Source organism: Clostridium sp. BL-8 (assembly GCF_002006495.1).
Lineage (GTDB): Bacteria > Bacillota > Clostridia > Clostridiales > Clostridiaceae > Clostridium.
This window is the reverse complement of sequence record NZ_LZZL01000003.1, coordinates 1-115,343: the sequence shown is the minus strand read 5'-3', so window position 1 is coordinate 115,343 and position 115,343 is coordinate 1. Positions and strand designations below refer to the sequence as shown.

Sequence of the window (115,343 nt, the reverse complement as noted above, 5' to 3'; positions counted from 1 at the left end):
TCATTGGAGTAAGACATATTCTTTCATCTCTGTAGAGTTTTTCTAGTCCTTTATAATCGTCTTTTTTAAATTTATCACATATACCGCAATCTTTACATTCATGAGTTTTATCTGATGGTTCGGTATAAGTACATAGTATACCTTCATAATTTCTAAGTACTAATTTTTCGGGAGATTGAGATATTAAGTATTGAGGATTAATAGGTATTTTTCCACCACCGCCTGGTGCATCTATTACAAAGGTTGGAACGGCAAATCCAGAAGTATGTCCTCGTAAAAGCTCTATAATTTCGATACCAGCTGAGACTGGAGTTCTAAAATGTTCTATTCCTTCTGATAAATCACATTGGTATATATAATAAGGTCGTACTCTGTTTTGAACTAATTTTTGAACTAAATCTTTCATAATGTAAGGGCAATCATTGATATTCTTTAACAAAACAGATTGGTTACCAAGGGGAATTCCAGAGTCAGCAAGCATTTTACAGGCAAGCATTGCTTCTTTAGTTATTTCTTTTGGATGGTTAAAGTGAGTATTAATCCAAACAGGATGATATTTTTTTATTATACTACATAAATTAGAGGTTATTCGTTGAGGCATAACTACTGGAACTCTGGTGCCTATTCTTATAACTTCAACATGTTCAATTTCTCTTAATTTTTTTAATATAAATTCAAGTTTTTCATCTGAAACACACAATGCATCTCCCCCAGAAAGTAAAACATCTCGTACTTCTTTATGTGCCTTAATATATTCAATAGCTTTTAAAATATCATCGTTACATAAAGAACTGTCTTCATGTCCAGCAAAACGTCTTCTTGTACAATGTCTGCAATACATTGAACATTGTTCTGTAATTAAAAGAAGTACTCTATCAGGATACCTGTGTGTAAGTCCGGGGACGGGTGAGTCAACTGTTTCATGTAAGGGATCACTAATATCATACTCTGATATTTCTGTTTCATGAATGGTAGGAATAGCTTGTCTTCTAATTGGACAATTGTAATCATCGGAATCTATTAGTGTCGCATAATAAGGCGTAATAGCCATCTTTAGTTTTTTAAGACTAGCTTTTACTCCGAGTTTCTCTTCTTCTGTGAGACTTACGACTTGTTCCAACTCTTCGACAGTAGTGATTCGGTTGGTAATCTGCCACTTCCAATCATTCCATTGTTCTTTAGTTACATCTTTCCATATAGATATATCTTTATAATTTCTTTTCATAAATTAATCACTCCTTTTAAACGTTCACAAGGATCTGTTTGGGTATTTTGGCTTTTTCAATAATATTATTTCTCAAGATCTATTGCTATCATTGTTTTATTTGTGCTGGAATTATCTTTATTTTGATTAATATATAAATCTTCAATAACTTTTGATAAGGATAATACATCACTCATTTCATAAAATCCAATTTTCTCTTTGATAAAATTTATTGCATGAATTGCACCAGCGGCGAAGACTCTTCGTGAAAATGACTCATGAGAAATTATGATTTTATCATATTCACCAGCAATTAATACCTCATGCTTTCCAACGATACCACCAGAGCGTACTGAATTTATAGGGATTTTGCCTTCGGTAATATCTTTGCCTAGATATAATAGACCATCCTCTATTTCGTTAACTATTTTAAGTGCTGTAGCAGATGGAATATCCTTCTTATTTTTATGATGTGCTTCAGTAATTTGGAAATCGTAATTATCTAATAAAATAGATGCTAATTTTGCTAGTACCATTAAGACATTTACGCCAAGAGTAATATTAGGTGCATATACTATACCAGTCTGATTATTATAAGCTGACATTCTGATTTTTTCCAAATCCTCTTTAGAGAAACCTGTAGTACCAATAACTAGATTTATTCCAAGATTGGATATGATTTGTACGTTATTTAATGTAGCTTCAGGAGCAGAAAAATCCACTACAACATCTGGTCTACATTTTATAAGAAGTTCCTCTAATTTATTTGTTCCTTCTATTTTAATACCAATGTCTTGAATTCCGATTGCTTGACCTAAATCAATATTTTTCTTCGTGCTCCCTGGACTGCACATGGCTGATACAATTCTCATATCTGTTTGCTTAAATATCATTTTGGCTATTTCTTTTCCAGTTTTTCCAATACCAATTAAACATATTTTTAACATAATAAGCCTCCTTAAAGTATTAATTATAATTAAGCAAAATAATAAGCTGTAGAGAAGTCTCCACAGCTTATTAAGTAATAATATTTATGGGTATACTAAAAAAACTATATTATTTATAGTATTTAAAAACTTCTCTTCAACGCTTACGAGATTAGCTGACGGATTCGGATTGAAGAAAATTAACCCTACTTATCATAATGATAAGATTAACCCCAATAATTGGTTCTCCCGTTCAAATTGATTCAGCGCTACCAATATTATTTTTTTGCTTATATCTTTATATAACCATATCATTTTCATATATATATGTCAATATGCATGTTAACATATATATGTTTTAATATATACAAAGAATATATATTAAAACATTTAATAAGATGATTATAAAGTGGATAATTTAGTAAATAAACAAATATTATTAACTATAAGAGTTATTATTAAATTTCCTGCAATGCAAAAAAAATTAATTCACAATGCGGCTGGTTTCATTGATATATACTTAAATATCAGAATGTGTCAAATATATATGGATGTTATATACACTTATGAGTGGTTTGATTGGGGGGAGAAAATGCAGAAGAACATATTAGCCGAGAGAGTAATTAATGATACAAACTATGATAACTATGTGGTACTGTATCGGGGAGATATTGAGGCTGAAATTTCGAAGATTCCAAATTATTATGTGACAATAATCAATGATAAGTATGCAATAGTATCTGTAAAGAAAGATGTTGAAATTAATATGGGGAATGAACCTCATATACAGGCAATAACATATGTTGTTCCAGCAGAATTTTATACTTTACAGCAGATTTCACCAATTGAGGCGTCTCAAGCTAGTTTCGTACAGGTGGGATCGCCCTTAAACTTAACAGGCAGAGGAGTTAATGTAGCAATAATTGATTCGGGAATTGATTACTTAAACGAAGAGTTTATGAATTTCAATGGTGAAACTAGAATTGAAAGCATTTGGGACCAGACTACAATAACGACTGAAGAAAAGACATATGATCCTGTTCCATTTGGAAATGTATATGATAGGAACGAAATAAATGAGGCTATAAGAGCTTATAGAGAAGGAAAATCTCCTTATGATATAGTTCCTACTCTAGATGAGATTGGGCATGGTACTAATATGGCTGGAATAATTGGTGCAACGGGGAAGGAGCAAAATTTAAAGGGAGTGGTTCCAGAATGCAATTTCGTAGTAGTAAAGCTAATAAGGGACATTTCATATGAAAAGCAATTTCCAGAAACTCAAGTTCCAGTATTTAATATAACTGCCATTTTCGCGGCAATAGAATATTTATATGAATATATATTGATAAGTGGAAAACCAATGGTTATATATTTTCCTCTTGGAAGTACAATAGGAAATCATAAAGGAACAGGAATTTTAGAGAACTTCATAAGTTCAATTTTAATAAATAAGGGTATAACTGTAGTCACTGGAACTGGCAATCAAAGGAACGTAGAAGGACATGCATATGGAGTGGTAACTACAGTTAGTGGAGTTAAAGGAAGTGAAGCAGGAGTTATTGAACTAGTAGTGTCACCTGAACAAAAAAACCTATGGGGAGTTCAGATTTGGTCTAGTGTACCAAATGTAATGTCTTTAGAAGTAGTATCGCCTTCAGGAGAAACTACAGGTGTAGTATCACTGATGATAAATTATACATTTAATTTCACTTTCGTATTTGAGAAAACTAATGTTAAAGTAAATTATTATTTACCTGAAGAAATTACTGGAGATGAATTGATACGAATTAGATTTTATAATTTACAGCCTGGTATATGGAGGCTTAGGATAACTGCAAATTATATCACAAATGGAAGGTATGATGCATGGCTGCCACAAAGAGGCTTAACAGTTGGAAATACTAGATTTAGTTTCGCTGATCCATTCGGGACAATAACCAATCCAGGTAATTCGCTTTATATATTGACAGCAGCAGCCTATAATCAAAATAATAACAACATTGTTGATTACTCTGGGGTGGCATTCTTAGAGTCATACATAAATGTAATTGACATTGCTGCAGGGGGCGTTGATGCATTGACGGTAGCACCTGGAAATAAAACAGCAGTAGTTAACGGGACTAGCGTAGCAGCAGCTATTGTTTCAGGTGTTTGTGCTATGTTATTTCAATGGGGGATTGTTGATGGACATCAGCCAGAAATGTTTTCAGAAACACTTAAAGCTTATCTTGCCAAAGGAGGAATTGCAAGAAGTGGAGATATTATACCTAATCCATATTGGGGATATGGAATCTTAAATGTACCAAAGATATTTGAAAATATGACATAAATCATAATATTGAGCATTACATTTAATGCCAGTCAAACTTTGATAAGATATTATAAAGTTTGACTGGCATTATATTTTCTATATTTATTTGGATTTTAAATCATCAATATGAATAGTTGTGTACTGATCAGATTTAAGAGTTTTAACTATTTTTTGCAGAGGTGAATTTTCATCATAATTTATATTAAGCTTATTATTGCTAGTATTAAAATTTATATATTTCAATTCGACATATGGATGATAATAAAAACTGTGAAGTGTGTCTGGATCTTCATCATTAAGACCATCAACTATAGATGTTGGGTCTGAATTGTGTACATATCCCAGTGGAGTTGGGACAAATAGGTTATGGTCATCTAAGTTATATATATTTTTAGATGTATAATCATAAGGCTCATATATAAACTCAAAATAATTTTCAATAACTTTTCTTTGAAGGTCAGTTTCTCCATAGTGAGGACTTTCAAAATAGGAAATAGGTATATTTAAAGCACTTGCAGTATCAATTCCATTTTCTACTATGGTTTGTACATCAGATTCTGTATTATTTACATCTTTAGTCAATTCATTTCCTGGCCCGCTTTTTTCATCACCATGCTGATGAGTATAACCATGAAGTCCTATTTCAGCGCCTTTGTTGATTAAATAGTCTAAGAGGTTAACAAAGCCTACATTTGCCATATTATCGTTAGTTAATAAATCATTATCAATATTATCAGCAGGAGATTTAAATCTAGGAATCCAGCTAACATGAAATTTCATTCCTTGAGAATATAGAAGATTAGCCATAAGTTTTACTTTTGTTTGATTTTGGTCTATAGCATAATTACCACCACTACCGAAATCTTCTAATCTAATTAGAGCAACCTTATTATTATATGACACTGAAGAATTTTCAGCTGATTTAACATCATTGCTGAGTAAACTGATATTATTATTTTTAAAGTCAAAAACAGCAATTAAATCAAAAAGCTCTTCTATGTCTGAAATTGAAATATAATTAGTATTATCATTATTTATTAAATTACCTCTAAGAGAGCCTGTCCTAGAATTTTTTGTATAAGAATTTTCAGTAAGAGATATTGTATTATTATTACTACTATTAGATATTAAAATTTTGTTGTCAGAAGCATTAACTGTATAATTAAGTTTTGAACAAATAAAATTAAGTGGTATGTAATATCTTTGAGCTTTAAGTAACATAGGAACATTAGTAATGTTAGGCTCATTTAGAATATTTAAACTTACACCACTAACTTTTGTTATTGGTCTATCTTCAAACTTTATTTTTGGAGTATAGGAACTTTTAAAGTTATTATCTGGAAGTGAACTTGCATAAACAACATTGTTTATGACAGTAATATCTTTATTAAAAAATTTATAATAAAAAAGTGGATGAGAGAATATGAATATAGATAATAATATTGGTAATATAAAGATAATTAATAAACTTTTTTTCTTTCGCATAATTTTCCCCCTATTTATATAGAAAATGTTTTCCTAAAATATTTTATTACAATTTTGTGACAAATAGTTGTCATAAACTTAAAAAAGTTAAATCATGAATACAATTTTTAATGAATGTCATACTACTTATATAAGACGTAATACTCTATCAGCAGTAGTGTTTTGTTAGTTATTATATTATGTCTAATATAATATTGAAGAGGGAAGGTTAAATATTTTGAATGTTTCATCCAATTATCAAGAAAATATTCAGTTAATTCATTCACATTTAGCGATAGATAAAAGTTTTGATATTGTCGAAAGACCATTTGTAGTAGGGGGAAGAAATTCCGTTCTGTACTTTTTAAATGGATTTATTAAAGACAACATTATGGAGGATATATTAAAATCATTTTTTCAGGTAACTCCTGAGACTATGAATTCCTATACAACAATAGATGATTTTATGAATAATGAAATTCATCATGTATCTGTTGAAGGTGAAACTGATTTGGATAAAATTATTTTGCTATTATTAACAGGCCAAACAATAATGTTTGTTGAAGGTTATCCTGCATTTGTAATATTGGATTTACGTACTTACCCAGGGGCAGATTCATCAAAACCTGAAAAAGAAAAAACCTTAAGAGGAGGAAGAGATGGATTTATTGAAAAATTAGTATTTAACTGTGATTTCATAAGAAGGAGAATACGAGATCCTAGATTAGTTATGGAAATACATCAAATAGGAGACGTATCTAAGACAGATGTTTGCCTTGCATTTATAGATGGGGTTGCAGATCCTAAAGTTCATGACTTAATAGTTGAAAGTTTTTCAAAGGTAGATATAAATGCATTAACTCTTAGTGATCAAAGTTTACTTGATGTTATGTGTAGAAAAAATTGGCTTAATCCTTTACCGAAGATAAGATATACTGAAAGACCGGATATAGCTTCTGCACATATTGTTGAAGGAAAAATAATAGTTATTGTAGATAACTCACCTAACGTTATGATTCTTCCAACTGGATTTTTTGATTTATTACAAGATATCAATGATTATTATTTCCCAACATTAACCGGGAATTATTTGAGAATTGTTAGAAATTTAGTAATGCTCGCAACTATATTGCTGACTCCAATATACTTACTATTTATAAACGGGAATATTTTCTTTCCATCTTTTTTTGATTTTTTGAAACCTCAGGATTACTTTGCTGTCCCAATGTTATATCAATTCATACTTCTAGAATTTGCAATGGATGTATTAAAATTAGCAGGTTTAAATACTCCAAGTCCGCTTGGTAGTACAATGTCTTTAATTGGAGGTTTAATCCTTGGTGAATATACAATAAAGTCAGGTTGGTTTACAAATCAAGCTGTTTTATACATGGCAATAGTAACATTGGGAGACTTTATTCAGCCTAGTATAGAAATGAACTTTGCTATAAAATTTGCAAGAAGCATTTTATTAATACTATCAGGTTTCTTTGGCTTTTGGGGATTTATAGGAGGTATTGTATTTATCATTATAGTGATGGCAAGTACTAAAACAATAGCTGGGGATAAATATTTTTATCCGTTAATACCATTTAACTGGCAAAAACTTAAGAGGTTATTATTTAGAGTAAGAATATCAAATAATGTTCAGTAAGTGTATTTGGTAAAAAGCATTTCCTATGGAGCAATATTTAAAGTTATGGAATTACAGATAAAATATTTTCATTATAGGAAAAATAGCAATTATTATTAATGATAATTTAGTAGTTTAGATATTGGTATGAGAGAAAAATTTATATCTCAGCAATATGCAATTTTAATAATACCTATGATTATTAAGAAAAGTTTAGCTTGAATATACCATATAATACTTGATTATATGGTATATTCAAGTTATTCTAATGGATATTTAATAAATATGAGAACAGAATTTATTTGGGCTGTATTTGGAGTTGCTACTGTAGTGGGATTAATGACGAAAAAATTTACATATAATGATTTACTTAGTATATATTAACCTAGTTATCATACCTCCAGGTGATTCACCATTATTTGACTGATGAAAAGTTTTTGTTCCATTTATAGGCCATATTCCAGGATTATTTGATAGTAACTCTATTTCTATTCTTCTACCTGAAGCAACGTCAATTGTATCATCATATTCTAATCTTGGAAATCCATCAACAGCAACTACGGTAAAATCATGTCCATGAATGTGCATTGTATGGGAATTGCTTGATTTATTTATAAATCTTATTTTAATTATTTCTCCACATTTAGTATAGAGAGGTGTTGTATCTGGAAATGCCTTGCCGTTTATGGTAAAGAAGTTTGGATTTTTATCGAATTTACTTGGCTTATATAGTCCTGGGCAAACTTCACCCATTTTAGGCTGAGGAATTTCCCATTGTTGTAGTAGTAATACATAATCTCTATACAAGATAGAATGTTTTTCTTTGTCTTTAGTATTAGGTAAAACTATAAATGCACCTATAAGACCTTGAGCTGCCTGCTCCTCCATTGTAGAGTGATAAAAGAATGTTCCTTCCTGCCATGCGAGAAACTTATAGGTAAAACATTCACCGGGCATTATCTTAGGGGTACATGGTTCTATATCTGGAGCTCCATCCTGACAGTTTGGTTTTGAAAGTCCATGTACATGAAGTGCAGTTGGTGTATTTAATTTATTTTCTACAGTAAGACTTATCCATTCACCTTGCTTAATTACTATTATTGGACCTGGAGTAGAACAATTATATCCAAACGCATTTATAGTAAGGTTACTAAGTATATTATGTTTAATTGGTTCTGCAGTTAAATGAAAGTATCTGGTATTCTTTTCAATATAATATTTAGCAAAAGGGACATCAGGAGAGGCAAGTTTACTTTTTATGTTTTCCATTAAACATACTCCTTATGAAAGTAATTAAAATAGTTGTACAGTATATGATATGGTTTCAATAAGTAAGCTGCTACAAAATCTAAATGAAAAGAATTGTGAAGATACAGTTATTATAATAATAAGATCTTAGAAATACTTGATTATTGTCCCAATATATACTATAATTAATACGATTAAAAAAAGTAAATATAACTAGATACGGTTGGGCAAATTATATAATTTGTTTTCAAGCAATTAGTTTCTGGGGTGGGAAACTCTTTTAAGAGTATTCTCACCTTTTTCTTTTGTGGAGGTTTTTAATTTAAGAAAAGAATTTTATGAAATTAATTATTGGACATATTAATTGGGGAGGAGATTTAGGATGAAAGATAAAATTAAAAATAAAGTTTTAAGTCCATTTTTATATTTTTTTAAGAATGAATCAGCTAGTGGAATAATCCTTCTAGTTTGTACTATTTTAGCAATTGTAGTTGCTAATTCAAAGTTTTCTTCAGTATATGAGAATATACTGCATACAGATATAACTATAGGATATGGAGAGTTCTCTTTATCTATGTCAGTTCTTCATTGGATTAATGATGGGTTCATGGCTATATTCTTTTTAGTTGTTGGTATGGAAATAAAAAGAGAAGTAGTATTTGGAGAGCTTAAATCATTTAAGAAAACAATACTTCCAATATCTGCAGCTATAGGAGGAATGATTGTTCCAGCAATAATATATGCATTATTTAATTATAAAGAAGCAACTATTACAGGATGGGGAATTCCAATGGCAACAGATATCGCATTTGCTATTGGGATGCTTTCATTGGTTGCAAAAAATGCACCTAAAGGTATAATAGTTTTTCTTACAGCTTTAGCCATAGTTGATGATTTAGGTGCTATTATAGTAATAGCAGTATTTTATAATAGTCAGATTTCATGGTTAGCTCTTGTCATAGGATTAATAGTTTTTATAGCACTTTTACTAGCAAATAAATTTAAAGTTAAATATACTTCTGTGTATATTATTATGGGGATAATTCTATGGATCTGCCTTTTAAAATCGGGGATACATGCAACAATTGCGGGAGTTTTACTTGGAATGGCATTACCAATAGGAGAAAATATCCATAAATTTAAATCTTCGATTTTATATAAGATAGAGCATGTGTTAACACCTTGGTCTAGCTTTGGAATTATGCCGATATTCGCTTTTGCAAATGCTGGAATAACAATTAATGCCGATAGCTTTTCGAAAAATATATTTTCACCAGCATGTTTGGGGATTATATTTGGGCTTTTTATTGGGAAACAAGTAGGTATATTTGGAACTTCATATATTTTAGTAAAATTAAAAATTGCTAAATTACCATCTAATGTAACTAAAAGACATTTATATGGAGCAAGTGTTCTTGGTGGGATTGGATTCACTATGTCAATATTTGTTTCCTCTTTATCATTTAATGATGAGACAATATTATCAATGGCAAAAATGTGCATTATGATTGCTTCAATTTTGGCAGCGATATATGGAACTATAGTTTTTAAAGTCATTAAGACAAAAAGTAAAAAACTAAATGCATCATAAAAAGATATGCCAAAAGGTTAAGTTTAAATATATTAAATATATTTAATATATTTAATAAGATAAAGTATTAAGCGGCTCTAAGAGATAACGATCTCTCCATCGCCAGTTACTATAATTTTATATCCTTCTTCAAGAGGAAAAAGATTATATTAGAATCGAATATATCAATAAAGGCATAATCACTAGATGAATTATTTTGTATAGTGTGGCTTCCTTTAGACAAATTTAAATCTTGTGTTTTATAAAAGTCTTACTTAAAAGTTTTAGGTTGAGCATTAAAAGGAATTATAAAAATAGAAAATGATAAAAATGTACAAAGTAAAAATATTGACATACCTTTTTCATAAAAGACATTCCCTTCTTATTTTAAATACAATAAAAGTTGGTAATTTACTTTTATTATGCAAAATTATAAAAAATATATACCATACTAATAATCGTTTTAGAATATGTTGGTGAAATCTGTGATTTTAGATATATTTTTCACTATGCTGAATGAAAATGCCTTTAGCTTCAATCATTGAATTTACCGATCTTGGAAATTAGTTTGAGGATAAAAATTAAGACCGTAAAAAAGATTAGCTTTAGAGGCACAGGGCGGTATGATACACTTAAAACGTAGTAATTAAAAAGTTTTAATTATCAGAGTATTAAGATATTGGAGGATACAAAAGTGTCAGTAGAAAAAATGAGTGAATTTTTTACTAAACGTGTAGATGACTATGATAAACATATGACTAATAGTGTAGAAGGATGCAAAGAGGGATATGTTAAAATGGCAGAATTGCTGCCAAAAGATGTTAATGAAATATTAGATTTGGGATGCGGAACTGGATTAGAACTTGATGAAATATTTAAAACTAAGCCGTATATGCATGTAACTGGTATAGATTTAACTAAGGCTATGTTAGACAAGTTGAAACAAAAGCATTCAGATAAGAACTTATCATTAATAAATGCAAATTATTTTGATTATGATTTTGGTAGCTGTAAATTTGATGCAGCAATATCATTTCAAACTATGCATCATTTTTCACATGAAAAGAAGATTAAATTATATTCAAAGGTTTTTAATGCATTAAAAGCGAATGGTCAGTATATTGAATGCGATTGTATGATAGAAAATCAAGAAGAAGAAAATTTTTATTATAGTGAGAATGAAAGAATACGAAAAGAAAACAATATTCAAGATAATGAGTTTTATCATTATGATACGCCTTGTACCATTGATAATCAAATTAAAATGCTATATAAAGCTGGTTTTGAAAACGTTAAAATGAATTTTAGAATTGGAAATACTACAATAATTGTTGCTAGAAGGTGATGTTGTCTCATGGTTAAAAAGTATATTATTATATTAAGTACTTTTAGGAGGGAGCTGTGAATAATGAAAAAGAAACTGATAATTATTAATGGAACTATGGGGGTTGGCAAGACAGCAACTTGCAAAGAATTAAATAAAAAACTTGAAAATTCAGTATGGCTTGATGGTGATTGGTGCTGGATGATGAACCCTTTTAAAGTGAATGAGGAAAATAAAAGAATGGTAATTAATAATATAACGTATCTATTACGAAGTTTTTTAACTAATTCATCAATAAAATATATTATTTTTAATTGGGTAATACATGTAGAAAATATTTTTAGTGACGTATTAGAGCCATTGAATGATTTGGATTTTGAAGTTGTTAAGATAAGTCTTACCTGCAGTGAAGAGGCTTTGAAAAAGAGAATACTACAGGATGTTAAGAGTAATTTAAGAGAAGAAGCTTGCTTAAGCAGAAGTATTGAACGTCTTAAAATGTATGAGAATATGATTACAGAAAAAATTGATACAAGCAATCTTTCTATATTGGAAACTGTAGATAAGATAATGAAGATTGTTTAACTATATATAAATCAACAGCTTTTAACTTAGATTTGTGTGATGTTAACCCCAAATTACATACATATGATTATGTTAATATATGTTTTGTTAAAAGTACTTAAACTTATTGAAGAGTGGAGTGCAGTTTAATGGAATACAAGAAGATGTAAGAATTCTAAGTTTGAAGCTATTGATCTTCGTAAACTCTGTAATAATTGGATTTACAATTATTACAGAGCTTTAAAGTCAAATTAAGATAATATTAACAAAAGATCATTTATCAATATAATTGCCACTTATTTCATTTACATTATCAACTATAAAAAGATTATGCCCTTTAGTGTACTTAAGGTTATATTGTGTAGAGATACAACCAGAATTTTCATCGATTTGATAATATTTATAACTATGAATATTATTGATTGAATTATTTTCAGTTTTCATTTTATATATTCCTCCAGCCTTGATTCATAATGGTAATGTTCATGTTTGATCTTTCTAGATTACCTTCAAAGATATAACCATTAGACTCATTTAATGTTTCGATAATACCAGAGCATACTGAAAAATTACCATTATCATCTGCAGCCTCTTCAGCTATAAAGGGAGAATTTAATTTGAAATCATCCTCATATATTTTATATAGATTCCAGATCTTTTTTTCAAATTCTTGATTACAGTATGTTACAGGGAGTTTTATATCTTCTTTTGCTTCCTTACGTGTAATCATGTAATTGTGGGAAGGCAGTCTTTCAGTAAGAATATTTATAATTTCATTTATTTTATATTCATCTTGATACTCCATATGCATAAGCAGAAGCTTTTTTGCTATAGAACGTATTAGAGCATGAGTTCTATATACACTTCCGGCAGCAAGAGGATGAACATATTCAGTTAATTCTAGAAACATATTCATTAAGGATTCATCAGTTTTAAGTCCAACTATATCTTTAGCCAAGGATATAAAAGAATAAACATCTTCAACATTGATTGGAAGCTGATTATGTAGATCATTTTCCTTTGTGCTGAAAGGGCTGATTATGTTAGGGTCTACAGGACTAAGCTCTGACATTCTTCCCATAACTATTTCAGAAGCTCCAAGGCATATAAGAGTTCCTGAACTATATGCTTTATATGGTATAATTACCGAGAAATTATCAGTGAATTCATAGATAAGTTCAACTAATCGTAAAGCGGTAAGGATGTCGCCACCCTTGGTATATAGTATTAAATCAATTTTGTCATTCTTATTTAGAGTTTTTAATTGATCATAAAATATTGGAATGATATCTGGAGCAATTCGTATGCTTACATTTTTTCTATCACCACAAATGTAGCAAATTACTTTTGAATTTCTTTCTTCTGATATTTCTTTTATAAGATTTATTCTATTAATATTATCCACGCAGTTACCACTTCCTTTTATAAATTACTTTTTATAATACCTAGATAGTTTGTTCAAAAAGATAAAAAATAATATAAAAATAATGAGTATACAAATTTTTTTTTAGAACAAAATAAGACGGTAATTTGAAAATTAAATTCAAAAGGGAGGAAGTTACGATGAAAGAAAAAACAAATGTAAATGTCAATGGAATGAAGGTAAAATTAGCTCCAATGAGCGCAAACACATCTTTTGGAGGAAAAAGCGTATCATATGGAATTTTGGGAGAAGAAGGAAGTCAAATAAATGCTTTGGGTAATCAAGCGGGAGGATCTGGTAATTGGAACTGGGGAAATGCATATGGAGAAACTAACGGTATAAATAACTGGCAGCAATCATTTGGTGCATATCCAGCTATTTCAGCTTCAAATTATAATCAATATTCCAGCGGAACAATAGGTCAAGGTATGCAATATGGTCAATATGGAAATCAGTATGGTCAATACGGAAATCAATATGGGCAATTGAACTATGCAAAAAGATTTAATCAAGGTCAATCATTGCAACCTAACGTAGATATATCAGAAACCTCAAATGATATAGTGATATCAGCTTATGTGTCAAATGATATTATGAATGATGTTGCTTTAAATATTTCTGAGGATTCAGTTACTATTTCAGGTTCAGTATGGAATGGAAGAGAAAGTATTGCGTTAAGAAGAATAATCCCACTTTCAACAAGTGTAAGAGCTGAAGCTTGTGATGCTTCCTTACAAAGTGGTACTCTTGAAATAAGACTTCCTAAAACAGAAAAAATGAATAGAAATAAGCCAACATTATCAAAAGACGTTCAAAATATTAATTAATATTAAGGCGTGTATATAATTGGTTAAGATTAAAACAAGGAATAAAGATATAATAATAATTCTATAAATAAAAGGAGTATTTAAAGCAATAAGAGCTTTGAATACTCCTTTTATTTATAGAAAATAAGTGCGGAAAATTAATAAAATTTACAAGTTTTATGGATTAATAATTATATTAATAGCAATTATAATAATATTAGGCGATTAGAGTTGATTTTTGAATTAATTATACATAATATATACGATTCAAAATTATAATTTAGATTGTTTTAATGCACGAATGATTATTGGAATATATATGAAAAATAATAAAATTATATTGAATAAAATTTAATAAAAATAAATAAAAATTCAATTTTCTGAAAAATAAATATAAGGGGGGAGCCGTTGAAATACAAGGAGTTAAATGATATCATATAGTAAAAAGGAAGAAATAAGAGCATATAAGAGAAATATATAGGTAATATAACTATAAACAGATACTCAAAGAATATACTTGTTGAAAAATGTCGAAACTATGATAGTATAAAAACATGGACTTCGTCGAAACGGTAAACATGAATAAATTTTAAAAAATACGTTTACATATTAAAGTAAAGAAGCCAAATAAAAAATACAAAGGAGAAAAACTAATGAAGAAAGCTTTTTTAACAAAGATAGTGACAGCGGTTATTGCAGCGAGTACAATGACTACTCTAACACCATTAGGAGTATCTGCAGAGACTATTGATCAATCAAATTCCAATTATTACAGCAACTTATTACAAAGTTATTACAACAAAATGCCAAAACCAGCGAATGTAGGCTGGGTTAATAACAATGGGCAATGGTCTTTCTTTGATAATACAGGTGTAAAGCAAACAGGAGTAATTAACGTTAATGGTCAAACCTATTGTTTAAATCAAAATGGAGTAATGGAAACAGGAAATGTTACAGTTAATAATAGCACATATACATGTTCTCAAAATGGACAAGTAGTAGGAACTCAAACGCCTACAGCAGATAAAGTGTTTGACGCAAATAATAATGTAGTTACAAATAACAATAAAACGTCTACAGTAACTACTTCAACTGGAAATAATGGAACTACAACTAAGAATAACACAGGAAGTACAAAAACAAATACAGGAACAACTACTAATTCAGGAAATGCTACTGGTAAAAACACAGTTAGTACAAAAGCTTCAACAAGTGCAGGAAGCACAACTAATGCATCTGCTAGTACAAATTCAGTAGATGTACAAGGATTACCTAAGTTGCCTTCGAACTACTCTGTAAGTGTACAAGCTGCTGCTGAACAAAAAATTCTTGATTTAATGAATCAAAAAAGAACAGAAGCAGGTCTTAAGCCGTTAACTATTGACAATACATTAGTGCAAGTAGCAAGATATAAGAGTAATGATATGATACAGAATAACTTCTTTGACCACACAAATCCAGATGGAACAAAGTGGACAAACTGGTTACAAGCATTAGGTTACCAATATACAACAGCTGGAGAAAATATTGCATACAATACTAGTGATGCAAATCAATTATTTGATCAATGGTGGAACTCTCCAGGCCACAGGGCAAACATGATGAATTCTTCATATACTAAGGTTGGTATAGGAGTAGTCTATGGAAATGGAAAATATATGGGGACACAAGAATTCTCAAACTAGTATATAGACATCCAATTTTAAATTTAGAGTTATGTGGTAACTAATCGAAATCACATACATATTTGTTCCATAGGACTTATGAAATTTTCGCTGGAAAGTTCTAAGTGAAAGGTTGTACCTATTTTTGCGTGTTCCTCAAGCAAGTTGAGGACAAGTAGTTGATGGGACAACCTTTTTTGTAAATAAAAGTAATTTTATTCACAAAGCATTAGAAAATATCGAGCATCTAAATTTTTCAATTAACATCGATTTTTGAATTCAATTTATTTTTCAACATTTTATTTAAAATAGCTTCAGTTTTATTTAGATTATCCTTTTGCTTTTCAACGTCCTCTATCTTTTTTTGTAAAAGCTTAATTTTTGTATCTGTTGAAACTGAATCCGTATTGTTTTTTTGAATCTCTTTAATTTCGGTTAAAGAAAAACCAACAGAATGAACTGTTTTTATCATAAGTAAATACTCAATTATATCTTCAGAATAATTACGATAATTATTAGAATCTCTGCTAACAAACTTTTCAGGGATTAAATTTTGCTTTTCATAAAATCTAATTGTGGAAATAGACAATCCGGTTTTTTTAGACACTTCATTTATTTTCATATAATACCTCACAAATTAGCCTTGACTCTGAACTATACTTCACAGTTTATACTATATTTAATGACAATTTAATTGTCAACATGATTTAGTAAAAGGAGAGGACCAATATGAAAAATACAAATGGAGAAACAAGATCAGTAGTTCTAGGAGGCGGAGGAATCACTGGAATCGCTTGGGAAATTGGAGTGCTAACGGGTTTGTTAAACGAAGGTATTAAACTTGCAACTGCTGACATGATACTTGGAACTTCGGCTGGATCATTTGTTGGTGCTGCTTTAGCAAGTGGATATGATATGAATGAATATTATAATTTTCAACGATTTAATAGCAATGCAGAACCGCATATATCTGCAAAACCTGAAATAATGCAGCTTTGGGCAGAAGCATTTTCAATTGGAGGTTGCGATACGGCTAAAATAGGAAGGCGTTTTGGGAAAATTGCAAAGAAGCATCCGCCTAAGGAAGTTTCTGTTGAAGAACGAATTTCAATTGTTAAGTCAAGATTAGTCACAAAAGAATGGGCACCAAACTTAAGAATAACAGTCGTTGATGCTGATACAGGAGAACTTCATTATTTTGATAGTGGTTCGGGAATATCCCTTGAGCAAGCTATTTTAGCTAGTGGAGCGGTTCCAGGAGTATGGCCTTATATATCATTTTTAGGAAGGGATTGGATTGATGGAGGAATGATATCTTCTGCAAATGCTACCCTTGCAAGGAATTTTAAAAAGATAGTTGTTATAGCTCCACTAGCGAAAAAATATGGTTTGGTTCCTAACGTTTTTGAAGATGTTTCGCAATTACAAAAAGAATCTGAGGTTGTTCTTGTTACACCTGACGAAAGCAGTATAAAGGCTATCGGCGAAAATATATATGATATAAGCAGGACTAAAATATGTGCAGAAGCTGGCTTTTTGCAAGGGGTAAAATCTGCGCCTTCAATTAAGAGAATATGGAGCTGATATACTCAAAAGTCATGCATTACAGCTAGGCTTAATATTATTTTATGAATTTGACACTGGATTGGTATAATGATATAATTCATTACAGAGTGTGAAGCCACACGAAGGGGTACACCACCTTGGGTGTATTTTTTCGTGTGGCTTTTTTTACGCATAATGAACACGGAATTAAATAATAAATGGAAAATATGTTGATAATTTGTTTGTTATTTTACCTTGTGTTCTAAATATAAGAAAGGGGTGATAAAGATGGTAAAAATAAATGGAGAAGAAGTAAGTATTGAAAGTGGACTATCTTTAGAAGAAGTTATTGTTAATCAAGGATACACTATAGAAAAAACTGTAGTTGAGCTTAATGGTGAAATAATACCAAAAGCTCAGTATAAACAAACTAATATTAAAGATGGCGATGCCCTAGAAGTAATAAGCTTTGTAGGTGGAGGCTGATATTGATAAATCAGAAACGTGTATAAGCAGTATATATGAAGCATTTTATAAGAATATTTAAAGGAGTGGTTATGGTGAAAAAAGATACATTAGTAATTGGGGGACATGAATTTTCTTCTAGATTCATTTTAGGTTCTGGAAAATATAATTTGGATTTAATTAAGGCGGCAGTAGAAAATGCTGGCGCACAGATAATTACTTTAGCATTAAGACGCGCGAATACAAATGGTGGAGAGAATATTTTAGATTATATTCCAAAGGGAGTGACTTTACTTCCAAATACCTCTGGAGCTAGAAATGCAGAAGAAGCTGTTAGAATTGCAAGGCTTGCTAGAGAAATGAGCTGTGGAAATTTTGTCAAGGTTGAAATTATCCGCGATTCAAAATATCTGCTTCCAGATAATTATGAGACAATTAAGGCAACAGAAATCCTTGCAAAAGAAGGTTTTATAGTAATGCCTTATATGCATGCAGATTTAAATGTAGCTCGTGATTTAGTTAACGCTGGAGCTGCATGTATTATGCCCCTTGCATCACCAATAGGTTCTAATAGAGGATTAGCTACAAAAGATTTTATTAAAATATTAGTAGATGAAATTGATCTTCCAATTATAGTTGATGCGGGAATTGGACGTCCATCTCAGGCATGTGAAGCAATGGAAATGGGAGTTGCAGCTGTTATGGCCAATACTGCTATTGCAACAGCAGGTGATATTCCAGCTATGGCAGGTGCTTTTAGACAAGCTATAGAAGCAGGCCGTGCAGCGTATCTTTCTGGTTTAGGCCGTGTGCTTGATAGAGGTGCAGCAGCATCTTCACCATTAACAGGCTTTTTGCAGGATTAGGAGGGGAAGTTATGAGTAATCAACGCGTAAATCACATGGAATATATGCCAGGAATGGAAGTTTTAGAATCAGATGTAATGGATCAGGTTGTAAGCAGCATGGAAGCTTATGATTATGATAAATACACAGCAGGAGATGTTAGGAAAGCATTAGATAACACTTATCGTACAATAGAAGATTTTGCAGCGCTATTATCTCCAGCAGCAGCACCATTTTTAGAAGAAATGGCACGACTTGCACAAGAAGAGACAAGGAAGCATTTTGGTAATTCAATTTACATGTTTACACCTTTATACCTTGCAAATTACTGTGAGAATTATTGTATTTACTGCGGTTTTAACTGTCATAATAAAATACGCCGTGCAAAGTTAAATGCTGAGGAAATTGAAAAGGAAATGCAGGCTATAGCTAAAACTGGCTTAGAAGAAATACTTCTTCTTACAGGAGAAAGCAGAAAGATGTCAGATGTAGAGTACATAGGAGAAGCTTGCAAAATAGCACGTAAATACTTTAAACTGGTAGGACTTGAGGTTTATCCAATGAACTCTGATGAATATGAATATCTTCGTAAGTGCGGTGCTGATTTTGTTACTGTATTCCAAGAAACATATAATTCAGATAAATATGAAACTCTTCACCTAGAAGGACATAAGCGTATTTTCCCTTATAGAATAAATGCTCAAGAAAGAGCACTAAAGGGTGGCATGCGTGGGGTTGGCTTTGCAGCACTTCTTGGATTAGATGATTTCCGTAAAGATGCTTTTGCTACAGGATTACATGCATATCTTCTTCAAAGGAAGTATCCACATGCTGAAATTGCATTTTCATGTCCAAGACTAAGACCAATTATTAATAATGATAAAATTAATCCAAAAGATGTTCACGAGCCACAGCTTTTACAAGTAATAACTGCATATCGTCTTTTTATGCCTTTTGCAAGCATCACTATTTCAACAAGAGAACGTGCAGAATTCCGTAATAATGTAATAGGGCTTGCAGCTACTAAGATTTCAGCAGGGGTAAGTACCGGGATTGGAAGCCACAGCGATGATTCAGAGGATAGAGGCGATGACCAATTTGAAATTGCAGATAACAGAAATGTAGATGAAGTATATGAAGCAATTAAAGAAAGAGGCTTGCAGCCAGTAATGAATGACTATGTTTATGTATAAAAATAAGATCCAAGGCTTAATACCTTGGATCTTATTTTATGGATGAAATTTCTTTACTTGCCTTATTAAAATATTTACTGAGCTTCATTAAGGCAATAGCTTTCTTTCTGTTCGCTGTTGAATAAGGCAGATTTTTCATGGAAGCATAAGATGACAGACGATTGTTTTGGAAAAATATAAATTTAATTAGTTCTCTTTCTTCCTTATCTAAATAGTTAAGTGCTGATTTTAAAGCCTCAAAGTCACATTTACTGCAAAGTACATCTTCAAAGTTGTCATCATTTGAGGGTAAATTGTTTTCTAAATCATCAGATAAGGTAAGAGCTTCAGAACCTTCAAGTGAGCTTCTATTCTTAACTCTTTTAATTAAGTCGTTAATATTATTTTTTATTCCATTGGTAGCATAAGCAACAAATCTATGATTTGTACAATTATACATAGATAGACATTTAAAAAGTGAGTGATAGCATTCATTTTGTATATCATTTTTATCATATCCGTGTAGAAAAGTTCTTTTTGCAATGTTAAGTATTAAAGGTCTAAATTCTTTAGCTAACTTTTCTTTAGATAATGTATCTCCAGCCTTTGACTTTAGTACTAAATTTTCAATATAATCATAATCCATATAGGACCTCCTTGATAATTAATACAGAAATATACTTAGAGAAAAAAAGATGTAAAATTATTCCTGTAAAAAGTATATATGAGGTACGGATACTTATTTTTTTAGAAATTAGAAAGTTTAATTATAGAAATTAGAAAATATAAAAATGTTTCTATATTTAACTTGATTAGACTTAGGAATTTCTATTATGATATCCTTATGGATAAAATAATATAAGGCACATGGACTTGCTATTTATTTGATTGTGCCTAAAGCAAAAGGAGAAGTTTTATGGAATTTAGAAAATCAGTTGAAGCTGATATTGATAATATAATGAACATAATTAAGCAGGCTCAAAGTTACTTTAAGGAAAATGGAATTGATCAGTGGCAGAATAATTATCCGAATTCAAAAACAATCAAAAATGATATTAATGGTGAAAATAGCTATGTACTATTAGATGAAAATAAAATTGTTGCCACAGCTGTGATTTCCTTCGATGGAGAAAAAACTTATGATACCATTTACAATGGAGAATGGCTTAGTAATAATGAATTTGCAGTTGTTCATAGGATAGCAGTCGATAATAACTGTAAGGGAAGAGGAGTATCGTCATTAATTATAAAAAATGTAGAGAAGCTTTGCTTGGAAAAAGGTATACATAGCATTAAAATAGATACTCATAAAGAAAATATATCTATGCAGAAACTATTAAAGAAAAATGAATTTAAATATTGTGGGATAATTTATCTAGAAGATAAAAATGAGAGAATAGCCTTTGAAAAGTTAATATAGATTAAGAAAAGGAGCTTTTTAGATAATATATGAAATTTTATTATGCACCCATGGAAGGGATTACAGGACATATTTATAGAAATGTTCACAATGCCCTTTTTAAAAATGATATAGACAAATATTTTTCGCCCTTTGTTGTTGCAAATCAAAGCAAAAGCCTTAAGACAAAAGAATTAGTTGATATATTACCTGAAAATAATCAAGGAATAGCTTTGGTTCCACAAATATTAACTAATAATGCGAAAGATTTTATAAATACAGCAAAAAAAATGAAGTATCTTGGATATAATGAAATTAATTTAAACTTAGGATGCCCATCTGGAACTGTGGTTTCGAAAAATAGAGGTTCGGGATTTCTTTCAAAAAGAAAGGAATTGGATAAATTTCTAGAAGAGATTTTTTCTGAGGCAGTAACTAAAATTTCAATAAAGACAAGGCTCGGAAAAGATAGTCCTGAAGAGTTCTATGAGCTTATTAAAATATTCAATAAATATCCTATGGAAGAGCTTATAATTCATCCAAGAACTCAAAAAGATTTTTATGGAAATGAACCTAATCTTAAGGTCTTTAAAGATGCATTAAGCCTGAGCAAAAACACTGTCTGCTATAATGGCGATATTTTTACAGTTGAAGCTTATGAAGAGTTTACTAAGAATTTTAAAAGTGTCCAAACAATAATGCTTGGCAGAGGACTGCTAGCAAACCCTGAACTTGTAAGAAATATTATTAATGAGACTAAACTTAATAAGGAAACTTTAAAAGAATTTCACGATAGAATATATGAAGAATATAAGAAGTATCTTAGTGGAGATATTTATGTACTACATAAAATGAAGGAATTATGGTTTTATATGATTAAGATGTTTTATGATGGTGGAAGTTATGCTAAGAGAATAAGAATGTGTGATAACTTCAGTGATTATGAGGTAGCAGTGCTATGTTTGTTTAAAGAAAGAGAACTTAAATAACATAAGACCAAACATTATGATGTTTGGTCTAATGCTACAAGTTTAACTTTATTAATCTCTAAATTCTTGATAGTTATAATATAAAAGTCAAGCTACTCTTTATCTATTTTTACTCTTAACATTTTATTCTTAACTTTTACTGCGTATTTTAATTCATATGCTGGTGCACCATTATTAATTGCTTTTGCAATTTCGTCCATTTCTTTTTTTATATTTTCCTCATCAGCATACCAACCAAGTAAAATTGATTTTTCTCCCCAAAACGATCCATTATTAACACCAATAAGCCAATATTTAGGCTCATCAATCTTTGCTTTATAAATTACATGTGACGCTAAAACCTTATAGCAATTAACAATTGATTTTCCGTCATATGATTTAATAGTGATTTTACCAGTTGGTACAATTATATTAGTGGCTAAAGTTCCTTTACTTTCAGTAGAATTCATTTCACCTAACATTAAATAATCTAAGGACACATTAAGTTCTTTAGATAAAATAATCAATTTCTCTATTTCTGGATAGCTGCTTCCTTGTTCCCATTTAGAAACTGCTTGACGACTAACTCCAATTATTTCTGCTAGCTCTTCCTGCGAAATATGTCTTTCTTGCCTAAGTGATTTTAAATTAGCTGCAAATCCCATGATTTCTTACCTCTTTTCTTCATTATCATATGTAAATTATAATAGGTTTTACATTAAAATAACACTAACCTGCAATTGCAAATTCGCAACTTATATTTGCATTGTTCATAAATTTTATAGAAAAATGCTTCACTGTTAATTTTATTAAATTTTTCTCTCTGCTATATAAACCCTAATCTTAAGTATCAATTTCGCATTTAATGCAGTATTTAATTGAAGTTTTTATAATTATTAAGGTTTTAATAAATATACATGATAAACTGTTAAAATTATCATGTAAAATAATAGAAATGAATGCTGAAAAATGTTGAAACACCAAAAGTTGAATGATAGAATATAGTTATAGTTGAAAAATTTTGGATACAGACTTTTATGGTGCATATTTATGCTATGTTTTATGCAGCTTTAATTTTGAAACGCATTTAATAGAAGATGACATCATTTAATAAATGGTTACTGTGACAAAGTAAAAATCATTTCTTTTTATTTTAATTATAGCTATTCTATTTTAAGAGGGGTATTAGATTATGAAGGTGTCTTTTAGGATAAAATTATTTATCTTTTGTGTGGTCATTATATTATTTACATCGATTCCTATTGCAATAATTACAAGGAATTATATGATTAATTCATTGAAGGAGGATTTTGTATCAGATGGTAAGGAACAGGTAGAAGGATTAGATAATAATATTTTGAGTTTAATTAATAACATGAAAGAAAATGCAAAAATACTAGCAGACGATAAAGATATTAAAAAAGCTGATGAATCAGTATCTGCTTTGTTTAATATAAAAGATGTTGATGTAAATAAGAAATATTCAGGACAGATGCAAGGGCTGGAGAGTGATATTTATAGTAAGCTTGAACTTTATGCTAGAACTCATGGTGAGACACAATATGCATGCTTTGGAACTAAATGGGGTGGGTATATTCAATGGCCAGATGGACTAGGCAATGGTAAATTTGATCCTAGAAAGAGGCCATGGTATTCTTTAGCTTTAGAGCATCCGGATGAGGTAGTCATTTCAGATCCATATGAAGTTGAAATTGATAAAAGTAATAATATAATCATAAGCGCATGCACTACTGTGAGAAATGATTCTGGTGATATAGTTGGAGTAATATCTATTGATACAAGTTTAAATAAATTATCAGATATTATAAGAAATACAAAAAGTATAAATAATGGGTATTATTTTTTGTATTTAAAAGATGGAACTATATTAGCGAATCCAAATTCAGATTTAAACTTTAAAAACATAAAAGATTTGGAGGAAAAGAATTCTGAAAGCAGTACTACTAACAATTTTGAATTTAGTGATACTTCTAAATTTATAAATACAGAAAATGGCAGCTTTGATGCTGCTGTAAATGGAAGCGACAGTCTTGTTAATATCTATACATCACCTTACACTGGGTGGAAGCTTGCAACAGTCATACCTAAAAATGAATTTATGACGGAAGTAAGAAATGTTGAAAATATGATAATTAAAATTACAATTTGCATTTTAATATTAGGAATAGTTTTAACTTATTTCGTTATTAGAACCATAACTTCTCCAATAAAAAAATTAACTACTCTCATGAAAACTGTTGAAGAAGGAGAGCTTTTGGTTAAAGCAACTATTGAAACGAATGATGAATTTGGAGCCTTGGGAGGTTCATTTAATTTGATGATGGAGCGTTTGAATTCAAATTATGAGGAGCTATCAGCTTTATATGAAGAATTAGTAGCTACAGAGGAAGAGCTTAGAACTCAATATGAAGAACTTCAACATAATGAAGATGCCTTAAGAAACAGCGAGGAAAGATATAAGCTAGCTTTAGAATGCGCGAATGATTCGATTTGGGAAGTGAATTTAGATACTGGAGAGTTTTTCTGCTCTGATAAATTGACGGACATTATTGGTGATGAATGGAAAGTATATAAGTATTCCAAAGATTTTACATATAATTTAGTTCATCCTAAGGATTTGGATAGACTAGAAAACGAAATAAATAAACATATTAATAATGAAACAAAATCTATAGAAATTGAATATAGGCTCAAAAGAAATGATGGTTATTATGTTTGGGCATTATGTAAAGGCAAGGCTATAAGAAACTCTGAGAATAAGGTTTTAAAACTTGCAGGTTCAATTTCAGATATATCAAAAAAGAAGCTGTCAGAAGAAAAACTAGAGTTTATGGCTTATTATGATACACTCACTAGACTTCCTAATAAAGCTTTACTTATTAAGAAACTAAACAAGCAGTTTAAAATTAGCAAAAAAGAACAAACATCAGGAGCCGTATTCTTTATTGATTTAGATGATTTTAAAAATATAAATGATTTAATGGGACATAAATATGGTGATGAAGTACTTGTTTATTTATCGAGGTATTTACAAAAAATAATGCGTGAAAAAGATATTGTGTGCAAATTTAGCGGCGATGAATTTATGATAATTAGTCCTTTAATTGAAGAATCTGAAGTTGAGGATTATGCAAATAAAATGCTAGCGTTATTTAATCAGAGTTTTAATATTGACAACACACAAACACTTGTGACAGCAAGTATTGGAATTGCATTATATCCTAAGGATGGCATGGATACAGATACAATCATAAAAAATTCAAGTTTAGCTATGTATAAAGCAAAAGAGATGGGTAAGAATAGGTATGCATTATATAATCATGAAATTTATTTAAGGTTGGAAAGAATAAATAAGATTAATAATATACTAAGAAGTGCTATTATCAATAATGAATTTAGTGTCAATTATCAACCACAATATGATACCGTAAAAAATGAAGTGTTTGGATTTGAAGCATTAATTAGGTTAAATAGCAGAGAGCTTGGCTTCATATCCCCAGTAGAATTTATTCCAATAGCAGAAAAGTATGGTTATATAACAGAAATAACTCTGTGGGTATTGAGAGAAGCCTGCAAACAGAGTGTTAAGCTTTTTGAAAATGGTTATAATTTTAAAAGTATGAGTATTAATATTTCATCTGTTGATTTACAACAAGCTGGTTTTCTAGAAAAAGTTGTAGAAATTATTGAGGAAACAGGTGTAGAAACTAAGTTTATTGAATTAGAAATTACTGAGACAGTATTAATGAAATCTATAGATTCAAGTATAGATATATTGAAAAAATTTATGGATATGGGAATTAGAATTGCTCTTGATGATTTTGGAACAGGTTATTCTTCACTTGCTTATTTGAGAAAAATTCCAATAAGTACATTAAAGATAGATAAATCATTTATAGATGATATTCATTCTAGTAATGTAGAAAAATCCATAATTAATAGTGTAATTAGAATGGCACATGCTATGGATTTAAAGGTAGTAGCAGAAGGAGTTGAAAATAGAGAACAATTTCTAATTCTAAAAGATAAAAGTTGTGATTATATTCAAGGTTATTACTTTAGTAAACCACTGCCTGCAAGCAAAATTGAGGAAATATTTATATAAATCATTCTATAGCTTTGTATTAGCGTTAGAGTAAGGCAAAGGAGAGATCATAGATGAAAAAGATTATGAATATAATAGTGCTTATAGCTTTGCTCTTGGGCATATATTCATTTTTTCACATGAGGAAAGTTACAAATCTTCAAGCTATAAATGGAAATATGTATCTCGATAAATATGATTTTGCAGGACAAGGAATAATTAATTTGGATGGACAGTGGGAAATATATAATAATGAATTATTAACTCCGGAGGATCTGAAAAATAGAAAACCAGATGAATATTTTACGATTCCAGGCAACTTAAAGGAGCAGCTTAGAGAAAATAATGCAGGATATATGACTTTAAAATTAGAAATAGAAGCTCCAAAAGATGTTATATATGGCCTTAGAATAAAAAGGTTATTATCAGCTTCAAAACTTTGGGTAAATGGAATAGTTCAAGGCGAGGTTGGAAAAGTCGGAAAAAGCTATGAGGATGAGAAGGCTATATATCTGCCAATATACTCATATTTTATGCCTGAAGATGGGCATATTGAAATTGTAATTCAGACTTCAGACTACAGAGAAGTGTTTCCTACTATTCAGTCAATGGAGCTTGGACTTAAAGATCAGATAATAAATGAATCGCTTATTGCTTCTGGAATAGACTTTATAATATTTGGCGGATTGCTCGTAATAGAATTAATCTTCATATCGCTATATAAAAGAATGCCGAATAAAAAATCATATTTATTTTTTGTTATATTATGTTTGTTTATACAATTAAGATGCTTGTTTTTAAATGAGAGGATAATTGTCCATTTCTTTCCTAATATGCCTTTTGAGTTATTAAGCAAAACAGCAGCACTTACATATTATTTATGGATACCAGTATATGTGTTTTTTATAAAAGACGTATTTCCTAATATGAAGAAGAGGATTGTTATAATTTCATCAATATTTTCTATAATATTTGGGGGTATATGTCTTTTTACCAACAATACCTTTTATGATAGACTATCAGTTCCAGGTGAAATAATTGTAATTATTATTGCAGCAGATATATTTGCCTTCCTTATAAAAAAAGTTAAAGAAAAAGAACAAAACAGTATAATATCCCTCATAGCTTTTGGTGGTTTAATCATAACTGGAGTTAATGATATGCTTGTTAATAATGGACTTCCGTATGTTGGTAGATATCTTTTTCAAATAGGTATGTTTATATTTGTACTTTTAGAAACTTATTCCTTAACTTTAAATTATACATATCAAGTAAATAAAACAAAAATTCTTAAAGAAAAAAATAAAGAGATATACGAAAAGTCCATAAGAGATGGACTTACAAATTTATATAATAGATATTATATTGATAAAGTTTTAGATGATATGATGGATGCATATATAGAGAGCGGAGACATCTTTACTATAATGATGATTGACGTTGATTTTTTCAAGCATATCAATGATACTTATGGCCATCTATGTGGAGATAAGGTACTTATAGATATTAGCAGCTATCTTATGGATAATTTAAGAAAAACAGATTTTATTGGACGTTATGGTGGAGAAGAATTTATTATTATTTTTCCACATACAAAAATACAAGAAGCTAAGAAAATAGCAGAAAATATAAGAAGAAATATTGAGGCACTTCAAATAGATGACGATATAAGAGTAACAATAAGTGGCGGTTTGTATGAAAATAAAACCCAAATAAAACAGGTGGCTATACAAAATGTTGATAAGCTATTATATTTAGCAAAAGAAAGAGGCAGAAATAGAATAGAAGTAATGGAAGAAGAGGAGGAAAGTAGAAAGTGATGCTTAAAAGCTGAAACTGTTTATTAAGACATCACTTTTACCAAGCTTTGGCTCACCACTAGAAAGTTCCATTATTTCTTCATTATTATCTTCTTCATCAAAAGAGATTACGTTTGTGACTTTTTTCTTTGTAGTCAGGCCTTTATTTGCTCTCATTTTCTTTTCAGAAGTTTTTGTAACTTTACTCTGGGCGTCTAAATTTTTTTGGTCAGTTTTCTGAGCGGTAGTGTCAATTTTATCACTAGCAGCTTCTTCAATGCAATTTGTATTTTTTACGGACTTTATGGCATTAATATTATTAGCATTAACGTCTACTAATACCTCTTTATCAATATTGCTGCTAAAGTTTATGCTGTCTGTTTGATTAGTATCTACTTCTTGATTTATATCAACATGATTTAATGAAATGACGTTATTAATTGGTGCTTTAACATTATTATTGTAATTTTCCAAGTGATCTTTAGTATTATTATTATTAGTATTTTTAGCTGATTCTTTAGAACTAGGTACCATATCCTCAGGGGCTTTTTCAGCAGCGGCTTTGACAGGCTTTTCTACCTTAATATTTTGGTGCTTTACAAAATTTTTAACTACATATACTCCACCAGCCATAAGTTCAACCATTTCTAATTTTATAAAGGTGTCTAAAGCCAAGCTGACTTCTGCAGCTTCTCTATTAAATTCTATTGCTAAGGTTTCAATTGTATAAGGGATGTTTTTAGATATATATAATTCCCCATTTAAATTTACTTTTCCACATAAAGCTAAAAGCCTGGTCCAAACATAGTGGATTACATCTCTTTCAGGCATTCTATCAATTATTTTAAATTTTGTATCCTCATACATATCAACTCTTAATCTAATAAATTTTCTTTCTCTCATTTTCTTTCACTCCTATATAAAGCACAGCAAAAAAACTCTTTAAGACTTATCTTATTAATCTTTTCATGCGCGTAATTTTTATTTTCATATAGGATATATGTTAATAATAGAAGAATAACAATAACAAATAAAAATTTTTTTGAAATAAATTTCTTACAAATTAGATTTTGCTTGAGTTTTATATTCTAGAATCTTAAAGGATAGCTCTAAAGTAAACAAATTACTGCTATCATCAAGTGCTACTCCAAGTATTTTATGAATTTTATTAAAGCGGTAAAAGAATGTACTTCTATGTATATTTAATTTTTTTGCAGTGATATTTGCATTTCTATTATTTTCAAAATAGGTCTTTAGAGTTAAGAATAAATCGGTCTTATTTTCTTTATCAAAGTCTATTATTTGATTAAGCCAAGGATGAATTAAAGCTGATAAGCTTATCTTATTTAAATTACCATTTGGATCATCATAAATTTGAAATATATAATTATCTATATAATTTTCAAAGTAAATAATATTATTTGTATTTATATTTTTATTATCTGTATCTACATTTTCAGATAAGTTTAAAGCATGCACAGACTGATGAAAGAAGTCCTGTATATTTAACAAATTCTGAAAGGGAAGGCTTATACCACATTTCAATTTGTTTAAATGCAAAAAAATTAATAGGTTTTCTTTTATAGAAGCTGTAATAACTTCATTATATTCATTGCTGATAAGAAAAATAATTTTATCATTATAATAAGTAGAAATACAATTTTCAAGTATTACCTTAAGTCTTTCAATTAATTCTCTTAAGGCAAAATTGTGTCTATAATCCTTATACTTTTGCTTAAAAGGTATAGATAGAATAATGAAATTTTCCTTTATACTAAAATTATTGTTTTGTAATCTTCCCATAATATATTCAATATTGTCAATCTTATTTATCAATAAATCCATTAAGTAGTATTCTTCATTTAATCCTGAGGTGGTGACAAATAAGTTTTCTCTTTCTAATTGAATAGAAAGTACTTTAGATAGGGCATTTGTCAGTTCTAAATCATCTTCTTGAAATTCCCTATTGCTTTGCAAAACTCCAATGTATCCAACTGTAATATTATTAATTATTATTGCACAGAAAATTAAATTCTCGTCATCATAATAAAAGAAGGAATTAGTTGTATTGTAAATATTGTCGATACATTTGCTTTTTTTCATTAAGGCTACTATATCCAGCATAAGATATTCTTCACCATTGTGAATTTCTATATTTGAATTATTAGTTTTTGCAAGCTTTGAGCGAGCAATAATTCTATAACTGGTATCTAAAATGAAAATTTGATTGTTTAATAGATTTTCAGTTACACTGAGAATTTTATCAATATTTCCATTGTTTAATAAACTATCATAAATTTCATATTTCTTTATATCTAAATAATTTCTTTTGCACATTAATTTTGCTCCTTATCATTATTAAAAAAATGTATGAATTGGATATAGCTAAATAGAGAATTTTTAGACTTATTTTTGATGAAGGCAAGTTTTCCATATGTTAATATTAATACAATTCGTTTATTTTGGTAAGAGAAATTAAATTACCAGAAACTATTTAAATTAAAGATATTAATACAAAGGAGAATTTTATTATGACTTTTTCAATATTAGGTATAACAGCAGGAAGAAAAGATTCAAATTCTGAAATTCTATTAAAGGAAGCACTACTTGCATGTCAGGAACAAGGTGCAGACGTAAAAATGATTAATTTAAGAGACTATAACATTATTGAATGTTCTGGATGTACAGCTTGTACACATGGTATGACTAGTGGAAAAAATGTTGGATGTACATTAAGCAAAAAAGATGATAAGCAGGCAATCATGGATGTTATGTTAAATGTAGATGCTATAATTGTATCAGCACCAACATATGATTTAATGCCAACAGCAACGTTCACAAAGTTTATGCATAGAAATTTAGCATATGAATCAGCATTTTTAGAATCAATTGGAGCAATTAAGCATAGAGATAGAGTTGCAGGATTAATTGCAGTTGGAGGCTCTACTCGTTCATGGCAGTCAATGGCTTTGGAAAGTATGCAGGCTACATGTTTTACAAATGATTTTGACGTAGTAGATATGTATTTAGCAACAAGAGTACCAGCGCCAAAACAATGTTTATTACATGATGATATGATAAAGCGTGCTCATAAAATGGGTGAAAATATCATGAGATCATTAAACACACCAGTAGCAGAAAGAGAATGGCTTGGTGATGAAGGCATGGGATGGTGTCCACATTGTCATTCAAATGCATTAATTTTAGGAGAGCCACAATGGGATGGAGTATATTTTCCAGTTGAATGTCAAGTTTGTGGTGCAGGAGGAAATTTAGAAAAGACAGAAGAAGGTAAGTGGAAATTCGTAATTCAAGAAGATGGCTTAAGTCGTGATCGTACAGATACTAAAGGAAGACAGGAGCATGTAAAGGAAATTATGCATACACAAGGTGGTTTCTATACAGAAGAAAATTTAGCAACTGTTAAAGAAAAGTTTGCTAAATATAAGGATTTAAAATTTCCTACAATTGAAATTAACAGATAATAAAATAGGGATAGGGTATTAATATACAAAGGCTATATGATGTTTTGAAAAATTGATGGAAAAATCGAAAGTTATATCCCAACTTATTATAGATAGAAATGCAAAAAAATTATAAAAAATAATCAGAATAGTAGATGATATATTTTAGCAAAAGTTATAAATTTATAATAAGGTTATAACTTTTGCTAATTTTTTTTATATTAATTGTAGGTTATACAAGTTGAATGAATAAATTAGGTAAAGAAAGTAATTTTGTTTAATGCTAAAAATAATGGAGGGATATTTATATGATTATTAATAAATTAGATGATGGAACATATTATTGTTTTTGTTGATTAAGTAGTAAAAAGAAGTTTATGATAATGATTAGGTAAATTTATAAAAAAATCAAGATAATAGATGAAATGTTTTAGCGAAAGTTATAAACTATAAATAAGCGTATAATTTTCGCTAATTTTTTGCTTAAATAAGATTATAAGGGGAATGATTCGAATGATAAAAGGGATAAAGCTAAAAGTATTGTTACCATTAATATCACTTAGTTTGTTTTTTATAGTGTTTATGGCAATACAATTTAACGCCACAAGTAACAATTTAAAAAAGGTACGGGAAATGAATAATAAATATTTTTATATAAGCACTAAAGCTGATGAACTAAAATTAGATGTTGTACAAGTCCAGCAATTTCTTACAGATATTAGTGCGACAAGAGGCGCAAAAGGCTTTGATGATGGGTTTGATGAAGCAGAAAAATTTGCTAAGGATCTAGAAAGTGTTGTGAGTGATCTTAAAGAAAAAAATCCAGAAAGTGCAAGTGAATTAGATAATATACAAAAAAGTTTTGAAACTTATTATGAAACAGGAAAGAAAATGGCACAAGCTTACATAGACGGTGGTCCTGAAAAAGGAAATTTATCTATGGGAGAATTTGATTCTACTTCAGAAAAGATTAATGAGGAAGCAGATACATTTAACGAAGCAGCAGCAAAAAACATTGAAATATCTATGAGTAGTATAGAAAATGATATAAGAAATACAATAATTTTAATGGGAATATCTGTTTTAGCATTGGTGATAATATTTGTTATAGCTTGGAGATATATATCTAAAAGTATTGTTGCACCAATAACTACTATGCTTTCAAAACTTAATGAAATGTCTAATAATGGTGGAGATTTAACCCAAAGGATTGATTTTCATAGCAATGATGAGATTGGTGAAATGGCAAAAAGTTTTAATTTAATGCAGGAGTCTTTTAGGCAGATTATCAATGTTGTTATTAATGAATCAAGAAATGTCGAAAATAAAGTTGAAAAAACTAATGAAAATATAGGTGAGTTATCTGGATTAATTGAAGATGTTTATGCTACAACAGAAGAATTATCAAGTGGTATGGAGGAGACAGCAGCTTCAACAGAAGAAATGAGCAATACTACATCTTTAATTAACTCAGATATGAAGGGAATTGCACTAAAGGCAAAAAGTGAAGCTGAGAATTCGAAGCTTATAAATGAGAGAGCTAATGAACTCAAAAATAAAGCTGTTAATTCTATGGAAAATGCTCAAAAGATTAATTCACAAACTCAAAGTAAATTATTAGAAGCTATTGAAAAAGCTAAAGAAGTAGAAAAGATAAAGGTTTTATCAGAAGCTATTTTAGAAATTGCTTCTCAAACAAATTTATTAGCATTAAATGCATCAATAGAGGCCCAAAGAGCAGGTGAAGCAGGGAAAGGTTTTTCAGTAGTAGCAGAAGAAATTAGAAATCTTGCAGAAGATTCTAAAAACACTGTATCAGAAATAAGTAATATTAGTAATATCGTTATGGGAATAGTAGACAACTTGGTTTCTACTTCTCAAGATATGCTTAAATTTATTAATGTTGATGTGATAAATGATTATGAGATGATTGTTAAAACAGGAGAGCAGTATAGTAAAGATGCAGCTATGGTTTATGATATGACAACAGAATTTAGCAATAAATCTAACAGTATGATGGATTCTATGCTTAGGGTTTCGGATGCAGTAAAACAAATAAATGATTCAAATACTGAATTAGCTGCTGGAACCACTAATATTGCAGAAAATATAAATACCATATCTGAAAGTTCGGGAAATGTTGTTGAATTAATTAAGGAAGTTAGTGTAAGCACTAATAAGCTAATTAGTATGGTTAATAATTTTAAGGTATAACTATGGTTATTAAAAATAAGTAGCTTAAAGAGAAAAGACAAGCGTAACTATTTTAAGCTTGTCTTTTCTGTTATTTAAATTTTCTTCGTATTACAATGCTCATAGATTTTTTTGCATTGCTTTCCTTTAAAATTTTTGTAGCTCTAAAGAAATTTCTTAATTCAAGATTAGTCCAGTGCTATAAGGGATTACCTATTAACCTTTCACAAGTTCTTGCCCACATTTTGAATTTATCAAGATCAGTTGCAGCACAAGTAATAAATTCTTCAGACACACCTGCATAGCGCATAGGTCTCCACTTATAATTGTTATCTAACAAAAGATCACCTCATTTTTATATGTAAAATAATAAAGTTTAGTTTATGCAACTTGAAAAACATTGATATTTCTGGAATTACAATAATGCATAGGCGTTGTTATCAGTATGGTCCCATAGAAATCCATTTTTGCCAGCCGTAAGATGAATTGGTATTCTTGTAAACGGGTAAATAAGAAGCTTTGCAAGAAGTTTTTAAGATTTACTTCAAATTTATTAGACGGCTGGTAAATTTTTGTGCGGAAGTTGATTATGAGTAAGTTTGATGATATCATTGGTATTAAGAAATAGCTATTTTGCTTTGGATTAACTTCAACATGAGATGTATTTAAATCAATTGAAATAAGAAATCACTTCTTCAGTCAAAAGAGATTAACTTCAACATGAGATGTATTTAAATTTACATCTTCTACAATAAAATATTTTTCCATTTCGATTAATCTAATATTAGTTATACTTGCTTTAAATAAAAGCATATTCATAAAACTTGACTACGGATTATTAATTACTTTTGTTTGCTTGTTCATTTCAGTAGGAAATATATCTCACATTGCTACAATACGTAATTTTCTCACATTTTTGACTCATACATCAACAAGTATTTATTTGTCTGCATTGTTATCAAGTCAAATCATAAGCAATGTGCCAAGCAGTATTTTGTTTGCTCACTTTGCATTCAATTGGCAGGCACTTTTTTATGGAGTGACTATTGGCGGACTTGGGACTCCTATTGCTTCACTGGCAAGTATTATTTCTTACAAGATTTTGAGCCTTGAATATCCTTACAAAAAGAAGGAATATCTATTGAAGTTTATTTCGTTAAACTTTTTTTGTCTATAAATTATAGGAGTGATTTTTTATATCTATCTTCAAGGAAATTAGGTAGAGTATAAATGAGACGTACTTTAAAATAAGCAGTAGCTTGAATAATATAGCTAGTCTGTTCTAATGCAGATACAGCAGACACATATGTTAGAATAGACTGCATAATAATTATAAATTACTCAATGCAGCCTGTTCTTGTTTTATTTTATGAGAATTAGTTAATTAACGCCAAGTTACTTTAAGCTTAGACCTATCTACCAGTCTTTTATACCTATATTTAGGATAGCCAACTATAATACCACCAGTGACTATTAATTCTTCTGGAAGGTCTAATACTTTGAGTAATGGCTGATAGCCAGACCTAGCACAGGTCTCAACAAGGCCTGAATAGCATGTTCCTAGTCCAAGACTTGATGCAAACAATTCGGCATAGGCAAGAGAGAAATGAGTGTTATCACGTCCACGTGCAAAACTTTTCTCAGCTAGTGCTAGGATAAAGCAGGGTGCATTTCGCAAAATAACATCCAGCCCTGTTTTATGATGGTGTTCTACTAAATCAGAAAAATAAGCTGCAGCTGGATCACCTTTTGAGACTGCTTCATCCATCCAGGCTACTGTAGCTTTGGTAATAGCCTGTAGAGTATTCTTATTATCAATAACCAAGTACTGCACACCTTGAGTATTATTACTCGTAGGAGCTAGTCTTGCAATATCTAGTAGCTTTAGGATTTTGTCTTTTGGAACTGCATCTTCTTTATACACCCGTACAGAGCGTCTGGCACGAAGAAAACTTTCTGCAATCTCAGCATTTACGACCGGAGTATTATCTAACAAAACTTGGTCATTAAGTGGTGCATAAGCATGATCTAATGCCGATTGGGGGCAGGCAGCAACACAATGACCACAAGCTATGCAAGTAAGTCCAGCATCTGTTGGAGTCCTTTCCTCAGTCATTCCAATATAATTCTTTGGGCAAACCGCAGCACAAACGCCGCAACCAATACATTTGTCCTTATTAACATTAAGCAAATCCATTAAAATTCATCCTTTCCTTTATGAAAAGCATATTACTGTAAAATCAGCTGTTCATCAATATTTCGTGTGGTTTAAATTGCTTTTATAATCATCTTCTTGAATAAGAGCGCATCTAACTATCGAGTGTCTTTGAATAATTGAATACTTCTTCAGACCAAGTACGCGACCATGCTCCGAATGGACGTAATAACTCCATAAGCTCTTTTCCACGTGTAGTTAATTGGTAACCATCATTAGTGCGATCTACAATATCAGCTTCTCTAAGTTCTTTGATACGGTTGTTTAATATTGTAGGAGAGATTGACTCACACCGTTTTTGAAGTTCTCTAAAAGTAGAAGGGCCCTCCTGTAAATTCCAAATGATACCCATTGCCCAATTCTTACCTAAAAGATCAAAGAGAGCCATAATCGGGACACCGGATTTAGAGCCCCTAACGGGTTTACCTGGACATGGAACTGCCATATTAATTCCTCCTTGAAAAATATCTCTAAATATAAATCGCTCCTCGCTTGTAATAGAAAAGCGAGGAACTTAAGTATTTTGTCTTATTTGTTAGCTAATTTTTCAGCCAATGTTTGACCGCCGATACCAATACTATCAGCATCATATTCCTCAATAAAGACAGTGAAAGAACTTGCTGGAGAATTAGTAACTTCAGCAGCTACAGAAGTTAATTTTTCAATTAATTCCTTTTTCTTTTCAGGTTGAGTTTTTTTCATTTTCATTGTAATTACTGGCATAACTGCACCTCTTTCTAATATGTATTTGATATGTGTGCTACAAAAAAAGTAGCACACTACAGATATTATATCATGCTACTTTTTTTGTAGCAACATTTTTTGAAATTTTATTAAATGGATAACTCAAGTAAAGAAATAAGTATGAGTTCGAATAGTTTAAAAATGAAGGAGAGACTTAAAATATTGGACATTCCAATAACCATGAGGGATATACAACAAGGTCAAGAGTGGTTATAGGAACAGGAATATCAAAGGAAGAAATTAAGGAGAGTTTTAAATTGTATTCAACTATGGAATTAATGAATATTAAGCCTATAGGAACTCCGTATAAAAGTAAGGCTTTATTAGGAGATAAGATATGGGTAGATATTTTAGATGATGATACTTCGCAGTATATTGCATATCTTGTCCTGGAAGTTGGAATTGAAGAGATGAATGTCAGAAGTTTTGGGTTTAGGGAATATAGATGAGTATAACAAAATACGGATTAACAAGAGGGAAGTATTTTATTATACTCATACTGTTAATTCCAACCTTTGCAAACATCAATCCATTCTTTATAATTAGAATATTTTTCTAATTCCTCGAGAGAAAGTTCTATTGCACTATTTCTGCTGCCGCATGCAGGATATATTTTTACAAATCTCTTTAGTGATTCATCTAAATATACTTCAATGTCAGATCTAATTCCAAATGGACATACACCTCCAACAGGATGCCCTGTTATTTGCTCCACTTCATCACCTTTTAGCATTACTGCTTTTGTATGATACTGCGCTTTGTACTTAGAATTATCAATTTTTGCATCTCCAGCCATCACAATTAAAATTGCCTTATCATTAATTTTGAACGACATTGTTTTTGCAATTTCTTTCTCTTCACAATTAATAGCAGTTGCCGCTTCTTCCACAGTTGCACTAGATATAGGAAGTTCCAGTATTCTATCTTCCATGTTCCACTTTTTAAAATAATTCCTTACCGATTCAAGTGACATAATAATTCCTCCTGTTTTTTACATTATATTATTGAAAGTTTTTATTCATATGAGTACTAAAGTTAGTAAAGCACACCAATATCCTTATAATGTTTATTATAACATATTTTATAAAATATGTTATATACATATAATGGTCATTGTATCTAATAAATATAAATGTTTAGCACAATTTTTAAATAAACTTGAACATTAAATAGGTACTGTAAAGTATTTTGCACAACTCATATAACCTTGGACTCAATAAAATTTTTCCCAGCCGCAAAAGTATATTGAATTCTAAAAAGCCAGTAGATGTAAGACAGTACTAAGAACTTTTGATTATCTATTTAAATATGCAAATCGGCTGGTAAATTTTCAAGGGAAAGTTGATTTTCAAGGCCTTTGATGATATTATTTATTTTAAGAAATGGCTATTTTGCTTTGGATTAACATTAACATAGGATGTATTTAAATCTTCCTGCAAATACATCACCACCACCAGAATTAATTGATTAACATTAACATAGGATGTATTTAAATTATATTTTATCCCTTGTAATGCTTTTGTCTTCAATGATTAACATTAACATAGGATGTATTTAAATTCATATACACTTAGATCTTTATGACAATAAACATTGATTAACATTAACATAGGATGTATTTAAATAACCCAAATCAAATTTTTACTAGCACAATTCCAGTAGATTAACATTAACATAGGATGTATTTAAATTCCATCTTCACTTCCTCCAATGTTACGGTTATAATGATTAACATTAACATAGGATGTATTTAAATAGTCTTATTTGTTTACTTGGTGGTAAATAAAAAGGATTAACATTAACATAGGATGTATTTAAATGTAGGGACTGTACCCGTTCCAAGCTCTGTACCTGGATTAACATGGGATGTATTTAAATTAAATATTTGTTCATTTGATTTATTATCAACCAATAGATTAACTTATAAGAAAAGTGATTTAGGGAAGATAAATACTTATTTCACTAATTCTACAAGCTACGGCAGTAAAACGGATTAGAATAAAAATAGCAGAGTTAAAAGAACAGATAGAAACAGAAGAAGAGTACAGAGATAGACCTGAAGAATTTATAATAGGATGTAGATGGTTTGGAGGATGTAATTATAAAAATAATTCATATCTTGAAAATGGGCAAAGCTACGCTAAAAAAATAATGGTCGCAGCATGATCTATAAAAATGATTTATTAATAATTGTAATTAGTATGTAGATTGTATGGACTATACAATAAAAAGTAATCGCATTAATTAATCCAAAGTTTTTAGCTTTGGATTTTTTTTGTTGCACAGGTATTAATTTGAAAAGTAATAAAGATTAGTGGAATAAAAAATTGTATAAATGAATAACTATTAGCATAAGAATAAGAATTTCTATTGGTCAAAACTAATGAGTAATGTGAAAGGAGAGGTTGGGGAAATGAGAAGAATAAGAAATAGTGAAAACAATGTAAAAATAGAAGTATACAATGATAAAGGAGCGAAAATTTTACAAGTTAGAGTAAAAAATAAATAATTAGTAAGAGCTAAACAAGGTTCAATTGTTAGATTAGTTAAAGTTGCTCAATGTAATTATTAAGTTGTGCTAAAGAGTTACATTGCATATGTAGTGCTTGAATTTATAATAATGGCCGCAGCATGATATACAAAAATAGAATGTAGTCGCCATTATTTTTCATTGCAACTTATATTCTTTGCGATTAATAATAACATGAGATGTATTTAAATTTAGTTTTGACAAATATTTGTATCAATATTAGATTAACAATAACATTTATATGTATTTTACTACATTTATTTACAAATAAATGCAAATACAGTAAAATTATAATAGGAGGTGCGAGAATGAATGTTTTTCAAATAAAGCTTAAAATATTTCTTTTAAAGGATATAACTATAGAAGATTCACAGGCAATAATAAGCGCTTTTATTGATGAAGGCATGGCTAAAGATGCGAAGTTATTAGAATTTCATGAGAGTAATAAATTTAAGGGATATTGTTTTGATGCTCCATATCCCATTGAAGAAAATAAGGTTTACAAAAAAGATAGGATATATACCTTAACTATCAGAACTGTAGACAAAGAACTTGCAGAATTTTTTGCTGATAAACTTGTAAATGAATTTAATAATGATTTAAAAGGGCTTACATCAGAAGTAAGAATATTACCTAAGAAACATATTGAAAAACTATATTCAATAACACCAGCTGTTATGAAGAATTCTGATGGTTACTGGAAGGGTCAGATAAATCTAGATGAATTTGAAAGAAGATTAAAGGTAAATCTTCTGAAAAAATATAACAGCATTACAGGAAGCAAGATAGATGAAGATTTTCAGTTTTATTCTACCATTGAATTTAAAAATAAAAAGCCTATAGCAACCAAGTATAAAAACGTAAAGCTTTTAGGAGATAAGATATCACTAAATATATCAGAGAATGAAAATGCTCAAAAGCTTGCATATATGAGTCTTGGGACAGGCATCTTTGAAATGAATGCGAGAGGTTTTGGTTATGTGAATTACAGATGGCTGTAAGAGCATGAAAATAAATTAACTTAGATTTATATTTATTTTGTTGTGACTAAAATAAAGGTGGTGAGAGAATTTGTTAAAGGACTGTCTTAAAGTATTTGAAAAGGTATTAGAGAAATCAGCTGGCGATAAGCTAATAATTGATTCCTATATTCCGGCAGATGGAACCTATGTCGTAGTTTCGCCTAAAGATGAAAGTTATGAAATTAAAGAAGTTGTAAATATAAAATTAGATAAAAAGACTAAGGAAGTTGACAGAAGTAATAATTACTATGAAGATTTATGCACTTATGATTATAACAGTAAGCTCATTGATATGAATAAGCCCATAGATAGTAAGAAAATAATACATAGTAATAATTATCTGTCTTTTTTTATAAAAAAAGAGAGCTTAACTAATGGAAAATTAACTAATGAGGTAATTGATAATTATTATGAAGTTTTGTCTAAGCCTAATATAAAATATTCAAAATCAAAAAATGCAATGAAAATGTATGAAGCTCTTGAAGAGGAAATCGGAAAAGTTAATATAGAAAAATTAGAGAAAATAAAGATTTGGATAAAAGATAATATATTTAATTTAGGTATTGAAATTACTGGGAAAGATTATTTGAAGATATTTTTTGAAGCCCCTATAGAAGAATATAAAAGCGAAGGCAAAAGATATTTAATGCCTAATATTTATAATAATAATGACTTTAATATTAGTAATAATGATGAAATATATGGTCTTCCAAATGATAATATGGGACTTAATGCTAAAAAACCTTATTTAGAAAATAAAACAAGAAAAATAACTGTCCCATATCTATTAAGTAACACCGAAGTACTTTTGCAAAAGAAGTTCTTTGATTATCTCATGAATTTTGCAGCCTTAGGTAAGGTCAATGTTTATATTGATAATTTAAATAATAAAATAGAGCCATATGAAAATGGAAAGCTGCCAGATACCACATTTAAGGGCATTTTTATAAGAATTAAAAAGGGAAAAGAAGTTGAAATACTTGATTATGATATTATCACAGATTATAAAAGTAATTTAGCTAAAAAATTTAATTTCAAAAACATCCTTGATGTAGATCAAAGCTCAAAAAATATATCTATACAAAATTACGATGATAAAATTGGTAAGCTTAAAGATATACAACAAATACTAAATGAAGTTTTTTTCTCTAAGTTTTTAGTTAATAATTATTTCACAGAACCTAGTGATTTATCAATTAATGATGGATGTTTAAAAAGTAATCTATTATTATCAAGAGATGTTTTATTTAATTGGATATATAAAGGCTCAGATTATGGTCTTTTTCCTGTATTAAATAAGATTTCATTAAATCTTGTAAAAGGGTCTGTTGAAGAAGGATATATACAAAAGGCAAGCCATCAATTTAATTTAAGATGCTCATTGATTAATTATTTTAAGGAAGGAAGAGATATGGCAGATATAATTCATGATATTAAAGATTCTTTAAGGGTTAAAATAAATTCAAATATTACTGATAAATTGGATAATGATGATGAATATTATTTTGCAGTTGGTCAATTGGTTGGATATTTATTATCTAAAAGCAGAGGGAAGAAAAAGCCTCATTCCTTAGCAAATCCTTTTATTAATGGGAAAAATAATGAGGATATAAAGGAAAAATTAAGAAGATTATATAGTAAGTACAGCTATGATATAGATTCTAAAGGAAAAAGATTTAATAATTTATATACTATGATTTTAGGATATACACCAGATAATACTAAGGTTGATCAAGATTTGATTTTAGGTGGATATTTAAGCAACAGTTTAATTTATGAAAGCACTAAGGGGGTAGAAATAAATGAATAAAAGAGTTTGTGGAGTATTGGGAATTTCTTCAATTATGGCTAATTGGAATGCAGATTTTACTGGATATCCAAAGACAACTTCAGATGGCAGCGTATTTGGAAGTGACAAAGCCTTGAAATATCCAATGAAAAAAATGTGGGACAATAATGGTGATAAAGTTTTATATATAAAATCAATGAAATTTTCCGAAGGGAAAAAAGGAGAAGTTCAATTAGTGCCAAGAGCCTTAAAGGAAAGATATGAATTTATTTTTGGCGTAGGAAATTTAAAAGAATGTAAAGACAGCAAGGAAGTTTTAACTAACCTATTTAAAGCAATAGATGTTAAGAATTTTGGAGCTACCTTTGCAGAAGAAGGAAATAACATATCAATAACTGGTGCAGTCCAAGTGGGTCAAGGGTTTAATAAATATGAGGAAACAGCGTCAGAAGAGCAACAAATCCTTTCGCCCTTTAGAGATGGTTCAAAAGATAGTGCAGATACAGAAGAAGCAAAAAACTCAACTCTAGGAACTAAAATTGTAAGTAATGAGGCTCATTATTTTTATCCATTTACCATAAATCCTTTAGCTTATAAGGAATTTGTAGAGCTTGGAGTAACTGATGGATATACAGAAGAAGATTATGAAAAATTCAAGAAAACTTCTTTAGTATGCGCTACAGCTTTTGCAACTAATTCAAAGGTTGGATGTGAAAATGAATTTGCATTATTCGTAGAGACAGAAGAAACTTTATATCTCCCTAATTTATCAGAATATATAAGCTTTACAAAAGGAGAAGATAAAAACTTAATTGAAATCAGATGTTCTGATTTAATAAATAAAGTTTCAGATAAGATAAAGGCAGTAGAAATTTATTATAATCCATATACAACTAAAATAGAGTCTGATATAAAAGGAGCAAAAACTTATAATATATTTACACAAGAAGAGGTGTAAACTATGAAAATACTTAAATTTACACTAGAAGGTAAAACAGCATTTTTTAAAAAGCCAGATGTAAATACCTATTTGTATTTTACTTATGGAAATATTCATAAAGTAGCGCTCCTTGGAATTTTTGGAGCGATACTTGGATACAAGGGCTATAATCAGATGAAAACTAATAAAGAATCCAAAAAATCTGAGGCTGATGAAGTTATTTTTCCAGAGTTTTATAGTAAGCTGAAAAATCTAAAAATATCAATAGTTCCAAATAATAAAAACGGCTTTATTTCAAAGAAAGTACAAGTGTTTAATAATTCTGTTGGTTATGCTTCAAAGGAGCAGGGAGGAAATTTAATAACTAAGGAACAATGGCTTGAAAATCCATCTTGGGATATATACGTTTTAGTGGATAATGAGGAAAGTGAAAAAGTATCAGAATATATATTAAATAATAAATGTGTATATGAACCTTACTTGGGCAAAAACGATCATTATGCAAATATTAAATCAGTAGAATTATTTGATGAAAGTTATATTGAAGAAATTGTAAAGGTGAATAAGGTTGATAGCTTGTGTCCTAAGAAATATTTTGAGATAGACCTGGGAGCAGAAGAAGATGATGATTTTTCAGATGATGAAATAATTGAAACTTTTAAATATGAAGAGCAGTTGCCTATAGGTTTAGAGGAAAAGACTAATATGTATATTTTAGAAGCTTTAATTTATACAAATATGAACCTAGTAAACAAGAATAATACTACTATATATAAGGTTAAAGATAAGAGTATAGCGTTTTTTTAATTTATTAAAGAGTAGGTACCTTTCTTTAAAAATAGGATATGTTAAAGAATAATATTGATTTCAATTTATATTTTGTATACAATATAAATACATAGATAAATTTATTGATATATTTATGTATATATTTATATATTAGGAGTATAATAGTATTATCATAAAGAAAGAAGTGATATTAATAATGAATACAATATCAGTAAATAACATATTAGATTCAATAGTGCCTATTTCAAGATTTAACAAAGGAGAAGCAAGTAAAATTTTTGATGAGGTAGATAAAACAGGTGTTAAAATTGTAGTAAAGAATAATGTACCAACTGGTGTTATTATTTCTCCAGAAAAATATAAAGAACTAATGGAAGAAATTGAAGATTACCATTTATATATGGAAGCAGAGAAAAGAATGAAAAATGCAAAAAATGATAAAGGTACATCGCAAGAAGATTTGATGGTTGAATTAGGAATAACACAAAAAGACTTGGATTCTGTTGAAGTGGAGATAGAATAGTGAACTTTGGAATTGAGTATACGGATGAAGCAAAAGCAGATATAAAAACCCTTGATGGCTCTCAAAGAAAACAAGTTTTAAAAGCAATGTCTAAAGTATCTAGTAATCCGTTGCCTTTTAGTGAAGGTGGATACGGAAAACCATTAGGAAATAAAAATGGAAATAATTTAACAGGATATCTAAAGATAAAACTTAGACAATTAGGAATAAGAGTTGTATATAAACTTATAAGGGAACAAGAGACAATGAAAGTAATTGTGGTTTCGGTGAGAGAAGATAATGCAGTATATCAAATTGCAGCAGATAGAATAAATAAAATTCAATAAATTCAGTAATTATGAAGAGAAGACAGCTATATGAAAGACAAAACCATAGAGCTGTCTTTTTTGCTAATATTTTTAGGTTTAAAGTGAGGAATGGTTAGAACTATGTATTTTAATTTAAAAGGATATATTGATATATCAAAGTTATTAAATAAAAACTATGATTTTTATGCACATTTAGAAGATTCAAAGAAAGCTTCAGCCAAAGCAGAGGAAATTAAAAAAGAAACTTTAAAAGAACATACAGATTTATGCAAAGAATATTTTGAAAAATTAATTAGGCAGAAAAATATAGACGAGGTATTTTTAAATTTTGAGAAATATTATTTTAAAGAGCTTAGTGAAGATGGAAAAAATCTATTTAGAAGTTTAATAATAAATACTATAGCAATGCATGATATGGGAAAAATAAATCCTTATTTTCAAATCAGAAAAATGGATAATCCTCAAATTAAATCAGCAAAGGCTTTTGACATGGTAGGAAGTGATCATTCTATCCTTTCAGCAGTACTATACATAGATTATTTTTTTGATAAGGTATTAAAACTAGAAAAAAGCGATAAAAATTCAATACTTCCGTTTTTATTTCTCAATGGATATATAATATCAAAGCATCATGGAGATTTAGATGATTTTTATAGGTTCTTAAATAAATTTAATGATGGAGAAATAGGCTTTAAGGTTATTGAACTTTTTTCAAATACCTATAAAGAGATTTATATAAAAGGTTTTAAGCTTGGAAATAATCAAGCTATAAAAGTATGTAACTATATTAAAGGATACCTAACTAAAAAAAATAAGGTAGAGACTATATATTTATATACTTATGAAAGACTTTTATATTCTTTATTAGTTGCCTGCGATTTTTATGCTACCACTGAGTTTATGGGTGATGTAAGGTTAAATGAATTTGGCGAACTTGGAGAAATAGATGAATTTTATGATGTGTATAAGAATACAGAAGTATATAAGGGTATAAGACAATATGAATGTGAAGAGTATTGCAAGGATAATAAAGATTTATTAAATGAGAGAAACATAAATATCTTAAGAAATGAAATGTTTTTAGATGCAGAAAAGGAGCTGATTAAAAATAAAGAAGACGATATATTCTTCTTAGAAGCGCCTACAGGTAGTGGAAAGAGCAATGTTTCTATGAATCTAAGCTTTAAGTTGTTTGAAGAAAATGAAAAACTTAAAAAGATCTTTTATGTATATCCTTTTAATACTTTGGTTGAGCAAAATTTGATTACCTTAAGTGAAATATTTGATAAGCATAAAGAAATTTTAAAAAGAATTGCAGTAATAAATTCGGTTACTCCAATAAAGCTAGATAGACAAGAAAAAGAAAAGGGATCAAAAGAGGAAGATGATTATAAATATTATGCTAAGGCTTTATTAGACAGGCAATTTTTAAATTATCCCTTTATATTAACTACTCATGTCAGTTTGTTTAATACTATGTTTAATGTATCAAAAGAAGCTGCTTTTGCTTTTCATCAATTAGCAAATAGCGTAATAGTTTTAGATGAAATTCAAAGTTATAAAAATATAATATGGGCAGAAATAATAGCCTTTTTAAAAGGTTTTGCAAAGCTATTTAATATGAAAATAATCATAATGTCAGCAACGTTACCTAATCTTAATATTTTAACAGATAGCGAGGAAAACACTGCTCAATTGATTAAAAATCGTCAGAAATATTTTATTAATCCTCTATTTAAAGACAGAGTAAAGGTAAGCTATGAATTAATGGAGGAAGAGGATACTGCAAGTGCCTTATTTAGTCATGTAATAAATAAAATAGCTAAGGACAAAAAAATACTTATAGAATTTATAAAAAAAGAAAGTGCTTATAGATTTTATAGAGATATTAAAGGCTACATTGAGGAAAATACACAAATAGGTTACCAGGTAGAGCTTATGACTGGCGATGATAATTCCATAGAGAGGCAGAGGATTTTAAAGAATATTAAAAGTGAAGCTATAGAAAAAGAATGTGTAATTTTAGTTGCTACTCAGGTTATAGAAGCTGGGGTAGATATTGATATGGATATAGGTTATAAAGATATTTCTAAATTAGATAGTGATGAACAATTTATGGGAAGAATAAATAGATCCTGTAAAAGAAAAGGAATAGTTTACTTTTTCAATTTAGATAAAACTGATGGCATATATAAAAATGATGTAAGGGTTAATAAAGCGTTGAGCTTATTAGATGATAGTATGAGAGAAATTTTAATAAAAAAGAATTTTGAAGACTATTATTTTCCTGTACTTAAATTGATAAGAAAAAAATACAATGAGGTCTTTAATGATAATAACTTGGAGAATTTCTTTAAAGAGGCTGTAGGCAAGCTTGATTTTAAGGTTATTGAAAAAAGAATGGAATTAATAGACGAAAATAAATGGAGTATGTCCGTTTATTTAGCTAGAACTATCAATAAAGAAGAAGGAGATAAACTTATAATTATTGATGGAAAAAAAGTATGGGAAGAGTATGAAAAGCTATTAAACAATAATTCTATGGACTATTCAAAAAAACAAGTGGAGCTTTCAGAAATAAAAAGTAAAATGAATTATTTTATTTACCAGATAAATAAAAATGATGATTTACTTTATAATAGTAAGATTGGTGAGCTTTATTATATAGAAAATGGTGATAAATACTTTGAGGGAGAAAAGCTTGATAAAGATAAATTTAAGAAAGAAATAGGATTGTTTGTCGGGTTTTAAGGTATATGATAACGTGCAGCTTTTTAGCTTGAATTGATATTTCGTTTAAATTGTGAAAGTATCAAAATAAAAAATTAATATTAAAATTACCACAGAGAGTATTTTTAGGTCTTATGAAGGAGAATTAAAGCTATGAGAGTAAATGGTACTTTAATTAATTATTATTTCCATTGCAAAAGGCAATGCTATCTTCATGGAAATAGGCTTAATTTAGAAGATAATAGTGAGATGGTTAAGGTTGGAAAGGCTATTCATGAAGAAAAAGCTTCAGGCTCAGAAAATGCTGAGATTTCCATTGATAATATCAAACTGGATAAGCTTACAGCAGAATATTTAACAGAAGTAAAGAAATCAGATGCTGATATTGAAGCAGGAAAGTGGCAGCTTATTTATTATTTAAAAGTGCTTAAGAGCAAAGGAATAATAAGAAAAGGAAAGCTAGAATGTGTTGAAAAGAACAAAACTGATAAGAAAATTATGTATTTTGAATTAACTGAGGAGCTTGAAAAAGAAATTGACCAATATGTTTGCGATATAGAAAAGCTGATTTTAAGTGAAGAAATACCAAAGGTATTGAATGAACCTAAGTGCAAGAAATGCGCTTATTATGAATACTGCTATATATAGAAGAAATATAATATTCTAGTCTTTAGATAAAAATTCAATATGAATAATGTAAATGTAATTTTTGAATTATATTAAGAAGTTAATAATTATAGAAAGAAATATACAGGGGGAGAAAATATTATGGGAAGTACAAGATATATATCATCTATGGGAGAGCTCACTAGGAAAGATAATTCTTTATGTTTTAGAAAAGATGGAAAGAATGTCTATATTCCAGTTGAAAATACGAAAGAAATTTATTGCTTAAATGAAGTAAGTGTAAATACAAAATTGTTGGATTTTTTATCACAAAATAATATAGTAGTACATTTCTTTAATTATCATGAGGGATATAGTGGGACTTTTTATCCTAAAGCACAATATAATAGTGGAAGGCTTTTAGTAAAGCAGGTTGAAAAATATACTATTTCAAGAATGACAATTGCAAAGGCTGTTGTAAAAGGAATAGGAATTAATATAAGAGAAGTACTTTACCATTATTACAAGCATAATAAAAAAGAAGTTAAGGGAAGTTTAGATTGGATTAAAGAAGAATTTTTTAAAAGGGTTGACAATTCCAAGGATATTAAAGAACTTATGTCTGCTGAAGGAGAAGTATGGCAGAGATTTTACGGTGAATTTAAAAATTTTTTACCAGAGGATTTCATTATGAATAAGAGAGTGAAAAGGCCTCCAGACAATCCTATAAATGCATTGATATCCTTTGGAAACACACTTTTATATACAAAGACAATATCTGCAATATACAGAACTCATTTAGATCAAAGGATAAGCTATCTTCATGAACCTTCAGAAGGTAGATTTTCTTTAAGTCTTGATATAAGCGAGGTTTTTAAGCCTGCAATTGTATATAAAACAATCTTTGAATTAGTGAACAATAAAAAACTCCAGGTGAATAAACATTTTGATAAGAAAGTAAATTATTGTCTTTTAAATGAAGAAGGCAGAAATATATTTATTACAGCTTTTGAAGAAAGAATGGAGTCAGTCTTTTCACATCCAAAGTTAAAAAGGAAAGTTAGCTATAGAACAGCTATAAAATTGGATTGCTATAAATTAATCAAATATATAATGGAAGATAAAGAATTTGTTCCTTTTAGTTTAAAGGAGGGAATGTAAATGTCTAAGATAAGTAATTATAATTATGCATTTGTATTTTATGATGTAAATGAGAAAAGAGTACAAAAAGTATTCAAGGTATGTAAAAAGTATCTGTCTCATTTTCAAAAATCGGTTTTTAGAGGTGAAATGTCTCCTTCAAAGCTAATAAGATTAAAAACAGACTTGAATAAAGTAATTGATAAAAATGAAGATTTTATATGTATTATTAAGCTGATGAACGATAATGTTTTTGGAGAAGAAGTATTAGGGGTTACCTCGGGAGCAATTGGAGAAGATTTAATAATATGAAAAATTCCATATTGGCATAACTAGATTTTTACCAGCCACAAAACAAGAAATAGTTCTTGTAAGACTGTAAAAGTAAGGCTTAAGGAGAAAATTTCAAGTATATCCTTAAATTCATTAAACGGCTGGTAAGTTTTTGAGCGGAAGTTGAATTTTAGGAAGTTTGATGATATTATTGATCTTAAGAAATGGCTATTTTGCTTTGGATTAACCTTAACATGAGATGTATTTAAATGTTAAATTTTTCTTTTCTAAAGAAACTTAACTATGTGATTAACCTTAACATGAGATGTATTTAAATCCCTCTAAAACTTGACTATTAAGTGCTAAAGTAGGATTAACCTTAACATGAGATGTATTTAAATTAGATAGGACCTAAATGAGTTTTAACAATATCCAGATTAACCTTAACATGAGATGTATTTAAATATCAAGAGAAGTTAAATATATAAATGGCATAATAGGATTAACCTTAACATGAGATGTATTTAAATGGCATCCCGTTACAATTACCATTAGCATTATAAGGATTAACCTTAACATGAGATGTATTTAAATTGCTTTAATGCTTCGTATATCTGTCTGCCTTTTGGATTAACCTTAACATGAGATGTATTTAAATATTCCTAGTAGTATAATTAACTGGTTTACTATAGATGATTAACCTTAACATGAGATGTATTTAAATTTAACAATTTTTATTATGGAGTTGTTAACGAAAAGATTAACCTTAACATGAGATGTATTTAAATGCATATATAAACCTCTTATAAACCTTCTGAGCCGGATTAACCTTAACATGAGATGTATTTAAATCATGAAACAAACACGTTTCGGAAAATTAATTGAAGGATTAACCTTAACATGAGATGTATTTAAACCTGAATTATTCATGAGTATGCTTGATAGCAATCTAAAAATAACTTTTAGTTCTATCAAGCATATTTTTGCATTAATCAAAGATAAGTTTTCGTACAATAAAGGTTTTGCTTGTTGTAAAAATATTATTTAATTGAGTCGATGAAAGCTTAATGCTATTAATTGTAATAAACTTTTTATCCAAAAGAAGATTTATGCAATAATAACTAATATCTCGTTCTTTTTTAGGAACACCAGTACTTGAATAAATTTATATTTTAATTGAAGTAAACAATTTCATTAATATATTGATACAAATGGGAAAAATCAGTATAATTATAATACAATATATGGAATTTGATCTAAAAGGGAGAAAAGTATGTATGGAAGAAGGTATTGGTAATGAACTGGATAATAAAATTTAATCAATTAGAAAAAGAAAATACAGATAAGGTATTAGATATTATAGCTAGGTTTGATGAATATAAAAACGATATATTAGATGATGTTTATACAAAAGCTTATGGTTTGAAACATTCAATAGGTAACTTATTAGATAAATTAAATGCACATGCTATTGTTGGAGAAAAGCTAGAAGAAGAAATAGAGAGGTTAATAAAATTATATATAGAAGTGAGAGAAGATTATGAAAAAGCTGAAGATGAAATAAGAAAATACATGTATATTTGTGCAAATGAAGCAGCAGAACTAAAATGCTCAATGATTGATATTACAAGTAGATATTTAACATCAAAGAAAGATGCATTTATGTTTAAAAGAAGGATGGATGTATTTACAGCAAAGCTTATTAATATGTCATTTATATTTGATATGGACTATATGGGTGAAATTGAAGTGTTGCAAGAAAATTACTGGGACCTTATGACAATCAAAAAAATAATTGATGCAAGAAATAAAGAATATGATGATGAGCAATATGAACTTATTAAGAAGCTTAAGGAAAGTCAGAAAAAGGATTATTCTAAAATATTTGATTATAAAGATATGATTGATTTAGCAGAAAAACATGAGTACAAGCAGGTTAGACAAAGCGGAGATCATATTATTATGCAGCATAAAAAGACTAATAAAATAGTTCCAATTCCAGCTCATGAATTAAAATATGGACTAATGCTTCAAATACAAAAACAAATTCAGATTAATAAAGTGAGTTAGTGGAATCCAAGTTTTTTGCTTGGATCTTTTTGTTATGTTTGAAACATTATTTTAGCGTATAAACTACACATTTTTAAACTTGATCAATATAGAACACATAAAAATTAATAGGAAAATAACTCCGTTTATGTTCTCTTAATTATATGTTTTAGGTAAATAATATTGAAGTCTCAACATGCAGTCTATACACTTATGGATTATAAATTAATATTTACATTCATAAAAAGTAAATGAAATCCTAATAAAAGCACATAATCGTGCCCTTTGAAATAAAGTAAATACTTAAAGTGAGATGAAAAAATAAATGAGATATTAAAATTTATTAAAGATTCTAGAATATTTTACATAGCCACTATTGATGGTAATAAACCCAAAGTACGTCCATTCGCATTCACTATGGAATACAAAAGTAAAATCTATTTTTGCACATCTAACCTAGAAAAATGTATGTAATCAACTAAAGTCTAATCCACAGTTTGAAGCTTGCACTATGTCAAAAGATGGGAGATGGATTGGATTACAAGGTAAAGCAGTTTTTGATTATAGTGTGGATGCAAAAGCTAAAGCATTTGAAATTATGCCTGATCCTGCAAAAATATATAAGTCTTTAGACTTTGAGTTTTTTTATGTAGAAGAAGCTGAGGCAACATTTTACAGCATGAATGGTGGATCTAGAACTATAAAGTTATAAAATATTAAGATATGCGAATAAACTCAAAAAAATCGTCTTTAAATAGTCTTTATAATACATTATTAGGAGGAATCACAGCATCCGTGTCACCATGGCAAGGATTAAACTAAAAACCTTCAGTGTGTTATTTACTGAAGGTTTTTTATTAACCTGAAACTATGTCTATTGGTAATCGTTCATTCATATTCAAGTCAAAGTTTTGGAGGGAATGTGAATGAAACTCCTGCTACAAGGTCGAATATCTTTGCACGAAGTACAAGAATTAAATGGTTAGTATGCTTTTATACTTTATATTTCGCAAAAATTACAAATTCCAAATAATTTTAAAACGTTTTGTATCAAATATAAGCTTCACTTTTTGACTGCCTTTACAATCCTACGGAGTGAACCGTCAAAAGAAAGACGAAAAAACTCCACTGTTAACCCTTCCATTGCGAAAATTTCGCCATATTCTTGTGTGTGTGATTTGTCGGTAATGATCGCTGTTCCATTCGATTTCAAGACTCTCGCTATTTCCTTGCAAGCTTTTTCTCGTCCATCTTTGGTAGGGATGTTGTGAATACAAAGGTTGGAAAGAACCACGTCAAAGGTATCATTGGGAAAAGACATACTTCGCACATCCTCATTTCTTACTTCAACTTTTTCAAGGACCCCCTCAAGTTCGGCATTTTTCATGGTATTTTGATAAGTATTGCTGTGCATATCTTCTGAACTCCAAATATCAATGCCAATACTTTTTCCAAGAGTCAATTCTTTAGCAGCACCAATCATTAAAAGTCCACGTCCGGTGCCGATATCAAGGACTTCTTCATTTCCTTTCCAATCAATCATGGAAATCATCTTGTCCCTACGGTGTAGTTTGCCGAGCTTAATGTAATACAGATAAGAACAACAAACAAAAATCATTAACAAACCGCAAAGTATAAGAACAAAGGCCACAATCTTCAGAATGAGACTGGGAAAAGTGATTAAAGCAATTCCCACGCCAAAACAAACTACTCCCACAAAACAAACAATGGTGATACCGAAAGGCGAACCATCAAAACCATAATTAGGCTTGGACTTTAGTACGCTATTTGTCATAATTACCTCCTTTATTTCGAGCAACTTCTTGACAAGATACTAAGTGTATCTTATATTTATTAATATACACCTTTTAAATATAAAATACAATATGTATCTTATATTTTTTCAAACAAATTGTATACTATTTCTTATAAAATATAAACAGAGGAGATGTATATCCATGAACGAGAAAAGCTTAAATACGCGGAAGCGAGGAGATACGTTAATTGAAAGTATTTATGACGCAGTTGTAAAGCTCATAAAAGAAGTCGGCTATGCAAATCTTTCTTTTCAGCAGATTGCAAAGGCAGCGAAAACCAGTCGTAGTGTGTTGTACCGTCGGTGGGCAACAATGTTTGACTTACTCATGGAAATAGTTGATGACAGATCAGCTAAAGCACTTGGCGGTCAATTAATTGATAGAATAAAAGATACCGGAACTTTACGGGGAGATCTGTTAAATTTACTTACAATCTATCAGAGTATGTACGCAGAAATTGGGCCGGAAATTTTAAGTGCAGTTTTATTTGAAATAGGGCAAGGTAATAACAAAGTACCTGAAGCTACGATAGACGTAGCAGAAAAAAATATCTTGGTTATGCGAAAGTTACTGAAAAATGCAAAATCAAGAGGTGAAAAGATAAAAGAGGTCAGCAACATAGCACTGACCTTACCGTTTAACATTATTCGTATGGAAAATCTTATGTATAAAAATGTTGATTTGAACCAGATTGTATTATTTGTCGATGAAATACTGCTTCCTGTTTTTACAGTGCAATAAGAAATCTTTATCCTAATTATTTTTCTATATTTAGTATTTAGAAATTACGCAGGCATGTATGCTGTGAATACATTAGAATATTTTTTGAATTTCTTGAACACGCAATAATATGAGTTATGATAATATTAAATTGGAATTTTAATTGCAAAGTAATCGAGAGCTAAGGAAAAAATTATAAAGAAAAGGAATAATAGTTAAATGAGTATTAAAGTATCTGTAATTGTGCCTGTGTATAATAATAATAAAATGTATTTGAATAGATGTCTGCATTCTTTGGTAAATCAGACCCTTGAAGAAATTGAAATAATATTGGTTAATGATAATTCTACAGATGGAAGTATAAATATATTAAAACAATATAAGGAAAGATATTCTGATAAAATTATTTTGGTAGATTTAAAAGAAAATAAAAGGCCTGGCGGTGCCAGAAATGCGGGCATAAATATTGCAAAAGGTGAATATGTTGGCTTTGTAGATAGTGATGACTATGCAAAAAAGGAAATGTTTGAAGAACTTTATAAACTAGCTAAACAGGGAAATTATGATATGGTAGACTGTGGCTTTGATAATGTGAATACTGGTAAAAGAGCTATAACGACAAAGAAAAATACTTGGGGAGAATTAGATAAAGAAAAAAGAAGCTATCTCATCGCATATCCAGGATTTGTATGGAGTAAGATATTTAAAAGAAGTATATTGATTGATAATAATTTGCGATTTAGAGAGAAAGTTACTTACGAGGATATTGATTATCTCCCTATTGCTATGTTGTATTTAAAAAGCGTTTACGCATCTGAATATGTTTTATATTCCCATGAGGATAATTCATATTCAATTACAAATGATTCAAGCATAGACATTCAAATAAAAGACAAAATGATTGCTTTAATATGTTTGGTTAAAAAGTTTAAGGAACTTAATGCCTATGAAGATTATAAGGAGGCAGTCACTTTTGCAATTTATAATATGTATATTGATATGCTTAGATTTTATACAATTGGGCTAGGAAAAGAGAAAGTAAACTATGAAATGTATAAGGAATTAAGAGGATTTTTTTTAGAATTAGTAGATTATGATTATCATAATAATCAATATATCAATTTATTGGATAAGAGAAAAAAGATGTATGCAGAACTTAATAATGTTGATTATAAATTGATTATAGATACCTGTAACAATATGTAAATTGCGTGTAGCCCAAGCTTTTTTACTTGGATTTTTTGCTACACATAAAATATTATTATTCATTAAAATTAAAGGTATTTGCTTTAGATAGTTAGATAGTTATAGCTTTTATATAAATTATTATTAAAAATTAGATTGAGGTGATTATTAATGAAGAGATTATTATTGACTGCATATGGCTTTTCTACAGTAGAAATAAGGAATGCGTTTTTAAAATTAGTTCCTAAAAATTCAAAGGATTTAAATATCTGTATTATATCTACCTCCCAGCCTAAACTAAAAGAAAAACATCCACAAATGATTTCAGTTAAAAATGCATTCCATGAAATGGGCTTTAAAGATGTTGAATTTATTGATATTGAATTTGAGGACGTTCAAAAATTAAAAGAGTTTGATGTAATATTTCTTAATGGCGGTTATCCTTTTTATCTGATATATCATTTAAAAAAGAGTGGAGCAGATAAAGTTTTAAAAGGATTAATAAATGATGGCAAAATTATGATTGGTTTAAGCGCAGGATCTATCGCATTAGGTCCTGATAACGAGATGTGTAATCATATTTATCCAGAAGATAATACATTTAAAGTTGCAGATTTGAGTGCATTAAATGCAGTGGATATACGTATATATCCACATTATAAGGAGCATTGTGGAATTTATCCTAATTTAGAAGAAAAGATCTTGGACTTTGAATTAAAGCACAATTGCACAGTAACACGATTAAATAATGATCAGGCAATATTGGTTTTAGATGATAAAATAGAAAAAATAGGCTAAAGTAAAAAGTTAAAAATTAATGGCTATGTTTTAATATAGTGTTGAAATATAGCCTGATAAATCATAGATTAGGTTGTCCACTTAAATTACCAATAATATTTTGATATATTTCTCATAAAAGGAAATATTAGCATATATCAACTCAATTATTTCTTTTCCTCATTTTTATGAGGAACTTTATAAAATCAAAAACTATTCCATAAAATATGAAAGTTATAAAATGAGCAATATACCAGTAAACTGAAATTTCACCTCTTATCGTTCTACACTTGACTAATGGTCCGGAATTTAAAATACTTTTTCCAAAATCAGTATATTGTAACTTGCTTAAAATTAGATTTAAGTGTATAAGTACAATATTCTTAGGGTCATTCCCAATATAATGCATGTAAATCAATAATAGGCTTAGTAATGAAAAATAGAAGATAAATGATCTAAATAATTTTTTCATTTTTTATTCACCTCTCAATAATCAATTTGGTTTATATTACATATAACACTAATTTTAACATTATATATAGGATTTCTATTAGCAAATTGTACATAACTTTTATGGCGATCAGTACAAAGTATAGAACTATTTGCTGTATTCGCATTATATAACTTTTCTAATTCAGTAGATGTGATTCTATATTTACAGGCTAAGTCACCTTGTCTATCAATAGCAGTAGCAATGCACACGTGCTCATTTGAGATGTCCATTTTCTTGGTTTGTTTACCTCTCTTACGAGATTTGTAGATATATCTTTGTTTACAATTATATTTGCCATTTCTTGATATAGTTTCACTACCACAAAGAGGACATACTTTCCCCTTTGAAAATTTAAATTCTTGAACATCTTGTGTTACTTGGCTTACTTGTGAACCTAAGCAAGAATTTTTTATCTCGTCATTCAGGTTTATGGAAAGATTGTACATCTTATAAAAATATTATACAATAATAGGACTACCTAGTATAATTATTGTAAGAAGAGAGGATGATGAAAATGAATGAATTCTTGAAAATAGTAAGAGAAAGAAGATCAGCAAATAAATTTATTGAAAATATTAAAATACCTAAAGAAGATTTTTATGACATATTTAAAGAACTTTCCTTAGCACCTTCAGCCTATAACTTACAGCATGCAAAATATTATGTTGTAGAAGATAGAACATTGATGGACAAAGTTTATGAAGCTGCATTTAATCAGTACAAAATAAAGACTGCTTCAGCAACAATAATAGTTACAGGTGATAAGAATGCCTATTTATCAGCAGATAAGATTTATGAAGGATCAATGATGCTTGGAATGATTGATAAAACTGAATATGATATCATGATTAATACTATTAGAAATCTTTATGAAGGATGGGGAGAAGGCTTTAAGCATGATGAAGCTATAAGAAATGCATCGTTATCAGCAATGCTTTTTATGCTACTCGCTAAAGATAAAGAATGGGATACATGCCCAATGATATATTTTGACAAGGATAAGATAAGCAAATTGTTAAATATCCCTGAGAATGAAACTCCTGTTTTAATGATTACTATGGGAAAAATCGATAAGAGCAGTAATAAGATTAGAGGATATAGGAAACCTGTAGATGAGTTTGTAAAGTTTTATTAATTATAGAGAGGCAGACTATTTTTGGATAAATAGTGCTGCCTCTTTAGTTTGAAGTGTAAGAAGTTATTCTTGATGTTATAGATAAGCTTAGTAGATGCATGGTAAAATAAATACAAGTGATAGATTAGATAAAAAAGGGTAATGGGTATGAAACATGAAAATTGATAGATTGCTTGGAATCACAATTTATTTATTGAATAACAAAAAGACAAGTGCAAAAATTCTGTCCGATAAATTTGAAGTTTCAATTAGGACGATCCAAAGAGATATAGAAACCTTATGTCAAGCAGGAATTCCAGTAGCTTCATCTGTTGGCGTGGATGGAGGATATGAAATTTTGGATAGCTTTAAAATGAACAGACAGATAGCAGGAGAAAATGATTATGCTTACATAATTTCAGCTTTACAAGGTTTGGCTTCTGCATATAAAAGTCAAAGTACAGCTGTAACGCTTGAAAAGGTAAAAGCAGTATTGAGGAAAAATAAAAGAGATTTAAATATTATTTTAGACTTTAGTACTTTAAGTGAGAATAAAAACATTAATGAGAAATTGAAGTTATTAGAGAATATAATTGCAGAAAAATATAGTGTGTCCTTTGAATATACAAGTGCAGATAATATAACAACAATAAAAGAAGTTGAACCAATTGCATTGACTTATAGATGGTATTCTTGGTATTTACTTGGATATTCATTGAAGAAAGAAGATTATAGATTATACAAAATTTTGCGCATGATGAATTTGAAGAAAATAAATAGCAAGATATTAAGGAAGCATGAGTCAGCACATATACTCCTAGAGAAAAATGAAGCTAAAGACATTAGAAAATATATAGATATAAAATTATTTGGTAAATGTGAAATAAAGATGAAAGCTATAGAATATTTAAATGGATCCATTGAAGAAGAGTACGAGAATGGTGATTTTATTATGAATTTACATGTACCTGAAAATGAACAATTTTGGCTTGGAACTATTCTCTCTTTTGGAAATCTTGCAAAAATAATTGAACCAGAACAACTAAAGCGTAAGCTTTGTGCTAGATGTGATGAAATTTTAAATTTATATAGATGATATTTCATTTTAATTTATGACAGACTGTTGTCGTTATTCTCTTGTTATACTTTCTGTAAAGTAAAATTTAGCTTAAACAAGTAGTGTGTTTATCTATAGAAAAACAGAGGGAGAGTTAGTATTATGAAAAGTGTTTATGAAGAATGTCTAGTATATGAAAAAGGGTTAATTACATTAAGAAAAACAAACAATGAGGATTTAGAAGAGTTACTTGAATGTTATAGTGATGAAAAGGCTGTTCCATTATTTAATTCAGATAACTGCAATGGAGATAATTTCAATTACACAACAATAGAACAAATGGAGCAGGCTATTGAATTTTGGGAAGCTTCCTATAAGAATAAGGAATTCGTAAGATGGACTGTAATTTTAAAGGGCACGAATAAAAAGATTGGAACTATAGAAATGTTTCATAGGAATGCAGATGATGAGTTTAATCATTATGGTATTTTAAGGATTGATCTTCAAAGTAAGTATGAGATTCAATCCATAATTGAAGATATAGTAGCTATATCAAATGAGTATTTTTTCGAAGCATTTGAGGTTAAGGGGATACTTACTAAAGCAATTGAAAAAGCTGAAGAACGTATTTGTGCTTTAAAGAAAGCAGGATTTAAGCCTGTTTACAAAAAAGTGATGGGATATGATGACTATTACTGCAGGGAAGTTTAAGTCTAGGGTTAAATGATACTTTTAATAATAAAATCTTTAAGCAGGTGACTCTTTATTTAGAGTCACCTAGATGAACTAGGATTATAACTATGAATAATTATTGATTTTATGGAGAATATATTTTAAGAAGTTAATAAGATTAAGGTTGACATTTAAAATCGTAGAGTATATACTTAGTTTATAAATTAATTGAGAGCAATTTAATTTATAAAAATAGATTATTCTATATATAAAACGCTCATTTGAAATTCCTGTGAAGAATTTCATTATTTTTAAATAATTATGTTGAATAAAATTAAATTTACATCAATTCAAAGTATGAATAAGGAGTGAAATGATCAACATGAGGTTTTACGATTTTTCAGCAAATAAGATGAATGGTCAAGAAATAAAGATGGAAGAGTTCAAAGGCAAGGTAGTTTTAGTAGTGAATACAGCCAGTAAATGTGGTTTAACACCTCAGTTTAAAGAATTAGAAGAGCTTTATAAAGAATATAAAGATAGAGGCTTTGAAATCTTGGGCTTTCCATGTAATCAATTTGCTAAGCAGGACCCAGGAACTAATAAGGAAATTAGTGAATTTTGTTTAATCAATTATGGAGTTAGTTTTACAATGTTTGAAAAAATCGATGTAAATGGAGATAATGCACATCCACTATATAAATATTTAAAAAATGAGGCTAAAGGCATTTTAAATAAAGAAATTAAATGGAACTTTGCTAAGTTTTTAATAGATTCAGAAGGTAATGTAGTAAAAAGATATGCACCAATAACAACTCCATTAAAGTTAAAAGGTGATATAGAAAAGTTGCTGCAACAATAAATAAATTTGTTATATGGTGAAATTTTCACTTAAATAAATTGTCAGATAATAATATTTATAAAGGAGAGATATATTATGATATATGATTATAAGGTAAAAAATATAAAAGGTGACGAGGTCTCATTAAATAATTATAAGGGAAAAGTATTATTAATAGTTAATACAGCTACAGGCTGTGGATTTACCCCTCAATATGAAGGTCTTCAAAAGATATATGATAAATATAAAGACAAAGGATTAGAAATCTTAGATCTCCCATGTAATCAATTCTTTGAGCAGGCACCAGGAAGTAATGAAGAAATTGCAAGCTTCTGTCAGCTTAAATATAATACTACATTTGAAACTTTTGCTAAAATAGATGTAAATGGTGAAAATGCAGCTGACCTATATAAGTTTTTAAAGAAGGAAGCACCAAAAGCAGCTGAAGATGAAGCATCAGAAGGCTTATATAAATTTTTATCAGAAAAAGGCTTTAATACAACTGGAGACGATATAAAATGGAATTTTACAAAATTCTTAGTAGATAAAACTGGAAATGTAGTTGCAAGATATGCTCCAACATTTGAGCCAGAAAAGTTAGAAGAAGCAATCGAAAAACTGCTTTAAGTTTAAACAAAGCAACAAATTAATAACAAATATAAAAAGCGATAAACAAAAAGTTTATTGCTTTTTATATTTAAAAACGCATTGTAAAGCACAAAAGAGAAATTATTGACAGAATCAAAAGAATCAGATATAGTATTAAGATATAGACCAGTCACTATAATTTTATTAAGAAGGTATTGATATGAATGATAAGAAAAATACAAAGGAAAAATTTATAGAAACTGCTTCAAAGCTTTTTGAAGTGAAAGGCTATAATGCGACAGGTTTGAATGAAATCCTAGCAGAGAGTGGAGCACCAAAGGGATCATTATATTACCATTTTCCTAAAGGTAAAGAGCAGCTTGCACTAGAAGCAATAATTTCAGCTGGAAAAAAGATAACACTTAATTTAAAAGAAAATCTAAAAAATGCTGAAAATCCTATTCAAGGAGTTATGAATAATTTAGAACATTTAGCAAAAGTAATTGATAATGAACAAAAAACTAGAGATATGTCTATTAGTTTAATTGCTTTGGAAACTTATTTAACCAGTGAAAATTTAAGGAAGGCATGTGAAGAAATTTTTGATGTTTTAGAGAGAACTTATGCTGAAAAATTAATTGAAATTGGGATAGATAAAGAAAAAGCTTATGAGCTAAGTGCTGTAATCGGAGCCATGACAGAAGGTGGAATTACATTGGCTTTAACTAGAAAAAGTGGTAATCCGCTTAGATTAATAGCTAAACAAATTCCTAAAATAATAAATTATAGTGAGTAAATGATATTAAGCTAAAATAATTTATGTCAGTAATAGTCTATTTCAAAGTGATAATATAATGTTTTTGAAATAGACCATTTAAAAAGATATAATTATATAGACTGGTCTAAAAAGTAAGGAGGAAAAGAAAGATAATGGATGTAGCAATAACAGCAAAATCTGAAGTAAAAATCAATGCAAAAATAATTATAGGAATATTAGTATTTAGTGCATTTATATCTGTATTTAATGAGACTATATTAAACGTCGCGTTAAATACTTTAATGAAGGAAATGAATGTTACCCCAGGAATAATACAATGGATAATTACAGGATATATGATAGTAGTGTCAGTAATGGTACCAGTCACGGCTTTTTTGATTCAATCCTTTAAAACAAAGGAGTTATATTTAGGAGCGATGACCTTACTGTTAATTGGGACAATCAGTGCAGCACTTTCAGGGTCTTTTACAATGCTGCTTATCTCAAGGATGTTGCAAGCTTCGGGGACTGGAATGATGATTCCACTTATGATGAATACGGTATTAACTATAACACCACCAGAGAAACATGGGTCAGCAATGGGCATATGTGGGGCAGCTATTTCTCTTGGACCAGCATTAGGACCAACTGTAGCAGGAATTATATTACAATATTTTAGCTGGCATGCATTATTCATAATATTAATTCCATTTATAGTATTAGCCATGATTTTGGCTTATATATATCTGGTTAATGTATCCAGCCTTACAAAACCTAAAATTGATATAATATCAATTTTATTATCAAGCATTGGGGTAGGAGGAATTATATATGGTATAAGTGGTTTCAGTGACAATGGAGATATTAAAGTGGTCGGTATAATTTTTATTGTTGGAATTATAGCGTTGATTATATTTGGAAAGCGACAATTAGTCTTAAAAGAACCAATGCTTGAAATGCGTACCTTTAAATATCCTTTATTTTCAATTGGAGTAGCACTTGTTATGATTTCTATGATGACCATGTTCACTATGAATGTAATGCTGCCGATGTTTTTACAGGGAGCACTTAAGACAACAACTTTTATAGCAGCAATGGCATTGCTTCCAGCAGCTCTTGCAAATGGTTTTGTAACACCTATAGGTGGTACAATTTATGATAAATTTGGTGTGAAAGTATTAATACCAACAGGCTTTTTTATAATTCTTATTGCACTGTGGTTTTTATCAAAAGCAAATAATGATACGATGCTTATAAAGATTATAATTTCATATGTAGTGGTGTGTATTGGAGTAGGGATTACTATGTCTCCTTGCCAGACAAGTTCTCTTAATCAATTGCCACCAGAAGCTTATCCACATGGAGTAGCAATACTAAATACTTTTCAGCAGATATCAGCAGCTATTGGCTCTTCATTATTCGTAGGGATTATGTCAGCTTCACAGTTGAAAGCGTTAAGAAGTGGAATTGACGAGCAGACAGCAATTTCGGTAGGATTTAGATCTGCAACATTGGTTGCAGTTGGAATTGTTCTAGTTGGATTTTGTTTGTCTTTTGCTTTAAGATTAGGGGAGAAAAAATAATGAAGTTTAAAATTGTAAAATGAAAAATAGTCAAATATAAAAGCTAAACATTCTGCAAATTCAAAATTATTTTTGCGTATAATTTTCTAATTTAGAGGTACAGTTCTCCTAATAAATGAATATCATAATATTCGAAAGGAGATGTTGAAAAAAATGGAATTTGAACAAGAAGATACTTATAGAGATTCAAGAGGAATGCATGATAAATGTAAAAAATGTATGAATTATCATGTTAAATTAACCATGACAGATGGAAAAACTTTAGATGGAATTATTGAAAGTGTGGATTCTGATAAAATTATCATTATGGTTGCTGAGGATGTAATGGATAATAGCGGAGGAGGAGACCCTCAGTATTATCAATATCAACAAAATGATCCCGAATATTATCAATATCAGGAAAGACAATATTATAATTATCGCCCTCCAATGAGATATAGGCGCTTTAGAAGACAAGCTTTCCCTCTTGCTGGTTTAGCTGCTTTGTCATTATTGCCTTATCCTTATGTTGCTCCACCATATGTATATTATCCTTATTATTATTAATAGATACCTATAGTTATAAAGAGGCAGTTTCTACACTGTCTCTTTATAAGGCGTTATTAGAAAATAACAAGTTAAGCCGCCTTCATATTTGAAATTGTTATTTTCTTTCATATGCCTAAACAATAAAGTTTTTAGGTTAGAACTTCGTATCCTTTATTCATTAAAGCTGTTACAGCATTTTGAACATCCTTATCTTTAACAAGTATATAGTCAGTATCATAGGTAGAAATAGCAAATATACTTATTTTATTTTGAGCTAATATTGTGCTGATCTCAGAGAGTATACCGATTAGTGAAAAGTCTAACTGTCCTTCAACTTTTAAAATTCGCCAATCCTTCTCGCACTTTATATCTTCAGGTATATTGACTTCAAGGCATACAATTGATAGCTCGTCATATGTTTTAGTTATGGAAAAGAAATCACTAGTTTTTGCCCATTCTGGAATTGAAGAAGTTTCAGATAACCTGCAAACTCCATATTTTTCTTTTAATAGCTGTAGTATTAATTTATTTTCTGACATATTTTACTTCCATCCTTTCAGCATGTAAATATATTGAATTTGTTTTATGAGACATATTCAAAAATAAAAAAAGTCTAAAGAGAATTTTATTTAATTCTCCCAGGCTTTTATCCTTCCGTGTACACAATATTCTTGTGCGTTTTCTCTTGGACCAAACCAGTAAAGCACTGTGGAACCCTAGAAAACTATATGCATTATAAAATTTAAAATACTTTTAATAAATAGTACCATAAGGTGAGATTTTAAGCAATGCTGTTAAGAAATGTAATTTTTTGATTCCTTCCTGTTAGTGATAATTATAGAGCATAATAAGTTTATTATAAGAGCCAATATGATTATTAAGATTGAAGTACCTACAGGCATATGATATTTAAAAATATTTGTAAAAATAGATTAATATTAAGCATTGTGATAATATTTAAATAAATTTAATAAGTAATCATAATTTTAAATTTCATAGGCTAGATTGGAGGAGTAATGATATGGATATAGATAGCATTGGATTTGATTTAGATGGAACTCTTTGGGATTCAATAGGTGGTGTTTGTGAAGCTTGGAAGGAAGTTTTAGAAAAGCATTCTAAGGTAAAGAAAAAGAAAGTAACTTATGAAGAAATAAAGGGATGTATGGGATTAGTAAATGATGATATAGGGAAGAAGTTATTTCCAGATTTAGATGAAGTATTGCGGATGAAGCTAATGGAAGAAGTATGTGAAAATGAGCTGAAATACTTAGGAAAGCGTGGTGGATTATTATTTCCTAAGGTAGAGGAAACCCTTAAAGAATTATCACAAAAATATAAATTATTCATTGTAAGTAACTGCCAAGAAGGATATGTTGAGTGTTTTTTCAAAGCATATAACTTAGCTAAATATTTTGTTGACTTTGAAGCTTCAGGAGCAACTGGATTAACAAAAGGAGAAAATATAAAGCTTGTAATAGATAGAAATAGTTTTAAAAATTCAATATACATAGGCGATACTAATGGAGATTTGGAAGGGGCAAAAGCTGCTAAAATAAAATTTGTTTATGCAAAATATGGTTTTGGAGACGTTCGAGAATATGATTATGTTATAGATAAATTTGAAGATATATTAAATCTAAAAATGTAAGTATATTACTAGCAAGTTAGAATTTTTATGGGTAAAATGTTTTTATAAGGGAGATATATAATAATTAAGAAAATAGATAATAGTATAAAATAGAGTATTAGAAATTATTTTATTAGGAGTGATGTAATGAAAGGGTTGGTAGTTTTTTATTCATTAGAGGAGCATACAAAATTCATAGCAGATATGATAGCAGAGGAATTAAAATGTGAGTTACTTGAATTAAAGCCAGTAGAGGAATATCCTAAAAATGGAATCAAGAAATATTGGTTTGGAGGTATGGGTGCCTTATTTAAAAAACAGCCTGCCTTAAAAAATAAAATTCAGGATCTAAGTGAGTACGACACAATATTTATCGGGACACCCGTTTGGGCTGGAACTTATGCACCACCAATAAACACTTTTATCTCTAAAAATAAAATAGATCATAAGAATCTTGCATTTTTTGCCTGTCATGGTGGCGGCGGAGCTCAAAAATGTTTTGAAAAATTAGAAGCTGCTTTAAAAGATAATACTATACTTGGAAAAATTGAATTTGCAGATTCTAGTACAGAATCAGAAAAAAGGGATAAATTAAAGGAATGGATAAGAAAAATTATTAATTAGGGCAAATGTTTAAAATTTGATAAGAAGATATGTGTAAAGTAATTATAGCGTTAATGATATTTAATAATATTATTAACGTTATTTTTATGCAATAAAAGCAAGTTTGTATTTGGGAAAATATATAAAAATATGGTTGAATTTGCCTCTCGGAAGTAGTACTATAAAAGTATAGTACGAATGCAGTACTATATTAAAATCGAATTATATTTATTGGAGGCTTTGATATGGAAAGCAATAAAAATATTTTTAAGGAAAACTCAAAAGTGACCTATAATAAGCAGGCTTCAATCTATGATGAGAAAGGTGATGGAAAATTTGTAGCTCCAATGTATGGTGAAATTGTAAACAGAATAATTAAAGCAAATCCGAAAAGAATATTAGATGTGGGATGCGGTACAGGAAATGTATTAATTAGACTGGCAGCAAACAAAAATTTTAATTTATATGGCTTAGATATTTCTGAAAAAATGATTGAAGCTGCTAAGAAAAATCTTGGCGATGCAGTAGAACTTAAAGTTGGAGATTCTGAATATATACCATGGAAAGATAATTTTTTTGATGTTATAGTATGTAATGCATCTTTTCATCATTATCCAAATCCAGAAAAAGTTTTATCTGATATGCGAAGAGTTTTAAGTAATGATGGTATATTGATTATTGGAGATCCAACGGCACCAGCACTTTGTAAACCAATTATAAATATGCTTTTAAAATCATCAAATAAAGGCGATTATTATATATATTCAGAAAAGGAAATAAAAAAACTATTGGTAGAGTGTGGTTTTGAGCCATTTGACTTTAAAAAGATTAATTGGAAGAGTTTTGCAATTAATGCTAAAATAAAATAATAAATAATGAAAGTTTTGGAGTGAAAATTATTATGGATAAAGGATTCAAAAGACAAGTTAATGAATTTAATGCATTATGGCATAGTATGTTTATGGAAGCAAATTATAAAGATATAGAAGCAAAATATCCGAGTATACAAGTCTTTAGTACAAATGAGCTATCTATAATTAGGATTATTACTGAAAAGGAAGAAGTGATCATAAGAGATATAGTGGATGCATTAAATATTCCTAAAAGTACGTTAACCAGCATAATAGATAAATTAGAAAAGAATGATATTATAGTTAGAGCAATTAGTAAGAAAGATAGAAGATCATACAAACTAGAGCTTACTGAAAAAGGAATAGAAGTTCAGAAAGAGCATGTGAAATTTGAAGAAGAGATTTATGGAAAGGTAATAAGTTCTTTAGATACATATGAAGAAAGAGAAGCGTTTTTAGTGCTTGTAAGAAAGATAGTAAAAAATATTTCTCTTAAATCAAGGTGATAATATAGTATATAAAGCATGTGAAGATGTACTTAAACATATTGATGAAGATATTACATTAACGTCTATAGCAAATAAACTAAATATTAGTAAAAACTATTTGTGCTCAATATTCAAACAGCAGACTGGTGAGAATTTTTTAGAATATGCAACAAGAGCAAAAATGGAAAGGGCAAAGATATTATTGAAGAAATATGATTATAAGGTTTATTAGATTAGTGATATGTTAGGTTATAAGGAGACAATCTGCTTTAGTAAACTTTTTAAAAAGCATACAGGTTATACTCCAGCTGAATACAAGAAAAATGTAATGCAAGTGTAAGAGATTCTAAAAAAGAGTCTCTTTTTTTTCTGCTTTATGTAAATGTTTAAAGTCAGTAATTTTTTCATACTTTATCGTAATTTTATACCATTTTAGTAAGTTACTTTTTTATATATCATAAGATTGTAGATAGAAATTAGATATTGTATAAAAGTGAATGGAGGAATGTTATTTATTTTAATTGTGTAGGCAGTATAAAAATAAATAACAAAGATGAGAGGTATAAAATCAATTATGATTTTAATAAATTATTTAATTAGGGGAGGAAAAATATATGAAGAAGAAAAAAATAAAAGTTGCAGTATTAGGAATTCTAGTAAGCACCTTCTTAGTAGGAGCTTTTATTCCAACAAAGACTTTTGCAGTGACTAAATCTCACTTTAGTGATGGATTTGATTATGCTAACACAGGAAGCTGGTCAAAGTCAGACGGCTGGACTAATGGAGGACAGTTCAATTGTACTTGGAGAGCTAGCAACATCAATTTCAGTAATGGAGTTATGGATCTTACTTTAAATAAAGATACACAAGGCGGTTCTACACCATATGCTGGTGCAGAATATCGCTCAAATGATACTTTTAGTTATGGACTTTATCAAGTAAGTATGAAACCAGCAAAAAATACTGGTATAGTTTCTTCGTTCTTTACTTATACAGGACCAACAGATAATACTCCTTGGGATGAAATTGATATTGAGTTTTTAGGCAAGGATACAACGAAGGTACAATTTAACTATTATACAAATGGTGTAGGAAATCATGAGCACCTTTATAATTTAGGCTTTGATTCCTCAACAAGTTTTCATACTTATGCTTTTAACTGGCAGCCAACCTATATTGCATGGTTAGTAGATGGAAAGGAAGTTTACAGAGCAACAAGTAATATTCCATCACATCCTGGTAAAATCATGATGAATTTATGGCCAGGAACAGGGGTAGACTCATGGTTAGGTTCTTATAATGGAGTGACTCCACTTAATGCGTATTATGACTGGGCGTCTTATGATCCACAATAATATTTAAGTTTATTTAGGTAATAGATAGTTATCTGGGAATTTCTAATTGCGACATATACATTAAAATATTGTAAATGAAAATTGTTATAAATGATGTTTAGAGAGAACTGGCAAGAGTTATATGTCAGTTCTTTTAATTTAGAAGCAACATACTAGGCATTTGCTGGTAACGTGCCCTTAGAGGGCATAATAAAAGCCACCGCTGAGCGAATGATTACTTACTCTAAATAAAAAGTTAATTAGTAACACTTTCTTAATACTTTGTTTACATTTTCCATGTTTACAATCATATTACTTAGCAATATAATAGTAAATTGATAATTTATTATTTATGAAATAAAAATGGTTAAAAGGAAAAGCTAATATATAGATCTATCATATGAAATTAATAGCAAAGTTTAGATTATTAATTAAAATAAAATTATGGGTAAGGAAGTGAGAGGATGATAATAAATCCTAAATTTAGAGGGTTTGTTTGTACAACAGCGCATCCAGAAGGATGCGCTAAAAATGTTACGAAAGCAGTAGACTATGTGAAAGGAACTAAGCCAATTAAAGGCCCGAAAAACGTTCTTGTTATTGGGGCATCGACGGGATATGGTCTGGCTTCAAGAATTGTATCAACTTTTGGTGCAGGTGCAGGTACTATTGGGGTTGTTTTTGAACGGTCTGCTTCTGAAAATAGGACAGCTACAGCTGGCTGGTACAATACAGCAGCATTTGAGAAGTATGCTGGTGAAAATGGGTATTATTCTGCAACTATTAATGGAGATGCATTTTCGAAAGAGATAAAGGAAGAAACTATTGAATTAATAAAAAAAGATTTGGGAAAAGTAGACCTTGTAATATACAGTATTGCTTCAGCTAAAAGAATACATCCAGTAACAGGAGAGGTCTTCTCATCAGTACTGAAACCAATTGGAAAAACATTTAAAGAAAAGACTGTAAATTTTCATAGTTATCAGGTATCAGATATGGAAATTAATCCAGCAGATGAAGATGAGGTAAGAGAAACCGTTGCCGTTATGGGTGGAGAAGACTGGAAGATGTGGATTGATTCATTAATAGCTGCAGATGTTCTTGCAGAGGGAGCAATTACAACAGCATATTCATATATTGGGCCTGAAATCACATATCCTGTTTATAGGAATGGTTCTATAGGAAAGGCAAAGAAAGATTTAGAGAAGACTGCTGAAATAATAAATAAGGACCTCGAGAAGATTAATGGAAAAGCCGTAATATCTGTTAATAAGGCTTTAGTGACTCAATCGAGTTTGGCACTCCCTGTAGTTCCTTTATATATATCTATATTATCTAAGGTTATGAAGGAAAAGGGTATTGATGAAGGCTGCATAGAGCAGATATATAGGTTATTTTCAAAAGAATTATATAAGAGTAATCTCTCTCTTGATGATGAAGGCAGAATAAGAATGGATGATTTGGAATTAAGAAGTGATGTTCAAAAAGAGGTATTTGAGCTATGGAAAAAGATTAATACTGATAACATTACTGAGTTAAGTGATATAGAGGAATTTAGAAATGAATTCTTTAAATTGTTTGGTTTTGGGTATTCCGATATAGATTACGATAATGAAGTTGATCAACATGTTAAAATAACGAGTGTAGGAATGTAATAATATTAATAATTTTCTTATTTACTGGAAAAAATAAAAAAGTAAATTAAATTTTACGATTATAGTTGATTAGGCAAGCATACTGGTCTGTTATTTTTTTGATTGTGCCTTAAATACCATAATTTTCTGGAAGTTGTGGTATAATAGCGCTATAGATTAAAATATGAAAGCCTAGGAGGAGACGGAATGGATATAAAGATTTTAGAAAAATATGCAGAACTCGTAGTTAAAACAGGAATAAATTTGCAGGAAAAACAGCAATTATTTATAACTTCACCAATTGAATGTGCGGATTTTGCTAGAATCATGGCAGAAAAAGCTTATGAAGCAGGGGCTATAAATGTAATAGTAAGATATAATGATGAAAAACTTTCTTTAATAAAATTTAATAAAGCTTCAATGGAAAGCTTTGAAAAGGAACCTATTCACCTTGCACTTGAAAGAGAGCAGCTTATAAAAGAGAAAACCGGATTTATCAGTATAGCTGCTGAAGATCCAGAACTTTTAAGTGGTATAGATCCTAATAAAATATCACTTCAAGCTAAGACAAACAGCACAGCTATGAAAAAAGCCAGTGCTGCAATGATGAGTAATGAAGTTTCATGGTGTGTTGTTTCAGTACCTACAAAAGGATGGGCTAAAAAGGTATTTCCAAATGTGCCAGAGGAAGAAGCTGTAGAAAAGCTTTGGCAGTCAATATTCAGCATAGTGAGAGCTGATAAAGAATCACCAGTTGCTGCTTGGGAAGAACATATATCAAAATTAGATCATAGAAGAAATTATTTAAATGAGAAAAGTTTCAAGTATCTTCACTATAAATCAGAAGGAACTGATTTAGTTGTAGAGCTTCCAGAAGGTCATGAGTGGTTAGCTGGAGCAGAAAATACTAAAGATGGAGTTAGATTTGTAGCTAATATGCCAACAGAAGAAGTATTTACTCTTCCAAAGAGAGATGGTGTAAATGGATATGTAACTAGCAAGAAACCTTTAAATTATGGAGGAAACTTAATAGATAACTTTAAGCTTACTTTTAAAGATGGTAAGATTGTTGATTTCACAGCAGAAAAGGGTGAAGAAATATTAAAAGGACTTTTAGATACTGATGAAGGTGCAAGATATTTAGGAGAAGTTGCTTTAGTTGGCTATAACTCACCTATATCAAACTCAGGTCTAATATTCTATAATACATTATTTGATGAAAATGCATCTTGCCACTTTGCTTTTGGTAAGGCATACCCAAGCTGCTTAAAAGGCAGTGATAATATGTCAGAAAAAGAACTTCTAGAAAAGGGAGTTAATGATTCGTTGACTCATATAGATTTCATGGTAGGTTCTGCAGAGCTTGAAATAATCGGAGAAACTGCGAGTGGTGAAAAAGTTCAAGTATTTAAAAATGGAGATTGGGTAATATAATTTAATAAGTTGACAAATTCGTTTAAAAATAGTATTTAATATATATAGAGTTATACGACTGACGGAAGTGGGATAAACCACATGAAGTATAACAATTTAAAAGCCGACCGTCTGGGCAAAAGCCTGGATAGTGGGCTTTTTTGTCGTATTAATAAGGAGTGAAAGTTTGAAAAAATGATTCCAAAATGTTTGATATCTTAAGAAAGGAATGATTATATAATGAAAGAATTGATTTTAAAGTATGGATGTAATCAAAATCAAAAGCCAGCTAGAATTTTTACTCAGGATGGAAATCTACCAATAAAAATATTAAATGGGACTCCAGGATATATAAATTTATTAGATGCATTTAATAGCTGGCAGCTTGTAAAAGAATTAAAAGAAGCTACAGGCTTAGCTGCAGCTGCGTCTTTTAAGCATGTTAGTCCGGCAGGAGCTGCAGTAGCTATTCCGTTAACTGAACTTTTAAAGAAAGCATATTTTGTAGAGGAGGAGGAATTATCAGATATTTCAACAGCATATATAAGAGCAAGAGGCGCAGATAGAATGTCTTCATATGGAGATTTTGTAGCTTTGTCAGATGAGTGTGATGAGCAGACAGCAAAATTTTTATCACGAGAAGTATCTGATGGAATAATAGCACCAGCTTATTCTGATAAAGCGCTTAAAATATTGAAAAGTAAGCGTAAAGGTAAGTATTTAATAATACAAATAGATATTAATTATATTCCTAAGGAAATTGAAACAAGAGAAATCTATGGAGTAACTTTTGAACAAAAGAGAAATGATGTGAAAATAACTCAAGATATGTTTAATAATTTGCCTACTAAAAATAAAGTTATACCTGACGATGCTAAAAGGGACTTAATTGTAGCTCTAAGTACACTTAAGTATACACAATCTAATTCTGTATGTTATGCAAAAGATGGACAGGCTATTGGAATTGGTGCAGGGCAGCAATCCAGAATTCACTGTACTAGATTGGCTGGAAATAAAGCTGATGCGTGGTTTTTGAGACAAAATCCAAAGGTTATAAAACTTCCTTTTAAAAAAGAAATAAAAAGAGCAGATAGAGATAATGCAATAGATGTTTATATTTCAGATGATTATATGGATATATTATGCGATGGAGTTTGGGAAGGTATATTTTCTGAAAAGCCAGAACCATTAAGCAAAGAAGAAAGGATAATATGGCTTAAAAAATTATCAGAGGTATCTTTAGGTTCAGACGCATTTTTCCCTTTTGGAGACAACATAGAACGTGCTAGAAAAAGTGGTGTTTCTTACATAGCTCAGCCAGGTGGATCTATAAGAGATGATAATGTAATTGAAGTTTGCGACAAATATAATATAGTTATGGCATTTACAGGAATAAGACTTTTTCATCATTAATTTAATAAAGTAGAGAAATAAAATATTATGTTCCAGAGAATAAAAAGAAGTACATTCTTTTAGATTAAAGATAGTTTTTTAAAGATCAGATAACATTTATTATTAATATTAAAAAAGTTCCGCTAAGCATATCCAGTTAATATTGTCTTAGCGGAACTTTTAATTTTAAGTTTAAATCTAAATTATTAAGTCTCCATCATAAGAGGTAATAATTTTATATAAGTCAGGACGTCTATCTCTGAATATTCCCCATTCAATACGTTGTGTTTCAAGCTCATCTAAATCAAATTCAGCAACTAATACTGTTTCTTCGCTGCGACCAGCTTCAATAACTTTATTACCTTGTGGTCCTGCAATAAAGGATGAACCATAGAAGGTGATTTTAGAGTCTTCATCCTCTTCTACGCCAACACGGTTTGAGGCGATTACAGGAATTAAATTAGCAGCTGCATGACCAAGCATACAAGCCTGCCAGTGATCTTTTGAATCAATTGATCCATCTTGAGGTTCAGAACCAATGGCAGTAGGATAGAATATCATTTCAGCACCCATAAGAGTCATGCATCTAGCTGCTTCTGGATACCATTGATCCCAGCATATACCTACGCCAATTTTACCGTAGCGTGTTTTCCAGACTTTAAAACCAGTGTCTCCTGGATTAAAGTAAAATTTTTCTTCATAGCCAGGGCCATCAGGAATATGGCTTTTTCTGTAGGTACCAAGTACTTCACCATCAGCATCGATTATTGCAATGGCATTATATCTTGCGTAATTTTTCTTTTCATAAAAACTGATAGGAAGAACAACCTTAAGTTCTTTAGCAATTTTCTTAAAGTGATTAATAGCTTTATTTTGTTCTACTTCTGTAGCGTAGATATAATAATCTGATTTTTCTTTTTGACAAAAATATGGAGTTTCAAATAATTCTTGAAGCAAAATTATTTGAGCACCTTTATCGGCTGCTTCTCTTACAAATTTTTCAGCTTTAGAGATATTTTCATCGATGTTCGAAGAACAGCTCATTTGGGTAGCTGCAACTTTAACTTTTCTCATGTGTATCACCTCATCTTATTTTTTTTATTCTTTAGAAGCTGGCATCTGCTGAGTAGTACAATGTATATTTCCACCTTCTTTAATAACAGCTATTCCATCTACCGTTCTGATTTTTCTATCAGGGAAGGTTTCACTTAGCACTTTTGCAGCAGCTTTATCAGCTTCTTTAGCATTACCGCCAAATACAGGTAAAATAATACCATCATTTACAAAGTAGAAGTTTAAATAGCTTAAAGTTAACCTTTCACCCTTATATTCAGTTCTAGGCGGCTGATTAATTTGAATAATTTCAAACTTTCTGCCTTTAGCATCCGTTGAATTTTTTAATATTTCAAGATTTTCTAAGGTTATTTTATAATTGTTATCTTCAGGGTCATTGCAGGTTTGCATAAGGATTTTCCCAGGTGATGCAAAACAGGCTATATTATCTACGTGACCATCAGTTTCATCGCCATCTAAACCATTTTTAAGCCAGATAACTTTTTCTATATTTAAATATTCTTTTAAATAATTTTCAATTTGTTCTTTAGTAAGGTCTGGGTTTCTATTAGGATTTAGTAAGCATTCTTCAGTAGTAAGCAGAGTTCCTTCTCCATCAACATGAATTGAGCCTCCTTCTAAAATGAAAGGTGCATCAAATTTTTCTACATTGAAATGTTCTAGAATTTTTCCTGCTACTTTGTCGTCTAGATCCCAAGGAGCATATTTTCCACCCCAAGCATTAAAGTTCCAATTCACGCCAGCTAAGCTTTGCGTATCATTCATTATAAATGTTGGACCATTATCACGAAGCCATGCATCATTATGTTCGATAGAAAGAAATTCTACATTATTAGAGGTTTTAAAATAATTTTGCACGTAAGTTAAATCTTCAGGGTTCACAATTACTGTAACTGGTTCAAATTCTGAAATTGCCTTGATGAATTCAGCATATCCAAGACGTACACTTTCATGATTTTCAGGATAACACATAGATTCTTTAACAGGCCATGAAATAAAGGTACGCTCATGAGTAGTCCATTCAGCAGGCATCTTGTAATTTAAATCTTTTGGATACATATAATACTCCTCTTCTTTAAGAATTTATTTTAGGTTATTTTATGGTTATAAATTCCAATTAAATATTAATATTTAATAATTTTAGAGAAATTCAGCTTGAATTTCATCATTTACTGTTAATTGTTAAATATAAACTGTCAATTAGAACATATTTAGTATCTATCATATAATAAACTTCCATTCATATTTATGTCAAGATTCAACTGAAGAAGGGCATTTAGTTTAGAAACAGTGAAAATAATAAGCACATCTGTTTTATTTAATGAGTGTGTGAATTTAGCTTTATTTTTCGTTTGAGAGTATTAAAAAATCAATAAATAAAAAAGAATATTTTAAATTGATTTCACGAATAATAATATTAAAAACATTTAAAAATAATATAATTCACATTCCTTAATATTACATTTAAATTGGTTTTAAATTCAAAGATAAGGTTTTACTTGAAAAATAGTATAAATGTATATATAATAATAAAGGATGCAGTATACACATTTATTATTTGTGTGTTATTGATATAAAGAAATATATGAAAAAGCAGTGATGATAAAAGCTACGATTTAAGAATTTCTTCAGAGAGCCGATGGATGGTGAGAATCGGTGAAAGGCTGAATCTTTCCACTTTTGGAGCTGTCAGCGGTAAAGTACATGATTATTTAATTCATGTGTTCAAGCTGAAAGATTAGTAACCTTTATATTACTATTTCGAGTGGTTGATTTTATTATGAATCAGCAATTTGGGTGGCAACGCGGATTATTCCGTCCCAATTTATATATTGGGACGGTTTTTTTATATTATAATTAATAATTATTTAATCAGGAGGAAAAATATGTTAGATATTAAATTTTTAAGAGAGAATCCAGAAATAGTTAAACAAAACATAAAAAATAAGTTTCAAGATAATAAATTAGGTTTAGTAGATGAAGTAATTGATTTAGATGCTGAACTTAGAAAAGTAAAGCAGGAAGTAGAAGCTTTAAGGGCTGATAGAAATAAGTTATCTAAACAAATTGGTGGTTTAATGGCTCAAGGTAAAAAAGAAGAAGCTGAAGAAGTAAAGAAAAAAGTAAGTGCTGATTCAGATAGAATGGCTGAATTAGACATAAAGGAAAAAGAATTAGAAGAAAAAGTTAAGAACATCATGATGGTTATTCCTAACATAATAGATCCAAGTGTTCCTATAGGTAAGGATGATAGTCAAAATGTAGAATTAGAACGTTTTGGAGACCCAGTTGTACCAGATTTTGAAATCCCATATCATACAGAAATTATGGAAAAATTCAATGGCATTGATTTAGACAGTGCAAGAAAGGTTGCAGGTAATGGTTTCTATTACTTAATGGGAGATATTGCAAGACTTCATTCTGCTGTTATCTCTTATGCAAGAGACTTTATGATAGATCGTGGCTTTACATATTGTATTCCACCTTTCATGATTCGTAGCCAAGTTGTAACTGGTGTTATGAGTTTTGCAGAAATGGATGCTATGATGTACAAAATTGAAGGTGAAGATCTATATTTAATAGGAACTAGTGAACACTCTATGATTGGTAAGTTCATAGATACAATATTACCAGAAACATCACTTCCTCATACATTAACAAGCTACTCACCATGCTTTAGAAAAGAAAAAGGAGCTCATGGTATAGAAGAAAGAGGAGTATATAGAATTCACCAATTTGAAAAACAAGAAATGATTGTTGTATGTAAGCCGGAAGAAAGTAAGATGTGGTATGAAAAGTTATGGAAGAATACCGTTGATTTATTCCGTTCTTTAGATATACCAGTAAGAACTTTAGAATGTTGCTCAGGTGATTTAGCAGACTTAAAGGTAAAATCAGTAGACGTAGAAGCTTGGTCTCCTAGACAAAAGAAATACTTTGAAGTTGGAAGTTGCTCTAACTTAGGTGATGCACAAGCTCGTCGTTTAAAGATTCGTGTAGATGGTCCAGATGGAAAATATTTCGCACATACATTAAACAATACAGTGGTAGCTCCACCAAGAATGCTTATAGCATTCTTAGAAAATAACTTAAATGAAGATGGAACTATTAATATTCCAACTGCTCTTCAACCATACATGGGTGGAAAGAAAGTTATTAAATAATAATTAAGTTATTTAATATGCCTAATCAGCTTAATGAAGTGATTGATTAGATAAATTTAATTTAAGAAGTCATAAATACTAAAAAGGTACAATAACATATTTCTAGTATTTAAATCCTTGATAATACTTTGGGTATTGTCGAGGATTTTTTTATATAAGGAAAGTTTAAAACAATAAAAATTCTAAGAAAAAAATCTAAAGCAGCTAAGTGAGAAAATAATACTTAGTTACTTTAGATTTTTTCAAATTATTGAATTGTAATAAATATATTTTTTATTCTTCTATAACTGTTGAATTTTCAATAGGACATTCTTCAGTTCTATTAGGCTTATGTTTTAAGAACAAAGATAATATAACAGCAAAAATAAGAATGCATACCTGAATAATAAATACATGATGTACACCATATACTAAGGACAAAGTTTGAATATTAGGATTATTAATATTGCTTACAGAACTTAAATAATCCTTTTGACTTGCAGACATAATAGCAACAAAAAAAGATGTTCCAAAGGCACCAGCAATTTGCTGTAGTGTATTCATTATAGCTGTACCATGAGGAGCAGATTCAAGTGACAACTGATTTAAACTATTTGTTTGAGTCGGTGTATTAATTAATCCAACAGCTAATAATGAAAGACAATGTAAAGCAATAATTAGTGGAACAGTTATTGTGGCTGATATAGTAAAGGAAAAAACAAAAAATACAATTGCTGAAATCATAAAACCTGGAAGAATTAATACTTTAGGTCCAAACCTATCATATAAATGGCCAGAAACTGGTGATACAATACCATTAATAAATCCACCAGGTAACATTACAAGTCCAGCAACAAAAGCGGATAATCCTAAAGCTCCTTCAAGAAACATTGGCAAAATAAGCATAGTTGCAAAATTAACCATGTGCATGATTATAATAAGTACAGTTCCAATTGTGAACATAGGGTATTTAAATAGACGCATATCTAACATAGGATTGTCCATATGTAATTGACGTAATACAAAGGCGCCTAATGCAACACATCCGACAATTATAGGAATAGTCATTGCAGTAGAAGATCCTCCAATATTATTAACACCGTATATGAATCCTCCAAAACCAATAGTTGATAATAAAACAGAAATTATATCAAGAGATTGATTTTCTAACTCTGTTACATTTTGCATATATATATATCCGGTAATAAATGAAATAAAAGAGAAAGGAATGATGACTAAAAATAACCATCTCCAATTAAGGAGTTGCAGAACTAATCCAGAAAGAGTAGGACCAATAGCTGGTGCACAAAACATTACAAGATTAAATATACCTAGTATTTTACCACGACTTCTTATAGGATAAATTATTAATAAAGTATTTATTATATTAGGTATTAATATACCAGTTCCTATAGCTTGAATTAATCTCCCTATTAATAAGATTGAGAAAATAGGGGAAATACCTGATATGATTGTCCCAAGTAGAAATATAGCTATAGAAGTTAGGAATAATTGTCTTGTTGTGAACCTTTTAGTAAGAAAGGCAGAAAGGGGGATTGAAATACCCATAATAAGCATATAACCTGTGCTTAGCCACTGAACTGTATTTGCGGATATGCTAAATTGTTCCATTAAAGTTTTTAAAGCCATATTTAATACTGTTTCATTTAGCATGCAAAAAAATCCAGCAGATATTAATGCAATAGTAATTGGTATGATTTTTAATTGTTTACTTTGATTATTTTTTTCTAATATTTGTTTCATTTACAACCTCCGTGATATTTTAAAAAAATATAATATGACAATAATTAATACAATAATAGTTGCTATACTAATAATATATCTACGAAGTATTGTTGTCAAATATTTTATGTTGACATATGTAAGCTAAATTTATTTGTAGGCAAAAAAAGTGGCTAACACTTTGGTTAACCGCTTTTTATATGTATAAAATAATTATAAACTTTTTAGTGATTCTATTTTTGCAAATTGGTAATATTATTGTTTATTTTAAGAAGCACATCTGTATAAACATTTAGTTCTTTTTCAGAGATATTGGTCAAAATTTTTGCAAATATTTCTTCTATATAAGGGGTGAGTTTTTCCGTTAATGCAAATCCTTTATCTGTTATATGAATAGAAAATGAACGCCTATCATCTTTACTAGAATGCCTTTCAACAAGTGATTTCCTTTCTAAAATATCAAGCATTCTTGTTAAGGTTGGTTGATCTTTATTTACTAATTGTGCTAGAATTTTTTGATTTATTTTATTTTGCTTAGAAAGTTTAAGTAATACTTGCCATTGTTCAGCAGTTATATCAAAAGAAGATAACTGTGAATTTAAGAAGTAAACCATTTTTTTATTAACCAAGTTTGTTAAAGTGCCAACATCTTTATCATAAGACTCAAACATATAATTTCCTCCCGATATTTGTCACGATGATCATTAGTATAACAAGTAAAATGGTTTTTTTCAAGTATTAACTATAAGAGAAGAATTTATGAGTAAAATATATAATTTAGAATAATTCTCTTTACATTAACATTTTCAAAATGTATAATTGATTTGTATTTTGTAAATAATAGAATCTAATATATAATTAAGTGTGTTGAAAAAGAAGAGTAAATAGTATTTTAATTTTAAGAGATCCAGGAGGGGTGGAAGCCTGGAATTTAAAACTATTGAAGGAAGCTTTAGAGCAATAAATAGAAAGCGTAAGGAATATTTTGAATATTTCTATGATGTAGTATATTTATGGGGTTATTCCCTTAAAGATAATTAAGTGGATTAAATTAATTAATTTAATCAATTTAGGTGGTAACGCGGAAGATATGCCTTTCGTCCTAGAAGTTTTTAGGATGAGAGGTTTTTTTATATTAAAAATTAAAAAATATATATAAGGTTGTCTTATCATCAGCACTGCTTGACGATTTTTTTTGAATGGGTTGGAATTTTAAAAAAATATCAGCTTCAGTTGAGAGAGAAAACAGCAGGTATTGAAAGTGTAATGCATTTATAAGTTTAAGATAAATAATTGTAATTAAATATTATTTTAAATTTTTGGAGGTGAAATTATAATAGTGGCAAAAGTAGAATTAACCAACATGTGCATGGTTTATGATAAAGTAAATAATAAAGTTTTAGTCCAAGATAGAATTAAATCTTGGAAAGGAATTTCATTTCCAGGAGGTCATGTAGAAGATGGAGAAAGTTTAATAGAGTCAACTATAAGAGAAATCAAAGAAGAAACAGGGTTAACAATATCAAATTTAGAGCCATGTGGAATTATATATTGGATTAATGATGAAACTGGTGATAAATATTTTGTATTTAATTATAGAACAGATGTATTTTGTGGTGAATTGTTAGAAAAAACTGATGAGGGTAATGTATTTTGGGTAGATAAGGATGATTTGTCAAACCTTAATTTGTCAGATGGTCTTAAAGAGAGGCTGCCTATGTTTTTAGAGAAAAAGTATTCAGAAGGATTTGGAACTTGGAATGAACGTCGGGCAAGTCAATTAAAATTTATATAAATCGCCATAACAAGGGGCATATAATACCTTGTAAGGAAGAAGAATAAGGAGAGATAAATAATGAGTTTTGAAAAATTAGCAGATATGATATTTGGAAATGTTAAAAATACACCTGAATATTATATTCAAAAATATCCAAAGAGAAATCTAAAAGTTGGGGCAAGAGTCACAAGATATGCGCCAAGTCCAACTGGATTTCAACATATAGGTGGAGTATTTTCAGCATTAATAAATGAAAGATTAGCAAGTCAAACTGAAGGTGTCTTTTATTTAAGAATAGAGGATACTGACCAAAAGAGAGAAGTTGAAGGTGCAATAGAAGATACTATAGTAACTATGCATAATTTTGGTTTAGATTTTAGTGAAGGTATGACAGGTCAGGACACTTTTAAAGGTAATTATGGTCCATATAAACAAAGTGAAAGAGCTGATATATATAATACTTTTGCAAAAGATTTACTTATAAAAGGGTTAGCATATCCAGATTTCTGCACTCCAGAAGAATTAGCGCAGCTTAGAGAAAGACAAATGGCTAATAAAATAACTCCAGGATACTATGGAGAATATGCTAAATTTAGAAACATAACAGAAGAAGAAGCGATAAAGAGAATTGAGAATGGAGAAAAATATATTATAAGATTAAAGTCTCCTGGAAATCCTGAAAAGAGAGTTGAATTCCATGATTTAATCAAAGGTGATATATCATTCCCAGAAAATAATCAAGATGTAGTGCTTATAAAAGGTGATGGACTTCCAACATACCACTTTGCTCATGCAATAGATGATTATTTAATGAGAACTACAGATGTAATAAGAGGAGAAGAATGGTTATCATCACTTCCAATACATGTTCAATTATTTGAAGTTTTAGGTTTTGAAGCTCCAAGATATGCTCATATTCCAGTAATAATGAAGCAGGATGGTGGATCAAAGAGAAAGCTTTCAAAGAGAAAAGATGCAGAAGCTGCTGTTTCTTATTATAAGGAAGTTGGATTCCCAGTAGTATCAGTAGTAGAATACTTACTTAATATAGTTAATTCTACTTTTGAAGAATGGAGAGCTGAAAATCCTAAAGCAGATTATCATGAATTTGAAATCCATTTAGAAAAGATGGGCAAGAGCGGAGCATTATTTGATTTAGTTAAATTAAATGATGTATCTAAAGAATGCATAGCAGTAATGAAAGCGGACTATGTTTATGATAACTATATAACTTGGGCTAAAGAATTTGATGCAGAAATGTACAAATTAGTTTCAGAAAATGAAGTGATGGCAAAAGAAATCTTTAATATAGATAAAGAAGGTCCAAAGCCAAGAAAAGATTTTGCTAAATGGGATGAAGTAAAGGATAAGATTTTCTACTTCTTTGATGAACTATTCTATAAGGAATCAGTAGAACAAATAGAACTTCCAAAGGGAGTTACATTAGAAGCAGCAAAAGAAGTTGTAGCTACTTATAAAAATGAATTTAAATTTAATGTGGAAAGCCAAGAAGCTTGGTTTGATGACTTAAAGGAAATAGGAATTAGACTTGGATACTGTGCAAATAGAAAAGAATTCAAAGCAAATCCAGATCAATATAAGGGTATGATTTCAGATGTTGCGGGAGCTGTCAGAGCCGCTTTGACTCATAGAACTAATTCGCCTGATATTTATACTATAATGCAAATCATAGGTGAAGAAAATACTAGAGAAAGATTCGATAAGTTTTTAGCCCTATAACAAGTTAAATAAAGAAATAAAGTAAGGTGTTCTTTTAGATGCCTTACTTTATTTTTATGTTTCTTTATTTCATATGATTAATATTAGGCTTAAAATTCTTATGATATATATGTAGCAATAATAAAATTACATTTGGAAGGGGGATAGGTTAAGTAGATATCTAGATGTAAAATGTATAAAATTAATTGCAACATATATATTTCTTATAAAAAAATAGGATTTATAACGCAAAAAAAGAGCGTTCAAAATTGAAAACCCTCAATAAAACGCATTGACAATAAAATATGCCAATGATATAATATACAATTATGGCTATATAATATTAATATAACATATTTTAATCTCTGTGTCAATAGTTTTTTGAAAGGAAGTTTTTAAATTGGATGAAATTATTAATTTGTTTCAAGAAGGCTCACTAGATAAGCAGGTATTTAATGATATACTCAAGTGCAATGAATTAACTCATGAATATGGGTTAAGGCTTAATGAGGACGATATAAAAGAAATAATTAATACAAGAAATTTAGCACTTGAGAAAAGCGGCAGAATAGAGTTTGACGGCCAAATTATAGATAAAATTATAATGGCCTTTTGCAACTCTCCATATATTTCACAATATAATTATAGTGATACTATAAATGAACTGGTAGAAATTTTTTATAACTATAAGAATGAAACCTTAGATTATATAGGTGATGATGAATTAATAGAAATTATGAAAGAATACTTTGATAATTATTGTCAGGGATCTTTAGAAATTTTAGAAGGTAAAGTATTATATAAAATTGCAGATAATATTAGAAATGGTGTTAAAGATTATACAAACCTAGATAGTGAAAAGGACTGATAAATTATGGGGAACAGTAAGAGTATCGAAAGATATAATTTTTCTATAGAAAACAATCTTGATGCAGAATGTTTTTTTAAAAGCATTTTAGTAATTTGTCATGAAAGAAAACTTTTAGATGATGAGATTTTAACGAAAATATCTTATGAGAGATTAGAAACTTTAAAAATTCAGCTAAAATACTATACAAAAGATGAGAGCAGTTCAGTTATGGTTGAGACAGCAGAAAAACTGATGCAGGGCATTGATTATACTATAGGAATGTATTTAAAACCTTTCGATAATATAGAATTAATAATAGAGGAATTAAAAAAAACGAGTTTATTTGATATGTTAAAAAGAGGGCACGATTTAATAAAAGAAAAAGTGGCGTATAGTGAAAAACTATTGGAGAAGATTCAGAAAAATAAGCTTGATGTTGATAATTATTCATATAACGATACTATTGATTATGGAATCTCGATATTTTTTAAAGAATATAATGATTTCTTTGAACCTCATGAAGTTTCGGGTTCGGTAGATTATCAGCTTTGCATGGATAATATGAATTATAAAGGTATTGAATATACAAGTAATTATCTAGAGACACTAGATTTAGAAAATGAGTTTTGTTATAACTTTGATATTGTTGAAATTAATAAATTATTGAAAGGTTATGATAAAAAGAGCGAATTACTTCTTATAAACATCTTTGAACTAGTATTAATTAATTCACTTGGCTTAATTGCTTGCGGTAAAACCCTTAATAGTCTTAATATTAGCAATATGGATAGAGAATATATAAAAAGAATGTTAGGAAAATTATCTTTAAATGAATTACAGGAAGCCTTAATAAAATATAGTTATAGCTGCTGTGAAATTTTAAATATAGAAAATGATGCATTAATAAGTTACATTAGAAAGGCAGTAGTCAAAATAACTCCAGCAATATATGACAGCTTTAAGTTGAACAAATTAGAAACAGTATTTATTTCAACTGATAAAAATAAAAATGACGAAGTGATTAGATATATTGATGGTAAACAATTAAGCAACTATGCATTTAGGAAATTAAGTGAAAAAATTAGAGATAGTTCTTCAACTCAAGATAAAGTTTTGCTTATAAAAAATAATATTAAAAGCCTTGGAGATTTAATAGATATGCTAAATGCTGAATGCTTATTTGAAAGTGAATTTGTTACGTACTTTAAAAGTTTATCTAAATTAGAAATCATTCTTTTAGCAAGGCATATATCAGATTCAAGCATGGACAATGAATATGACAAGGAATGGTATTTGGAGTTTAAAAAGTATATTTCAAGTTTAACTGAAGATGAGCAAATGAGGATAGACGAACTTAAAGAGAAAATAGAATTAATATAAAATTTGGTGAATGAGCTTGCTATAGTATAGTAAGCTCTAAAAAATATTTAAGAATACCTTATTAAATATGCATTGTTATTGAAAGTACTATGGCAATTTCGATACGATTTCTGTACAATATAAAATAGGAAATTATATACATACATAAAGTTACATATTAACAAGTATTATGTGTCTTAAGAATACGGGGTGAGTAAAAATGACACACAAAAGTGAAGTTATATTTAATAAGGAACTATATGATGGTTTGAAAATTGATTGTGAAAAATGTTTTGGATTTTGTTGCATTGCATTATATTTTTCTGCTTCTGAAGGTTTTCCAGCTGACAAAGATGCTGGTAAACCATGCTTAAACTTACAATCAGATTTCTCTTGCGCCATTCACAAAAATCTTAGAAAGAAGGGGCTTAAAGGCTGCACGTCTTATGATTGTTTCGGAGCAGGGCAAAAAGTTGCTCAAGGTACATATAGAGGACATAATTGGAAACAAACTCCAGAAGCAGCAAAAGAAATGTTCGAAGTGTTTTTGATCATGCGACAGCTTCATGAAATGCTATGGTATTTATCTGAAGCATTTAGGATACAATCTAACGATAGTATTCAAAATAAGCTTAAGGATTTGATAGATGAGGTAGGAAATATCACTAATCATAATCCTGATTCACTTATGAAATTGGATATAGAAGCATATCGTGATAGAGTTAATTTATTACTTCATCAGACAAGTGAAACTGTACGAACTAAGGCACTTAATGGACAAAGAAGCACTTTAAAACGTAAAAAGATTGCAGGCAGATTAGATTGTTTTGGTGCAGACCTTAGAAAGAGTAATCTTAGGGGAGCAGATTTAAGAGGAGCATTTCTAATTGCAGCAGATCTAAGAGGAAATGATCTTAGTGGAGCAGATTTTATTGGAGCTGACATGAGGGATGCAGATCTTAGAGGAACTAATCTAGAAGAAAGTATATTTCTTACACAAGGTCAAATCAATACAGCTAAAGGAGACTCAAATACAAAGCTTCCGCCAGCTTTAATGATCCCAACATATTGGGAAAAATAATTCCCCCCTTGACAAGATCTGTTTTATTTAATATACTTTTACAAAATAAAGGCAATGAAGAGAAGAGTAGTTATTATAAAAGCTTAGGTACAATCAAAAAATTATAAGTTAGTATTACTTGATTATTATTTTAAATGTACCTTACAGAGAAGTTCCTTGTGCTGAAATGGAACAGTGGAAATTTTAACGAAACAAGCCTCGGAGCCGCATACGGATCTTAATTTAGATAACATGTTTAAGTAGAATGCAGTTTTGAATAAAGTATTTATACTTTGTTCAAAGTTATATGTATGAATTTTTACATTCACTGGGAGCTGTAAATTGGAAACTGTGAACTGAATTAAGTGATACTATGACGTTTGTTCACGTTACAGAACTAGAGTATAAATTTGTACTCGAGAAGGTTAGTATGGCGACATACTAATGAAATAGGGTGGTACCGCGGAATAATTCGCCCCTACAGATTAATAATTTTGTAGGAGGTGTTTTTTTATACCATTTTTTACAATGCAAATTAAAAATATGAGATTTTTAATAGTTCAGGGCTTATGCATAATTAAGAAGGATTAACTTAAAGGAGTGTACTTTATTATGGAAGAAAGAAAAGTAAAACGACCTGTATTCCCTAAAAGAGCTGTAATAACTGCTGGTATGCCTTATGGAAATAAAGAATTACATTTTGGTCACGTGGGTGGTGTGTTTGTTCATGCTGATGCCTTTGCAAGATTTTTAAGAGATAGGATAGGAAGGGAAAATGTTATATTTATATCAGGAACAGATTGTTATGGTTCACCTATTTCAGCCAGCTATTTAAAAATTGTTGAGGATAAAAAATATGGAGGAACTATAGAAGATTATGTTCGAGAAAATCACGAAAAGCAAAAGAAAGTATTAGATGAATACAAAATGAGTTTAAATTTATATGGTGCTTCAGCTTTGGATAGAGCAGGTGAAATACACAAGGAAGTATCAAAAGAAATATTTAATAAATTATATGAAGGCGGGCATTTAGTTAAGCTTTCATCTCCACAGTTTTATGATCCAGATTTTAAAGTGCTGTTAAATGGCAGGCAAGTAATAGGAAAATGTCCAATAGAAGGCTGTAATTCAGATAAGGCCTATGCAGATGAATGTGCTTTAGGTCATCAATATATGCCAAATGAATTAATTGAACCAAAGAGCATTTTATCAGGTAAGACACCAGAATTAAGAGCTGTAACAAACTGGTACTTTGAATTGGATAAATATAATGAGCTTTTAAAAAAGGAAGTGGAATATTTAAAAGCAAATTCCAATTGGCGTAAATATTTATTAAACACCATGGAAGAATTTCTGAAACTTCCAATTATATATGTAAAACGCAAACAGCTGGAAGGTATCACAAAATTAGAAGAAAAATTGCCAAAGCACCAAATTATTGATGAATCAAAGAAACCATCAATCACCTTCATATTTGAAAATTTAAGTGATAGAGATAAGGCAAGAGAAATATTTGATGAGCTTGGAATTCGTTTTAGAACAGGCAAGACCTTAGTGCCATTTAGGTTATCAGGGAATGTTGAATGGGGAATTGAGGTGCCTGAAAAGGAAGAACTAAAAGATTTAACCTTTTGGGTTTGGCCAGAATCTCTTTGGGCACCAATATCATTTACTAAAACATATCTTGAATCCACTGGAAGAGATAAAGAGGAATGGAAAACATGGTGGAATTCAAAGGATTCAAAGGTGTATCAATTTATTGGTGAAGACAATATTTATTTCTATGGAGTTGCAGAAATGGCAATGTTTATGGCCTTACTAGGCATAAATAGTGATGATAAAGGTGACTTTGAAAATATTAATCTTCCTCACTTAATTGCTAATAACCATTTATTATTTATGGATAAAAAAGCAAGCAGCAGTGGCAGTATTAAACCGCCTATGGCAGGGGAACTGCTTAAGTACTATACAGCAGAACAATTGAGGATGCATTTCTTAGGACTGGGTTTATCAAAGAAAAGTGCAAGCTTCACACCACAAGTATTTATGTCCGAAGAAGAAAAGCAAGGTCCTGATACGGTGTTAAAAGATGGTAATCTTCTTACTAATGTATTTAATAGACTTGTTCGCTCTTGTTTTTACACAGCACAAAAATACTTTGAGGGGAAAATACCAGTAGGAGAAATTAGCGACGAAATTATAGAAGAATCCAATGAAGCTATTTTAACTTATGAAAAGAATATGTATAACCACGAATTTCACAGTGTTATTTATGTTTTAGACAGCTATATCCGCAAAATGAGTAAATATTGGGCAGGTAACATGAAGAGTGCAGAAGCAAATAATGATAATGAGCTTCGTAAACAAATATTAATAGATTCATTTCATGCTGTAAGAACTGGAATTACTTTAATTCATCCGATTGCTCCAGAAGGCTCGGAAAAGGTGAGAGAATATTTAAATATAAATGAACAAATTTGGGATTGGGAATATATCTTTAAACCAATTTATGAATTTATAAAGAATCAAGAAGTGCATAAAATAAAATATTTAGAACCACGTGTTGATTTCTTTGAAAAGCATGAAAGCCAAATTTCAAGTTAGTATATGATTTCTAGCATAGATATACACAAAGTTTAATTTAAATTATATATAATTTAAATTCGTGTCTGGAAAGTTTCACAGAAAAATAAATTAAGCCTCTCTGCAGAAGCAGAAGAGGCTTAATTTATTATTTTAACTTATAACATAAGTTTTAGCTTAATTTAAATGATGATTTTAAAGGTACAATTCTGTTAAATACTAATTTATCAGTTGTAGTATGCTTTGTATCCACACAGAAGAAGCCGTTTCTAACCATTTGGAACTTGTCTTGAGGTTTTGCATCTTTAAATGCAGTTGGCTCAATGAAACCTTGTAATATTTCCATTGAATTTGGATTAATTTGGTCTAAGAAATCTTTTCCTTCATTTTCTTCAATATCATCTAATATTAATGGTTCATATAATCTGAATTCAGCAGGAAGACAAGTTTTTGCATCTACCCAGTGGATAGTTCCTTTTACTTTTCTGCCAGTGAAACCTGAACCACTCTTAGTTTCTGGATCGTAAGTACAGTGAACTTCTATAACTTCACCATTTTCATCCTTGATTATATCAGTACACTTTACAAAATATGCTCCCTTTAATCTAACTTCGTTACCAGGGAATAATCTAAAGTATTTCTTAGGTGGAATTTCCATAAAGTCTTCTTTTTCAATATATAATTCTCTAGAGAATGGAACTAACCTTGTTCCTTGTGTTTCATCCTTAGCATTGTTTTCTATTTCAAGCATTTCTGTTTCATTTTCAGGATAATTAGTAATTACAAGCTTTAATGGATTTAATACACCCATAGTCAGTGGTGCTTTAAGCTGTAAATCTTCTCTTATAAAGTAATCTAACATTTGAGAATCAACAACAGAATTAGCTTTAGCAACTCCAATAGCTGTGCAGAAATTTCTTAATGCTTCAGGAGTACAGCCTTTTCTTCTAAGTCCAGAGATAGTAGGCATTCTAGGGTCATCCCATCCGTCAACAATTTTTTCATCAACTAATTGTTTAAGCTTTCTCTTACTCATAACAGTATTAGTCATGTTAAGTCTTGCAAATTCTATTTGTCTTGGAGCAGCATCCATTTCGCATTCACGTACAACCCAGTCATATAATGGTCTGTGATCTTCAAATTCTAAAGTACAGATAGAATGAGTTACATGCTCAATTGCATCTTCTAATGGATGAGCAAAATCATACATTGGATAAATGCACCACTTATCACCAGTGTTGTGATGAGCAGAATGAGATATTCTATAAATAATAGGATCTCTCATATTTATATTTGGTGAAGCCATATCTATTTTTGCTCTAAGAACTTTTTCACCATCAGCAAATTCACCTTTTTTCATTTTTTCAAATAAATCTAAATTTTCTTCTACAGATCTATTTCTATAAGGGCTTTCTTTACCTGGCTGAGTTAAAGTTCCTCTATATTCCTTAGCTTCTTCAGGTGATAAATCACAAACGTAAGCTTTACCTTTCTTTATTAATAATATTGCTCTATTATACATTTCATCAAAATAATTAGATGCATAGAAAAGTTCATTCCAGTTTCCACCAAGCCATTTAACATCCTCTTTAATTGATTCAACATATTCTGTATCTTCTTTAACAGGATTTGTATCATCAAATCTTAAATGAGTTTTTCCTTTAAATTCTTCTGCTAAACCAAAATTTAAAAGTATAGATTTGGCATGACCTATATGTAAGTAGCCATTAGGTTCTGGTGGGAAACGAGTAATTATTTCTTTATGTTTTCCGCTTTCTAGATCTTCTACAATGATATTTCTTATAAAGTTAGAAGAATTGATTTCATTTGACATAATTTAACCTCTTTCATAAGTGTATTTAGACATAAAAAGAAAATAACAAGTCAAAGATGTTAGGTATATTTTGAGTCAGATAATTAAGTGGTTTTATTATACTTATATCCATTAAATCAACATGCTAACAAAGTAGACCCTAAAAAAGATCAGCATGCTGACTTGTTATTTTTTAATATGCTTCAAATTAAGAAAAATATATTTTTAAGATAATATATTTTGCAATAACAATTCTACATTTTAAGAAAACCTGTAAGGATTTCAATTAAAATTGTACTTTGTTAATTGTAACATATATATCTAAATTATATTGTAATTTTTACTACTAATAATTTTAATCCAATATAAAGAAAAAATAAAGATAAAATTAAAGTTAATGTATATGTTCATTCATAAGCTCTTTATAAAATTTATTAGCTTCCTTATATTTTCTTTTACTTTCAAGATATTCAATCAATTTTAACTTAATATCTTTACAAATATCCTTTTTCTTTATATTTTCGAAATAGGGTAAAATTTTATTTTTTACTTCTTCATAAAAAAAGTCTTCTTTAAATCGATATACTGCTAAATACAGAAAGTATATTGAATCATAGTATTTGGAAGTTTTATATTCTTCAGATAGATATTTATCAAAAATCACTTTACATTCATCTAATTTATTTAATTTTATACAAGCTGAAATATAGTTATATACGCAGGCTAGATTTTCATAATTACATTCCATTGCTAATTTGCTCCATTTAATAGATCTCTTATAATCACCTTTGATTAAATAAAGATCAGATAAGTTATTATAAAGATGCCAAAACAATTTTACCATATCAAAATGTTTTGCAGACATTAATCCAGCATTAAAGTGTTTTTCTGAACTTTCATACATTTTTAAATAAGAAAAACATACACCAAGATAATTATGACACCATACTGCATTGAGATATCGCCCGCTTTTCTCATAACTATCTAAAGCTTTCTCAAGGTAGTAGGTTCCTCTGCCCATATTGTCATTAAAACAAAAGGCTCGGCCTAAACAAAAATTAATCCAAGAGGTATCCTTAAAATTTAATGCTCTCATTTGTCTTTCAATACCTTGCTCATTTTCATGAGCCCTGTATAATAAATCACCAGATATAAGGAGATATAAGTATTTAAGCTCATCACTTAAAGAAGTATATATTTTATCTAACAGAATCAAGTCATTTTTTACATAGTTGTAATCTATCATCTCTACAAAGGTTTTGTACATAAGATCATATATTTTAAATTCAATACTGTAGGGAGAGTGATTTATAAGAGATTCTATTTTTAAGAGATCATTGTAAATTGTCTTTGCACTTTCAAAGTTGTAGCTTTCAATGTCATTCATCATTGTATTGAGTTTTTGTCTAACACGGCCTATATCAACAAATTTGTCAAAATTATCAATGTTAAGCTTCTTTAATAAGGCATTTATTACATCTGTTCTTAAATGTTTTTTACCATTTTCAAAATAACTCAGATGGCTTATAGAGCATATACCATGAGCTAAGGCTTCCTGACTAAAGTTATTTTTTATTCTTGTATATTTAATCCAGGCAGACAAAAAATCATATTCTAACTCATTGCCTAGTATTACTAATGTAGATTCCATAAAAAAATCCTCCAATAAAAATGAAAAAAATATATATATTTGACTAATAATAGTGAAACTTATACTAAATTATAACATTAAAGTAATGATTTATATAGAAATTATTCAATAGGAATGTTTTGAATGTGTTGGAATTTATGGGTAAAATATATTAGGTAGAGGGGGCATAGCAAAATGAAAGAATTCATAAAAAATTATAAAAGTCTGCCAAAAGAAATGTATGTTATATGTTTTGCAACACTTATAAATTGTTTGGGAGAATTTGTAGGACCATTTTTGGCATTATATCTTACTCAAAAAATTGGCATGACAACTGCAGTATCTGGAATGATAGTAACATTATCATCAGTTATAGGTATTCCTGCATCAATTTTAGGCGGGAAAATATCTGACATGAAGGGAAGGAAAAAAATATATATTTATGCACAAAGTTTATCAGCAGCATTGTTGATCCCTTGTGCTTTCACTCAAAATCCAGTGATTACCATAATATGTCTGATTGTAAGTACATTCTTTGGTGGCTTTGTACGTCCAGCATATTCTTCAATGATGGTAGATATACTTTCAAATAAGCAAAGACAAGTTGGCCTTTCGCTAAATTATCTTTCTATAAATGCAGGCATTGCCATAGGGCCTATAGTAGCAGGCTTCCTATTTAATAATCTTTTACCAATGTTATTCTTGGGGGATGCTTTGACTTCTTTTGCAGCAGTATTTTTAGTATGGAAACATATTGAAGAGACATATGCAGTAAATAGTGAAGAGAAAGTTCAAAATAAAGCTGAAGCAGCAGAAAAGGGAAATACATTTCAAATGCTTTGGAAAAGACCAGAATTAAGTATATTTTTAGGCTTAAATATAGTATATAGCTTTGTTTATTCTCAGCATAAATTTTCACTTCCAATGACATTAAATGCACAGTTTAACAATGAAGGAGCAAAATACTTTGGCTATATTATGAGCACAAATGCTATTACAGTTTTAATTTTAACAGTTTTCATAGGTTATATAACAAAGAGGAATCATCAGTTAACCAATATGACTCTTACAGGAATATTGTATGCAATAGGTTTTGGAATGATAGGTTACCTTAATAGTTTTTCGTTTTTTATAATATCAACAGTAATATGGACTTGTGGGGAGATTTTAAGTTCTATAAGTTCGGGAGTTTATGTAGCAAATAACAGCCCGAATAATTATAGAGCTAGGTTAAATGCCATAACCAATTTAGGTAAATTTTTAGGAGCAGCACTTAGTACTTCTTTTGCAGGAGCATATATAGAATTATATGGCTGCAAAACCTTATGGTTTCTAGTGTTTCTTATTTCAATAATAGCAGCCATAGCAATGTTTGGTCTAAAGATTTTTTCGGTAAGAACCCGAAGAATCAAATCTAATGTAGTAACACATGCTGAGTAAACGAAAGAATTTATGATGGTGAAAAATATTTTGAAATTGTATCTTTCAAAGTGCATAAGATTTAGTAGGCATGCTTTATATTCTATTTATAAAGCATGTCCAAAAACTGTATGGAATTAAGTTGAAATTATTCTTAAACAAGATAGAAGTTAAATGAAACGACTATTTTAAATTTATAATCGGAAGATTGATTTTTTTAATATAGCAAATCATTCTTATTGAAAATATAGTGATTAAGGATAAATGCTGGGCAATACGAGCACCAGCAACAGGATATAAAAACCATAATAGAAGTGAGCCAATAATTCCTGCAACACAGTAAACATCAGTTTTAAATATTTCAGGTTTTCTATTAGTAATTATATCTCTAAGCATTCCACCACCAACACCGGTTATGCTTGCAGCAAATAAAAATAACATTAAATTATACCCATTTTCAATAGCTTTAAGGCCTGAAGATACAAAAAAAGCAGAAAGCCCAATAGCATCTATTATTACGAAAATAGTATTATATTTTAATTTACCACGAAGGATAATAGGAATAGTTCCTCCTAAAATTATAAAGGGAATTGTTTTATAATTTGAGAAGAAGGCTGGAATACCAGCATTAGTTACGATATCACGAAGAACACCGCCTCCCATAGCAGTAACAGTAGCTAAAATGTATATTCCAAATAAATCAAATTTTTCTTCAATTGCAACGAAAGCACCAGATGCTGCAAATGCAAAAATGCCTAAATATTCTAGCAGAGCAATATCATACATAGATAAAATATTCCTTTCTATTAATTTTACTTATTTTATAAGAGCTTGTCTTTAAAGCGCATAAAAAAGAGACGAATTGCGTAAACAATCCGCCTCTGTTATTTTACCTGAAAGATTCTCTTTAATAAGGCTTATTTAAAAATAACTAAATAACATACATATTAATGTACTTGTGAGTTATTTTATTTGCTTAATTAAAAGATTGCTTCTTGGGTGTCATAAGACTTTCCAGAGTTTCGTCAGAATTCGGTCCTTTTGCCTGAGAGTTTGTTGCGACTTCACCTTCGGCGCTGCTATATCTGCAGTCTCTCCCAAATTCGTCATACGATCTATATAAATTACCAACTAGATTATAAATTAGTTCTAATTGGATGTCAATGAATTATAATCTAATATTATATCTTATCTGTATATTCATCGTCAGCATCATCGTCATCATTTAAATCAATGGACTTTGAGGATAAAGAAGAGCGTGAAGTATTTGAATTATCAGCACTGTTATCATCAGTATTATTTACATCTTCAGTATCAGAAGCTTCTGATTTTGATGAGTTTATATCAGCTCCTGATTTTTGTATACAGTACCCCTCTGAGGTTGGACGCTGAGGAATTCTTTTATTATCCATGCTAATCACTCCTTGCTTAATTGATATTGTATAGTTTTTTACAAGATTTTATATTTCACCTTTGTATTCAAATTCATCACTATCATTATTCATATCAGAATATTTTATTAGTGTAGGTATTCTTTTAGTAGGATCGGAAGCTTTTTCACGTTCAATACTTCTAGCACTTGAATTATATCTATCTTTTGAATTTGTTGAGTTATCTAACGTATGTTGTATATTCCTAGCATAATGAGAAGGTTTTGTATTTGGTGAATGAAGATCAGTTAATTTTTCAGTATCATAATCTCCAGGTGTTGGAGAATATGGGGCTTTTTCATTTGTCATGGCAATCACTCCTAACATAATTGGTTTAGTATTAATAAGATCTTCTTTATAATTATTATTTGAAAAAACAGTTATATTAATCTGAGAAGTATATGGATATTAAATAAAATAATAAATTAATTTCATATATATTTAAAATGTTGAAATGTATAGAAAATGATGGTGGTTATAATTAAAAAATACATAGGATATAAAAAAATTCACAGTTAACTTTTGAAAACTGTGAATTTCTTCTATATTAGATTAAGTGGAAGCCATGGTTTTAAGATATCATATGGTATTTTTGTGCCTTGAATACTTTCTCCAAGTTTAACTGTAGGTTTGAGTTTGCCATGGTAATCACTTCCGCCACTAGAATAAAGTTTATTGTTCTTGCAATAATCAAGGAGAGCTTTTGTTCTATCAATTGAATGAAGAGAATGATAGGACTCTATTCCATCAAGTGCATTTAATGATACTATTGAATCTAAGAATTCCTTATGATCATCGGCAAAATATCCATATAAATGAGCGAGAAAAGATTTTCCACCGGCTTTTTTTATAATAGCAGCAATTTCTGGTACTGTGAAATAATTTTTTGTTTGATCAAGAAAGAAAGGACTTTTTTCATTATTTACGCAGGTTCTATAAAATGCATTAAGACTTTCCCAAACGTCTTTAGTAAAGTGCTTTTCATTTTCAGGATATTTTTTAAGGTCAGCATGCATTAGCTGTGTTGCAAAATATTTACCTTTAATAGATAGAGATTTGCTATATTTTATATTAAGGTTTCTGCATACTTCCATCATCTTATCAAGATAAGTATTTTCTCTTTCGAGAAACTTTTCATCTGAAACTATACCCATGGAACTTATGGTATCAAGGTCAAGACCATAGCCTAATACTTCGATAGGTTTCCGATTATGAACAACAGAAAATTCGCAACCAGGAATGATTTTACCTTTAAAATATTCATGTATATCAAGTTTTTTTAATTTTTCATAGGCACTAATTGAGTCGTGATCTGTAATAGCTATATATTTTAAACCTATTTGCTCAGCTTTTATCAGTATATCTTTGGGTTCATCTGAACCATCAGATGAGGTTGTGTGAATGTGTAAATCAATCATTTTAATACCTCCTCAAGATAAGTTATATTTTAATTTTATATTAATTAACGAGTGAATGAAATACGATATTAAATATAATTTCACAGAGCTAAAGGAAAGATAAGTTTGTAATAATTATAATATATTTAATTTTAGAAAATAATAAGGATATTAAAAATAAAATTAGTATTTAGGTGTTAGAAATGAAGAAAACTTTATATGATTGCAAGGATAAAATAAAAGAATTACCAATAAAAAGTAAATATAATAAAGATGAAATTTTAATAAAGGACCTTTTAATAGAAAAGGCTGGAGATATAGAAATATATTATTCACCTCATAATGAATATATAAACTCAAAAGCAAAAGTGTTTATTGTTGGGATAACTCCAGGATTTCAGCAAATGAGTACTGCTATTTCTGAGGCGCGAAGGGCATTAGAGAATTCAGAAGATATTGAAGAAATTCAATACAAATGCAAAAAGGCAGCACGTTTTAGTGGCAGTCTTAGGCGAAACCTTATTAATATGCTAGATGAGATTGAATTAAATAAATTTTTAAACATAAGAAGCTGCAGTCAATTATTTGAAGAAAAAGATTACTTGCTGCATACTGTTTCTTTAATACCTTATCCTGTTTTTGTTAAAGGACAGAACTACTCAGGCTATTCTCCAAAGCTCATTAATAATGAATTCTTAATGAAATATATTTATGAGAATTTTGTTGATGAATTGAAGCAATTAAATAATTCAGATAGCATTCTTATAATACCTTTAGGAAGGTGTGTAGAAGAAGTTTTATTTAAGCTATCAGAATATAAAATCATAGCCAGAAATCAAATTCTTAATGGATTTCCACATCCATCTGGTGCAAACGTAAATAGAATACTTCAATTTAGTGAAAATAGAAATAAAATGATTCAAGTAATAAAGTCTTTTGATAATTAGAGATAGTTCTTTATTTGAAAGAATATACTTCTGTAGTCAAAAATTAAAAATGTCTATTTATATATAGACATTTTTAATTTTAAGACATATAATAATAAAAAGTGGTATTTTGTTGGAAAGGATTGATTTTTGTGGATATAAAATCAAATGAATTATTTTGGAGTGCAGAGGTAGAAGAAGTAAAGAAAGGTTCTATTGAGTATGAGGAGGAATATAAATGCATAATTTGCGAGGAAGCCTTTCAAAAGGGAAGAATATATGAAATTGATTCAGCATTATATGATGCGGGGAAGGCAGCAGAACTGCATGTGAAAGAGAAACATGGTTCAATGCTTGAATATATGCTTGATATGAATTCAAGCTTTACTGGAATATCAGAAGTTCAAAGAGAATTAATTAAATTGATAGCTAAAGGATTAAGTGATAAAGAGATCGCAAAGGAGCTGGGTGTTGCTCAATCAACAATAAGAAATCATCGCTATAAATTAAGGGAAAAAGAAAAACAGGCAAAATTATTTTTAGCCATGATGGATTTACTTGCAAATGAAGCAAATAGGAAGATAAATAAGCTTGATAAGGAAACTATCTGTGATGCACCTAAGACTGCGACTACTTTAGATGATAGATATAATATTACAGATAAAGAAAAGAAGAGCGTAATTGAAAATTATATGAATGAAAATGGCGGCTTAAAGAGTTATCCTTCTAAGGAGAAAAAGAAAATCATTATATTAGAAGAGATAGTTAAGAATTTTTCTAAAGGAAAGATGTATTCTGAGAAAGAGCTCAATAGAATATTAAAGAGAATGTATGAAGATTATGCAACAATAAGAAGAGCCTTAATTGAATATGGATTTATAGAAAGAACCAATGATTGCAGCAGCTATTGGATTAAGGAGTAACGTAAAAATGAAAGGTAATAAAAACTTCTGGAGGTATATAGGTGGAAGGTTTGTATCTTTAAATGGAAGCGGTATACAAACCATTGCCCTTCCGTTATATGTCCTTGACTCAACCGGTTCCGGAACGTTAATGGGAATTTTGTCAATGTTCATACTCATTCCAATGCTTATGACAGCACCTTTTGCCGGTGTGATTGGAGATAGAAGTGATAGAAGAAATATTATGATAGCTATGGATTTTGGGCGAGGTATACTGGTTTGCATTTTAGCCGTTATAGCAATGAGAGGAAATTTTAATATATATATTTTATTTATATTACAGATATTTATATCAATAATGGACAGTATATTTAATTCTTCATCGATAGCTCTCATGCCAGATTTAATATCTAAAGATGAACTTATGGAAGCTAATTCTATTAAAAGTGGTTTTGATGCAGGATCTAATATTATTGGGCCAATATTAGGCGGAGTGATTTATGGAATATGGGGAATACAAGCTGTATTTTATATAAACAGTGCTTCTTTTGTGATTTCAGCAATATTTTCTATTTTAATTACTTATAGGAAGAAAGCAGTTCAAACAGAGAAAATAAATATGAGAATCTTTCTTCATAAAAATCATGAGATATTAAAATTCATTGTAAGTAAAAGAGGATTATTTCAATTGTTTACCTTTGCTATGATTGCAAATTTTATTATTACACCTTTATTAGATGTAGTAATGCCATATGTTTTAAAGAAGGAAATTGGATTTACCTCAGAACAATATGGATATATTGCAGGCTTTTTAGCAGTGGGGGCACTACTTGGGAACGTTAGTATCCTAATATATTTTAAAAAATTAAGATTAAAGCGACTGATGCGCTACGGGTTTATTTTTGAAACTATTTTAAGAACAGCTGTTTGTGGATTAGTCTTTCCGAGTATAGTAAGTATATATGGAGGAGCAACTTGGACGTTGTTTATATCAATAGGAAGTCTTTGCATGATGATGGAATTCTTTAATGCTTTTGTAAATACTTCAATTGGGACAAACCTTCAAAATTTAGTTCCAGATAAAATGAGATCCGGTTTTTTTGCTATATTTGGAATGCTTTTGCAAGGGGCTATGCCTTTAGGAACTTTGCTATTTGGAATTCTGCTTGATTTAGTGAAATATTATAATCTTTTAATTGCCATGAATTTATTAGTTATCATAGCTGTAATAATTTTTCTATTAAAAGCCTGTGATGAAGCTTACGAGGCAAAAAATTAAAGAATGTTTTTTGGAAATTCAAGAAAACTCTCCATATGTAATAATATTTTTGCAAGTAGTATATAATAGAAAATATATAAGCTAATTATGTAAATTGGGGAGGAATGAAAATGATAGATGAAAGTTTCAAATTATCAGAACTTCCATATGAGAGAGTAACAATTGAAACTTTTGAAAAGGAAGCATCAGATATAATTAATGAATTTACTAGATCTAAAAGTGGTGAAGAACAATTTGAGATTCATAAAAGATATTATAGCTTAATGAATAAAGTAAGTACTGCTATGATTTTAGCATCTCTAAGGCATGATGGAGATGTATCGAATAGGTTTTATGAAGAGGAGCAGGAGTATTATGATAAAATATCTCCTAGAATTGAAAGTTTTAAGGTGAAGTATCAAAAGCTGCTCTTTGAGTCTCAGTATAGAACTTACTTTGAAAAGATTATAGGAACAGTACCATTTAAAGATATTGAGCTTAAGCTTAAAGCTTTTGATGATATGCTTATTCCTCTTAAACAAGAAGAAAATGCTCTAGTATCAAAATACAATAAGTTAATAGCTAAGACTAATGTAGAATTTAGAGGGGAAACACTTAGTCTTTCGTTACTTGGAAAATATCTGCAGTCAAAGGATAGAGAAACTAGAATTGAGGCGGCAAAAGCTAGAAGTGGAAAACTCATCACTATTGCAGATGAATTAGATGAAATTTTCGATAAGATTGTAACTAACCGCAATGAACAGGCCAAATTAATGAAATATGAAAATTATGTTGAACTAGGTTATTATAATATGCAGCGTAATTCTTATGATAAAAATGATGTTGCTAATTTTAGAAATCAAGTTAAGAAATATTTAGTGCCATTTGCAACTAAAATGCACGAAGAGCGAAGAAAGCGGCTTGGAATAGAAAAACTTGACTTTGTAGATGAAGGGATTTACTTCCTTGATGGAAATCCTGTTCCTATTGGAAGTGCTGATGATATTTTTGCAGCGGGTAAAAAAATGTATAATGAGTTATCTACTGAAACAAGTGAATTTTTTAACTTTATGTTAGATCATGATCTATTTGATGTATTAGGACGAGCTAATAAAGCAGCTGGTGGTTATATGGATATGTTAATGACTTACAAGGCACCAATTATATTTGCTAATTTTAATGGTACAAGTGGAGATGTGGATGTTATAACTCATGAATGTGGTCATGCGTTTCAAGGGTATTTAACAAGAGATGATGAAATATTAGAACATAATAACATAACTATGGAAACGGCAGAAACTCACTCGATGTCAATGGAATTTTTTACAGGTAAATGGATGGAATTATTCTTTGGAAATATGGCTGAGGATTATAGAAAGATGCAGGTTGAAGATGCTATAGCATTTGTACCCTATGGATGTATGGTGGATGAATTTCAAGAAATAATATATACAAAACCAGAGCTGACCACAGCTCAAAGAAGAGAGGTTTGGAAGCAGTTAGAAAAAGAATATAAGCCTCATCTTGCTTATATGGATGATGAATTTTATAGTGAAGGGCGCAGGTGGCAGATGCAAAAACACATATATAATTATCCATTCTATTATATAGATTATTGTCTTGCTCAAACTTGTGCACTTCAATTTAAAGGAATGATGGATGAAGATTATAATGATGCTTGGGAAAAATATATAGAATTCTGCAGACAGTCAGCTAAGGATTATTTTCCTAACATGCTTAATAACGTTGGACTTAGAAGTCCATTTGAAGAGGAGTTTGTAAAAGAACTTGTTGATAAAATAAAATAATAAATTTATTATAAACAGCCAATCTTTATTTTGTAACTGAGGTTTTTCTATTTATAGAGCCAATGTACAATATAGATGAAAGGCTGTTTTTTATGGAGCTATAAAAAGCTACGGAGATTAACAATGCATGTATAAGATTACATTCTTATTAGTCCTTATAAGTTGAAATATGGAATATGACATTATTATTTTAAATTTTATAGCATATTATTGCTTATAATAGAAAATTTAGGTATAATTAGCATACATATAATATAAGTTTAACAATAAAAGGATAATATTTTAATTAAGTTGTTAATAGAATGGAGTTTATGAAAGGATACATATCTTATTATAGAAGGTGATAAATGTGAAATACAAAATTGGAAAAAGTGTTAAAAATAATTTTGATGAAGCAATATCTGAAGCTACAATTGGTCTGAATTCACCTAAACTAATATTATTTTTTTCTAATGTTGATCAGTTTGAAGGATATGCTGAAAAAATAAAAGAAAAATTTAATAGCAGCATTGTTATTGGATCTACTACTTTTGCAGGTTTCTGCAAAGATGGAGCCTATAAGAATGGATTGCTTTTAATGGGGATTGAAGATGGAATTGAATGTTATGGAGGGGTATTAGAAGAAGTAGAGCGTTATCCATTGAAATATGTTGATAGAATAACAGAGTGTGTAAATAAATTTCATGACACTTCTAATACTGTATGTTTTGAAATTTCTTCCGCATTAATTAGTTGTGAAGAATTAGCTTTATCTACGTTAAATTCTGTACTTGAGGATAAGAAAATTCCATTGTTTGGAGGATCTGCAGGTGATCCTGGAAGAGCTGAGAAAACTATGATTTCTTTTAATGGAAAAGTGTATAGTAATGCGTGTGCCTTTGTAATAATCAAAAATTTAAGCGGTAGAATTAAATTATATAGAGAAAATATTTATAAACCAACAGAACATTATTTCACGGCAACTAAAGTAGATGTAAGAAATCGCATAGTTCATGAATATGATAATAAACCAGCTGCAAAAGTAATGGCTGAGGCATTAAATACAACTATTAATGAGCTTCCTAAATATTTAGATAGTTATCCACTTGGAAGAATTATTGGAAGTGATATGTATATTACGGCTAATCAAATGGTCACTGAAAATAATGGGATGGCATATCATGCAAGGGTATATAACAATTCGAAAATGGTACTTTTAGAGCCAGATGCTTATAAAAATGTTATTAGGCAAACAATAAACAAAGTAAAAAAAGATGTTCCAAATCCATCATTATCAATTATGGTAAACTGTTTAGCAAGGTCAATGCTTTTTGAAAAAGATGGATATTTGAATGAATTTGCAAAAAACATGAGTGGTGCTTTGGGGGATTATATTGGGTTTGCAGGTTACGGAGAACAACTTGGAGAACAACATTTTAATCAAACAATGGTTCTTGCTGTATTTGAATAGTGAGGTAGTAATATATGAAGTGGTTTAAATCAAATAAAAATATAGATATGAATTCGAATGAGGAAGTAGTTTTAAAATTAGAGCAAAATGATAAGTTAGGTTTAGAAAAAAATATGAATGATGATAAATATATTAACTATGGTGTATTACATATAGAAAAAAAGCTTGGAGAATATATGGATGAAGAGGTTAAAGTAAGTCAATCTCTTGAGGAAATAAATGATACATATTCACAAATTAGTAATATACAAGATACCATTAGCAGCCTTGATTCTAATTTTAATGACTTTAGTCAATATGCAAATAAAATTAATGGTGTTATGAATCGCTCTGAAGTTGCAGTTAAACAAGCGGATGATAAAATGGGAGAATTAGCAGAGAAAATCAATGGTACATGTACTCAGCTTGATTTAATTACAGAAGCCTTTCATACATTGGAGAATAATTCTAAAAACATTCAAGACATGTCAAACAGTATAACAGATATAGCTAGTAGCACAAATCTTCTTGCGTTAAATGCATCAATTGAGGCTGCCAGGGCTGGAGAGGCTGGAAAAGGATTTGCTGTAGTAGCGGAAGAAATAAGAAAATTATCAGCATCCACAACTGAGTTAGTAAGTGGGATTGACGTAAGTGTTAAGACTTTGTATGACAGCATTGATTCATTAAGACAAGAAATTGAAAGTTCAAAAACAGCAATTCGTGATAATTTCGAGTATGCACAAAATGTTCAAAAAGATTTTAAACAAGTAACTGATTGTACAAATGAAGTTAAAGAATTTAGTGAACACATAATTACGGGCATTGAACGTACAAGCTCTGAGCTTAATGGAGCTGCAATAGGAGTGGGTTCTATAGCTGAACTGGTAGCCTCATTTGGGGATAAGTTAAATAATTTAAAATTAAGGATGAGTAAAAGATCAATTATAATTTATGATATTATTAATTTCTTGCAGCAAATTGAAAATATATTAGCGGATTCATTCGGCAGAAAAAATAAAAATGTAAATTAATTTTTAAATTTATTTTAAATAGCAAAGGTACTAATCAGAGATTAGTGCTTTTTTTAATATTAAAAACTTATTTAATATTAAAGAACTACTTGCTGTACATAAAAGTTCTGCTATATGTAGATTTATATTTTTTATTCAGATAGGGAAATATATTTTTATATTAAAGAAAGGATTTTTTCTTTATATAAAAATATACCGAAAGGAATAAAATTATTATGAAAAATAAAAATAGTAATTTGGCTATTGTGGCTGCAATACTATTTGAAATAATCTTAATAAGTGGAGTCATTTTTAATATTGTAATAAAAGAGTGGAAAGATTTATACCTGTATTTTATGACTGTTATATGTATTGCATTTCCTTTTATAATTGTAAAACTTGCTAATATAAAAAGGATAGTATTGCCATCTAGTTTTCAATTAGTATCGGTAATATTTATTTTTCTTGCACAATATTTTGGGGAAATTATGCAGTTCTATAGTAAGTTATGGTGGTGGGATTTACTTCTTCATGGAGCATTTGGCTGCTATGCGGTAATTGTAGGATTTCATTTAACAGAAGAAACAATTATAAAGACTAAAGAGGTTACTCAAACAAGGTTTATTATCTTTGTACTAATTTTTTCGTTTTCCTTTTCTATTACACTAGGTGTAATATGGGAAATAGTTGAGTTTTTAGGAGACTATTTTTTCAAAACAGACATGGTAAATGGCGGACTTGAAGATACAATAACGGATTTACTTATAAATATGCTAGGATCTTTTATAGTTTGCTTAATATACTACAGAAGAAGATTGAAAGCATAAATAATTTATATAATAGGAGTAAAGAGAAATGCCTTGTGTGTATACTTTAATTATATTACAATCTAATAAGTGTACATATTAAATAGATTTAGAAGAGAATAGGATGTTTTAGCCTATTGAACTTTATCTATAATGGTTAATGGGGCGATGAATTGGAAATTACAGTTGCATTTATAGTTTGTTTTTTATTATTAATTTATAGTTCAATAAAAGGAATTTTCGTAGGATATACGTTAATTATAGGACTATTAATATTTATAGCCTTAGCTTGCAAAAAAGGCTTTAAATTTATTGATGTTATACATATGGCCTATGCAGGAGGCAAGAAGTCTTTCATTGTACTTGAAATTTTCATATTAATTGGAGCAGTAACATCTACATGGATGGCCAGTGGAACAGTTCCTGCTATAGTTTATTATGGAATGCGGTTTTTAAATCCTAATATTTTTGTAGTTTATGTATTTTTAATAACAGCCTTAGTATCATTTTTATTAGGAACCTCCTTTGGTACTGTTGGAACAGTGGGAGTAGCTTTTATGGCTATGGCAAGAGGAGGCAATGTTAATTTAAGCTTAACGGCAGGGGCAGTTCTTGCAGGAGCATATTTCGGTGATAGATGCTCACCAATGTCCTCTAGTGCTAATCTTGTAGCAAATATTACAATGACTGACTTATATATGAATATTAAAAATATGTTTAAGAGTTCCATAATACCTTTTATAATAGCATTTTTTATATATCTAGCTTTTTCATTTAAATTTCCATTAAATGTTCAGGAAAGTGATATAAGTGCGGAAATTTTAGGAAGCTTTAATATAAGTGTTATTACCTTGGTGCCGGCAATTATAATATTAGCATTTTGTATATTTAAGATAAATGTGAAAATATCTATTTTAGTCAGTATAATTGCAGCCTGCATTATAAGTATGGTACTTGAACATAATTCAATAAGCCAGGTAATAAGGTATATAATAGAAGGATATAGCATAGAAGATAATGATATTTTAGGCAGCATTATAAAGGGTGGCGGAGTATTATCTATGCTCAAATCTGCTTTAGTTGTATTTGTATCGTCTGCTTTTACAGGTATATTTGAAGGTACAAAAATGTTAACTAATTTAGAAGAAATAATAAATAAGTCTAAAGGCAGAGTAGGATGCTTTTTCACTACCGTTATAGTAAGCATTATTACAGCAGCTTTTGGCTGCAGCCAGGCTCTTTCAGTAATTCTTACTCATATGCTAATGAAGAAGAATTACGAAGAAAATAATATAGATAAAGACCAATTGGCTTTAGATATTGAAAATTCAGCAATAATCATAGCACCGTTAATTCCTTGGAATATTGCTGTATTAGTGCCATTAACTACTCTTGATGCAGGTGCAGATGCTATTATTTATGCATTTTATTTATATTTAATTCCTATAATCAGTATAGTATATTTTAAATTAAATAGTATGAAAAAAACTGCAATTCAAAATACAATATAAAATATCTCCTATCTAAAAAACTCATTAGAAAATCTAATGAGTTTTTTTGTTGCATTTAATATAATAAGGCAGCTGCTAAATATAAAAGTAGCTGCCTTATTTTTTAATGTTCCTGCAAGTTGTTTACAGATACTTCACGTGATTTTTTAGGGTTATTTAAGAAATGTATGCTGGCAGTATCTGAATTTTCATTCACATTTTCGATATAAATTGGTGTTCCGTTATAAGTTACGTTAACCATAGTAGGTAAAGATGAAATTTCTTTTGCACGTTGTTTGTCCATTGATATTGCCTCCTTCTAATTTTTATTAACATACTTTATATTTTTACTAATTACCGTATTGAGTATTCGTTATAATTTAAAAAAGTTTATAAATTAAGCAGAATTTTATTAATACTAATATTATAAAATTGCATTTAAGTTTAATAATCAAAGTTAATCTTTTGGTAAATTTTAAGAAGGCAAAGAAAGTATCATAATTAAATTATTAATGGAAAAAATAAATTTATTGTAATAATAAATTTTTATTATGTTATTTAGAGCTATAGGAGGCTGAAGAAATGAAGATTTTAATAACAACAGATACGTATTCTCCTATAATAAATGGTGTCGTTACTTCAATTAATAATTTATATAGAGAATTAAAATGTAAGGGACATGAGGTTAAGATTTTAACTTTGTCAAATACAGGGGATGAAAAGATAGATGGGGATGTGTATTATTTAAAATCAATTAAAGTTGGTATTTATCCTGATACGAGAATTATAAATATTATTTTACAAAATGGGCTTATTAAAAAAATTATTAAATGGAAGCCAGATGTTGTTCATTCACAGACAGAATTTTCTATGATGTTAGTATCTAAATATATTTCTCGTAAATTAAATATTCCACATATACATACATATCACACTATGTATGAAAACTATCTTAATTATTTATTTAAAGGAAAAATAATAAATAGAAATGCATGCGCTAAAATAATTAAGGTACTATTAAATAGTCTTGATAGTATTATAGCACCAACAGAAAAAACCAGAGATACATTAGTAAGTTATGGTGTTAAGAAACCTATATATGTAGTACCAACTGGAATAGATTTAAGCAGATTTAAACAAGAATTATCATTAGAAGAAAAGCAGAAAATTATGTCCGAATTAAATATTAATAGACAGGATAGGATTATAGCTTATATTGGTAGAATAGGGGAAGAAAAAAATATCAGTGAGCTTATAAGATTGATGCCTGATGTTATAAAAGAGATTCATAATGTAAAGCTTTTGATTGTGGGAGGAGGACCATATTTAAATGATTTAAAAAGTTTAGTTAAAAAAGATAAAATAGAAGAGAGAGTTATTTTTACAGGAATGATAAATCCCGAAGAGATTTATAAATATTATAAAATAGCAGAGGTATTTGTTACTGCATCATTTAGCGAAACCCAAGGTTTAACTTACGTGGAAGCTTTAAGCAGTGGATGCCCGGTGGTTTGTAAATATGATCCTTGCATAAATGGAGTAATTGAACAAGGGAAAAATGGCTTTTCCTATAAAGAAAAAGATGAATTTGCACATTATATAAAGAGAATATTAAGTGACATTAAGTTAAGAGATAGAATGAGTAAAGAAGCTGTTATTAATGCAAATAAATATTCTAGTGATAGTTTTGCAAGAAGTATTTTGGATAAGTACTTTTATGTTGTAGATACTAATAGGGAAAGTAGTATTTCTGTTGCAAAATTAGTGAATCCTAAACCACAAAAATAAAACATATAATTTGATTTCTATCAATGTTAAATCGTATATATATGAAAGTATAAGATTTGTTTAAAAATAAATAGTGTATTAAAAAGAGTAAAATAGGATGAGGTGCAGCAGTTGAAAAAGAATAGATTATTAAGAAATATTTTTTTTGTGATTACAATATTTTTTATGTTTAATATACTAGAATATAATACATATGCAGTTCAGAAAATTACTAACAGTAAAAATATTGCTATACTAGTAGATTTAAGTGAAGAAAGAATTTATTTAATAGATAAGAATAAAAATTCAATTATAAAAAAGTACAGTATTGCGAGCGGAAAAGCAAAAACGCCTTCGCCAATAGGAACATGGAAGGTTATTAAAAAAGATAGATGGAGCGGAGGGTTTGGTACAAGATGGATTGGCCTAAATGTTCCTTGGGGTAAGTTTGGAATTCATGGGACAAATAGGCCGGGGTCAATTGGATCTGAAGCATCTCATGGATGTATTCGAATGTTTAATAAAGATGTTGAGGACTTATATGAATATGTTGAATATGGAATGATAGTAAGCATATATTCAGGACCAAATGATCCATTTGAAAATGGATTAGTTACTTTAAAACCTGGAGATAGAGGTTCAGATGTTCTAGGGGTACAAAGAAAAATGAAGGAAAAAGGATATTATCCAGGAGAGTTAGATGGTATATATGGAGAGGGAATGAAGTTTTATGTAATGAAATTTAGGAATGATAATGAGCTTTCAATTAGCCATTATATAGATAAAGATTTTTATCAGAAACTTGGAATAATACTTACAGATTAAATTTATGAGCTTTTACGAGCTCTTTTTTTTGCGTATCAATCACTTTTTATAAGTTTGTGCAGTAAGATGTATAAAAAACATTTTTAATTCTTTAATGTGGTTTAAAGGAAGTGGTAAGTTTAATGGATGATCCCAAGCATCATAAGCAAGTGAAAATAAAGAAGTTATTGTCCAAAAATATATTTAGGGTGTACTTGAATTAAATTTAACAGTGTGCACTCTAAAGATAAGGAGGGTGCGCAAAGTGCAATTTAGAAGTGTTTATTTAAGCAGGATATTGGACAGAAAAATATATACCTTGAATAATGAAGTTTTAGGAACATTAATAGATCTGGCTGTTGATGTTAAGTATAAAAATCCTAAAGTTACCATAGCTGTTGTTAAAACAAAAAATGGAATAAAATTTATTGATTTCAATAACATAAATGTATATAAAGACAAGAAACAGTATATGATGATTTGTAACAAGATTATAGGAAAAGAACTGGAAGATTGTCTGCTTCTAAAGAAGTATGTTTTAGATAAGCAAATTATAGATGTGAATGGAAGAAAGGTAGTTAGAGCTAATGATATTAGATTGATTATATTAGCCTCAGGTATGTTTATTGCTGCAGTAGATATTGGTCTGGAAGGTATTTTAAGACGAATTGGAATTGCTAAGCCGTTGAAGAGATTAGGTGTAAAAGTATCTAGCAAGCTAATGTTGTGGGGAGATATTGAAACAGCATATGCTTCAAGAGACATTTCTCTTTCAAAAACATATGAAAAACTGCATACTCTTCATCCGTCTGACCTTGCGGATATTATTGAAGATTTTGATGCAAATACAGGAGCGATTATTTTTTCAAGCTTAGATACTGCAAAGGCAGCAGATGTTCTAGAAGAATTAGAAGAGGATGTACAAATAAGTCTGCTTAGAATTCTTTCTACAGATAAGGCCGCTGATATATTAGAAGAGATGCCAGCAGATGAAGCAGCTGATGTATTAGATGGTCTCAAAGAAGATAAGGCAGAAGAATTACTTAACAATATGGAAAAAGAAGCTTCAGATGAAATAAGAGAGCTTATGGAATATGAAGAAGATTTGGTCGGAAGTCTCATGACCACAGATTTTGTTTCATGTCCAAGTCATTATACTGTAGCTGATGCGGTCAATGACATTAGAAAAGATCAAGAAGAAATTGAACAGTTTTACTATGTTTATGTTGTAAATGAAGTAAATAAACTTATTGGAGTAGTATCATTAAAAGAATTAATTATTGCATCTCCTACTCAGAAGTTAGAAGAGGTTATGAGTAAGAAAATTATATACATTCAGGATGAAGAAAAAATAAGCGATTTAATAAAAGATATAACCAAATATAACCTGCTTGCTATGCCCGTAGTTGATGAAGAAATTCATTTAATTGGAAGTGTAAGTTTAAATGATATTATGTTTGAAATAATTAAGCATAATAAAAAAGTTATATAGCAGGGAGGGGAAACAGTGAATGGGAAAAGAATAACATGGATAACAAATTTAGTAATATTTTTTAGTATTCTAGGTCCAGGAATTATAACAGGCAGTGTAGATAACGATGCAGGTGGTATTACGACCTATTCGGTAGCTGGTGCAGCCTATGGATATAAACTGCTTTGGGCATTAATTCCATGCTTCATTGTACTCGTTATAGTACAAGAGATGAATGCTAGAATGGGAATAGTAACAGGAAAGGGCTTGGCTGATTTAATTAGGGAAAATTTTGGGGTTAGGATAACTTTCTTTATTTTCATTGGATTAATTATTGCAGATATGGGGAATACAGCTACTGAGTTTGCTGGAATAGCTGGTAGTATGCAGATTTTCGGCGTAAGTAAGTATATTTCTGTGCCGCTTGCTGCTATTGCAGTATGGATTTTAGTTGTAAAGGGAACTTATAAGACAACAGAAAAGTTATTTCTAGTTTTTAGTTTATTTTTGCTATCTTACATTGCCTCAGCATTTCTAGCAAAGCCAGATTGGCATGAAATAGGAAATGCTTTAATTCATCCGACCATTGAAACTAATTTTGATTATGTAGATACCGTTGTCGGTATGATAGGAACTACCATAGCTCCATGGATGCAGTTTTACATGCAGTCAGCAGTTATAGAAAAGGGGCTAAAGATAGAAGATTTTAAATATGAAGTTTGGGATGTTGTGGTTGGAAGCATTATTACAGTAATAGTTGCTTTTTTTATAATTGTAGCCTGTGGAGCAACTCTTAATAAAAGTGGAATTCAAATAGGAGAGGCCAAGGATGCTGCATTAGCATTGCAGCCTCTTGCAGGAGCTTTTGCTTCTGAAATTTTTGCTTTTGGACTTTTTATAGCTTCAATTTTTTCTGCGACAATATTGCCTTTAGCCACAGCCTTTTATATTTGTGAAGCTTTTGGTTTTGAAGCTGGAATAGACAAGTCCTTAAAAGAAGCACCTGAATTTTTTACATTATTCACAATAATAATTTTAGCAGGAATCATAATAATCCTAATTCCAGGAGCACCACTTATTGAAATAACCTTAGGATCACAGGTGATAAATGGTGTACTTTTGCCGGTGGTCCTAGTCTGCATGATGCTTATGGTAAATAACAAGGAGATTATGGGCAAATATGTTAATGGTGGAATAAAGAATGCAATTGGGTGGATAACAATTATAGTGTTAATTATACTAACACTTATCCTTGCCATCGAACCTTTGGTAGCTATTTTCTTGAGTTAATTTTTGGAAGTAGTAAAGTAAATATACTTCCTATAGCAATTGACATATAATAGGTCAATATTCTCCATATAAAAATTGCTGTTATAATTGTATCTGCTTTAAAGAACAAACCATAAATTAAGTAAAAACCACCTTCAGCGCCACCTTCAGCACCAGGGAGTGGGATAATTGCCATGAAATTTATTAAAAAGATTTGAGCAGCTATCATGGTTAATATATCGGCAGAATTAAAGCCAAAGCTCCTATAAATACAATATGGTACAGTAAAAAAAGCTAACCATTGAAGAATTGTAAAAATAGATGCCATAAGGCACATTTTTATATTTTTTGTTATTAGCAAGGTATTTTCATGAAAGTTTTTTAGTTCAGTCTCTATTTTTTTATAAAGTTCTTCAGGTTTCTTTAACAGTTTGAATTTTTCTAATAGTTTAAATATAAACATGAATATGCCTTTAGTTAACCTACTGCTAGTTGAAAATAAAATCATTAATGCCATGATTATTATATGTACAACGAAGCCAGAAACACAAAAGTATATAAAATAATTCACTCTTGAATTAAAATAATTAAATTTAAATACAAATGCTAAAAGTAAAATAATTATATTTATTAATTGATGTATTATAAATTTAATCATTAAAATTGAACCAGAAATTCCAGCTGGAATTCCATTTTCAGTCATTGCATATAACTGAGCAGGCTGGCTTCCAGCTGAAAATGGAGTAACAGCACCAAAATATTGTCCAATCATTTCAAATTTTAAGCATTTTAAAAATAAATTATCTACATTATAAAACTTCTTAGTTATTATGTATAAGGCAAGTGTTTCAAATAACCAAAACAGAAGTATGAGCACGAAAGAAAAGAGCAGCCATAAGAATATTAAAGTTTTTAAATCTTGAAGTATAGAGTTTAAACCTTTTGTAAAAAGAAAGAATGATATGAAAATGCAGGCAGAAATAATCATTGCAATTGAATTAAATATTTTATTTTTCATCTATATTACTCCTAATTTGAATTTTCTTGCAGTATATTGAATCATAAAATTCTTTCCACATTTTTAAAACATAATCTTTAGAATAAAATTTATGGCATTCCCAGGAGTTATTGCACCAGGTCTCATAATTTTTACCTTTACTTTGCATGGCAGTTATAATATCTTTAAATTCAAGTATATTTTTCCCGCGTAAATAATAATCAAATAAAATGTTATGATATATATCTAAATCTCTTAAAAGTACTGGGATTTTTAATGCCATAGCTTCGAGAATGGACATTGGAAACAGTTCATTATAAGAAGGTAAAAACATCAAATCGCAAATGTTGTATATATCATTCATCTTATCTCTATCTATAATACCTAAAAATTTAACGTTAGGAGGCGGATTTGAAACAAGCTTTTTAAGTTCTGCATAACCATCAGTTATTGGACCAAAAGAAAATCCGCCTGCCCATATAAATTGAATATTAGGAAGGCTTTTGGAAACTTCAATAAAATCAGTAACACCTTTCCGAGTTTGGACTTGCCCAACTCCTAATACAACAAATTTTTTTAATGGTATATTGTATAACGCTTTTATGGTGTTAATCCTTTCTTTATCATATCTATAAAAACTTTCTTCGGAAACAAAGTTAGGGATATAAGTTACCTTATGTTCATCTATTTTATAACGTTTAAGAATGTCGATAAAATATGGGTTAACTACTACTAAGTGATCAACGCTTTTGTAGAACCAAATTATATACTTATAGAATAGTTTCTTTATTATAGCAGGCAGCTTTAGACTTTCTTCTATGGTTTCAGGAACAAAATGCACATAAGCCACACTTGTACCCAGTAATTTTGAAAAAGGAATGCTTAAAAAAAATTTTAAGTCAATAGTGTGATAGTGGACAATGCCGTGTAAGTTAGAACTGTTTATTGTAACTTTATAATTGTCCTTAAGTCCATTTTTAACTAAATTAACTTGTTCTATATATGCTGATAGGACTCCTTGCCCTTTTACTTTATCAGCAGAAGAAAGCATATTAATTGTGTGCATAAAGATCTCCTTTCTTATTACAATCACTTAACATGAACGTATTCTTTAATTATCATTAATTTAGTTTTTGTAAAATTTTATTATATATTCTAATTTAAAAATTATAATGAAGTGTCATTAGACTTAATGGAAAAGTTGATCTTAAAAGACAGAAGTATTTTTGATTATTCCTGACTGCAGGTAATAAAAATATTTCTTAACAGTATATTTTAAGTTCAAAATTGTAGAAAGTTTTACCGTTTTGTTTATAGAATTAATAGCATTGTATTTTTTTTCAAATATATGATATTATTTATACTAAAGTATTTTGTTTGGGGGACAAGTTATGAAAGCATTAAAGGTTATGTCGATAATTGGATTGGTATATATTCCGATTTGTTTCTTGATTATGTGCATGGCAGCTGGATTTACCCTAAGAGGTGCGCTTGCATGGGGAATATTAGGAATGTTTTATGCATTACCATTTTCAATTGTAGGTCTAGTCATATCAATTAATTTATTAAAAAGTAAAAGCAGAAATTTAAATATTGATATTATAGACAAATTAATTGATTTAAATGAATTAAAGGAAAAAAATATCATCAATGAAGAAGAAGTTAATAAAATAAAAGCGCAATATTTTAATATGAGATATTAGGGCGTGATTAATTACGGTTAATTTTAAAGATGTTAATATGAGAGTATTTAAATGAATTGGGAGATGAATTATGAAAGCAGTAAAAGTTATGTCTATAATTGGAGTGATACTTTTATCCTTTTGCTTAATTTTATTATTTGCTGGTGAAGCTGGCTCACGGCGAACCACCGCTGAAGTTGCTGTGTTTTTTGGAGCAATAGGTTTAATTTATTCAATAGTATATGGAATTATAGTATTAGCGGCATCAACTAAGAAAAGCAATAGAAAGATTGCAGACGCAAGTCTTAACATAAAAGATCAGCTGATTAAATTAGGTTATCTAAGAGAAAAAGAAATCATAACTGAGCAGGAATTTAATCAATTAAAAGAAGAATATTTAAGTAAATTATATAGATAAACTAATACACCTTACAACATTTTTTATTGTCGGAATATAATAAAAGTAGAGAAAAAATTTATGTACAAATGAAATGTTGGAAGGGGAAAATCTCAATGAGAAAAATTAAGATAATAACAGATTCATCATGTGATCTATCTTATGAGATTATAAATTCTTTAGACATTGGTTATTTAGGACTAGAGTGTGAATTAGATGGAAAAAAGATTGTAGAAGACTGTGGACAAAGCCTTAGTTATAAAGAGTTTTATGAAAAGCTTCGAAATGGAGCTATGCCAAGGACAAGTCAAGTAAGTCCAATAAATTTTTCTAAAGAGTTTGAGAAGTGGATAGGTAAAGATTATGATATTTTATATATAGGGTTTTCTTCAGCACTAAGTGGAACCTGCAATAGTGCACTTATTGCAAGAGAAGAAGTTTTAGAAATATATCCAGAATGTAAAATAATTATAATAGATACAAAAGCCGCTACTAGTGGGCAGGGATTATTGGTATATATAGCTGCAAAATTAAAAGAAGAAGGAAAAAGTATTGATGAAATTGCTCAGTATATAGAGGATAGAAAAAGAAATGTATATCACTTTTTTACAGTAAAAGATTTGAAGTATTTAGAACGAGGCGGAAGAATAAGCACTACATCAGCAATATTAGGTAAGGTTCTAAATATTAATCCTATTTTAACTGTTACTGAAGAGGGAACTTTAGAGTTTTTAGAAATGGTAAGAGGAGAAAAAAAGGTATTAAGAGAATTAGTTAAGAAAATTGAAAAAAATATTGATGGAGTAGATATTGATACAATTTTTGTTTCTCACGCTGATAATGAGGAAGCAGTTAAATATTTGTGTAAATTGATTAAGGAGAAATTTAACGTTAAGGATATTATAATAAATTATATGGGATTAGTAATAGGAAGTCACACTGGATATGGAGCAGTGGGAGTTTTTTTTATAGGAAAAGAAAAAAATAATATATGATATAGGAAAAACACAGTTATAGGTATACAACCTTAAACTTATACTTGTGTGGTAACTTACCGAAATCACATACATTTTTATTCCGCAGGACTTGTGAAATTT

105 protein-coding genes, 1 pseudogene, 2 CRISPR repeat arrays, 4 riboswitches and 3 other annotated features (1 of these 115 running past the window's edge) are annotated in these 115,343 nt (G+C 29.5%); of the genes and pseudogenes, 74 read left to right on the top strand and 32 right to left on the bottom strand.

What is annotated here, in order from left to right; genetic code table 11:
* Positions 1-1,225, bottom strand: the 5' portion of a protein-coding gene (gene ablA, locus CLOBL_RS01410; RefSeq protein WP_077857361.1) for a lysine 2,3-aminomutase. Its footprint begins 47 nt before the window's first position; the window shows 1,225 of its 1,272 coding nt (coding positions 1-1,225); it begins with the start codon at positions 1,223-1,225; its stop codon lies beyond the left edge, outside the window.
* Between the two features lie 65 nt (positions 1,226-1,290).
* Positions 1,291-2,151, bottom strand: a complete 861-nt coding sequence (gene dapB, locus CLOBL_RS01405) for a 4-hydroxy-tetrahydrodipicolinate reductase (RefSeq protein WP_077857360.1) — start codon at positions 2,149-2,151, stop codon at positions 1,291-1,293.
* Between the two features lie 125 nt (positions 2,152-2,276).
* Positions 2,277-2,409, bottom strand: a riboswitch (cyclic di-AMP (ydaO/yuaA leader).
* Positions 2,410-2,722: 313 nt separating this feature from the next.
* Here dapB and CLOBL_RS01400 point away from each other — a divergent pair.
* Positions 2,723-4,462, top strand: coding sequence for a S8 family peptidase (locus tag CLOBL_RS01400; RefSeq protein ID WP_077857365.1), 1,740 nt, complete (start codon positions 2,723-2,725; stop codon positions 4,460-4,462).
* Positions 4,463-4,546: 84 nt separating this feature from the next.
* Here the strand turns inward: CLOBL_RS01400 and CLOBL_RS01395 are convergent, their stop codons facing one another.
* The gene (locus CLOBL_RS01395; protein WP_077857359.1) at positions 4,547-5,929 is read right to left on the bottom strand and encodes a DUF2334 domain-containing protein; all 1,383 of its coding nucleotides are present in this window, start codon (positions 5,927-5,929) and stop codon (positions 4,547-4,549) included.
* Between the two features lie 217 nt (positions 5,930-6,146).
* Between CLOBL_RS01395 and CLOBL_RS01390 the strand changes: the two genes are divergently transcribed.
* A complete protein-coding gene (locus CLOBL_RS01390; protein ID WP_077857358.1) occupies positions 6,147-7,562 on the top strand; it encodes a spore germination protein in 1,416 nt (471 codons plus the stop codon).
* Positions 7,563-7,907: 345 nt separating this feature from the next.
* Here the strand turns inward: CLOBL_RS01390 and CLOBL_RS01385 are convergent, their stop codons facing one another.
* Positions 7,908-8,810 (bottom strand): multicopper oxidase domain-containing protein, encoded by a 903-nt coding sequence (locus tag CLOBL_RS01385; protein ID WP_077857357.1) that lies wholly within the window; start codon positions 8,808-8,810, stop codon positions 7,908-7,910.
* 200 nt (positions 8,811-9,010) lie between these two features.
* Positions 9,011-9,066, top strand: a sequence feature (sodium ion sensor (DUF1646 type); this cis-regulatory element may regulate processes involved in with the transportation of sodium ions).
* A gap of 105 nt (positions 9,067-9,171) precedes the next feature.
* Here CLOBL_RS01385 and nhaA point away from each other — a divergent pair.
* From nhaA to CLOBL_RS01365, 3 genes are all read left to right on the top strand, one after another.
* Positions 9,172-10,380, top strand: coding sequence for a Na+/H+ antiporter NhaA (gene nhaA, locus CLOBL_RS01380; RefSeq protein WP_077857356.1), 1,209 nt, complete (start codon positions 9,172-9,174; stop codon positions 10,378-10,380).
* Between the two features lie 673 nt (positions 10,381-11,053).
* A complete protein-coding gene (locus CLOBL_RS01370; RefSeq protein WP_077857355.1) occupies positions 11,054-11,704 on the top strand; it encodes a class I SAM-dependent methyltransferase in 651 nt (216 codons plus the stop codon).
* A 63-nt stretch (positions 11,705-11,767) separates the two neighbouring features.
* Entirely contained in the window at positions 11,768-12,268 is a 501-nt protein-coding gene (locus tag CLOBL_RS01365; protein ID WP_077857354.1) for an AAA family ATPase, read from the top strand.
* A 252-nt stretch (positions 12,269-12,520) separates the two neighbouring features.
* On the opposite strand, the gene CLOBL_RS27810 is transcribed toward CLOBL_RS01365, so the two are convergent.
* Together CLOBL_RS27810 and CLOBL_RS01360 are read right to left on the bottom strand one after the other, a co-directional pair.
* On the bottom strand, positions 12,521-12,691 hold the full coding sequence (locus CLOBL_RS27810; RefSeq protein ID WP_179117661.1) for a hypothetical protein: 171 nt from the start codon (positions 12,689-12,691) through the stop codon (positions 12,521-12,523).
* A 1-nt stretch (position 12,692) separates the two neighbouring features.
* On the bottom strand, positions 12,693-13,652 hold the full coding sequence (locus tag CLOBL_RS01360; protein ID WP_077857353.1) for a hypothetical protein: 960 nt from the start codon (positions 13,650-13,652) through the stop codon (positions 12,693-12,695).
* Positions 13,653-13,810: 158 nt separating this feature from the next.
* Here CLOBL_RS01360 and CLOBL_RS01355 point away from each other — a divergent pair, with 158 nt between their 5' ends.
* Both CLOBL_RS01355 and CLOBL_RS01350 read left to right on the top strand, forming a co-directional pair.
* Positions 13,811-14,497, top strand: coding sequence for an Hsp20/alpha crystallin family protein (locus CLOBL_RS01355; protein ID WP_077857352.1), 687 nt, complete (start codon positions 13,811-13,813; stop codon positions 14,495-14,497).
* Between the two features lie 632 nt (positions 14,498-15,129).
* Positions 15,130-16,161 carry a CAP domain-containing protein gene (locus CLOBL_RS01350; protein ID WP_077857351.1) on the top strand — a complete coding sequence of 344 codons (1,032 nt, stop codon included), beginning with the start codon at positions 15,130-15,132 and terminating at the stop codon, positions 16,159-16,161.
* Positions 16,162-16,396: 235 nt separating this feature from the next.
* On the opposite strand, the gene CLOBL_RS01345 is transcribed toward CLOBL_RS01350, so the two are convergent.
* Complete coding sequence (locus CLOBL_RS01345; RefSeq protein WP_077857350.1) at positions 16,397-16,762, bottom strand: MerR family transcriptional regulator; 366 nt, start codon at positions 16,760-16,762, stop codon at positions 16,397-16,399.
* Positions 16,763-16,869: 107 nt separating this feature from the next.
* Between CLOBL_RS01345 and CLOBL_RS01340 the strand changes: the two genes are divergently transcribed.
* The 4 genes from CLOBL_RS01340 (at position 16,870) to thiH (ending at position 20,188) form a co-directional block, all read left to right on the top strand.
* A complete protein-coding gene (locus CLOBL_RS01340) occupies positions 16,870-17,724 on the top strand; it encodes a patatin-like phospholipase family protein (RefSeq protein WP_077857349.1) in 855 nt (284 codons plus the stop codon).
* 249 nt (positions 17,725-17,973) lie between these two features.
* Positions 17,974-18,171, top strand: coding sequence for a sulfur carrier protein ThiS (gene thiS, locus CLOBL_RS01335; protein ID WP_009171823.1), 198 nt, complete (start codon positions 17,974-17,976; stop codon positions 18,169-18,171).
* A 74-nt stretch (positions 18,172-18,245) separates the two neighbouring features.
* Complete coding sequence (locus CLOBL_RS01330; protein WP_077857348.1) at positions 18,246-19,016, top strand: thiazole synthase; 771 nt, start codon at positions 18,246-18,248, stop codon at positions 19,014-19,016.
* A gap of 11 nt (positions 19,017-19,027) precedes the next feature.
* Positions 19,028-20,188, top strand: coding sequence for a 2-iminoacetate synthase ThiH (thiH, locus tag CLOBL_RS01325; RefSeq protein WP_077857347.1), 1,161 nt, complete (start codon positions 19,028-19,030; stop codon positions 20,186-20,188).
* A 31-nt stretch (positions 20,189-20,219) separates the two neighbouring features.
* Here the strand turns inward: thiH and CLOBL_RS01320 are convergent, their stop codons facing one another.
* Complete coding sequence (locus CLOBL_RS01320) at positions 20,220-20,813, bottom strand: sigma-70 family RNA polymerase sigma factor (protein WP_077857346.1); 594 nt, start codon at positions 20,811-20,813, stop codon at positions 20,220-20,222.
* Positions 20,814-21,083: 270 nt separating this feature from the next.
* Between CLOBL_RS01320 and CLOBL_RS01315 the strand changes: the two genes are divergently transcribed.
* Together CLOBL_RS01315 and CLOBL_RS01310 are read left to right on the top strand one after the other, a co-directional pair.
* The gene (locus CLOBL_RS01315; RefSeq protein ID WP_077857345.1) at positions 21,084-21,587 is read left to right on the top strand and encodes a GNAT family N-acetyltransferase; all 504 of its coding nucleotides are present in this window, start codon (positions 21,084-21,086) and stop codon (positions 21,585-21,587) included.
* A 29-nt stretch (positions 21,588-21,616) separates the two neighbouring features.
* A complete protein-coding gene (locus CLOBL_RS01310; protein WP_077857344.1) occupies positions 21,617-22,555 on the top strand; it encodes a tRNA-dihydrouridine synthase family protein in 939 nt (312 codons plus the stop codon).
* A 92-nt stretch (positions 22,556-22,647) separates the two neighbouring features.
* Here CLOBL_RS01310 and CLOBL_RS01305 read toward each other — a convergent pair whose 3' ends face one another.
* Positions 22,648-23,199 (bottom strand): helix-turn-helix transcriptional regulator, encoded by a 552-nt coding sequence (locus tag CLOBL_RS01305; RefSeq protein ID WP_077857343.1) that lies wholly within the window; start codon positions 23,197-23,199, stop codon positions 22,648-22,650.
* A 527-nt stretch (positions 23,200-23,726) separates the two neighbouring features.
* On the opposite strand from CLOBL_RS01305, the gene CLOBL_RS01300 reads away from it, so the two are divergent.
* Both CLOBL_RS01300 and CLOBL_RS01295 read left to right on the top strand, forming a co-directional pair.
* Entirely contained in the window at positions 23,727-26,660 is a 2,934-nt protein-coding gene (locus CLOBL_RS01300; protein ID WP_077857342.1) for an EAL domain-containing protein, read from the top strand.
* Between the two features lie 53 nt (positions 26,661-26,713).
* The gene (locus tag CLOBL_RS01295) at positions 26,714-28,459 is read left to right on the top strand and encodes a diguanylate cyclase (protein ID WP_077857341.1); all 1,746 of its coding nucleotides are present in this window, start codon (positions 26,714-26,716) and stop codon (positions 28,457-28,459) included.
* Positions 28,460-28,462: 3 nt separating this feature from the next.
* Here the strand turns inward: CLOBL_RS01295 and CLOBL_RS01290 are convergent, their stop codons facing one another.
* Both CLOBL_RS01290 and CLOBL_RS01285 read right to left on the bottom strand, forming a co-directional pair.
* Positions 28,463-29,341, bottom strand: a complete 879-nt coding sequence (locus tag CLOBL_RS01290; protein WP_077857340.1) for a phage replisome organizer N-terminal domain-containing protein — start codon at positions 29,339-29,341, stop codon at positions 28,463-28,465.
* Between the two features lie 153 nt (positions 29,342-29,494).
* Positions 29,495-30,775 (bottom strand): helix-turn-helix domain-containing protein, encoded by a 1,281-nt coding sequence (locus CLOBL_RS01285; protein WP_077857339.1) that lies wholly within the window; start codon positions 30,773-30,775, stop codon positions 29,495-29,497.
* A gap of 194 nt (positions 30,776-30,969) precedes the next feature.
* On the opposite strand from CLOBL_RS01285, the gene CLOBL_RS01280 reads away from it, so the two are divergent.
* Positions 30,970-31,923, top strand: coding sequence for a flavodoxin family protein (locus CLOBL_RS01280; protein ID WP_077857338.1), 954 nt, complete (start codon positions 30,970-30,972; stop codon positions 31,921-31,923).
* A gap of 492 nt (positions 31,924-32,415) precedes the next feature.
* Positions 32,416-34,116, top strand: a complete 1,701-nt coding sequence (locus tag CLOBL_RS01275; protein WP_077857337.1) for a methyl-accepting chemotaxis protein — start codon at positions 32,416-32,418, stop codon at positions 34,114-34,116.
* 178 nt (positions 34,117-34,294) lie between these two features.
* Here CLOBL_RS01275 and CLOBL_RS28415 read toward each other — a convergent pair whose 3' ends face one another.
* The 4 genes from CLOBL_RS28415 to dmpI all read right to left on the bottom strand — a co-directional run bounded on the left by CLOBL_RS28415 (position 34,295) and on the right by dmpI (position 37,033).
* Positions 34,295-34,435: a glucuronate isomerase gene (locus CLOBL_RS28415; protein WP_242953765.1), complete on the bottom strand. Its 141-nt coding sequence runs from the start codon at positions 34,433-34,435 to the stop codon at positions 34,295-34,297.
* Between the two features lie 1,044 nt (positions 34,436-35,479).
* Positions 35,480-36,292 carry a nitroreductase family protein gene (locus CLOBL_RS01260; RefSeq protein WP_077857336.1) on the bottom strand — a complete coding sequence of 271 codons (813 nt, stop codon included), beginning with the start codon at positions 36,290-36,292 and terminating at the stop codon, positions 35,480-35,482.
* A gap of 112 nt (positions 36,293-36,404) precedes the next feature.
* Positions 36,405-36,755, bottom strand: a complete 351-nt coding sequence (locus tag CLOBL_RS01255) for a helix-turn-helix domain-containing protein (protein WP_077857335.1) — start codon at positions 36,753-36,755, stop codon at positions 36,405-36,407.
* An 83-nt stretch (positions 36,756-36,838) separates the two neighbouring features.
* Positions 36,839-37,033, bottom strand: a complete 195-nt coding sequence (dmpI, locus tag CLOBL_RS01250) for a 4-oxalocrotonate tautomerase DmpI (RefSeq protein ID WP_009171801.1) — start codon at positions 37,031-37,033, stop codon at positions 36,839-36,841.
* Positions 37,034-37,311: 278 nt separating this feature from the next.
* Here dmpI and CLOBL_RS01245 point away from each other — a divergent pair, with 278 nt between their 5' ends.
* A complete protein-coding gene (locus tag CLOBL_RS01245; RefSeq protein WP_143323829.1) occupies positions 37,312-37,503 on the top strand; it encodes a hypothetical protein in 192 nt (63 codons plus the stop codon).
* A gap of 53 nt (positions 37,504-37,556) precedes the next feature.
* On the opposite strand, the gene CLOBL_RS01240 is transcribed toward CLOBL_RS01245, so the two are convergent.
* Positions 37,557-38,027: a YbaK/EbsC family protein gene (locus CLOBL_RS01240; protein ID WP_077857333.1), complete on the bottom strand. Its 471-nt coding sequence runs from the start codon at positions 38,025-38,027 to the stop codon at positions 37,557-37,559.
* A gap of 426 nt (positions 38,028-38,453) precedes the next feature.
* A CRISPR array of direct repeats spans positions 38,454-38,932; the repeat unit is 30 nt; unit sequence GATTAACATTAACATAGGATGTATTTAAAT.
* Positions 38,933-39,892: 960 nt separating this feature from the next.
* Between CLOBL_RS01240 and cas6 the strand changes: the two genes are divergently transcribed.
* The 13 genes from cas6 (at position 39,893) to CLOBL_RS28405 (ending at position 52,465) form a co-directional block, all read left to right on the top strand.
* Complete coding sequence (gene cas6, locus CLOBL_RS01235) at positions 39,893-40,585, top strand: CRISPR-associated endoribonuclease Cas6 (RefSeq protein ID WP_077857332.1); 693 nt, start codon at positions 39,893-39,895, stop codon at positions 40,583-40,585.
* A 70-nt stretch (positions 40,586-40,655) separates the two neighbouring features.
* A complete protein-coding gene (locus CLOBL_RS01230; RefSeq protein WP_077857331.1) occupies positions 40,656-42,416 on the top strand; it encodes a type I-B CRISPR-associated protein Cas8b/Csh1 in 1,761 nt (586 codons plus the stop codon).
* Positions 42,409-43,353, top strand: coding sequence for a type I CRISPR-associated protein Cas7 (locus CLOBL_RS01225; protein WP_077857330.1), 945 nt, complete (start codon positions 42,409-42,411; stop codon positions 43,351-43,353). The genes CLOBL_RS01230 and CLOBL_RS01225 overlap by 8 nt, the downstream gene beginning before the upstream one ends.
* A 3-nt stretch (positions 43,354-43,356) precedes the next feature.
* On the top strand, positions 43,357-44,142 hold the full coding sequence (cas5b, locus tag CLOBL_RS01220; protein WP_077857329.1) for a type I-B CRISPR-associated protein Cas5b: 786 nt from the start codon (positions 43,357-43,359) through the stop codon (positions 44,140-44,142).
* A gap of 178 nt (positions 44,143-44,320) precedes the next feature.
* Positions 44,321-44,647, top strand: coding sequence for a type II toxin-antitoxin system prevent-host-death family antitoxin (locus CLOBL_RS01215; RefSeq protein WP_077857328.1), 327 nt, complete (start codon positions 44,321-44,323; stop codon positions 44,645-44,647).
* On the top strand, positions 44,647-44,973 hold the full coding sequence (locus CLOBL_RS01210) for a type II toxin-antitoxin system RelE/ParE family toxin (RefSeq protein ID WP_077857327.1): 327 nt from the start codon (positions 44,647-44,649) through the stop codon (positions 44,971-44,973). The genes CLOBL_RS01215 and CLOBL_RS01210 overlap by 1 nt, the downstream gene beginning before the upstream one ends.
* A gap of 102 nt (positions 44,974-45,075) precedes the next feature.
* Complete coding sequence (locus CLOBL_RS01205) at positions 45,076-47,706, top strand: CRISPR-associated helicase/endonuclease Cas3 (protein WP_077857326.1); 2,631 nt, start codon at positions 45,076-45,078, stop codon at positions 47,704-47,706.
* 132 nt (positions 47,707-47,838) lie between these two features.
* Positions 47,839-48,333 (top strand): CRISPR-associated protein Cas4, encoded by a 495-nt coding sequence (locus CLOBL_RS01200; RefSeq protein WP_077857325.1) that lies wholly within the window; start codon positions 47,839-47,841, stop codon positions 48,331-48,333.
* A 120-nt stretch (positions 48,334-48,453) separates the two neighbouring features.
* A complete protein-coding gene (gene cas1b / locus CLOBL_RS01195; protein ID WP_077857324.1) occupies positions 48,454-49,452 on the top strand; it encodes a type I-B CRISPR-associated endonuclease Cas1b in 999 nt (332 codons plus the stop codon).
* A complete protein-coding gene (cas2, locus tag CLOBL_RS01190; RefSeq protein WP_077857323.1) occupies positions 49,453-49,743 on the top strand; it encodes a CRISPR-associated endonuclease Cas2 in 291 nt (96 codons plus the stop codon).
* A 202-nt stretch (positions 49,744-49,945) separates the two neighbouring features.
* Positions 49,946-50,621: a CRISPR direct-repeat array (repeat unit 30 nt; unit sequence GATTAACCTTAACATGAGATGTATTTAAAT).
* Between the two features lie 379 nt (positions 50,622-51,000).
* On the top strand, positions 51,001-51,774 hold the full coding sequence (locus CLOBL_RS01185; protein WP_077857322.1) for a type II toxin-antitoxin system HicA family toxin: 774 nt from the start codon (positions 51,001-51,003) through the stop codon (positions 51,772-51,774).
* 300 nt (positions 51,775-52,074) lie between these two features.
* Entirely contained in the window at positions 52,075-52,227 is a 153-nt protein-coding gene (locus tag CLOBL_RS29120) for a pyridoxamine 5'-phosphate oxidase family protein (RefSeq protein ID WP_347472769.1), read from the top strand.
* Between the two features lie 37 nt (positions 52,228-52,264).
* Positions 52,265-52,465 (top strand): hypothetical protein, encoded by a 201-nt coding sequence (locus CLOBL_RS28405; protein WP_242953764.1) that lies wholly within the window; start codon positions 52,265-52,267, stop codon positions 52,463-52,465.
* 351 nt (positions 52,466-52,816) lie between these two features.
* Here CLOBL_RS28405 and CLOBL_RS01175 read toward each other — a convergent pair whose 3' ends face one another.
* A complete protein-coding gene (locus tag CLOBL_RS01175) occupies positions 52,817-53,548 on the bottom strand; it encodes a class I SAM-dependent methyltransferase (protein WP_242953763.1) in 732 nt (243 codons plus the stop codon).
* Positions 53,549-53,711: 163 nt separating this feature from the next.
* Between CLOBL_RS01175 and CLOBL_RS01170 the strand changes: the two genes are divergently transcribed.
* From CLOBL_RS01170 to CLOBL_RS01160, 3 genes are all read left to right on the top strand, one after another.
* Positions 53,712-54,311 (top strand): TetR/AcrR family transcriptional regulator, encoded by a 600-nt coding sequence (locus CLOBL_RS01170; protein WP_077857321.1) that lies wholly within the window; start codon positions 53,712-53,714, stop codon positions 54,309-54,311.
* A 198-nt stretch (positions 54,312-54,509) separates the two neighbouring features.
* Positions 54,510-55,496 (top strand): glycosyltransferase, encoded by a 987-nt coding sequence (locus tag CLOBL_RS01165; RefSeq protein ID WP_077857320.1) that lies wholly within the window; start codon positions 54,510-54,512, stop codon positions 55,494-55,496.
* Positions 55,497-55,646: 150 nt separating this feature from the next.
* Positions 55,647-56,273, top strand: a complete 627-nt coding sequence (locus tag CLOBL_RS01160; RefSeq protein WP_077857319.1) for a Type 1 glutamine amidotransferase-like domain-containing protein — start codon at positions 55,647-55,649, stop codon at positions 56,271-56,273.
* Between the two features lie 528 nt (positions 56,274-56,801).
* Here CLOBL_RS01160 and CLOBL_RS01150 read toward each other — a convergent pair.
* Positions 56,802-57,143 (bottom strand): annotated as a pseudogene (locus CLOBL_RS01150) (IS1595 family transposase); the annotation flags it as partial.
* Between the two features lie 116 nt (positions 57,144-57,259).
* On the opposite strand from CLOBL_RS01150, the gene CLOBL_RS01145 reads away from it, so the two are divergent.
* From CLOBL_RS01145 to CLOBL_RS01110, 8 genes are all read left to right on the top strand, one after another.
* Entirely contained in the window at positions 57,260-57,880 is a 621-nt protein-coding gene (locus CLOBL_RS01145; protein WP_077857316.1) for a nitroreductase family protein, read from the top strand.
* A gap of 154 nt (positions 57,881-58,034) precedes the next feature.
* Positions 58,035-58,955, top strand: a complete 921-nt coding sequence (locus CLOBL_RS01140) for a WYL domain-containing protein (protein ID WP_077857315.1) — start codon at positions 58,035-58,037, stop codon at positions 58,953-58,955.
* A 123-nt stretch (positions 58,956-59,078) separates the two neighbouring features.
* Positions 59,079-59,627 carry a GNAT family N-acetyltransferase gene (locus CLOBL_RS01135; RefSeq protein WP_077857314.1) on the top strand — a complete coding sequence of 183 codons (549 nt, stop codon included), beginning with the start codon at positions 59,079-59,081 and terminating at the stop codon, positions 59,625-59,627.
* A 343-nt stretch (positions 59,628-59,970) separates the two neighbouring features.
* Positions 59,971-60,450, top strand: coding sequence for a glutathione peroxidase (locus CLOBL_RS01130; RefSeq protein ID WP_077857313.1), 480 nt, complete (start codon positions 59,971-59,973; stop codon positions 60,448-60,450).
* A 75-nt stretch (positions 60,451-60,525) separates the two neighbouring features.
* Complete coding sequence (locus CLOBL_RS01125) at positions 60,526-61,056, top strand: glutathione peroxidase (protein ID WP_077857312.1); 531 nt, start codon at positions 60,526-60,528, stop codon at positions 61,054-61,056.
* Between the two features lie 181 nt (positions 61,057-61,237).
* Positions 61,238-61,813 carry a TetR/AcrR family transcriptional regulator gene (locus CLOBL_RS01120; RefSeq protein ID WP_077857311.1) on the top strand — a complete coding sequence of 192 codons (576 nt, stop codon included), beginning with the start codon at positions 61,238-61,240 and terminating at the stop codon, positions 61,811-61,813.
* A 134-nt stretch (positions 61,814-61,947) separates the two neighbouring features.
* A complete protein-coding gene (locus CLOBL_RS01115; RefSeq protein ID WP_077857310.1) occupies positions 61,948-63,357 on the top strand; it encodes a DHA2 family efflux MFS transporter permease subunit in 1,410 nt (469 codons plus the stop codon).
* Between the two features lie 153 nt (positions 63,358-63,510).
* On the top strand, positions 63,511-63,903 hold the full coding sequence (locus CLOBL_RS01110) for a hypothetical protein (RefSeq protein WP_077857309.1): 393 nt from the start codon (positions 63,511-63,513) through the stop codon (positions 63,901-63,903).
* A gap of 131 nt (positions 63,904-64,034) precedes the next feature.
* On the opposite strand, the gene CLOBL_RS01105 is transcribed toward CLOBL_RS01110, so the two are convergent.
* Positions 64,035-64,424: an ACT domain-containing protein gene (locus CLOBL_RS01105; RefSeq protein WP_077857308.1), complete on the bottom strand. Its 390-nt coding sequence runs from the start codon at positions 64,422-64,424 to the stop codon at positions 64,035-64,037.
* Positions 64,425-64,518: 94 nt separating this feature from the next.
* Positions 64,519-64,616, bottom strand: a riboswitch (guanidine-I (ykkC/yxkD leader).
* Between the two features lie 290 nt (positions 64,617-64,906).
* Here CLOBL_RS01105 and CLOBL_RS01100 point away from each other — a divergent pair.
* The 9 genes from CLOBL_RS01100 (at position 64,907) to CLOBL_RS01060 (ending at position 73,251) form a co-directional block, all read left to right on the top strand.
* Positions 64,907-65,536, top strand: coding sequence for an HAD family hydrolase (locus CLOBL_RS01100; RefSeq protein ID WP_077857307.1), 630 nt, complete (start codon positions 64,907-64,909; stop codon positions 65,534-65,536).
* Between the two features lie 126 nt (positions 65,537-65,662).
* On the top strand, positions 65,663-66,139 hold the full coding sequence (locus CLOBL_RS01095; RefSeq protein ID WP_077857306.1) for a flavodoxin: 477 nt from the start codon (positions 65,663-65,665) through the stop codon (positions 66,137-66,139).
* Positions 66,140-66,363: 224 nt separating this feature from the next.
* On the top strand, positions 66,364-66,987 hold the full coding sequence (locus CLOBL_RS01090; RefSeq protein ID WP_077857305.1) for a class I SAM-dependent methyltransferase: 624 nt from the start codon (positions 66,364-66,366) through the stop codon (positions 66,985-66,987).
* Between the two features lie 32 nt (positions 66,988-67,019).
* Positions 67,020-67,475: a MarR family transcriptional regulator gene (locus CLOBL_RS01085; protein ID WP_077857304.1), complete on the top strand. Its 456-nt coding sequence runs from the start codon at positions 67,020-67,022 to the stop codon at positions 67,473-67,475.
* Positions 67,453-67,689, top strand: a complete 237-nt coding sequence (locus CLOBL_RS28885; protein ID WP_347472768.1) for an AraC family transcriptional regulator — start codon at positions 67,453-67,455, stop codon at positions 67,687-67,689. The genes CLOBL_RS01085 and CLOBL_RS28885 overlap by 23 nt, the downstream gene beginning before the upstream one ends.
* Before the next feature lie 382 nt (positions 67,690-68,071).
* Positions 68,072-68,812, top strand: a complete 741-nt coding sequence (locus tag CLOBL_RS01075; RefSeq protein ID WP_077857303.1) for a glycoside hydrolase family 16 protein — start codon at positions 68,072-68,074, stop codon at positions 68,810-68,812.
* A 443-nt stretch (positions 68,813-69,255) separates the two neighbouring features.
* The gene (fabV, locus tag CLOBL_RS01070) at positions 69,256-70,446 is read left to right on the top strand and encodes an enoyl-ACP reductase FabV (RefSeq protein ID WP_077857302.1); all 1,191 of its coding nucleotides are present in this window, start codon (positions 69,256-69,258) and stop codon (positions 70,444-70,446) included.
* A gap of 186 nt (positions 70,447-70,632) precedes the next feature.
* On the top strand, positions 70,633-71,859 hold the full coding sequence (locus tag CLOBL_RS01065) for an aminopeptidase (protein WP_077857301.1): 1,227 nt from the start codon (positions 70,633-70,635) through the stop codon (positions 71,857-71,859).
* A gap of 44 nt (positions 71,860-71,903) precedes the next feature.
* A riboswitch (ZMP/ZTP riboswitch) is annotated at positions 71,904-71,983 on the top strand.
* Positions 71,984-72,078: 95 nt separating this feature from the next.
* Positions 72,079-73,251, top strand: a complete 1,173-nt coding sequence (locus CLOBL_RS01060; protein ID WP_077857300.1) for a phosphoribosylaminoimidazolecarboxamide formyltransferase — start codon at positions 72,079-72,081, stop codon at positions 73,249-73,251.
* A gap of 177 nt (positions 73,252-73,428) precedes the next feature.
* On the opposite strand, the gene aguB is transcribed toward CLOBL_RS01060, so the two are convergent.
* Both aguB and CLOBL_RS01050 read right to left on the bottom strand, forming a co-directional pair.
* Positions 73,429-74,304, bottom strand: a complete 876-nt coding sequence (gene aguB, locus CLOBL_RS01055) for an N-carbamoylputrescine amidase (protein ID WP_077857299.1) — start codon at positions 74,302-74,304, stop codon at positions 73,429-73,431.
* A gap of 24 nt (positions 74,305-74,328) precedes the next feature.
* Positions 74,329-75,363: an agmatine deiminase family protein gene (locus CLOBL_RS01050; RefSeq protein ID WP_077857298.1), complete on the bottom strand. Its 1,035-nt coding sequence runs from the start codon at positions 75,361-75,363 to the stop codon at positions 74,329-74,331.
* Between the two features lie 528 nt (positions 75,364-75,891).
* Positions 75,892-76,130 (top strand) — a binding site (T-box leader).
* A 60-nt stretch (positions 76,131-76,190) separates the two neighbouring features.
* On the opposite strand from CLOBL_RS01050, the gene serS reads away from it, so the two are divergent.
* On the top strand, positions 76,191-77,468 hold the full coding sequence (gene serS / locus CLOBL_RS01045; RefSeq protein WP_009171763.1) for a serine--tRNA ligase: 1,278 nt from the start codon (positions 76,191-76,193) through the stop codon (positions 77,466-77,468).
* A gap of 273 nt (positions 77,469-77,741) precedes the next feature.
* On the opposite strand, the gene CLOBL_RS01040 is transcribed toward serS, so the two are convergent.
* Both CLOBL_RS01040 and CLOBL_RS01035 read right to left on the bottom strand, forming a co-directional pair.
* A complete protein-coding gene (locus CLOBL_RS01040; protein ID WP_077857297.1) occupies positions 77,742-79,211 on the bottom strand; it encodes an MDR family MFS transporter in 1,470 nt (489 codons plus the stop codon).
* A gap of 212 nt (positions 79,212-79,423) precedes the next feature.
* Positions 79,424-79,861, bottom strand: coding sequence for a MarR family transcriptional regulator (locus CLOBL_RS01035; RefSeq protein ID WP_077857296.1), 438 nt, complete (start codon positions 79,859-79,861; stop codon positions 79,424-79,426).
* 187 nt (positions 79,862-80,048) lie between these two features.
* Positions 80,049-80,298: a binding site (T-box leader), on the top strand.
* Positions 80,299-80,529: 231 nt separating this feature from the next.
* Here CLOBL_RS01035 and CLOBL_RS01030 point away from each other — a divergent pair.
* The 6 genes from CLOBL_RS01030 to CLOBL_RS01005 all read left to right on the top strand — a co-directional run bounded on the left by CLOBL_RS01030 (position 80,530) and on the right by CLOBL_RS01005 (position 88,559).
* The gene (locus CLOBL_RS01030) at positions 80,530-80,985 is read left to right on the top strand and encodes an 8-oxo-dGTP diphosphatase (RefSeq protein WP_077857295.1); all 456 of its coding nucleotides are present in this window, start codon (positions 80,530-80,532) and stop codon (positions 80,983-80,985) included.
* 60 nt (positions 80,986-81,045) lie between these two features.
* Complete coding sequence (gltX, locus tag CLOBL_RS01025; RefSeq protein WP_077857294.1) at positions 81,046-82,707, top strand: glutamate--tRNA ligase; 1,662 nt, start codon at positions 81,046-81,048, stop codon at positions 82,705-82,707.
* 379 nt (positions 82,708-83,086) lie between these two features.
* On the top strand, positions 83,087-83,554 hold the full coding sequence (locus tag CLOBL_RS01020; protein ID WP_077857293.1) for a DUF6323 family protein: 468 nt from the start codon (positions 83,087-83,089) through the stop codon (positions 83,552-83,554).
* 6 nt (positions 83,555-83,560) lie between these two features.
* Positions 83,561-84,916, top strand: a complete 1,356-nt coding sequence (locus CLOBL_RS01015; RefSeq protein WP_077857292.1) for a DUF6179 domain-containing protein — start codon at positions 83,561-83,563, stop codon at positions 84,914-84,916.
* Positions 84,917-85,115: 199 nt separating this feature from the next.
* The gene (locus tag CLOBL_RS01010; protein WP_077857291.1) at positions 85,116-85,976 is read left to right on the top strand and encodes a pentapeptide repeat-containing protein; all 861 of its coding nucleotides are present in this window, start codon (positions 85,116-85,118) and stop codon (positions 85,974-85,976) included.
* A 591-nt stretch (positions 85,977-86,567) separates the two neighbouring features.
* Positions 86,568-88,559, top strand: coding sequence for a class I tRNA ligase family protein (locus CLOBL_RS01005; protein ID WP_077857290.1), 1,992 nt, complete (start codon positions 86,568-86,570; stop codon positions 88,557-88,559).
* A gap of 151 nt (positions 88,560-88,710) precedes the next feature.
* Here CLOBL_RS01005 and CLOBL_RS01000 read toward each other — a convergent pair whose 3' ends face one another.
* Together CLOBL_RS01000 and CLOBL_RS00995 are read right to left on the bottom strand one after the other, a co-directional pair.
* Positions 88,711-90,372, bottom strand: coding sequence for a glutamine--tRNA ligase/YqeY domain fusion protein (locus CLOBL_RS01000; protein WP_077857289.1), 1,662 nt, complete (start codon positions 90,370-90,372; stop codon positions 88,711-88,713).
* Positions 90,373-90,745: 373 nt separating this feature from the next.
* On the bottom strand, positions 90,746-92,002 hold the full coding sequence (locus tag CLOBL_RS00995) for a helix-turn-helix transcriptional regulator (protein WP_077857288.1): 1,257 nt from the start codon (positions 92,000-92,002) through the stop codon (positions 90,746-90,748).
* A gap of 174 nt (positions 92,003-92,176) precedes the next feature.
* Here CLOBL_RS00995 and CLOBL_RS00990 point away from each other — a divergent pair, with 174 nt between their 5' ends.
* Entirely contained in the window at positions 92,177-93,421 is a 1,245-nt protein-coding gene (locus tag CLOBL_RS00990) for an MFS transporter (protein ID WP_077857287.1), read from the top strand.
* Positions 93,422-93,583: 162 nt separating this feature from the next.
* Here the strand turns inward: CLOBL_RS00990 and CLOBL_RS00985 are convergent, their stop codons facing one another.
* The 4 genes from CLOBL_RS00985 to CLOBL_RS00970 form a co-directional block, all read right to left on the bottom strand.
* Positions 93,584-94,186 carry a trimeric intracellular cation channel family protein gene (locus CLOBL_RS00985; RefSeq protein ID WP_077857286.1) on the bottom strand — a complete coding sequence of 201 codons (603 nt, stop codon included), beginning with the start codon at positions 94,184-94,186 and terminating at the stop codon, positions 93,584-93,586.
* A gap of 237 nt (positions 94,187-94,423) precedes the next feature.
* Positions 94,424-94,510, bottom strand: a riboswitch (glycine riboswitch).
* Positions 94,511-94,581: 71 nt separating this feature from the next.
* The gene (locus tag CLOBL_RS00980; RefSeq protein WP_077857285.1) at positions 94,582-94,812 is read right to left on the bottom strand and encodes a hypothetical protein; all 231 of its coding nucleotides are present in this window, start codon (positions 94,810-94,812) and stop codon (positions 94,582-94,584) included.
* A gap of 48 nt (positions 94,813-94,860) precedes the next feature.
* Complete coding sequence (locus tag CLOBL_RS00975; RefSeq protein WP_077857284.1) at positions 94,861-95,139, bottom strand: hypothetical protein; 279 nt, start codon at positions 95,137-95,139, stop codon at positions 94,861-94,863.
* Positions 95,140-95,372: 233 nt separating this feature from the next.
* Entirely contained in the window at positions 95,373-96,248 is an 876-nt protein-coding gene (locus tag CLOBL_RS00970; RefSeq protein ID WP_077857283.1) for a phosphatase, read from the bottom strand.
* Between the two features lie 182 nt (positions 96,249-96,430).
* On the opposite strand from CLOBL_RS00970, the gene CLOBL_RS00965 reads away from it, so the two are divergent.
* The 8 genes from CLOBL_RS00965 (at position 96,431) to CLOBL_RS00930 (ending at position 105,880) form a co-directional block, all read left to right on the top strand.
* Positions 96,431-97,174, top strand: coding sequence for a hypothetical protein (locus tag CLOBL_RS00965; RefSeq protein WP_077857282.1), 744 nt, complete (start codon positions 96,431-96,433; stop codon positions 97,172-97,174).
* A 131-nt stretch (positions 97,175-97,305) separates the two neighbouring features.
* Positions 97,306-98,076 (top strand): DUF2087 domain-containing protein, encoded by a 771-nt coding sequence (locus CLOBL_RS00960; protein WP_077857281.1) that lies wholly within the window; start codon positions 97,306-97,308, stop codon positions 98,074-98,076.
* Positions 98,077-98,083: 7 nt separating this feature from the next.
* Entirely contained in the window at positions 98,084-99,334 is a 1,251-nt protein-coding gene (locus tag CLOBL_RS00955; RefSeq protein ID WP_179117660.1) for an MFS transporter, read from the top strand.
* 110 nt (positions 99,335-99,444) lie between these two features.
* A complete protein-coding gene (locus tag CLOBL_RS00950; protein ID WP_077857279.1) occupies positions 99,445-101,121 on the top strand; it encodes a M3 family oligoendopeptidase in 1,677 nt (558 codons plus the stop codon).
* A 349-nt stretch (positions 101,122-101,470) separates the two neighbouring features.
* Complete coding sequence (locus CLOBL_RS00945; RefSeq protein ID WP_077857278.1) at positions 101,471-102,571, top strand: FIST N-terminal domain-containing protein; 1,101 nt, start codon at positions 101,471-101,473, stop codon at positions 102,569-102,571.
* 14 nt (positions 102,572-102,585) lie between these two features.
* On the top strand, positions 102,586-103,584 hold the full coding sequence (locus CLOBL_RS00940) for a methyl-accepting chemotaxis protein (RefSeq protein ID WP_077857277.1): 999 nt from the start codon (positions 102,586-102,588) through the stop codon (positions 103,582-103,584).
* Between the two features lie 215 nt (positions 103,585-103,799).
* On the top strand, positions 103,800-104,390 hold the full coding sequence (locus CLOBL_RS00935) for a hypothetical protein (RefSeq protein ID WP_077857276.1): 591 nt from the start codon (positions 103,800-103,802) through the stop codon (positions 104,388-104,390).
* 152 nt (positions 104,391-104,542) lie between these two features.
* Positions 104,543-105,880 carry a Na+/H+ antiporter NhaC family protein gene (locus CLOBL_RS00930; protein WP_077857275.1) on the top strand — a complete coding sequence of 446 codons (1,338 nt, stop codon included), beginning with the start codon at positions 104,543-104,545 and terminating at the stop codon, positions 105,878-105,880.
* Between the two features lie 103 nt (positions 105,881-105,983).
* Here CLOBL_RS00930 and CLOBL_RS00925 read toward each other — a convergent pair whose 3' ends face one another.
* A complete protein-coding gene (locus CLOBL_RS00925) occupies positions 105,984-106,163 on the bottom strand; it encodes an H-type small acid-soluble spore protein (RefSeq protein ID WP_009171742.1) in 180 nt (59 codons plus the stop codon).
* Between the two features lie 278 nt (positions 106,164-106,441).
* Between CLOBL_RS00925 and CLOBL_RS00920 the strand changes: the two genes are divergently transcribed.
* From CLOBL_RS00920 to CLOBL_RS00905, 4 genes are all read left to right on the top strand, one after another.
* On the top strand, positions 106,442-107,647 hold the full coding sequence (locus tag CLOBL_RS00920; protein WP_077857274.1) for a glycosyltransferase family 4 protein: 1,206 nt from the start codon (positions 106,442-106,444) through the stop codon (positions 107,645-107,647).
* Positions 107,648-107,758: 111 nt separating this feature from the next.
* Complete coding sequence (locus tag CLOBL_RS00915; RefSeq protein WP_077857273.1) at positions 107,759-108,451, top strand: L,D-transpeptidase family protein; 693 nt, start codon at positions 107,759-107,761, stop codon at positions 108,449-108,451.
* A 244-nt stretch (positions 108,452-108,695) separates the two neighbouring features.
* Entirely contained in the window at positions 108,696-109,922 is a 1,227-nt protein-coding gene (locus CLOBL_RS00910) for a CBS domain-containing protein (RefSeq protein ID WP_077857272.1), read from the top strand.
* 15 nt (positions 109,923-109,937) lie between these two features.
* Positions 109,938-111,191, top strand: coding sequence for an Nramp family divalent metal transporter (locus CLOBL_RS00905; protein WP_077857271.1), 1,254 nt, complete (start codon positions 109,938-109,940; stop codon positions 111,189-111,191).
* Here CLOBL_RS00905 and CLOBL_RS00900 read toward each other — a convergent pair.
* Together CLOBL_RS00900 and CLOBL_RS00895 are read right to left on the bottom strand one after the other, a co-directional pair.
* Positions 111,175-112,188 carry a lysylphosphatidylglycerol synthase transmembrane domain-containing protein gene (locus CLOBL_RS00900; RefSeq protein ID WP_077857270.1) on the bottom strand — a complete coding sequence of 338 codons (1,014 nt, stop codon included), beginning with the start codon at positions 112,186-112,188 and terminating at the stop codon, positions 111,175-111,177. The genes CLOBL_RS00905 and CLOBL_RS00900 overlap by 17 nt on opposite strands.
* The gene (locus tag CLOBL_RS00895; RefSeq protein ID WP_077857269.1) at positions 112,178-113,233 is read right to left on the bottom strand and encodes a glycosyltransferase; all 1,056 of its coding nucleotides are present in this window, start codon (positions 113,231-113,233) and stop codon (positions 112,178-112,180) included. Before CLOBL_RS00895 ends, CLOBL_RS00900 begins: the two co-directional genes overlap by 11 nt.
* Positions 113,234-113,558: 325 nt before the next feature.
* Here CLOBL_RS00895 and CLOBL_RS00890 point away from each other — a divergent pair, with 325 nt between their 5' ends.
* The 3 genes from CLOBL_RS00890 to CLOBL_RS00880 all read left to right on the top strand — a co-directional run bounded on the left by CLOBL_RS00890 (position 113,559) and on the right by CLOBL_RS00880 (position 115,241).
* A complete protein-coding gene (locus CLOBL_RS00890) occupies positions 113,559-113,870 on the top strand; it encodes a hypothetical protein (RefSeq protein ID WP_077857268.1) in 312 nt (103 codons plus the stop codon).
* A gap of 70 nt (positions 113,871-113,940) precedes the next feature.
* On the top strand, positions 113,941-114,267 hold the full coding sequence (locus CLOBL_RS00885; protein WP_009171734.1) for a hypothetical protein: 327 nt from the start codon (positions 113,941-113,943) through the stop codon (positions 114,265-114,267).
* 95 nt (positions 114,268-114,362) lie between these two features.
* Positions 114,363-115,241 carry a DegV family protein gene (locus CLOBL_RS00880; RefSeq protein ID WP_009171733.1) on the top strand — a complete coding sequence of 293 codons (879 nt, stop codon included), beginning with the start codon at positions 114,363-114,365 and terminating at the stop codon, positions 115,239-115,241.
* Positions 115,242-115,343 lie beyond the last annotated feature (102 nt).

What these genes read in the sequence shown, in the direction of transcription:
- dapB (WP_077857360.1), bottom strand. Translation starts at nt 2,151, where the DNA reads ATGTTAAAAATATGTTTAATTGGTATTGGAAAAACTGGAAAAGAAATA.
- CLOBL_RS01400 (WP_077857365.1), top strand. Translation starts at nt 2,723, where the DNA reads ATGCAGAAGAACATATTAGCCGAGAGAGTAATTAATGATACAAACTAT.
- CLOBL_RS01395 (WP_077857359.1), bottom strand. Translation starts at nt 5,929, where the DNA reads ATGCGAAAGAAAAAAAGTTTATTAATTATCTTTATATTACCAATATTA.
- CLOBL_RS01385 (WP_077857357.1), bottom strand. Translation starts at nt 8,810, where the DNA reads ATGGAAAACATAAAAAGTAAACTTGCCTCTCCTGATGTCCCTTTTGCT.
- nhaA (WP_077857356.1), top strand. Translation starts at nt 9,172, where the DNA reads ATGAAAGATAAAATTAAAAATAAAGTTTTAAGTCCATTTTTATATTTT.
- CLOBL_RS01365 (WP_077857354.1), top strand. Translation starts at nt 11,768, where the DNA reads ATGAAAAAGAAACTGATAATTATTAATGGAACTATGGGGGTTGGCAAG.
- CLOBL_RS27810 (WP_179117661.1), bottom strand. Translation starts at nt 12,691, where the DNA reads ATGAAAACTGAAAATAATTCAATCAATAATATTCATAGTTATAAATAT.
- CLOBL_RS01355 (WP_077857352.1), top strand. Translation starts at nt 13,811, where the DNA reads ATGAAAGAAAAAACAAATGTAAATGTCAATGGAATGAAGGTAAAATTA.
- CLOBL_RS01350 (WP_077857351.1), top strand. Translation starts at nt 15,130, where the DNA reads ATGAAGAAAGCTTTTTTAACAAAGATAGTGACAGCGGTTATTGCAGCG.
- CLOBL_RS01345 (WP_077857350.1), bottom strand. Translation starts at nt 16,762, where the DNA reads ATGAAAATAAATGAAGTGTCTAAAAAAACCGGATTGTCTATTTCCACA.
- CLOBL_RS01340 (WP_077857349.1), top strand. Translation starts at nt 16,870, where the DNA reads ATGAAAAATACAAATGGAGAAACAAGATCAGTAGTTCTAGGAGGCGGA.
- thiS (WP_009171823.1), top strand. Translation starts at nt 17,974, where the DNA reads ATGGTAAAAATAAATGGAGAAGAAGTAAGTATTGAAAGTGGACTATCT.
- thiH (WP_077857347.1), top strand. Translation starts at nt 19,028, where the DNA reads ATGAGTAATCAACGCGTAAATCACATGGAATATATGCCAGGAATGGAA.
- CLOBL_RS01320 (WP_077857346.1), bottom strand. Translation starts at nt 20,813, where the DNA reads ATGGATTATGATTATATTGAAAATTTAGTACTAAAGTCAAAGGCTGGA.
- CLOBL_RS01315 (WP_077857345.1), top strand. Translation starts at nt 21,084, where the DNA reads ATGGAATTTAGAAAATCAGTTGAAGCTGATATTGATAATATAATGAAC.
- CLOBL_RS01310 (WP_077857344.1), top strand. Translation starts at nt 21,617, where the DNA reads ATGAAATTTTATTATGCACCCATGGAAGGGATTACAGGACATATTTAT.
- CLOBL_RS01305 (WP_077857343.1), bottom strand. Translation starts at nt 23,199, where the DNA reads ATGGGATTTGCAGCTAATTTAAAATCACTTAGGCAAGAAAGACATATT.
- CLOBL_RS01300 (WP_077857342.1), top strand. Translation starts at nt 23,727, where the DNA reads ATGAAGGTGTCTTTTAGGATAAAATTATTTATCTTTTGTGTGGTCATT.
- CLOBL_RS01295 (WP_077857341.1), top strand. Translation starts at nt 26,714, where the DNA reads ATGAAAAAGATTATGAATATAATAGTGCTTATAGCTTTGCTCTTGGGC.
- CLOBL_RS01290 (WP_077857340.1), bottom strand. Translation starts at nt 29,341, where the DNA reads ATGAGAGAAAGAAAATTTATTAGATTAAGAGTTGATATGTATGAGGAT.
- CLOBL_RS01285 (WP_077857339.1), bottom strand. Translation starts at nt 30,775, where the DNA reads ATGTGCAAAAGAAATTATTTAGATATAAAGAAATATGAAATTTATGAT.
- CLOBL_RS01280 (WP_077857338.1), top strand. Translation starts at nt 30,970, where the DNA reads ATGACTTTTTCAATATTAGGTATAACAGCAGGAAGAAAAGATTCAAAT.
- CLOBL_RS01275 (WP_077857337.1), top strand. Translation starts at nt 32,416, where the DNA reads ATGATAAAAGGGATAAAGCTAAAAGTATTGTTACCATTAATATCACTT.
- CLOBL_RS01260 (WP_077857336.1), bottom strand. Translation starts at nt 36,292, where the DNA reads ATGGATTTGCTTAATGTTAATAAGGACAAATGTATTGGTTGCGGCGTT.
- CLOBL_RS01255 (WP_077857335.1), bottom strand. Translation starts at nt 36,755, where the DNA reads ATGGCAGTTCCATGTCCAGGTAAACCCGTTAGGGGCTCTAAATCCGGT.
- dmpI (WP_009171801.1), bottom strand. Translation starts at nt 37,033, where the DNA reads ATGCCAGTAATTACAATGAAAATGAAAAAAACTCAACCTGAAAAGAAA.
- CLOBL_RS01240 (WP_077857333.1), bottom strand. Translation starts at nt 38,027, where the DNA reads ATGTCACTTGAATCGGTAAGGAATTATTTTAAAAAGTGGAACATGGAA.
- cas6 (WP_077857332.1), top strand. Translation starts at nt 39,893, where the DNA reads ATGAATGTTTTTCAAATAAAGCTTAAAATATTTCTTTTAAAGGATATA.
- CLOBL_RS01225 (WP_077857330.1), top strand. Translation starts at nt 42,409, where the DNA reads ATGAATAAAAGAGTTTGTGGAGTATTGGGAATTTCTTCAATTATGGCT.
- cas5b (WP_077857329.1), top strand. Translation starts at nt 43,357, where the DNA reads ATGAAAATACTTAAATTTACACTAGAAGGTAAAACAGCATTTTTTAAA.
- CLOBL_RS01215 (WP_077857328.1), top strand. Translation starts at nt 44,321, where the DNA reads ATGAATACAATATCAGTAAATAACATATTAGATTCAATAGTGCCTATT.
- CLOBL_RS01205 (WP_077857326.1), top strand. Translation starts at nt 45,076, where the DNA reads ATGTATTTTAATTTAAAAGGATATATTGATATATCAAAGTTATTAAAT.
- CLOBL_RS01200 (WP_077857325.1), top strand. Translation starts at nt 47,839, where the DNA reads ATGAGAGTAAATGGTACTTTAATTAATTATTATTTCCATTGCAAAAGG.
- cas1b (WP_077857324.1), top strand. Translation starts at nt 48,454, where the DNA reads ATGGGAAGTACAAGATATATATCATCTATGGGAGAGCTCACTAGGAAA.
- cas2 (WP_077857323.1), top strand. Translation starts at nt 49,453, where the DNA reads ATGTCTAAGATAAGTAATTATAATTATGCATTTGTATTTTATGATGTA.
- CLOBL_RS01185 (WP_077857322.1), top strand. Translation starts at nt 51,001, where the DNA reads ATGAACTGGATAATAAAATTTAATCAATTAGAAAAAGAAAATACAGAT.
- CLOBL_RS28405 (WP_242953764.1), top strand. Translation starts at nt 52,265, where the DNA reads ATGTCAAAAGATGGGAGATGGATTGGATTACAAGGTAAAGCAGTTTTT.
- CLOBL_RS01175 (WP_242953763.1), bottom strand. Translation starts at nt 53,548, where the DNA reads ATGACAAATAGCGTACTAAAGTCCAAGCCTAATTATGGTTTTGATGGT.
- CLOBL_RS01170 (WP_077857321.1), top strand. Translation starts at nt 53,712, where the DNA reads ATGAACGAGAAAAGCTTAAATACGCGGAAGCGAGGAGATACGTTAATT.
- CLOBL_RS01165 (WP_077857320.1), top strand. Translation starts at nt 54,510, where the DNA reads ATGAGTATTAAAGTATCTGTAATTGTGCCTGTGTATAATAATAATAAA.
- CLOBL_RS01160 (WP_077857319.1), top strand. Translation starts at nt 55,647, where the DNA reads ATGAAGAGATTATTATTGACTGCATATGGCTTTTCTACAGTAGAAATA.
- CLOBL_RS01145 (WP_077857316.1), top strand. Translation starts at nt 57,260, where the DNA reads ATGAATGAATTCTTGAAAATAGTAAGAGAAAGAAGATCAGCAAATAAA.
- CLOBL_RS01140 (WP_077857315.1), top strand. Translation starts at nt 58,035, where the DNA reads ATGAAAATTGATAGATTGCTTGGAATCACAATTTATTTATTGAATAAC.
- CLOBL_RS01135 (WP_077857314.1), top strand. Translation starts at nt 59,079, where the DNA reads ATGAAAAGTGTTTATGAAGAATGTCTAGTATATGAAAAAGGGTTAATT.
- CLOBL_RS01130 (WP_077857313.1), top strand. Translation starts at nt 59,971, where the DNA reads ATGAGGTTTTACGATTTTTCAGCAAATAAGATGAATGGTCAAGAAATA.
- CLOBL_RS01125 (WP_077857312.1), top strand. Translation starts at nt 60,526, where the DNA reads ATGATATATGATTATAAGGTAAAAAATATAAAAGGTGACGAGGTCTCA.
- CLOBL_RS01120 (WP_077857311.1), top strand. Translation starts at nt 61,238, where the DNA reads ATGAATGATAAGAAAAATACAAAGGAAAAATTTATAGAAACTGCTTCA.
- CLOBL_RS01115 (WP_077857310.1), top strand. Translation starts at nt 61,948, where the DNA reads ATGGATGTAGCAATAACAGCAAAATCTGAAGTAAAAATCAATGCAAAA.
- CLOBL_RS01110 (WP_077857309.1), top strand. Translation starts at nt 63,511, where the DNA reads ATGGAATTTGAACAAGAAGATACTTATAGAGATTCAAGAGGAATGCAT.
- CLOBL_RS01105 (WP_077857308.1), bottom strand. Translation starts at nt 64,424, where the DNA reads ATGTCAGAAAATAAATTAATACTACAGCTATTAAAAGAAAAATATGGA.
- CLOBL_RS01100 (WP_077857307.1), top strand. Translation starts at nt 64,907, where the DNA reads ATGGATATAGATAGCATTGGATTTGATTTAGATGGAACTCTTTGGGAT.
- CLOBL_RS01095 (WP_077857306.1), top strand. Translation starts at nt 65,663, where the DNA reads ATGAAAGGGTTGGTAGTTTTTTATTCATTAGAGGAGCATACAAAATTC.
- CLOBL_RS01090 (WP_077857305.1), top strand. Translation starts at nt 66,364, where the DNA reads ATGGAAAGCAATAAAAATATTTTTAAGGAAAACTCAAAAGTGACCTAT.
- CLOBL_RS01085 (WP_077857304.1), top strand. Translation starts at nt 67,020, where the DNA reads ATGGATAAAGGATTCAAAAGACAAGTTAATGAATTTAATGCATTATGG.
- CLOBL_RS01075 (WP_077857303.1), top strand. Translation starts at nt 68,072, where the DNA reads ATGAAGAAGAAAAAAATAAAAGTTGCAGTATTAGGAATTCTAGTAAGC.
- fabV (WP_077857302.1), top strand. Translation starts at nt 69,256, where the DNA reads ATGATAATAAATCCTAAATTTAGAGGGTTTGTTTGTACAACAGCGCAT.
- CLOBL_RS01065 (WP_077857301.1), top strand. Translation starts at nt 70,633, where the DNA reads ATGGATATAAAGATTTTAGAAAAATATGCAGAACTCGTAGTTAAAACA.
- CLOBL_RS01060 (WP_077857300.1), top strand. Translation starts at nt 72,079, where the DNA reads ATGAAAGAATTGATTTTAAAGTATGGATGTAATCAAAATCAAAAGCCA.
- aguB (WP_077857299.1), bottom strand. Translation starts at nt 74,304, where the DNA reads ATGAGAAAAGTTAAAGTTGCAGCTACCCAAATGAGCTGTTCTTCGAAC.
- CLOBL_RS01050 (WP_077857298.1), bottom strand. Translation starts at nt 75,363, where the DNA reads ATGTATCCAAAAGATTTAAATTACAAGATGCCTGCTGAATGGACTACT.
- serS (WP_009171763.1), top strand. Translation starts at nt 76,191, where the DNA reads ATGTTAGATATTAAATTTTTAAGAGAGAATCCAGAAATAGTTAAACAA.
- CLOBL_RS01040 (WP_077857297.1), bottom strand. Translation starts at nt 79,211, where the DNA reads ATGAAACAAATATTAGAAAAAAATAATCAAAGTAAACAATTAAAAATC.
- CLOBL_RS01035 (WP_077857296.1), bottom strand. Translation starts at nt 79,861, where the DNA reads ATGTTTGAGTCTTATGATAAAGATGTTGGCACTTTAACAAACTTGGTT.
- gltX (WP_077857294.1), top strand. Translation starts at nt 81,046, where the DNA reads ATGAGTTTTGAAAAATTAGCAGATATGATATTTGGAAATGTTAAAAAT.
- CLOBL_RS01015 (WP_077857292.1), top strand. Translation starts at nt 83,561, where the DNA reads ATGGGGAACAGTAAGAGTATCGAAAGATATAATTTTTCTATAGAAAAC.
- CLOBL_RS01010 (WP_077857291.1), top strand. Translation starts at nt 85,116, where the DNA reads ATGACACACAAAAGTGAAGTTATATTTAATAAGGAACTATATGATGGT.
- CLOBL_RS01005 (WP_077857290.1), top strand. Translation starts at nt 86,568, where the DNA reads ATGGAAGAAAGAAAAGTAAAACGACCTGTATTCCCTAAAAGAGCTGTA.
- CLOBL_RS01000 (WP_077857289.1), bottom strand. Translation starts at nt 90,372, where the DNA reads ATGTCAAATGAAATCAATTCTTCTAACTTTATAAGAAATATCATTGTA.
- CLOBL_RS00995 (WP_077857288.1), bottom strand. Translation starts at nt 92,002, where the DNA reads ATGGAATCTACATTAGTAATACTAGGCAATGAGTTAGAATATGATTTT.
- CLOBL_RS00990 (WP_077857287.1), top strand. Translation starts at nt 92,177, where the DNA reads ATGAAAGAATTCATAAAAAATTATAAAAGTCTGCCAAAAGAAATGTAT.
- CLOBL_RS00985 (WP_077857286.1), bottom strand. Translation starts at nt 94,186, where the DNA reads ATGTATGATATTGCTCTGCTAGAATATTTAGGCATTTTTGCATTTGCA.
- CLOBL_RS00980 (WP_077857285.1), bottom strand. Translation starts at nt 94,812, where the DNA reads ATGGATAATAAAAGAATTCCTCAGCGTCCAACCTCAGAGGGGTACTGT.
- CLOBL_RS00975 (WP_077857284.1), bottom strand. Translation starts at nt 95,139, where the DNA reads ATGACAAATGAAAAAGCCCCATATTCTCCAACACCTGGAGATTATGAT.
- CLOBL_RS00970 (WP_077857283.1), bottom strand. Translation starts at nt 96,248, where the DNA reads ATGATTGATTTACACATTCACACAACCTCATCTGATGGTTCAGATGAA.
- CLOBL_RS00965 (WP_077857282.1), top strand. Translation starts at nt 96,431, where the DNA reads ATGAAGAAAACTTTATATGATTGCAAGGATAAAATAAAAGAATTACCA.
- CLOBL_RS00955 (WP_179117660.1), top strand. Translation starts at nt 98,084, where the DNA reads ATGAAAGGTAATAAAAACTTCTGGAGGTATATAGGTGGAAGGTTTGTA.
- CLOBL_RS00950 (WP_077857279.1), top strand. Translation starts at nt 99,445, where the DNA reads ATGATAGATGAAAGTTTCAAATTATCAGAACTTCCATATGAGAGAGTA.
- CLOBL_RS00940 (WP_077857277.1), top strand. Translation starts at nt 102,586, where the DNA reads ATGAAGTGGTTTAAATCAAATAAAAATATAGATATGAATTCGAATGAG.
- CLOBL_RS00935 (WP_077857276.1), top strand. Translation starts at nt 103,800, where the DNA reads ATGAAAAATAAAAATAGTAATTTGGCTATTGTGGCTGCAATACTATTT.
- CLOBL_RS00925 (WP_009171742.1), bottom strand. Translation starts at nt 106,163, where the DNA reads ATGGACAAACAACGTGCAAAAGAAATTTCATCTTTACCTACTATGGTT.
- CLOBL_RS00920 (WP_077857274.1), top strand. Translation starts at nt 106,442, where the DNA reads ATGAAGATTTTAATAACAACAGATACGTATTCTCCTATAATAAATGGT.
- CLOBL_RS00900 (WP_077857270.1), bottom strand. Translation starts at nt 112,188, where the DNA reads ATGAAAAATAAAATATTTAATTCAATTGCAATGATTATTTCTGCCTGC.
- CLOBL_RS00895 (WP_077857269.1), bottom strand. Translation starts at nt 113,233, where the DNA reads ATGCACACAATTAATATGCTTTCTTCTGCTGATAAAGTAAAAGGGCAA.
- CLOBL_RS00890 (WP_077857268.1), top strand. Translation starts at nt 113,559, where the DNA reads ATGAAAGCATTAAAGGTTATGTCGATAATTGGATTGGTATATATTCCG.
- CLOBL_RS00885 (WP_009171734.1), top strand. Translation starts at nt 113,941, where the DNA reads ATGAAAGCAGTAAAAGTTATGTCTATAATTGGAGTGATACTTTTATCC.
- CLOBL_RS00880 (WP_009171733.1), top strand. Translation starts at nt 114,363, where the DNA reads ATGAGAAAAATTAAGATAATAACAGATTCATCATGTGATCTATCTTAT.